The sequence below is a fragment of the Akkermansia muciniphila genome, assembly GCF_018709685.1.
In the GTDB taxonomy this organism is placed as follows: Bacteria; Verrucomicrobiota; Verrucomicrobiia; order Verrucomicrobiales; family Akkermansiaceae; genus Akkermansia; species Akkermansia muciniphila_E.
In genome coordinates, this window is record NZ_JABDHQ010000009.1 from 1 (window position 1) to 115,343 (window position 115,343).

Below are 115,343 nucleotides of genomic sequence, written 5' to 3' on the forward strand. Positions count from 1 at the left end.
GCTGCCTGCGGCGGCGGCCATGGAACGGGCCGCCCGGGAGCTGTTACCGGATTGAATGTCGTTTCTGACGGCTTCCCTCAGGTCGCCGAGCTGCGTGCCTTTCGGCGCGTTGCCGCGGTTGTTCCAGAGGAGGTTGGCTCCGGCTTGCGAGTTGGCCGTGTTGGCCGCATCCAGGAAGGCGTTATCCGTCTTGACCATGCCCGTGACGACGATTTTGCCGCCTTCTGCCCGGATGCCGAATTCCTGATAATAGAAGTCGAAGTAACCCGAGGGGTCGATGGTGGCTCCGTCCGCGGTGACCGTTCCGGCTCCCGTCGCGTCCACGAGCGTGAAGTTGAGGTTGGCCGTCGGGTCCGCCGGGTCGTCATAGTCTCCCAGGCTTCCCAGGGAAACGGTGGTGCCATTCAGGTTGACGTCTCCTGCCTGCACCGTGATGACGGGGCTGGAGAAGAGGTCGTCCCGGTTGGTATTGATAACCAGTTCCAGATGGGAGTTTTGCAGGTTGAGTCCGTTGGCAACGGTGAGCGTCGTGTTGACTGCTCCGGTTCCTTCCCCTACCGGGCTGAGGCGCACATGGGCGCCGCTTCCCGCCGTGAGGCTCTTGTAGGTGACCGAGCCGTTGCCGCCTTCCGCTCCCATCAATTCCAGCGTCCCTTTGGTGACGTTGAGGACCTGGCCGATCGCACCGTTCCCCTTCAGGGTCTGCGTGCCCGTGCCGTTCATGGTGATGCTGCCTTCTCCGCTGAGCGCGCCTTCATACAGGGCATTCCCGGCGGCGGTGATTTCCAGCGCGGAGCCGTTGTTCAGCGCGCCGCTTCCCGTCAGGCCGGAGATGGTGTTGGCCGCGTTGGCGAGTTCCAGCGTTCCGTTGCCGTCCAGGTCCACCTGCACGCCGTCGAGTTTGGAGGTACCGTTGAGCGACAGGGAGGCATTGTCCGCCACCTGAAGCACCCCGGCTCCGGAGACCGTGCTGTTGGAGAGTTCGGAACCTGCTCCCGTGAGTGTGAGCGTTCCGTTCTTCCCGACGGTGAGGTTGCCTCCGTTGCCTTCATCCGTGAGCGTTCCCGCTTGTGTCTTTCCGGTGATGTCCAGGGAAGAGAGGTCACCGGCGTTGGTGGAGTTGAGCTTGATGGAGCCTACGTCCGCCGTTCCGGAGAGCGTAAGGCCGCCGTCCTGCATTTCCAGCGTCCCGCTGGTGTTCAGGGCTCCGGCAAGTTCCAGGGAGCCTTCTCCCGCCTTGGTGATGTTGGCCGTGCCGCCATTGATGGTTCCGGAGTACTTCGTATCGGGGCCGGACGTATTGGGATCGGTTCCCAGCAGTTCGTTGTTCAGGATGACGGAGGCCGTCTTGTCGTTCGTGCTGGTGATGTTGATGACGCCGGAGGCCGCTCCGGAGAGGTTGTTGATGGTGAGGCCGTCAGCCGTATCGTCCACGCCCGGGAGGTTGAGGGCCAGGTTGCCGTCCACAATGACCGCGCGGTACGGGTCCAGTTCCGAGTTGCTGGAGACGGTTTTGTCTTCGCTGCCCACGGCGTAGATTTGCGTGGCGTCGCCCGTGATGCCGATGGAGCCTCCGTTGATGCCCGTGACGGCAAAGCCGAGGGTTTCCAGCAGCGGGTTGAAGGTGGCCGTGCCGTAGCCCAGAGCTCCGTTGGTGAGGTTGAGCCACGCGGTGCGGTCCCCCGCTCCCCAGCCCTGCATGGCGTTGATGAGGTCGGCGGAGAGGGTGAGGGTGAGCGTTTCAATTTCCAGCTGCGTTCCGTCCGCGTCAAACTGAATCATGGAAGTGCTTCCGGCCAGGTCCTGGGTCTTGGAGACATTGCCTACGCCTACGACAAGGCCGGCGCTATCCAGGCTGGCCGCGCCGCTGATGCCGCTGATGACCGTTCCGGCTTCCGTGACGCTGATGGTTTTAAGCGAGGAGCCGGAGAGGCCGCCCAGAGAAATGGAGGTGACACCGGAAGCCGCGTTGACGGTGACGTTTTTGGCTCCCTTGTGGTTGTTTCCTCCCGTGAGGGCGCCTCCGGTGATGTTAAGCGCTCCCTTGTAGCCGTCCGCCGTGAGGGCAAGCGTGCCGGAGTTGAGCGTGACAGTGCCCGTATAACCCGCGCTGGCGTTGCCGAGCGTGAGTGTGCCCGTACCGGTCTTCAGAAGACTGCCGGAACCGGTAATAGCTCCGTTGAGGGTGATGTCCCCGCCCGTGGTATCCACGGTGGCGGTCTTGCCGGAAGCGGCGTTAAGCGCTACTCCGGCAGAGGTTGACCAGGCTGCGGAGGAGTTGAGCGTCCCTTCACCCAGCGTAAGGGTTCCGGAAGCGCCGGTGATGTCCCCGCCCAGCGTGAGCGTTCCGTTGCCGGTCAGCGTAATGCCGGAGTTGGAGTCGTTTTCCAGGCTGATGCCGCCCAGCACGGCCGTTCCGCCGTTGATGTTAAGGTTGCCGGCGAGCGCTCCCTGGCCGTTGGCCCCGCCCAGCTTGACGCTGGCGCTGGTAAGCGTGACGCCCGTATTGACGTTGACCGCGGAGGCCTGCGTGTTGCTTCCCATTGTGCCGCCGCCGATCTGCAGCGTAGCGATATCAAGGTCTTTCTTCAAGTCCAGCGTAACGCCGTAGGTGACGTCAATCAGGTCGGCATTCAGCGTGCCGTTGACCGTGATGGTTCGGTTGGCCGTGGCCGCTCCGTAGCCGGAGAGAACGATGCTGCCTCCGGCGTTGGAGAGCGTGCCGTTGAGCGCGTCATTGCCGTTGGCCGCCTTGATGAGCAGGGAGCCTCCGTCCGTTTTGGCGAGCGTGCCGCTGATGTTTTTGAGTACGCCGGAGAGGGCGATTTCATTGCCTCCAGAGAGGTTGAGAGTAGCGCCGCTGGCTACCGTTACGGTTCCGGAGAGGATGGTGGTGTTGGCGATGTTTTCCAGTGCCACGGCACCATTCCCGGAGATGTTCCAGTTGAGGGGAAGGTAGCTGCTCTGCCCGGCGGTATCTACCGTCAGGGTGGTGCCGGTTCCGGAGGCGGCCAGCTTGACGGCGTCTCCGGCGTTTTTCTGCACCATGGTTTGCGTGAGCGTCACGTTTCCGGAGGCTTGCAGGGTGCCGCCGCCAAAGATGATGGAACCCGTTCCCAGCGCTCCGTCCGCGTTGATGTCCACAATGCCCCCTTCCAGGGACGTGGAGCCCCCGTAGGTGTTTGTATTGCGGATTTGAAGGGTGCCGTCCCCCCTCTTGGTCAGGATGGTGGTGGCGCCCGTGATGTGCCCGTCTCCCTGGAAGATGTAGGTGTTGTCCGCGCCGCTGTTGCTGACGACGATGGAGGACGGGGCTACGTCTCCCGTGATGGTGACGGTTTTGTTGGCCGCCGTGTTGTCAAAGAGCAGGGGCTGCCCGTCCGTGGTCGCCGGCGCGGAGCCGCTTCCGCCGTAGGTCCAGTTGCTCACGTCGGCCGCGCTCCAGGTTCCGGCGTCCGCCGTTCCGTTCCAGGTGAGCATGTCCGCGGAGGATTCGATCTTGAGCTGCAGCGTTTTGCCGTCCGCGGAGAGGCCCAGCGTGTAGGTCAGTTCCGGATGGGCGTCATTGATGAGGTCCCCGATGTTGAAGGAGCCCAGCGTGAGGGTTCCGCTTCCCACCGTGAGCAGGGAGTAGTCTCCCGCGTCGGTGAGCGTGTCGTAGTTGTTCAGGGTGACGTTGTGCGTTCCGGTGAGCGTCAGTCCTCCGGTGAGCGTTACCAGGGCGTTTCCTCCCGCCGTCAGTCCCGTCATGTCAAAGGTGAAGGCGGAGCCTGCGGCCATCGCCATGTCTCCGGTGACGTTGAGGCGCGAGTAGCTTCCAAGCGTGAGGCTGCCGATGGAACCGCCGTTGCTGGTGATGGCCCCCGTGGAGAGCGCGTCCGCCGTGCCGGCTTTTACATTGACTGCGTTATTGACCGCGTAGTTGCCGATGTCCAGCGTGGCTCCGGAGGAGATGGAAACCGTGCTGGTGCCAAATGCCGTGGCGCTTCCCGCCGTGAGTGTTCCGGCTTCCACGTTCGTCGCTCCCGTGTAGGTGTTGGCCCCGCTAAGCGTGACGTTGCCCGCTCCCTTTTGCGTGATGGTTCCGTTGCCGCTGATGGCGTTGGCTACCGTCCGGTCCCCGGTCACCGCATACGTGAGGTAGGCGTCCCCATTGCCGCCGAGCGTGACTGCTCCCGTTCCAAGCGTTCCGGCTCCCGTCAGCAGGACCGTTCCTTCCTTGATCTGCGTCTGGCCCGTATACGTGTTAGCCTTCGTCAGTTCCAGTATGCCGTTCCCTTGCTTGGTCAGGTTGGTGCCGTTCTGTTCCGTGGCAACGACCAGGTCCAGTTTCAAATCAGACGTATTAACATCATCCAGCGTGAAATTGCCCCGGGCAATGTCAAAGATGGCAGTGCCGCCGCGCAGAGTCATGGCATTAATAGTGCCGCCGGTGGGGCCTCCCTCCGCTACGGAGAAAGAACTCATTCCGGTTGCCGACTGCTGCGTGATGATATAATTGGTGCCGCTGAACAGATCAAAGCCGTTTTCAGCGCCGGTAAGGTTTAAAACCACCCGGCTGTTGTTGAACACCATCCTGGTGTTGGCCATCGTCGTATTGCCGCCGGTAATATTCCAGGTGCCGTTGTTCACGGTCAGCGTGCTGAAGTTCCCGTTATTGTTGTAGCCGAACGGGTCGCCCGCCGTGGTATTCAGCGTGCCGCCGTTCACCATCAGGCTCCCGTAAAGGATGGATTCTCCTCCGCCCCCGTTCTTGCCAAGGTTCAGGACTGCGCCCTCGCCCACCGTGGTCAGCGCGGTTTTCGTCTGGGCCGCGGAAACCGTCAGGGCCGTTCCGGCTCCCGCCACCTCCAGATTAATGCCGGAGCCGTTGGCCAGATTGGTCCCCAGCGTGTTGGCCCCGCCGGAGACAAAGGCGATCGTGCCTCCGTTAATCGTGGGCATGGTGGCTCCCAGGATATCCGCAATTCCGCCCGTTACGCCGATTTCCAGGCGCCCCGTCCTGTCCACGGTCACCGTTCCGGTCCCCAGGGCCATGTTCGCCTTCACGGCAACGGTTCCTTCCTTGATGTTCACCGCGCCGGAATAATCGTTATTGGAGCTGTTGAAGGTCACCTTGCCTTCCCCCAGCTTGGTCATGGCGCCGTTTCCGGAAAGCTTGCCTCCGTTGTTGGTCAGCTCCAGATCCTGCCCCACTCCGTTGTTGAAATAGATGGCCTTGGCATTCATGTCCCCCGTCAGGGAAGCCACTCCCGTGTGCGTTCCGTCAAACAGGTAGGTCGTTGTGTTGTCCACGGCGCCGATCGGATTGCCGTCCCAGACCACCACGCCGTCCGCCATGCTGACGGAGACGGTCACCGTCTTGTCCCCGGTGTTCACGTTAAAGGTCCCCTGGTACAGGCTGGCCAGCGTGCCGGTCAGGGTCATCGTCCCCGCATCCGCAAAGTTTCCGGCCGTCAGGTTGTCCCAGGAAACCAGGGTATAAGTTCCCGCGGTGATATTCCCGTTGATGTCCAGGCTTACGCCCGCATCCGCGCCCAGGGCCAGGCTGCTCACCGTGAGCGCTGCTCCGTCAGCGCTCAGGGCGTTCCCTTCAACCGCCAGTGAGGCGGCGTTCAACGTTCCGGTCACGTTCTGCTTCCGCAGCGCCGTCACCTTGGCGGTGGAGGCGTTCAGCGTTCCGGTCAGCGCCGTATCCGCATTCAGGTAAAGGTTTGCTCCGGCAAGGTTCAGCGTTCCGGAAAATCCGGATACATCCCCGCCCAGCGTCAGCGCTCCGGCATTGTTGCGGGTAGTGACTGCCAGCGTTCCCGTTCCACCCAGGCCGCCGAGCATCTGGAGGCTGTCCCCGCTCAAGATGGTCGCCGTTCCAGTCCCGGACGTTTCCACGGACACCTTGCCGTTGAGGTTCACGTTTACGGTGGCTCCGTTAAAGATGCTCAGCTTCGTAGCCGCATTCGTCCCTTTCAGGGTGATATCCCCGGCCAGGGAGACGCCGCCCGTCACCGTATTGGAATTCAGGTTGCTGAACGTCACGGTAACGTCTTTTCCATTGCCGCCCAGTGTTACGTTGCCCTGCCCCCACGGGGTCAGGGTCTGACCGGAAACGACGGAAGCGTCCCCGATATTGTACGTCAGCTTGATCAGGTTGCCGGTTCCGGCTATTTCCGTGTCGCCGTCATAGGAATTCTTCACCCAGCCCGTTTTAAAACTCCAGCCGTTTGCCCCGGCATCGGAAACGATCTTGAGACCGCCCGTTCCGGTGAGCGTGGATGAAACAGCAGTGTTGTCTCCATAAATAGCGCCCCCGATGGAGACATATCCGCCCGCGGCATCCAGAACGATTTTCATGTCGAAATTCGCGCCGTTTCCATTGCCGTTCCTTACATGCAGCGTGGAGCCGTTCCCCATGGTAAGGGTTCCGGTGCCCGTCACCTTGTTCGAAGCACCGACTACATCCATTACGGTATTTTCCCCCAGCGTAATGTTCAGGTTGGAGCTCCACGTTCCGGCATTGTCCGCAAGCTGCACGGTCCCCTGTTCCACCACCAGCGTTCCTCCTCCTGAAGCATTGAAGGAATTGAGGCTTAACGTCAAGGTTCCGGTCCCCGTCTTGGTGACGGTGCCGTTGATTCCTCCGTTCAAGGTGGAATTCCCCGCTCCAATGACCAGGGAACCGGATCCGCTGTTGGTCAATTTACCCCCGTAAGTGCCGGCCGCCAGCAGCAGGCTGCCGTTCCCCGTGCGGGTGATGGTACCCGCCCATCCGGGCAGGGAGGCCCATGTTACGGCATTCCCGTTCGTGTCCACCAGAATGGAGTTGGAAGCCAGAGCATCCGTCTTGATCTGGCCGGAAATGTCCGCCGTCATGCCCGCGCCGTACTTGAGCGCGCCTCCATTAAAGATGATGTTACCGGTGCCCAGGGCTCCGGCATGCTGCATTTCCACCGTGCCGCCGCCCAGCAGAACTTCTCCGGAAAAACCGGCGTTGTCCGTGGCGATGGACAAGGTTCCGGCGCCGGTCTTCTGGAGCTTGGAGCTTCCCGCAAGGGAGCCGGTCCCCGTCCACGTGTAGTTGGTCGTCTCCGCATTGACGACGATCAGGCCCGGATCAACCTGTCCGGAGATGTTTACGGTCTGCGGCGCATTGCCGGCCACGTCCCCAAAAACGACTCCGTTGCCGTTGGCAAAGGGCAACCCCGCATTCCAGGGGGAATTCCCCGTTCCTCCCACTGTCCACGTATTGTCTCCGCCGCCTGTCCAGGTCAGGGACGTAACCTGCTCCACGACAAATTTCAGGACATTGTCCGTCGTGCTCCAGTTGCCGATGTATTCGGTCCCCAGCAGAATGGTATTGGCCAAATCCCCGGTGATGCCGCCCGTGGCATTGATCAGATTGTACGTGCCTGCGCTCCAGCTTACGCCGTCACTGTTCGCCAGCAGCAGGCTTCCGTTGACCGTCAGCGCGCCGTTCAGGGCCAGCAGGGGATTGCCGTTCACCGTCATGTGGGTGGCGTCAATCTGCACGGCTGCGCCCAGGTTCAGGTTGCCGGTCATTGTATTCTGCCCCGCCAGGGACAAGACGCCGGAGGCCATGGTGAGCCCGGCATTATTGTCTACGGCGGAGACGTCCAGGCTCACGCCGGAGGCAAGGGAAAGCCCCTGGTAGCCCGCGGAAATGCCGCCGATGGACGCATTCCCCGTCACGGACAGGTTCTTGTTGGTCCCCATTCCGGAGGCATTGCTGACAATGAGGGTGCCCCCCTTCAACTCCACGCCGCCCGTGAAGGAGGAGGTGTTGGCCAGGGTCAGCATTCCGGAACCGTCCTTGACCAGGCGCCCGGTTCCGCGGAATGCATTGTCATTGCCCGTGGTCATGTTCCCTGCCCCGGTAATGGTCAGGGCGCCGTTCAGCTGGATATAATGAGAAGCGTCCGCGGTAATCGTCATGGTGCTGGCGGCATTCACCACCTCCACGGTGCCGCCGCCTGCCGCTACCGTCAGGCCGTTCCCGAAGGTTCCGTCAGTTGCCTTGGTAATCTCCAGGCGCCCGTTGTTCAAGGTCCAGTAATCCGTGTTGACGGCCATGGAGCCCAGCCCCGCGCCGTCATACGTATATTCCCCCACGCGCAGCACGCCGCCGTTGGTGACGGTCACCCTGTAGCGCGTATAATTGTCCCCTGCCGGGCTGAGACTGGCTCCCGGAGAGCTCAAATCCAGCGTGGCGTTGTCGATCGTCAGGGTTTTGGATACGGTGCCGCTCCCCACTTTCACGGTAGCCGCCGTTTCAATCTTGAACACGCCGCCGCCGGTAAGGGTCAGGCTGTTGTTTCCGATGTTGAATGCCCCTTCCGCCTGGGTGACGGTCTTTCCGGCCTCAATGGTCAGTGTCAGGTTATCCGCCCCAATCGTCGTGGTCTCATTCCAGGTAACGTCCGTATCAAAAGTCTGGTTGGCCGTAATGGTGAGGGGCTCCGCATGAACGGATGCCGACAGAACGGCGCAACAGGCAAGAAGAGCGGACAACAACTTGAGGGGTAAATGCAGCTTCATAAAGAAAACAATTAATTATAAATATATTGAGAAAGACGTGGTCTTTTAGCAGAAATGAGACATGCTATTAGATGAATGAAATATCGGATTTGAAATCCGGTGTCAATCTGGAAGTGGGGTTTTCAAAGCTTTACCTTGTTTTCCTTTCTTCCAATTATTTTGGTTTGTCCCTCCAATCAATCCATGCAATTCGGTAATAAATCCCATTTAACGCATCGGAAAGTATATTCCCGTGAATGCCTTATCGTCCTTTCCGGCTGCCGGCCGCACAGCATTCCCGCCCCGTCCGGATTTCAAATCCGCCTTGGTTCATGGATGTTTTTTTCCGGCATCAGGTTCCTTTTCCTTTCCATCATTCCGGCTTTTCCAGAAGTGGCTGGGGGCGCCAACTGACTGGTCCGGGCGGGTTCTGCGGCAGGAGCCGCTTCCGGGGTTCCCAGGGAGCCCTCCGGCACGTTCCATGAAAAACAATATCCTTCCCATAAAAAACATGCTCCCGCTGCGGCTGTATTTTTCCGCTATTCATGGATGCCGGGAACCGGAATGAGGGCGCCTTTCCTACTTGCCCTCCGCACCTCGAATTGCTATCATGAATGGAGCGAGTTTCCCCACCTATTTTTCTCATGGCCATCTTCGGTTCCTCCAATCTATCCGACTCCGGCGACCTGCTGATTTTCAACAAGGCATCCCACAAAACCCTGCTTATGCTCGAAAAGGAACTGGGCAGGGAGCGCATCACCTACCTGGTGGAAGAAGGCCTGCCCCCGGACACATCCATCGCCGCCCATCTGGAATCCACCAGGGCGGACGGCATCCTGTTCCAGGCGGGCTCCAGCGATCCTATCGCCCTGCGTGCCGCCATCATGGAGCGCATTAACGCAGGAAGGCGCGTGGTGTTCCTTCCCGGCCCGGTGGCGCACATCAAGGGCTCCATCAGCCAGATTCCCCCGCGGGTCATCAAGGCCCTGGAAGCGCTCCACATTTCCCCCGTACCGGTTTACGTGGGCTTTTACACCAGCTCCGTGCTGGATGCGGAGGCGGATACGGACGTCCAGGCGGATATCCAGATCCATATTCTCCCCAAGCTGGCCCCCGGCGCTGAAATGGCGCCGCGCCTGACCTCCGCCTGGCTGGAATGTTCCGCCCAGGCTTACGCCACGCTGCCCCAGCTTCACGGCTCCCTGTCCGCCCTGCTGTTCCGCAGCCTCAAGCAGCATTCGGACTGCCGGGTCATTGACGGCATTGACGACACTACGCTGACCTACGGCCAATTGCTGGCCATTTCCGTGGCCTTTGCCAAGCGGCTGAAAAAGATCACCTCCAACCGCCGGGTGGGCATCATCCTGCCGCCCGGCAAGGGCGCGGCCATTGCCAACCTGGGCTGCCTGTTCGCCGGGAAAACGCCGGTGAATTTCAATTATTCAGCCTCGGAAGGTGCTTTTGCCAGTTCCGTAAAACAGTCCGGCGTGGACTGGTTCATCACGGCGGACACGTTCATGCGCAAGCTTCAGAATTTCCCATGGCCCCCCCAGCGGGACCTGATCTTCATGGAAAGGGAAATTCCCCTGCTCAAGAGTTCCGCCAAACGCTGGGGCCTGGCCATGAAGTTCCTGACCGCCGGGTTCATGATCAGGAAGCTGGGGCTGGACGCGCCCACGGGCGCGGACGAGGCCGTGCTGATGTTCACCTCCGGCTCCTCCGGAGAACCCAAGGGCGTGCCGCTGACCCACCACAACCTGCTTTCCAACATCTCCCAGTGCTCCTCCCGCATCACGCTCGCGCCGCAGAGCAGGTTCCTGGGGAGCCTGCCCGTGTTCCACTGCTTCGGCATCACCATCGGCCTGTGGTACCCCATGATCGGCGGGTATGACATGGTTACCTACCCCTCCCCGCTGGAAGCCAAGCGCCTGGGCGCGCTGATCAAGCAGTACGGCATCAGCCTGGTGGTCACCACGCCCACCTTCCTGCGCGGCTTCATGAAACGGTGCGAGCCGGATACCTTTAAAACCGTGCGCTACCTGATTGTGGGCGCGGAGAAGCTGCCGGACGATCTTTCCGCCGCTTTCCGGGAGAAATTCGGCACCATTCCGTGTGAAGGCTACGGCCTGACGGAGGCCTCCCCCGTCTGCTCCGTCAATTTCATTGACCCGGCTCCCTCCAACGCCGCCGGAGACTTCATTCCCGGCATGAAGAAAGGTTCCGTGGGAGCCCTGCTGCCGGGCATAGCCATACGCATCACCAGCCCTCATACGGGCCGCGTGGTGCCTGTCACCACGTCCGGCATGATCTGGCTGAAAGGGCCGAATATTTTCCCCGGCTACCTGGGAGGGCCTGAAGCGGACCGGGACATTTTCGTGGACGGATGGCTGAAAACCGGGGACATAGGTTCCGCGGACGAATTCGGCTTCCTGAAGATTGAAGGCCGCATTTCCCGCTTTTCCAAGATAGGCGGGGAGATGGTTCCCCATGAAGCGCTGGAGGCCGCCATCATGAACATCTGGAATCTGGACCCGGCGGACGAGGAACGGCGCATAGCCGTCGTCACCATTCCGGACCCCGTGAAGGGGGAGGCCGTGGCCCTGCTCACCACGCTGGTGACGGACTACGTGCACCAGGCGCGCACCCTGATCAGGCACGGCCTGATTGACCAGGGGCTTCCGGCCCTGTGGTGCCCCAAGGAGATTATTCCCGTGGAGCGCATTCCGGTGCTGCCGTCCGGCAAGCTGGACATCAAGCAATGCAGGATGCTGGCTTATGAAGCGCTGAACATCCCCTTTGAACCATAATTTATGGAATTCCCGGAGGAAACGCCCGCAGCCCCCAGGCCCATCACGGTTAAACAGCTTGTCTACCGCCTGAGGGATACGGTGAGCATTGCCGTGGGCACCCAATGGGTGGTGGGGGAACTCAGCAACGTGAAGCACCACACCAGCGGCCACGTTTACTTCACCCTGAAGGAACAGGGGGCGGAAATCTTCTGCGCCTTCTTCAAGGCGGCGGCCTCCAAATGCCCCGTACGGCTCCAGGAAGGGATGAAGGTCCATGTGCTGGGGAGCGCCACCGTGTATCCGGACAGGGGGCAGCTTCAACTGGTCATCAGGCAGGTGAAGGCAGCCGGACAGGGGGACTTGCAGGCCCGTTTCCTGGAATTGAAGGAAAAACTCCAGCGGGAAGGATTGTTTGACGCGGAGCGTAAAAAAGGCATCCCCGCCTTCCCGCGCGCCATCGGCATCATCACCTCCCCCACCGGAGCCGTCATCCAGGACATACGCCATGTGCTGGAACGCCGCGCCCCCTGGGTGAAGGCCTATCTGCTGCCCGTGCGCGTGCAGGGGGCCGGAGCGGAGCATGAGATAGCCGCGGCGGTCCGCGCCTGGTCCCGCGCGGCCCTCAACGGCCTGCCCCCCGTGGACGTGCTTATTGTGGGCCGCGGCGGCGGCTCCATTGAGGACTTGTGGAATTTCAATGAGGAAACGGTAGCGCGCGCGATTTACGAATGCACCGTTCCCGTGATTTCCGCCGTGGGGCATGATACGGATTTCACCATTGCGGATTTTGTGGCGGACCTGCGCGCGCCCACCCCCACCGCCGCGGCGGAACTGGCTACGCCGGACGGCCCCGAATGGCTCCGGAAACTGTCCAGGATGGAGCAGGCCCTGCACGCCTCCGCCCGGCATTCCCTGTTGCGCTCCAAGCTGAAACTGGATGTTTACCTGCGCGGAAAACTGCTGGATGCGGATTCCCTGCTTTCCCCCTATGCCCAGCGCCTGGACGACATGGAGGAGACCCTGCTGAATGCCTCCGCCACGCGCATTTTCCAGAACACACTCCATATCAATCAACTGGAACACCAGTTGCAAATGCGCCACCCGGCGCACCGCAACCGGGAACGCATGCAGCTCCTAGATTCCCTCCGGGCAGGATTGGCCCATGCCGCCGCCGCGCGCATGGCTGAGTTTGCTTCACAACTGGCTCTTCTTCAAGCCCGGGTGAATGCCCACAGCCCGGAGCAAACGCTGCGCCGGGGGTACGCCCTGGTGGAAAACGGGCAAAAACAGCTGATTCGCCAAACGAGCCAGGTCCAGCCCGGGGAAAAATTAAAAGTCCGTGTCTCCGACGGTTGTTTTTTTGTCAAGGATGACACATCACAATAAACTGTCCACAAACGCCTAGAATCGCATTCTTTGCACTCAATCTAACAAATTGTGTTTTTTCTGGATTTTACAGGAAGTGAGACCTATCCTAATAGAAGCCTGTCACTGCTCCTATTACCCGGTCCCATAACTTCTGTACATATGCCTTGTAAAAACATCACCCGTTACACTTACGAAACAACAGCCTTCCAGGGCTATCGGTTGGCTATCTGTAAGAACAAGCGTTTGTTCACTCGTTATTTCTCCGATTCTCAATACGGGGGCGCTGACGCGGCGCTTCAGGAAGCGATGAGAGTGAGAGATAACATTTTCAACCTTTTTGAGCAGGGCAACCTTACGGTTAGCCAAATTTTCGCAAAATATACAGTGCGCTCACGCCGGCAGTCCGCTGCGGACCGCCGTGAAAAAATGATCCACGGAAAGAGGACTCTTCAAAAAGCCAAAGTCCGCGGCTAGGGAAACTCATTGAAGCTGTTTCCCGGCTTCAATGCCTTTGCTGAATTATACCGGAAAAATTACATTCGGTAAAATGCGGCTCATGCTTCTATTCCGGCAATAATACCGCCCCTGCTCCCGGTGAGCGGCCCCTATGGGCATCCGCCGCAAGGAAAAGACGGAAGCATCACCCTAGGGGACGTTCTCCCCTTCCTCTGCGGTGGAGAATGCGGGAATGCCTGTTGCCGGAACGTCTTACAGGTAGGGGGCAGCTTCCGCGCCATATGCGGGAATTTCCATCTTTGCCTCTGGACATTCCTTTCCGGTGAGGGTAACGGAAGTTCTGTTATCTGCGGCGCCGGCGGGAGGCGGGCTTTTCCGGTTCTTCAGCCGGAGCTTCCCCTATTTTGGCCAGTACCCTGCGCGCTTCCGTGGTCCTGTTCTGCTTAAGGCACACATTCGCCCAGTTCCGGTGGATTTTCTTGTAAAGCTCCTGTGACTGGATGGAGGCCAGATTGCTCTGGAGCCTGGCCTGGTCTTCCGCGCTCAACGCGTCCCACTCTTCCACCAGCTTTCCATACTGCGCTTCCGAGAGGGCCCACTGTTCCCTGCCGGCGCTTATCTCCGCCTGAAGGTTCAGGATGACGGGCTGGAGGGCCTGGACAAACGTCGTGTTTTCACGAGCCACCTTCATGGCCTGGTCCAGATATTTCATGGCCTGGTCATAATCCCGCGCCTTCAGGAAAGCCGCGGCAACGTTCACATCCTCATAAGCGCGTTTCACCAGGGCCTCCGCCTGTCCGTATTTTTCAAGCTGGGTACGCAGGGCGGCAATGTCCTGGCTCAGGCTGGAGCCGCTGAGAATGCGCGGCGCATCCACGCCCAGCGTCATGGCGGTTCCTTCCGCACGGGAAAGCAGGAGGCTGGCCTCCTTTAAATCCCCCATCTGCATTCTGACCCTCGCCAGGGCCAGCATGGTCTCCGGCGTGCAGTCCATCTCCGTCTCCGCGGCGCGGAAGCAAATCAAGGCGGCTTCCAGCTGGTCAGCCATGGCCTTCAGCTCCGCCTGGGAATACTTCCGGCGCGCATTGAGCGGCATATTCAGCTCATTCAGGATGATGCGTCCCATGTCCGGGCTGGCGGTAAGCCGGAATTTGGTGAGCAGTTCCCGGGCGATGACGCTCCCCGTGGTGCCGGGCTGGCCCGTGGCCTTGTCCGGCAGGGTATCCTGGAGCAGGAGTATTTTCACCATGCTCTTCACATCCTCCGGCTTCTTCAGCCTGCTCCTCATCACGGGAGAAACGGCCTGCTGGCACAAGGAGGAAAAACGCTCAAATTTGGCTTGGTCATACGCGTAATGGGCCAGCGGTTCCAGGCATGCCAGACGGATGGAAACCTGGTCCTCCGGCGTATTCTTCAGAATCACCTCATAAAGCTTTTCCGCCGTGGCGTCATGCTTGCGGGCGGCAAACTCCCGCGCCCAGTTCAGGCTCACGCCCAGAAGGCGCCCCCTGTCCTCCGCCGTCATGGAGGCGGAATCGGCCAGCTTCTTTTCCAGCAGGGATGCCAGCATGGGTTCGGACTCCTTCAGCATGCCGCGCCTGTCCATTTCCACCGCCAGGAGCCACGTAAAGGAATCCCGCGCTTCCGGGGAGTTCATCCATTCCACCTGCTTGTCCACGGAGGCGGCCAGCTGCGCCAGCTCCGCATCAGAGCCGTTCCAGGAGGCCAGCATGCCCTGCAAGTGCCCCATGGCCTGGGTCTGGCTGTGCACCTCATGAATGGTCGGTTTGAACCATCCTTCAATCGTGGGCCAGTACTGGATGTATCCGAACCAGAGGCCCCCCAGCACCACCAGAAAGAGAACGGGCTTCCAGTAAGACTTTTTTTTACGTGAGGGACGGTAGGGTTTGTTGGAAAAATGGCGCTCGGAACTCATGCAGGCATTGAGCCAAAAAGACGGCACAAATCAAGCAAAATAAACATCTCCCAACGTCTTACGGGAATCAGTGAAAGCTAACGCCGGGAAGACCTGGAGCTTCCGGATGGCCTCCGTCCCGGAGACTCCATGCGCACGCGGGGGAAGCCGGATTCCTTCCAGCAGGCATCCCCTTTCTCTTTCATGCCCAACTCATCATAGCAACGGCCCAGCTGCTTGTAATTTTCCGACCGCTGTTCCCCTTCCAGCATGGGGAGCACCGCTTCAAAGGCTTCCACGGCTTCTTTCCACTGCTCCCCGTCGCACAGGGCGTACGCCTTGCATAAGTAGGACTGGACCAGCAGGCTCTGGCGCTCCGGCCCTTCTCCGCATTTCAGCAGGGAATCCACCGCTCCGGCGTAAGCGTGCAGGGCGCTTTCCCGGTCCCCGGACATATCGCTGGCAAGGCCCAGCGAATAATAAACGCGGCCCAGGGACAGAGTGTCAGAGGCAAAATGGGATTCCCGAAGCTCAAGGGCCTTTTTCAGGTTTTCCCTGGCCTTGTCTCCCTCACCGGCATCCAGCCACGCCTTGCCCAGCCCTTCCCGGGACTGGGCGGAAATGACGGGGGAAGAGGCGCTGTTATTGATAGCTTTCTGAAAATCAGAGCGAGCCTCCGGAGCGGCCTTGCGCATGATGTTGACCCACCCCCTCTGGTCGTACAGCCCGGCCCAGAATGCATGGTCCGCCGGCAGCACGCCGCGGGCGGCGCCTTCCGCCTGGTAAAGATAAGCCAGCGCTTCCTCATAATTCCCCTGTTCCGTGGAAATGCGCGCCAGGCCGCGCAGGGCGTTGAGGCAGTCATTCAACAGGTAGGGGGCGTTTTCCGAACCGGAAAGGCCCTTTAAAAACAATTCCCGCGCCTCTTCCTTCCTGCCGGCTTCCAGCATGGCCTCCCCCATGCTGATGCTCGCCAGGGCCAGGTCACCGGTCGTCTTGTCCGGCTGGGGACACAGGGCCAGGGCCTTCTTGAAATACGCGCGGGATTCCGGAATGCGCCCCGTGGTGCGGGCCAGCCTGCCCTGGGCGGCCATCAGCCTGGACCTGACCGGAAGGGCGTCCGGCCCCAGATGGGCGGCGGCATCCACGGCGCGCTGAAGCAGGGTATTCGCCTCATCATTCCTGTTCAGCATCTGGTCAATGGAGCTCATGGTCTGGAGGGCCTTCACCAGTTCCGCGGCCATTCCCTCCTTTTCATACCCTTCCACAGCCGTTTTCAAATAATCATAAGCCGGAGAATACCGGTGCACTGACAGAAGGGCCTGCGCCACGGCATCCGCACGGGGCGCCCATGTGCCGTAACGCCCCGCGGCGTAGCCAGCGTCAATCAGTTCCCTGGCCGTGGGCAGCGCGCGGTCCACGCCGTCCCGGCTGATCAGTTCACGGGTAAGGCCCCAGGCCGTCTCCGTGCGCAGTTCCGGATCCCTGATCCATGCCAGGCGTTCATCCCGGTTGTCCAGAATGCCGGCCAGGCTTTCACGGGAAGCAAACACGTCCGCCATGAAACGGGATAAATTCTGCATGGCCTTTTCATCACTCTTCTGCACCACTACCGCAGGGGTAGCCAGCATCCCTTCATCATGGCCTATGCGGTACGCCATGTGGTACGTCAGGAACTCCAGCAGCATCACGAGCACGCACAAGCACAGGGCAATCAGCCACTTGGTGCGCGGGGACAGGGGTTTCAAAGGAGAAGAGACCTGCATAACAAGTGCATAACGTTACCGGGAGCGCTCTGAATTTCAAGCTTTTTGCATGGAAGGAGCTCCTGCGCCCTTCATGAAGGCAGCAGGAAAACCTCCGTCAGCCGTTCCCTGTCAGCCATCCGGAGCAGGAGAAGCTGCCGCTCTCCGGCTTCCACTTCCGGAAAAGGCAGCGGCGATTCCGGTCAGCCGTTCCTGCGCCTCCGTTCGGATGCCCGGTACAACTGCCAGGCATTCCATAAATTATGCCACAGCACGTAAAACGTGGGTCCCAGCGCGGCAATGGGGCTGGCATACGTCAGCGCCAGATAAATGGACAGCGTTGTATTCTTCTGCCCCAGGGCCTGGCTGCCCTCCGCGGCGCGCGTGCGCCCCCCCAGCAAATGCCCCAGCCCGAAGTTGAGCCCGCAGATCAGCAGGGAAACCGCGCCGATCTGCTCCAGCACGCGTTCCGAAATGCCGTCACGGGAGGAAATGTCATAAGAAGCGTTCGCCGCGATCAGCACCAGAATCACCACCCAGATGCCAAAAGTGACGTCCTTCAGCTTCCGCGGCCACGCAATGGCCCGCGGATAAAAACGCCGCGCCGCCAGGGCCAGGACCAGCGGCAGCAGCATCACCAGGGAAATATTCTCGGCCACGTTCAGGTAAATCTCAAAGCCCCCCTGCCCCACGACCGCCGGAAGGATGAAAGGAAGCAGGGCGCAAATGACGCCATTGGCCAGCAGGAGGGCGGTCAGCATGAACTCCACGCTGCCTCCCAGCAGCCCCATTACTACCGGAGCCGCCGTGGCCGTGGGCATGATGCCCACGAAGAAGGCGGCCTCCGCCAGATACCCGTCCCCAAAAACGAGGCGGCATACGCCCCAGGCCGCCACGGCCACGAGCAGGTTGGCCCCCACCAGAAGCCAGTGCGTCCGCTCCGGCTTCATCCGCTTGAAGCGGATGCCCAGGAACGTCACAAACAGCATGACGATCAGCATCCACTTGAACGTCCAGCCATACACGTGCAGGCCGGGCATCATGTACCCCGCAATAAAAGCCACTACAATGGCAAACGTGCGGATGAGGGACTTGAACATGTGGAATGCGGACGGCAGTGAAACGGTTACGCGGGTTTTCCGCACAAATGGATCAGGCCGTCCACCTGGCGGACAATCAGTTCAAACAAATCCTGCACGCTGCCTTTGGGGACCCGGTTGTTCTCCATCAGCTCCATAATCATCCGCAAACGGGTCAGCAGGCCGATCATGATGCTTTCAATAGCCAGCACCGTCCAGAAAATCTGGTACGTGGAAGCGTCCGGAAACATGGTGCGGATGCAGTCATGCAGCCGGCGGCGGATGGGGGAATACACCTCCTTGATATACTCCACTGCTATCTCCGGAGTCTGCACATGGCAGATGCCCAGCAGGCGCAGGTAATGGGGAAAATTGCCCAGGTCTTCCAGCTTCACATGCAGAAGGCCGTGGAAGGAAGGGTAAACATAGGCATGGGCCAGCGCCCGCACCGTGCCTTTTTCCATGGCGTCATCCATCATGGAAATCCGGAAATCCCGCGCCTGCGGCGCATACTTCATCATGACCGCCTTCCAAAGCCCCTCCTTGCCGCCGAAATAATAATTGGCTGAGGCGATGTTGACGGAGGCCTGCTGGGAAATCATGCGCATGGAAGTGCCCGTATAGCCGTGCTCGGCAAACAGGCACTCCGCCGCATCCAGCAATCGTTCCTTGGTTCCTTGCTGTTGTTTCATGGGGGGAGTAGGTGGGGAAAGTCTGGATTACCGGTCAACGCGCGCGGCGCGGACCTGGAGGGAGTGGTTGTGGGCGTCCAGCCCCTCCACCCTGGCGAACTCCGCCACATACGGGGCTGATTTAAGCACGGAATCCCGGTTCATCCGCACCACGCTGGTGCGCCGCTGAAACTGGTCCGCCCGCAGGCCGGAAAAGGACTTGCCGGCCCCTCCGGTGGGCAGCGTATGGCTGGGCCCTGCCAGAAAATCCCCGCAGGCCACTGTGGAAAGAGCGCCGGTGTAAATGGCGCCCGCCGTGCGGATGCCGTCCAGCACGGCGTCTTCATCCCGCGTGACGAGCACCAGGTGCTCCGGGGCAAAGGCGTTCACCAGATCCACGCCCTCCCGGATGGAAGAGACCAGAAAACCGTAAGCGTGCTTGTCCAGCACCTCCCGGATAATTGCTCCGCGGCTCAGCAGGGCGGCCTGGCGTTCCACCTCCGCCTCTACCTGCTCCAGCAGCGTTTCCGACGTGGTGACAAACACCACCACGCTGTCCGGGCCGTGTTCCCCCTGCGCCAGAAGATCGGCAGCCAGAAACTCCGCATCCGCGGTATCATCCGCCAGCACCATCACTTCACTGGGGCCGGGCAGCAAGTCAATAGCGACGGCTCCCACCAGCTGGCGCTTGGCCTCTACTACAAAACGGTTGCCGGGGCCGAAAATCTTCTCCACCGGCTTCACGCTCTCCGTCCCCAGCGCCAGGGCGGCGATCGCCTGGGCACCGCCTGCTTTAATAATCTCCGTAGCGCCGGAAGCCTTCAATGCGTATAAAAGAGCGGGATTCACCCGTCCGTCCGGCCCGCAGGGCGTAGCGGCCACAATCTCCCGCACGCCGGCGGCCTGGGCAAAACCGCCCGTCATGATGGACGTGGACACCAGGGGAGCCTTTCCGCCGGGAATATAAATGCCCACGCGGTCATACGGCAGGAAGCGCTCCGCCACCTCCACCCCCTGGGCGTTCACGCCGGACCAGTCCTGCCTGCGGCTGCGGTCTGAAAAATAATGGATGTTGGCCAGGGAGGCGGCAATGGCCTCCTTCACGGAATCCTCCACCGCGGCTTCCGCCTCCGCCAGCTCTTCTTCCGTCACAAACAGGGAGGAAGGGTCCAGCTCCACCTTGTCAAACCTGGCGGCGTAATCAAAAAGGGCCTCGTCCCCGCGCGCGGAAACGTCCCGGATAATAGCGTTCACGGTATCCCTTACGGAATCCTCCGGGAGGGCGCGGCGGTTCATCCGGCTTTTCATCTCGTCAAAACAGGTGTCGGAAGGACGGTAAATTTTCATAAAAGATATAATACGGAAAAATGAGAGGAAAGTTTCACAATCTTTAAGCATGCAGTCAAGCCTTCTGTCTTCTTTGATTTCCAAAGGCGCTCCATGAATCCCCCGGACAAAAAATCAAAAGACCAAACCATTCTCCCTTGACCGGCACAAAAAACAGGCATAGCCTTTCTTTCGCAAACATTTGGCCGAACGGCCCACTGTCATGAACATTCACGAATATCAAGCAAAACAACTCTTTGAGCGCTTTGGCGTGGCTACCCCCAAGGGCATCGCCGCCGCTACCGCCCAGGAAGCAGCACAAATAGCCCGGGACATGGGCGTCTCCCAATACGTAGTTAAGGCACAGGTACACGCTGGCGGCCGTGGCAAAGGCACCTTCAAAAACGGTTTCAAGGGCGGCGTGCACGTCGTTGACTCCGTGGAGGAAGTGGAAGATGTGGCCGGCAAGATGCTCAACCAGGTTCTGGTTACCAAGCAGACCGGGGAAACCGGCAAGCTGGTCAGCAAGATCATGGTGGCGGAAGCCGTGGACCTGAAAAAGGAATGCTACTTCGCCATTCTCCAGGACCGCGCCCGTGAATGCCCCGTCATCGTAGCCAGTACGGAAGGCGGCATGGACATTGAAGAAGTGGCCGCCACCCGGCCGGAAGCCATCATCCGCGAACACATTGACCCGGCCCTGGGCATCCTGCCCTTCCAGGCTCTCAAGATCGCCGTGGCCCTGGGCCTGACCGGCCCCCTGCTCCGCCAGGCCACCAAGCTCATCACCAACGTTTACAAGCTCTTCACCGCCCTGGACTGCTCCCTGGTGGAAATCAACCCCCTCGTGGTCACCACGGATGACCGCGTATGCGCGCTGGACGCCAAATTCAACTTTGACGACAACGCCCTGTACCGCCACCCGGAAATCATGGAAATGCGGGATGAAACGGAAGAAGACCCCCGTGAAGTGGAAGCCGGCAAGTATGACCTGAACTACATCGGCCTGGACGGCAACATCGGCTGCATGGTGAACGGCGCCGGCCTGGCCATGGCAACCATGGACATCATCAAATACTACGGCGGGGAGCCCGCCAACTTCCTGGACGTAGGCGGTTCCGCCACGGAGGAAATGGTAACCAACGCGTTCCGCATCCTCACCAGCGACAAGAATGTGAAGGCTCTTCTGGTCAACATCTTCGGCGGTATCATGCGCTGTGACGTCATCGCCCAGGGCATTGTGGCCGCGGCGAAAAACATCGACATGAAAATCCCGCTCGTCGTCCGCCTGGAAGGCACCAACGTGGAAATCGGCAAGAAAATCCTCGCAGACAGCGGCATTGCCATCATCCCTGCCGACAACCTGGACGAAGCCGCCCAGAAAGCGGTGGCAGCAGTCAAATAACCCTCACTATTTATTACGACAATGACATCTCTCATTGACAAGAACACCCGTCTGGTCGTGCAAGGCATCACCGGCAGCGCCGGCGCATTCCACGCCAAAAACTGCATGGACTTCGGCACCAACGTCGTCGCCGGCGTGACCCCCGGCAAGGGCGGCCAGCTCTTTGAAGGCAAGGTCCCCGTCTTCGACACCGTGGCGGAAGCCAAAAAGGCCACGGACTGCAACGCCTCCATGATCTTCGTTCCCCCGCCCTTCGCTGCGGACGCCATCATGGAAGCCGCGGACGCGGGCGTGAAGCTCATCGTCTGCATCACGGAAGGCATCCCGGTGCAGGACATGCAGAAGGTAAAAGCCTTCCTGAAGGACAAGGACGTGACCCTCATCGGCCCGAACTGCCCCGGCATCGTCAACCCTGCCGCCAACTGCAAGATCGGCATCATGCCGGCCTACATCTTCAAACCCGGCAGAATCGGCATCGTCTCCCGTTCCGGCACGCTCACCTATGAAGCCGTCTGGCAAGTCACCAACATGGGCCTGGGCCAGAGCATGTGCATCGGCATCGGCGGCGACCCCGTCCACGGCATGACCCAGCAGCAGGCTGTGCAATTCTTCACGGAAGACCCGAACACGGACGCCTTCATCATGATTGGCGAAATCGGCGGTTCCGAAGAAGAAGAAGCCGCCGAATGGATCAAGAACAATTGCAAGAAGCCCGTCGCCGCCTTCATCGCAGGCGCCACGGCTCCCAAGGGACGCCGCATGGGCCACGCAGGAGCCATCGTGGCCGGAGGCAAAGGCACCGCCGCCGCCAAGCAGGAAGCCCTGAAGGAAGCCGGCATCGTGGTGGCCAAGACGCCCGCCCAGATGGGCGCCGCCCTGGCGGAAGCCATGAAGAACAAGGGCATGTAAGCCTCCCTTTTCATCAACTCACTTCCAAGCGCCTTCCCTCACCGGAAGGCGCTTTTTTCATGAACCATTCCGCGTTGATACCGGAACGCCGGTTTGACTTGACCTCCGTCCGGAGCTACTCTTCCCGCCAAGGCCTATACTATTCAAAGGAGCAGTCATTCAAGCAGCCGTTATGAACATATCCGTTATCGTGGGACATCCCTACAAGCACAGTTTTAATGCAGCGATTGCCGCAGCAGCGGCAGAAGCCTTAAACGAACGGGGGCATCACGTCCTGTTTCACGACCTCTACCGCGAACAATTCAACCCTGTCCTGTCAGACACGGAACTGGTCAGCGACGTTCCGGAAGATACGCTGACAGCCCTCCACCAGCAGGAAATCAGGGAAGCGGACGGAATCGTCATCATCCACCCCAACTGGTGGGGCCAGCCTCCGGCTATCATGAAAGGCTGAATTGACCGCGTACTCCGGGAGGAAGTGGCCTTACCTTCCCCAAAGGCGACAATGGAGGTCGGCCTGTTACAAGCAAAGGCGGCACTTGTTTTCAATACCTCCAATACTCCGGGGGAAAGAGAGAGGGACATCTTCGGTGATCCGCTGGAACACATCTGGAAAGACTGCGTCTTCGGTTTTTGCGGCGTCCACATCTTTGAAAGAAAAATGTTCCGCATCATTGCCGACAGCACTCCGGAACTGCGCCGCAAATGGCTGGAAGAAGTAAAGGAAACCGTGGCGGAATATTTCCCTGCACCATAAAGAAACTCCCAGCATTTGCCAGGGGAACTTGGAAAAAGCCGGAGAACCATTCCCTTCTTTTCCATGGACGAAAACCTGCCGTGCTGAAAGAAACAAGGAAAAGGAAAACAATTACGCCCGAGCCTCCAGACATTGCCGGTACGAGAAGAATCCCAAGGAGATGGACACTTCTTTACCGGGCCATCCAGACACTATAGCCTTTTCCTAATTCCCCGGACCGGCTACACAAACCTGTGGAAACCATACGCCAGAGAGGGCAAAACAAAGAGTGTCTTGTTACCGTGATTCCCTCGTAAGGAGTTCCGTCCTCACTATAGCCATCAACAAATCCAACGGTCGCTCTCGCCGTCTCCAATGCCCGGGCCTGTCGAGCATATGAGCGTATTGGACGGCTCCTCCTTCCAATGCCTCTCCCTCGGGAGACAAAACTGGTACATCCAGTATTCGCCTAACTCATCGGAATCAGATAAGGAGTCGTAAACTCACGGCGCACAGTGTACGACTGGAAGCCATATTTGGGGTAATACTCCTTATGCCCCAGAACAAAAACCTCCAGAGAGCCCATGGCCTTCAACCGTTTCACCCCTCTCTGGATCAACACACCCCATACCCTGGAGCTAGTATTCCCGCACCACGGCAAGAGGAGCCAGAATGTGTAATCATGCCCGGTTCATCCCTGCCCCTGAAACTGGTGCAGCCCACAAGCTTGCCGGAATGAAGCGCAAACAGGAAAACATGGGGTTCTGCCGTTGGACCTTCTAGAAGTTATTCAGTTAACCTAGCTTCCTTATTGTGGCCAAAAGCGTCGCAATGAATTTGCCGGATGGGTTCAATATCCGCAGAAGTGGTTTCAGCAAGATGGAAATCGGCAAGGTTCATACTCAAAGAAGCTTCCTGGCTACAATAACTAGGCCTGCCAAGCGACCTCAAATTTCCCGGAACCCATTCCCGCAGGTGAACAAATATTCCTGTTGCTTTTCCAATACGTAGTAGTACCAGCTTCCCGTGAAAAAACGGCACTGACCTTCTGACGAATAGGACATGCTCGCAGGCAAGTACAGAACTCCGTAGAGTAATCTTTTCAAAAAACCGCATCACTCCCATATTGCAAGAAATGAAAAAAGCTTGACTAAATCAGGCTTTCCAACAGTTAGCATGATAAAAATGCTGGCGGAGCAGATTGCATTTCAATAATTAATAATCAAAAAAATCATAATTTTGTGCATTAACTTATACCCTTGTTTTATCCAATGAGTTCCTGAGAGATGCAGATTATAAAATTGGCTTTAGGTTGTAAAAATTGAAACGATATTTATGAAATCACACGAGGAAGAATTACATTCCTAGCTTTTCTCTTTCTTTCTGAACCAATTTTTCTTTCTGATCTAAAGAATATTTCCAAGTGAGACACTTTCTATTATAATTATCCGCTTGAACATTTAATTCGATGCTAATATCGTAAATTAATCTTTTATAAAGGTTATTGGCATTAATTCCCCATAGAATCATCATGGCACGATTTTTTCTAATTAATTCCTTAAGGTACTGAAGTAGCATAGGTAACTCCGTGTGGAATTTTTCATTCCTCAAAAAAGGAATATCCAAAATATTGTATAGCGATTGTATGGGATTTTCATTGATTTCCTCATCAGAAGGTACTTGACTGTTAATTTCATCAAGTTCCAAATCAATACATTGAATAATTTTATTATATTTTATTTTTGATGAAAATCTGGAATTCTTTAGAATCAAAAGCTGCTGTTTATAATTATGTAAATCATCTTTTAGTGACATTACCAATTTTTGCGCGATAACAATAATTTCAGACTTAGAATAATCAAAATATGGAACATCTGGTAATTCTGTTATAAATTGTTTTTGTTTGATAATAGATAAAGAACGTAATTTTTCGACAGATTTTATAGAGATTTTTTTGGCATCCAACAACATTTGATTGAAATCAGAACGATAATTACTAATAGCAAGATTCAATTCTCGACATTTTATATTGTTCGTAATTTTACGTCCTCCCATGGCTCCAGCGATTCCTCCAATAATTCCTCCAATTGAAGCTCCAATTACATTACCAAAACCCGGAAAAAAACTACCTAAAGTTCCCCCAAAAACGGCTCCAGCTTTAGCTCCACCCAGTGCCCCTAACCCGGTACCACCTACATCCAATAGAACATTTTTTAGGGAATTTTCCATTGAAGTTTTATTATTACTGATTAAGCGTATTTCACGAGAACCTGATACAAAGAGAGTTATAAATGGAAAATGTCCAGTGGGATCAATATCAAGATCGAAATCGAAGTTTTCTATGTCCGAAAACGTCTCCGAAGTATGATGAATCCAGGAATGGGTTATTTCAGAAATATGCTGATCATAATTCATCATTGGCAGCAGGAAATCATGCATGGTTGTATGTTGCAGGAAAGCTCCTATAGCCTTCCAGCCATTTTCATGAGCTGTATTCATCAATGTTTGCAGGTGAAAAACATGGTTGTCACCATATAAATAATAACTTCCAAAGTTTTTTAGGCATTCGATAATTTTATCCGAATCATGGAAATTAGTAATTCCTTCTGCCAAGCTTGCTTTTAGAGAAGCTATGTTCTCCATGACGGCTTGAGAGGAGTGGTCAGTTATGGATTCCAAAGCGTAAAATGTAAAGTTTCCTATCTGCTCAGAAGGAAAAATGGATAATATAAACTGTTCTGTTCCCACAAATGCAAGAGGATTTTTATCCATCAAAGAAATTAGTTTGCTAATAATATCTTCTCCTGTTTCGTTGTTGTTAGGAGGTAATGGAATTGGAAAGGGAAGATTTTTAACTTTTTCTTCAACTTTTCTTATCGTATCATTTGTAGATTCATAGTTTTCTATTTCAACAATAAATTCATTTTTCAGATTATTGTCGCATCTAATAAAATCTGGTCTGGATGACATGAGTAAATTTTCATATTTTAACTCGTCAGGACGTATATAGATTCTATAATAGACAATTCTTCCGATAATTATACAAATAAAAAGTGAAACCGCCAATAGTAATATTATTTCTGAAGTAGTCATTTAATTGATAATAAATTAAATAATGTTATGTAAATAAAAATATTTGATTCCAAATATTTATTAATAATTCACAATATTTTCTATTTTATTTTTTCTTTCTGGCCAATATATCACATTCATGTTTCAATTATTTTTGTCTTGAGATTACTATATCTGGAAATTTTTTAATAATCAACTAAATTATACATAAAATAAATAGAAAATATGTATAGATGAGGAGAAAGTGTAAGCATAGCCTGTTGGATCAAATAGAATGAGCTGTAGGACAAGAAAATTATAGTTCCTATATGAAGAAGTATCCCATACAAACCCACCACGCCGCCTTAAGCCGTTAGATGGAAACCTCGAAAAGAGAGACTTCAACTGGAAGTGTAACACCTATTGCCGCTCCTTCACTTCCTATGCCAATACCCGCAACAAGTCGCTTCTTAGCTGGACAACTCCGCCATTGTCATAGCGGATATTATTGCAAGATAAAAAACTAATGAATGATTCTTCGTCACTTCCATCGGTATTGGTGCCATATCTTGTTCCATTTACGGTCAAACGAGCTCACAGGCAATCAATCCGACATCATACAATATCCCGCAAAATTCAACTAAAAGCTTACTGCTATAAACTTTTCAAATCATTTCAGACGGTAACAACAGCACATTACCCCTTTTTTGAAACAGCATCCCATATATTAACCATCTTTTGGTCCACTTTCTTGGTACATTTAGAAATCTGTTTCCATTCAGCAGGATTCTGCATATTGAAACGAGCATACCAATAAGGAGACCTCTTTTACGTAAAAATTCTATATTCTGATGACATAAAAAAACTATTCACATTCCATCCTGTCATGTACAATTCTAGGCAACATTTAATTCTCTGATTTATAAAGAAAAAAGAGTCTGCATCGTTGAAATGCAGACTCTTAAAAAATGAAAGGTTTTGGCGGAGCGGGAGGGATTCGAACCCTCGGTACCGGTTTTGCCAGTACGTTCCTTTAGCAAAGGAGTGCTTTCAGCCTCTCAGCCACCGCTCCGTCTTGGGTAATGTGTGGAAAAGAAATTACACACTTCCCAAAATGAAGTCAATACATAAATAGTACAGGCAGGAATTACTCCGGGCAGGCATATTGGCAGGTCGGTTGCTTTTCCCCACCGGGTTTCAGCGCCACCTCCCACTGGAATTTCCCTTCCGGGTTCAAGAGACGGACAAACGTCCTCCCAACATAAAATCAACCGGAAGCCGTTTTTCACCTGCAAATGTAACCCCGCAGGAACATTCAGCGACCGGACCATGGGAAAACAAGGGCCATCAGTTCCCCCACGGCGGCGTGGACATGGTGCAAGCGGTCCGGAAAACCTTTTTAAACCTCGCAATGCTCTGCGATCACTTCCAGAAAATCATCCAGATACTTCGCGGCCTTCTGCTCCCCGATGCCGTGGACGTTCATGGCTCCCCGGCGGGTGGTGGGTTTCAGCCTGGCCAACCCTTCCAGGGTGGAATTGTGGAATACGGCATAAGCCGGAATACCGGCTTCACGGGCCAGCTCATTCCTAAGCTCCTTCAATTTCAAAAACAAATCTTCGTCAAACTCGCCCAGGGACGTCAAATCCCCCGTGGAGCGCACCCTGGTCTGCCCTGAGGAGGCAGAATCTTTTCCCCTGCGGGCAAAAGGCCAAATCATGGAGGCCACCTTCCGCCCCATCATTACTTCATTACCTTTCGGACTCAGGGTAATCAGGGGACGGTCCGCCTCTCCGCTCATTTTGGTCAGGCCCGCCATCTGCATGGCGCGGAACAACTGGCGGATGTCGTCCTCGCTCCACCGGGCAAGAATCCCATAAGTGCTCAACCGGGACAGGGAGGTTTTCAAAAGTTCCTGGGTTTTCGATCCCTTAAGCATCTGAATGATTTTCGTCTTCCCCCATCTTCCCTGCCAGGAGCCGTCCCCCATGCGCACGGACGCGCGGGCAATTCCGCTCAAGGCCTGGCGGACTACCTTGTTTTCCTCCTCACCCAGGGACTGGCCCTCCTCCACACCCAGCGTCATGCACTGGTCACACCGGCCGCAGGGGGCGCTGTCCTCTTCTCCGAAGTAATTCAAAATCCACTGCTGGCGGCAGCCGGAGGAATAAGCGAATTCCGTCACTGCTTTCAATTTTTCCCGGTCCCTCACCTCCTTTTCCCGCAGAGACTGTTCGTCCAGAGGAATCTTCAAGCCGCTTACGGAGGGATCCGTCACTCTGGTAAGCTTCACCCGCTGTCCCGGAACGTCATGGCGGCTGATTACTCCATTGCGCATGAGAACGGACAAAGCCGCGCCCACCTGCATGGCATTCCGGCATTTAAGGCGTTCCGCCATTTCCTCCAGGGACCACGCCACATCATGGGTCTCCGCACTGCAATGCTTCCGCAACAGTTCGTACAGTTCCACAATCAGCGGAACGCCGGGATTCACCCCTTCAATGAAAAACTCTTGGGTCCGCAAATCCGCATGGTTGAACAAAAGCTCGCAATAGGCGTCATCTCCGTCGCGGCCCGCGCGGCCTGCCTCCTGGTAATAGGCCTCCACGCTGCCGGGAACCTCAAAATGGGCTACGAACCTGACGTCCGCACGGTCAATCCCCATGCCAAACGCATTCGTGGCAATGACAATGTCCGCGTGGCGGTTCATGAAGACGTTCTGGGCTTCTTCCCGCTGGGCATCCGTCATGCCCGCATGGTAGGCCGTCACGTTCAGGCCAAGGTCGGAAAGGGCCTCATGCACCTGCTCCACCTTCTTGCGGGTGGAACAGTAAATAATTCCCGTCTTATGGAGCTTTACCAGCTCATACAGCCTCTTGTACTTATCCTTGTGCGTATCGCACGCCGTAATGCGGAAATGCAGGTTCTCCCGCGCAAATCCGCGTACGATCGTCACCGGATCATCCAGCTTCAAATGCACCAGAATATCCTCCCGCACACGGGGAGTGGCCGTGGCGGTCAGGGCCGCCACCTGGGGCTGTCCCATCGCTTCAATCGCGCGCCCCAGTTTCAGGTAATCCGGGCGGAAATCATGGCCCCACTGGCTCAGGCAATGCGCTTCGTCAACGGCCACCATATTGATATCCACCTCCGCCAGAGCGCGCATGAATCCCTCATGGCCGAAACGCTCCGGAGCCACGTACACCAGCTTGAACGCCCCCTCCTTCATGCCGGCAAGGCGCTCCTTCTGCTCCGGGAAGCTCAGGGAACTGTTAATCATGGTGGCGGGAATCCTCCTGGCCACAAGGGCGTCCACCTGGTCCTTCATCAGGGCAATCAACGGACTGACCACCAGGCAAACCCCGTCCCGGCAAAGGGCCGGAAGCTGGTAACACAGGGACTTGCCCCCGCCGGTGGGCATCACCACTAATACATTGCGGCCTTCCATGATGGAAGAAACCACGCGGTCCTGCCCTTCCCTCAAACCGGAAAAGCCGAAGTGTTCCTTCAATGCCTCCATCGGCGATCTGATCACCTTGAATCCACTCATTTTCTCCGTTCAGTGTGCCACAGGCCATTCCGGGACGCAACGCCTTTCCCTTTTTCCGGCCCCCGGAGTTAACGGACTGTGCATGAAAGGGTCATTTCCCGCGAAAAGAAAAAATGAGATTTTTTTCTCAAATCATCTTACAAACATCTTGACTTTCCCGAAGAAAAACCTATATTTCTTTCACCGCTTACGCGGTACACGACGCAAGTCAAAGCGCCCGTAGCTCAATTGGATAGAGCGTCTGACTACGGATCAGAAGGTTTGGGGTTCGAATCCCTACGGGCGTGCCACTTGCATCACCATCGGTAAATAAAATCACTCCTGCCTGAACATCATGGCGGGATTTTTTGTCTCTACCGATACATACATATGGGGGCGCCATGGTTTCGACTGGAAGTCTGAGGTGCTGGCTGCATGTGAAGGTTAATCGGCTGGCCTTCTAAAAAGCCGATTAAAAAAATAAATGCAGAGTCTAACGACCTTGCTCTGGCTGCCTAATTAGTTCAGCCGCGTCAGAACCTCAACGCCTGCTAGAGGGGACGACGAATATTCAGCAGGCTGGTGCAATGCGGGGTTGCCGCGCAACGCACGAGACTTCCACAGGCAACTAGCGAGCTTGCCTAGTTGGCGCATGACGAAGCAGCCGCGAAAGCAGCAATATGCGTCTGAACATGGAGATGCCGGCATCAACGGCCTTCAGGACACGGGTTCGACTCCCGTCGCCTCCACCATTTCAAAACAACCGCAAGCGTTTGAAACAGAACGCTTGCGGTTTTTGTTTCCGAAAATCGCCGCATAAAAACTGCCGGCATCTTTTGGTGTTTCCACCATTTAACAGTTCCAACGGGGAAAACTTCTCTGCTCCAGTACAAAGACATTGAAACACGGTTTGTTTAATGGAGCAAGGGATCAGAATCGGAATATTCCGCTGGCCTGATGGCGGCGCTTTTCTGTAAAAGCCTCCCAATTCCTTCCGCTCCGGGGACTGTTTCTTTCCCGGCGGTTTCAGCACCTTCCGGCACTGAAGAACCAGACTGCCGTGCACACTACATGATGTCTTCTTCCCTTAAAAACCGGAACCCCGGGTAGTCCATCATCAAAAAGATTTTTCCTAATAGGCAGCGGCCTCACACGTTCTTCAATTTTCCCGTGTCTTCTTATGAAGAGGCGGCCACAACCGCATGTTAAAGCAAATCCAGTTCGGCAACAGCCGCTTTGCGTGTTCCCCCGGCGCCCTTTTTAGCGCTGAATTTGACGAATCTGGCTTCAACGGGGGCAAAATTGACCTCCTGTTCCACCGGGTTGTTGACGATATTGCCAAAACGGCCTGAAGCAGCCGGATTTCCCCACGTTTTTCCGTCTCTGCTGAGGCGAATATCATACATTTCAATATGGCCCGGCCCTCCCTCCGCCACAGGCGTATAAATCAACCCGGAAATTTTCTGCAATTTTCCCGTATCAATAATAATGTCACAGCCTTTGGGAGGCAGTCCCACTTCCACATAAGTATCCGTTTTCCCGTCTTTCAGCCGCTCCAACTGGGCCGCGGGAAGTTTTTTTCCGGCCACGGTTATTTTCCATTCCTTCCTGTCCAGTTTCCGAACGGATTCCACGTTGTCCTCCGTTGGGAAAGGAGCCAGATAGTACAAGGACAAATTGCTGAATGAAATGGATTTGCGGGAATCCAGAAACCGTATCTTCAATCTGCCGGCCTTCACCGCCTTTGGCAGCCTGATCATTTTACGGAACCCGATGGTGGTACTTTCAGCCAATGGCTTCCATTGGCCGTCCAGCCACGCATCCACGGCAAAGCGCTCCACACGCTGGCCATAGTCACGTACGTTTTCCTGCAACTTGATTACGTTGAACTCCTGTTCTCCATGCAATCGGATTTCAACCTCCGCCCGGGTTGAACCATCGGCAGTAGCCCAGCCTGTAAAGGGATTGCCGTCAAATAAAAGCCCGGATTCCGAATTTCCGGCCCACCCGGAAAGAGCTTTCGCCCGGGCTCCCCTGGCCAAGTCGTTTTTTTTCATCTTTCCAATCACCCTGCCAAATTGAATCATCCTCCTGGCGTCCGCCTCCGGAATGATTCCTTCCTTATTGGGAGAGAGGTTGGGAAGAACGTTGGAGTTTTGTCCCACGGTTGAAAAGTAACAGTCCACCAGGTAATCAAGAGATTTGATGGTTTTGTCGTCGCGTTCATGGTAAAACCACCCTCTCCGTATGGGAAGACCTGCCCGTGAAGGGTACCAGACGAGCCGCTTTTTCCCCGCCAGGCTGTCAATGGAACCCAGATTCCTGTCTTTAGCCCGAATCCCCACATCATTTCCGCCAAACAAGCGCGACGAGGCCGTAACCCCCTGAATGCACCATTCCGTTTCCCGTCCGCGCCCCATCTCATTTCCGCCCCAGCGGACATCGGGAGCCGCCCCGGAAAGCAGAACGTCCGGCTGCAATTCCCTGGCCTTTTTAAAGATTCTCTCCCAGTCGAAGGGGGTCTGTTTCCCATTGACTTTGCTGTCCACCCCGGCGCCGTCAAACCATAAAAGATAAACGGGACCGTAATTGGTCAGCAGTTCTTCCAGTTGTTTGATGTAGAAATCATTGTATTTTCCCGTCCCAAAGCTTTTTTCATGCATGTCCCACGGGGAAAGGTAGATGCAGAATTTCATGCCCAGCTCCCGGCAGGCCTCGGAAACTTCCCGGACCAGGTCTCCTTTTCCTCTCTTGTAGGGAGAACGGGAAATGTTGTGATCCGTCCATTTGGTGGGCCACATGCAGAATCCGTCATGATGCTTCGCTACAAAGATCACTCCCGTTACGCCGGCATCCTTGAACGTTTTTACCCAGGAACGGGCGTCCAGCCGGGAAGGATTGAAAATTTGAGGCTCCTCCTTTCCGGTTCCCCATTCCGCTCCGGTAAACGTGTTCATGCCGAAATGGATGAAACCCAGCATTTCCCGCTGCTGGTAGTCCAGTTGCCGGCCGGAGGGCCTTACCTTGACCGCCATCTCCACCAGCTCTTCGCGGGAAGCCTGTTCCGGAACCATGACGGACACGCCTTCCTTCCCTTTTCCACACGCGACGACCGGATACCCCAGCAAACCACAGAACAACACGACGCGAAGTTGAATAAAGGCAGTCATTTTTTTTAAAATCAATAAGGGTATTTTTAGCCGTATATTGATAATACTCTGTTAACAATAATAATCTTTCATCCCCTTCCGGGCCATTCCATCATCCGGGCTGGAATGGGCAGGCCTTCTGGCGTCCAGACGGCGACGGTTCCGTATGGGGTTGCCCGTCAAAGATTCCCGGGGAACGCGCAGGCAGCCTTACGCCGTTTGACGAGTGCCGGAGGCCCTTTGGAATTGGAATCTCAAATTGCCGCTCAAATAAAAACTCTACTCTGAACGAAGCCGTGAAGCGGGCCTCCAGCAAAGGTTTATCCGTGGCAGGAGGGATATTGAGCGCGGCAAGGAGAATGGGAAAAGGGTTGTCAACAGAGGTTCATTTGAAAAGATAATGACGCCTCAAGCATGAAGGAATCGTTTTCTCTATAAGCCACAGAAAAATCGGAAGACCTTTAAAGAGGGGGCTCATTGATGGAAGCGGACCGGGAAAAGGCGGCGGCAACTATCTCCTTTTCCTGCTCGTCAGTCACCGGCTTTCTCCGCTTCTGGGCAAAGACCAGGTATTCCCAGCCGGGGTAATGCCGGACCACCTGCCGATGAAGAAAGAATGCTCCCGCAAATATCAGGACTGCCGCAATCATGGGAGAAGGAAGTCCCCCAGGAAGGATTCTCAAAAGGAGCGGCATCAGCCAGGGAAGGATCAGGCAATGGACGGCATAAATGAAGAAGAAGAGGGGAGCGCATGCCCGCGCCACGTTACGAAAGAACTTCTTTTCCGCCAGCAGAACGCACAGGGAGCCCAGCCCCAGAATCCCCGGAATCCAGCAAGGGATGGTGTGCAGGGTTTCCGTGGAGATGACGCCGCCATGGTTCATCCACGCTATTGCCGCCCACGCGGGGAGGGAAACGTAGCTTATTTTTTTCAGGAACAGCTTGATTTCGCCAGCGTCAGGGAGGAAAGGCAGAACCCCATCATGAAAAAGGCCAGGGAATCCGCCCAGGGAACCCGTGGAGGGTCGGAAAACAGCGCGTTAACCTCCGGAAAGAGCACCACGGAGAAGAGAACGGCAATCGTCGCGGGGATCAGCAGCTTCCTTTTTCCCAGGGCGAATAAAAGCGGAGAGAGCAGGCTCAGCGCCATCACGTATTTCAGGAACCACAGGGGGCCGTCATAGGGAAAGGTAGTTCCCACCCCCGTCAGCTTCCAGGGGAGGCTGCTCCAGTCCCACGCGCTGGAATGGCCCAGTCTCAAATAAAACCAATGCCTGAAGAGAGCTTCCAAAAAAGCCGCACCGTTCCACGCCAGATAAAATAGAACGTACCTGCACGGGGAATGGCGCCAGTCGAACATTTTCCTGCGTCCCACAAAGTAGGCCGCCGCCATGAACAGAAAAGGCACCCGCTGGAAGAAGAGAGGGAATTCCACACTGTTCCCGGCAGCATGAAAAAGGACAATGAAGAACAGGCCAACCACCCTGCCCAGGTCAAGCCAGCATTCCCTCGGCGGCGTCCCGGGAACGGGCGCCGGACGGAAAGCCTGCGCCCTTTCCGGCTCCCTGGCCAGACTGCATTCTTCAACCATGGACATTTTCTTTCCGAAAAAAGAATCAGAACGGGCTTTTACAATGCGGTTCCACGGCCCTCATGCCGTCATGCAGGCGCACCGCTCCGTCCCTGTCCTCCCGGGAAGCGAACAGGTACAGGGCGTATCCGCCGAATCCGCCTCCCAGGTATTTCTTCGCCAGTTCATCCCCCATGACCGGGAGGGGGGCCATCCCCTCCCGGAGCTGCACGCTATGGTACAGCGCCACTCCCGCGGCCAGTTCATGAACGCTGCGCTCCATCACTCCGGCGCGGGCGATCAGGGAGGATTGGGCAATGCGGGCGTAGTCCCGGCACCCGTCAGCCATTCCCGGCGTATCATGGTCGTGTCCGGTGTGGAAGATCGCCATTTTTCCAGCCAGAAAATCGCCGGTGCTCTTGATGTCCAGCACGGGAACGGCGCCGGACCGCCAGACGCACAGCCCCGTTTCCGCAATCACGGCCGGGTCCTGCCAGCCAACCCCCAGGGCCAGTTCAGACCGGACGGGGTCCCTGCCCTGCAGCATGGCCCAGGCTCCGCTGCCTCCCAGCCCGGCCCGGAGTTCATAAGGCCAGTGGTCCAGGGAGACAAACGGACTGATGGCGCAGTTGACAATGTACGCCCCCTGCCGCGCATGCCTGGGAACGTCCAGCCAGCCTCCCGCAAAATCCACGCGCAGGGGCACGCTGAGCGGGGCCTTGATTCGGTTCACCAGCTGGGTGGTGGAAATCTGTTCGGAACAGGGAGGCGTCTTGGGGAGCACTACATACCGCGCACCAATCCTTGCGCACAGTTCCCTTTTAAGGTCACCGTAACAGTCATCTTCCGTAACGGCCAGGATGTCGGGCCGTTCTTTCAGAAAAACGTGCTTAAAATCCATTCCCGGTTCCGGATTTTCTCCGCAGACCACCTTGTCCACCATGCACAGGCTTTCCAGAATCACTTTTTTATGTTCGTCCGGAATGGACGGTTTTCTGCGCTTGCTTTTCCAGAGCACCTGCTCGGAGGCGAAGGAGACGATAAGGAAATCCCCCAGCGAACGCGCTTCGCGGAAGAACTGGATATGGCCGGCATGAATAATGTCGTAAAATCCGGAGACGAATATTTTGGTAGCCATCGTTGAAATGTATGAAGGTTGGGTTGTTGCTGTCTGGTGGGGAAAAATATTAAAACGGAGCGGCGGGAACCGGTGCAGGGGAGGAACCGGCCTCCCATTCCAGCGCCATTGTTTCCAGTTCCGGGCTCCCTTCCACATAGTCCTCAAACAGAACCGGATATTCCGGCAAAAGCGGCGGGAGGTCTTCCGGGACGTTGATTTTATGCCGCCTTCCCAGTTTTTTCCTTGCCAGGGACTGGAGTTCGCAAAAAGCCATCGGCACCAGGCTGGCGTTGGCGGGCAGGTTCCAGAACCTCGCATCGTCGCTGACAATGATGAATTTCCTGCCTTCTTCCCTGCCCCAGGCAGCCAGCAGGTCATCCATGTTGCCGGGAAGCCGGCCGAAACATGAAACAAGCGTGCAGGGAAGAGAGGGCGCCTTTTCTTCCCTTCCGGAGGCGGCAGCCGGCCTTGCCGCCTTCTGCCGTTGTTTCTCCCGGATAAAAATCCAGGGCAGAACAGAGATTATTTTCCAGCAGCGTTTCATTTGCTTGCGGGGTTCATTGAGAATGCGGTGGAGAAATTCCAGCCGGCACTCCACCATCCAGGCGGGGGCCCTTCTGATATGCCGCCCGGAGGCGAAGTTAAAGACGGCGCCCACGGCCACCATAATTCCCCGCTGAAGATGGGGGCACAGCCTGTTCATGAATATTTCCTGCTTGGGGGCTCCCAGGGAAACCCAGACGATGTCCGGCAGGTATTCATTAATGCGCCCGGCAATAGCCGCGTAGTCAAATTCATCCACGGAGCAGAACGGCAATTCCTCAAAAGGCATGTGCCTCACGCGGGGGTCTTCCCGTTCCAGGGTCCGGCGCAGGGCGTCCAGCGTCTCGCGGTTTCCTCCCAGGAACATCATTCTGTATTTTTTCATGCCGATGGCGTCGCTGAAAATCTGGGCGCCGCAGTATTGGGGCCTGTCCGCATGCAGCAGCCATTTCAGGTAGACGGGCACCCAGCCGCTGTCGCATATGGTCAGGAGCGCCCCGTTCAGCACATTCCTGTATTCCCGGTTGCGCTGCACCTCGGAAAGCACATGCCCGTCCGCCACGCAGATGTACCCCGCGCCTCCGGAACGGAGCACTTCATCCATGCGCCGGAAAACGCGTTCACGGTCAAATTCGTATCTGATGTTGAAATAGGTCTCCATACGGTTTTCGCTCATGGCCGGTGTTGACGGTCCTTTAAAATTTCGCGGTAAATGCCGGACATCCTTTCCGCCTTGCGGTTCCAGTCCAGCTCCCTCTGCCTGGCGTCAAACGCTTCATCCATATCCCGCAGGACCTGCCTGTGATGGAAAAAGAAGCGGATGCGTTCCGCAAAGTCCCGGGCGGACTGTCCGGGACGGGTCAGGGGTATCTTGCGTCCCACGGTTTCATCCACGATGGTTCCCATGCCGCAGGTATCAAAGCAGAGCACGGGCAGCCGGTTCATCAGGGCTTCCACAAGCACGGTTGAAGTCGCTTCCATGATGCTGGTAAAGAAAAAGAGATCGCTCTGCCGCATCATGGACAGGATTTCTGCATTGGGTACAATTCCATGCCATATGCACATATGGGAAACTCCCAGATTTTCAGCCTGTTTTATAAACCGTCTCCCCTCTTCAGAAGGGTTTACGCCACATATATGGAGACGCAATCCCTCACAGTCCTTCAACAGGGCAAGCGTAGAAACGGCCAGATGAAGCTGTTTCCGGAAATCTGCCTTGCCCACCCACAAAAGGCTGAACTTTCCCTTTTCATGCAGGATGCGCCGCCCGGAAAGATTGAGCCTGCAACCGGTTTCATTAATCACCACGGCCTGTTTCCCATAAACTTCTTCTATCCTGTTTTTCACCCCTTCCACTGCGGCAACAAGGACGGAGGACCTGGCAACCGCCCGCCTTACATGAGGCTGCCATCTTGACTGGAAGGAATTAATGGCATTTTTCACCCGCACGAAGATGTACTGCCTCCATCCCGCACAGCGTGCATAGACGGCAGGCACGTTTTCCATGCCTCCCACCGGTCCCCAAACATAGGGCACGCCCTTGATTTTCCAGAGCAGGCCCGGCTCCCTGAACCCAATCATGTTCAGCTGGTGAATCAGATCAATGCGGTTATCCTTCATGATTTGACGCGCCAGGCAGAGAGCTCTCTTCTGCCATTTTCTGTAATGGTAGTAAAAACGCCAGTCCCCCTGGTTCCAGCACATCCGGCGTACCTTTTCCGGCACGGAAAGATAATGGAATACGATGTTTCCCGCCTGGGGGAGGCGGACGAGCTCCCGTTCTATGTTTTCCCGCCATTCCCCCTCCGTAATCACCTGCACCTTGCAGTGCCTGGCCAGGTGGATGACCCAGTTCCACCCCATGCCGGGTTCGCTGCCCCAGTCCGGGTTGACGGCATAAGCGTTAATCAGAATTTGCATCATGGTCTGTCTATTTGATGGAATCAAGGTAGTTCCGGTGCCTTTCCTCTTCTTCCGGAGTGGAAAAGCGGCGGCGGATGACCCTGGCCGGATTGCCGCCTACCACGGTCATGGGCGGCACGTCTCCGGTCACAACGGCTCCCGCCGCGACAATGGCGCCGTCTCCCACGCGAACGCCTCCCAGGATGACGGCTCCGTGCCCAATCCACACGTCGCTGCCGATGACCGTCATGCCGTCCTCCCAGTTCCGGGGGGAATCCCAGACGGCGCATCCGGCCCGGTTAAAGGAATGGTCCCTTTTTCCGATGAATGAAACGCGGGCGGCGCACAACACGCTGTTCCCAAAACGTATATCGCAGGAGACATGGCAGTATGGCCCCAACTGCACCCTGTTCCCGAAAATGATCCGTTTGTGCGGGGAATTCAGATGCACATGCCTTCCTATCCTGGTCATTCCCTTCACGGTGACCCAGCGTTGAACCAGGCGGAACCGTATGAAACTACGCACTCCGTTGGCCAGGGAACGCAGAAACAGGATGGGCCGGGACCTGCCCGGAGCGGCATTGGCGGGATCATTCATCATAAAATATGTTCCATGAGATGGTTGACGTATTCCCGGAATCCGGCAGGCATCAGGCATTCTTTCAGGCGCAGAGGGGACGGGCTGCCGCCGCGGTCCAGGCAGGTTTTCCGGAGAAGAGAGGCCAGCCCCTTTTCGTCTTCCGGATCAAACAATTCCCCGTTCCAGCCCCGGCGGATCAGGCAGGCGGAGCCGCAGCGCCCGGAAACCAGGCAGAAACACCCGGCAGCCAAGGCATCGTTGACAACCGCTCCAAACGGTTCCACGAGGCTGGGAAGGACAAAAACATCGGCCAGATTGTACCAGGCCGCCAGGCGTTCGCCTTCCAGCCAGCCGGTAAAAATGGCGCGGACCTTCAGCCGGACGGCCAAGTCCCGCAAGGCCGTTTCCAAGCTTCCCGACCCCGCAATCACCAGAACGGCGCCCTCCGGAAGGGCCGCAGCCGCCTTGACCAGGCATTCCAGATTTTTTTCCGGAGCCAGGCGCCCCACGTACAGGACCACCCGTTTACCGTGCAGGCCGTATTCCCGCTGCATGGAAAAGCTCGCGGGAAGCGCTTCGCGGCATTGCTCCCGGAATGCCCGTTCATCCCTGACAATCGGAAAAAAGACGCCCTTCCCATAATGTTCCCGGTACCAGCGGCAGGCCTCCATGTCCGGGAGAATCACATCGTCCATCACGGGCATCGCCGCCTTCCGCGCCAGCGCATGCATGCGGGACAGTTCATTTCCGCGGATCATGTCCATGCTGTCGTCGCAAATGCTGATGATTTTGAATTTCCAGCGGCAGGCCGCGCGCAGCAGGCATACCTCCAGCGCCAGAATGGAAAACTCCGGAACGATCACCAGATCGGGCCGTCCCTGCCGCAGGATGCGCGCAAGGCCGGAGGGGATGCGCCTCCCCGCCACGCGAACATGGTTCAGGTAATGGGGGAGGAACGCGCAACGGGCTTCCATTTCCGGCCTGTTGTAGTGGTGATCCGGAGAATTTTCATATTCAAAAAACGCCTCCATCTCCCCCATCCGGGCCAGCGCATTGAAAAAATCAATGCGGTAAGGCGCCAGGTATTGATGAAAAACCATCAGTTTGCGTTTGTTGCCGTTCATGGTTCAGTGCCTTTTCCTGTAATGTTGCCACGCTTGCCTGAAGAAGCCGGAGGCCGTCTCCCGGACGCCCGCACACCGGAGGGAAAACCGCAAGGGATGTTGAACTGCGCCGCACAGCTCCAGCAGCTCTTCATCGGAACATTGGAAAAGACGGCTTAAACAGCATTTGAGGAAGGGGATTCCGTGGCGGCGGGAATGAAAGGGTATGACGTGCACTCCCTGGCAGCCGCCCAGAAGCTCCCTTTGCCTGCGGTCAATGGGAGAAAACAGGGAGTGGAAATAATAAACGGGGGTCTCCGCATGCAGAAAGGGGGCCAGGCGGTAAAAAGGCGCCCGTTCCGGGTCGTTCCCGTACCGTACCAGCAGGGGGTTGATTTGGGCGGCGTCTTCCATTTCCGTTTCCGGAGCAAGGTCAAAATAGCCGTTGAAGGAGAAAACGCGTTCCGCGTGCAGCAGGGAGCCGAAGAGAACGGCGGCATAGCCTCCCGAGGAACTGCCCACCATCGTTACCCGGCAGCCTTTCGTCTCGTTTTCAAGCCACTTCAGCACCTTTCCCGGTGAGTTCAGGCGGCTGTTGATGCCGCCCAGGTACCACTGCTTGAAAACATCCCGGATGAAGATGTGCCTGCCGCAGCCCGGAACCCTGGTTCCGAACCATTCAAACGTATTCCGCAGGGTGACCCGTTCATGGAACCGGGCGCGGTTGTTGGGAAAGTACAGGTCGTTGCTGCTGAAATAAACGGCGCACCGCGAATCATCCCCCTCCGGAGAACGCTCCATGAGGTAATTGTCACGGGTCCGGTACGTCTCCAGCACCTCTTCGTCATCCGTCTGGAACACCCAGTCTATTTCGTTGCTGTCCATAAGAAAGGGAGGAAAACTCGTACATGCATGCAGATCATGGCCCTGCACGCGGCCAGCAGGCCGTCGTGCCTGCGGACGTAGTGGAAGTAATACCTGGGCTGGGCATTCCCCAGCGGGGAATACAAATTGTGGAGCCTGCGCATCAGGGGCACCTTCCGGTCCGTCCAGGAGACGGCTTGTTCATGCCGCTCGCAGGTTCCCAGGCAGGCGGGGGCCACCCGCAGCTTTATTCCGCGTTCGCGCGCCGTACGGGAATAGTCGTAATCCCCCAGCGCGTGCAGGTAGAACCCGTCCAGAATGCCGATGCGCTCCACCACCCGCCGCGGCACCCACAGAATGTTCCCGTGGCATAATTCGCATTCCCTCAAGGTTCCATCCGGAATAACGGGCTTCCCGGCCGCCGTGCCTCCATAAGTCCACTCATCCGTGCCGGGATGGCAGGTGGAGCCGCAGATGACGGCAGCGTGTTCCATCCGGCGGGAGGCTTCCAATAGATGGCTTACGGCAAACGGATGCAGCATGGTATCATCATTCAGCCAGAGGTAGAAATCCGCATCCTTCTTCAGGGCGTCCTCCCATGCCGTCCTCATTCCCCGGTTCCAGAACAGGGTTCCGTCCCCCCTGATGACGGAAACGGAGGGGTAAGCCCGCCGCACGGCGTCTCCGGTGCCGTCGGAGGAACCGTCATCCACCAAATGCACGGAGGACTCCAGCCCCGCTTCCGGCAGTGCGGAGAACAGGGCGGAGAGGCAGCGGAGCGTTTTTTCCCTGCGGTTGTGGCACGTCATCAGGACCGCAAGTTTTTTCCCGGAGGCAGCGTCAGTTTTCATGGAATGCGTATGGAAGGGAGAGGGTTGGAGGAACGGCGGCGGAAGATGCTTTGCACCCATTCGTGAAGCTCGCCGTCCGTCATGGCCCGGAAATGGCTGGAATAGCACATGGCGATCATCATCCACAGGGAGATGTTCATGATATCCAGATTGAAGTTGGTATCCTCCAGCCATCCCCAGAGCCAGCGGAAGGCCACGAACACCCCCAACAGCTTCATCCAGCGGTTGCCGGAGCGGTAAATGGCCAGGTAGGAGGCCTGCCAGTAAAATCCCGTGTAAAGGAAGAGCCCCGCCACCCCCGTCCAGGCGAAAATGTTGAGGAGGACAGGCTCGCACCAGGCGCGGCGCTTCTGGTCATGGTAGGACTGGCGCTCATCCTGGGACATCTGGAAACTGGTTTCATAACCCTGCGCCGGGGTGCGCCCCAGCAAAATGCAGCCGTCCTTCAGGGAGGATGAGGCCACCTCTTCAAAGACAATGCTGCGGGAATCCGCCAGCAGGTCGTCCTCCACGGATTTTCCCGCCGCTCCGGCGTAGGAGCCGACGTCCAGAACATTAAAGACGCCGCCCAGCCCGAGGGCGAGAAAGAGGGAGGGAATGAAAAACAGGGCGTACCGCATCATCCTGTAAAAGCAGTCCTTGAGCAAATCCCTGCCGCAATAGACGGCCAGCAGGGACAGAGCCACCAGCGCCTTTAGAATCTGGCTCCTGGCCCCCATGCTGACGCACACCATCAGGCATGCCATGACCAGCACCACCAGCTTCCATTTCCGTGGCAGCAGGGGCAGCCACGGCACCAGCATCAGCAGGGGATTCAGCAGGGAGGCGTAAAAATCCGGATTGAGGGTGAACAGGAACAGGAAAAAAACGGGAATGAACACCTTGAACCAGACGGACAGGACCTGCCGCGTCACCTCCGGCAGGCTGAACACGTAAACCAGCACGGGAATGAAAAGCGTGGGGCCATTCGTCACGAGGGCCCGCGCGGACCAGTACCCGTCCACGGCAAACACGCCCCGCACGCAGCAAATGAATACCCACAGGAAATAAATGGAGAAGAGGGGATAGACCGGAGCGTCCTCCCGCCGGAAGTACTTCCGCATGATCACGAAGGACACCGCCAGCAGGAGGGCTGAAGAAAGGGAAATGGCCTGTTCCGTACAAACCGGGTGAAGGACGGCGGCGGACGAGTACATGGCCAGCATGATCATGGCCTTCACCAGGATGACGAAGGGGAGCACCACCCGGATGCTTGAAGGAAGGCGGGATTTCCCGTCAAGGGGCCGGCCTTCATTCGCCTGAAATGAAAGGTCCGTATTACGCATGCGCGCTCCTTTCCATCACCGGGGAATCCTGCCCTTCCTCCGCCCTGCGGATGCGGCGCGCCGGATTTCCCGCCCATACTTCATTGGGAGGAATGGAACGCGTCACCACGGAACGGGCTCCTATAACGGCGTTGTCCCCGATGGAAACGCCTTTCAAAACGAAGGTTCCGGCCCCAAGGAAGACGTTGTTCCCGATCCTGACGGGAGCGCACCGGCGCTGAAGCCTGTCCTCCGCCCCACGCCTGGCTTCCGGGTCCAATGCGTGAAAGTCCGTATCCATGATGTGGACGCCGAATCCGGCCTTTACATCGTCGCCGATGGTCACAGACCGCGTGCAGATGATCACGGTATTGCTGATGCCCACCCGGTCGCCGATGCGCAGCACACCGTCCCGGTCCACGGAAATCAGGCACCGCTGGGAGGAGCGGGAAACGCCGTGGGAGCCGTTCCTCATGGTAAATTCCCTTCCTATGCGGCACGGCACGGAACGGCGGCGGCTTCCCCTGGATATCCTGACGTCCGGAATGCCGAACGAACAGAGGCCGGGGCCGCAAACCGCGTTGCCGGCATACAGGAGCCACCTGGCATACCCATTGTGAAGCGGGTGCGCGCAGACGGCCCAGCAGCGGAGCACGGCTTTCCTGGCCAGGTAAATCAGCTGCTGCATGCGGCGCCCTCCCTTCCCTTTCCTTCGTCCTCCTCCGTCTCGTTCCCGGCCTCTCCGGCGATGCTCTCGTAAATGCGCTTCAGTTGTTCCGCATTCGCGGAACGGTCATGGCTCGCCAGGGAGGCCTGCCTTCCGCGGAAGGAAAGACGCCTGCACAAATCCATGTCCCCGAACAGGCGGCACACCAGCATGGCCAGCATTTCCGTCTCTTCAAACCTGTACAGGAAACCCGTTTCCCCGTCGGACACGGAATCCATCATCCCCCCGGCATAGGACGCAATGCAGGGAGTGCCCACCATCTGGGCTTCCCCCAGTGAATTGGACTCATTTTCAATCATGGATGGGCAAACGAATACATGCGCCTTCCGGAATTGGCTGCACATCTGCTCCGCGTCCAGGCGTCCCAGCCAGCGGAAACGGTCCCGGACTCCAAGCCGTTCCATCAGGTTTCCCAAATAACGGGCGTAGCCGTTCCTGCGCCACGCAGGGATTGACAGGATGTCCGGTCCGACAACCTTTACCCTGGCGTCAGGATAATGCCGCAGGACCAAGGGAAGGGCTTCCACCACCTTGTGCAGCCCTTTCAGGGGGTAGTGGGACTGGCTGAGAAAAATCGTATGCCTTTCGCACGCTCCGGCATCCCATTCATGACGGTAAAAGGGTTCCCTGAGCGTGGGCTGGAGAACATGGTACCGCGCCGCGGGGTTCATGGCCCATGCGTGGGAGCGGTCCCAGGCGGTACATCCGATTACATGGCGCACCTTGCCGAACAACTCCCGTTCGTATTTTCCGCGCGCCTTGATCTTCCGCTGCTGGGCAAAAAGCGTGTCGCGGCGCAGCAGATCGCGGAAGGTAACGGATTTCACGAGTTCCCGGGTAGGAATGCCGCCCAGATAGAACCCGGCGCAGACGGAAGACAGCCCCTGGATGGAAACGGCCGTGCGTTCCGCCCCGCAGGCCTGCACCCAGGCCAGGGAGTGCGGATATTCGGAACCGCGGATATGGACCACGTCCGGTCCGAATATGTCCTTGATTTCCCGGAAACAGGGTTCCAGTTCCTTCCTGTAAACTCCCATGTCGGCAGGGGCGGGAACCAGGTAATAGGTCATGGCCTCCCCGTCCAGGCGGCGCAGGGTGCGCCCCGGGTAAAACATGACGGCGGCCAGCTTTAAATCCGGGGCGGCCTTCATCAGCTCCTGCGCTCCCGCGTACATCCAGCCTCCCAGAACCGGCTCCGGAAGCCCAAGCATCCGGCAAGGTTCGGGAAACAGGATATTGGACAGCCAGAGCACGTTCATCCCTTTTTCCGGAGCGTTCATGTTCTTCACCAGTAGCACCCTCCTTCCACACGGCTGGCGTGGCTTACCGTCTCTTCCCTTCCCGGCCTGGCCCACGCGTCGTTGAAAAGCCGGGAATAATCATACTTGGGCGCGCCGGGGTCCGCCCCGTAGGCCGGGTCTTCCCACCGCCTGCCCCGCAGGCCGAACAGCAGTTGAAGGGCCCCCCCGAGATGCACGGCCTGCCTGCCCCGCCTCTTGACATGGGCCGCCAGATGAAAGCCGTAAGCCCCGCATCCGATGAGGCAGACGTCGTAATCCCGGCGGTCCATCTCCCCCTCCATCCATGCCAGGGCTTCAAACCAGTCGGCAAAACGGTCCGGCCCCGCGCCCATGCTCTGGACGGCGGCCAGCGTCTCCAGGGAAAAGGAAGGAAGAACCTCCGGGTTTTCAAAAATCCTTTCCCTGTTCCGTTCGTATTGGAGCGTGATGCTTTCCGCAAAAGGATGAACCACCAGCACCTTCCTTCCCTCCAGGGCCCTGCTCCATGGCCGGGAAGACCAGTAAGGCTCCAGATTCAGCAGGCGCACGCGGGGAACGTCCCGGATCATGGGCATCACCTCCCGTTCGTACGGAAGCCAGCTTCCCAGGATATCCAGTTCCTTCATGTCGCGGAGAATCAGCTCGCAGAAGCGGGAGAGGCATTCCGGCGTGGCCGGGAAAAAGCCGGACCACTCCCGCATCTGCCTCATGATATTTTTATTCCACCACCACTGGTCCCTCCTGCCCGTGATGTAGTCCAGCGGATTCCTGCCCGCCTTTCCAATTTCCAGATAATTGTGCAGGCAGGACATTTCCGTGCAGCCAAACCGCCCCACCATGGCGGGACGGCCGGAGCGGAGAAGACGCTCAATCATCGCGGATGCGGCATCCGCGTCCAGCTCGCAGGAAGGGGGGAGCATCTCCTCCCTCACGGAACAGCGGTCAAATACGCGGCGCAGCAAGTGCAACCCCTGATGCATCAGTGAAGTCATGGCATGAATGGGTTTAATTGCGTCCGCAGGTATTCTCTTCCCGGAGAAAGCGGCGTTTCATGGCCCGGAGTTCCAGCCGGCTGCGCCACGTCTTCCAATTCCTGGCGGCATTCCTGATTCTCGCGGAGCAAGGGAGCTTTTCCTCCGGATCAAAAAAACCCCTCCCGGAAAAATCCACGGATATGCCGTGCCGTTCAAACAGCTCCGCCACCGGCCCGTACCACTTGCCGTGAATAATGCCCGTAAAAATGTAGGGAATGATCTGGTATCCCTCCCGGGAAAACAGGGAGGGGTCCACCGTCAAGAACTCCATGCGGGAATACTTAGCCCTGCGGCTGCCGAAGCATTCGAACTTCCAGGCGGACTCCTCCTTCCTCAACAGGGAAAGCAGCGCCTCCCTGCGCCACAGGGCTCCCTGGCAGCACGCGTACCAGGGGTAATCCGGGTCACTGGTGTAAAGGCCTTCATACCGCGAAGGCTCGCGGGCCGGAATTCCCTCCGGCGTCAGCTGGATGCAGGGAATTTCCGGATGGGAGCGCATCAGCGCCGCGTACCTTTCCACCGCCTCGCCGTCCACCGGCCCCGTCAGGAAGTAATCCTCCTGCATGTACAGCACCGTGTCCGTTTCCAGGGCCTCCAGGGCCCATTTCAGGCATTCGCTCCACGTGGCCCTTCCGCGTCCCGGAATCATCCGGCCCGCGCAGCTCCTCAAGGAAACGACGTTCTTCTCCGGACCGGAGTAGGTCTTGTACTCCGTATTCAAGCAGACCCGGGCGGGGCAATCGGGCCAATAGAGGGACCAGAGCCTGAAGAAAGGCTCCCAGCAGTCCTCAAAGGAATCACAGGTATTGACGAGAATGGAATAGGATTTCATGGAATTATTTGGAAAACTGAATTTTCCTCCAGGCGCTTTTCAGGAAAAAAACAAAGGCGCCGCGTTCCCTGCCGCCCAGGGAAAAAACCCAGAGGAAAAGGAGGAAGACGACCAGGAGAGAGCAGGTGCGGAGCAATACCGGAACGGGAGAAAGCGACGCATCAAGCCGGGACAGGAGGATGCCCGCGGCAAACGTAGCCGCGCTGGGGACAAGGCACGGCGCCAGCACCTGGAAAGAAAAATCCCGCAGGCTGAGGCCAAGGCGCCGCACGCAAATGGAAAGGGCCAGCAGCCCCCCGGGCACGGTGACGAAAAGAATGGCGGCCACATACATCATGAAGGGAGGCCATCCCATCCGGTAGAAGCCCCACGTAGCGCCCAGGAAAAGAATTCCGGACCCGGTTTTCACCAGCGTGTACAGGCGGATGTTCCCCTCCGCGTAAATGGCGGACCCCAGGCTGAGGAAAAGCTGTTCCAGCAAGGTCCTGGCAAGCTGAAGCCTGCAGAACAGGACCGCCCAGGCGGGGACGGAATGAAGCCAGAGCGCCAGGAGCCCCGGAGCCTCCAGAATCAGGGGAATGGCGAAAACCGCCATGAGCAGGTAGGCGAATTTGCAGCCGGACAGGGAGGCACGCAGCATGAGGCCGCGGTTGCCCGCCCCCTCGCTTTTTGAAATGACCGGATTCAGGGCCTTCAGCATGGTCCCGGAAAAAGCCATCGTTTGCCCGTTGATCTGCTGGGCGACGGCCTGCGCCGCATTGAGGGCAACGCCGAAAAAGTGGTTCAGCACGATGCCGACGCCGTATTCCGACAGCATGCTGCTGGCGGAAACCGTGAAATTCCACCCCGCAAAGCTGCCCATTTCCCGGAAAACGCCGCGTTTCCAGTAACGCCGCGGCGCAATCACGCACTCCGCATAGTTCCTGCGGCAATAAACAAGCATGGCCGTCATGGAAAGGATGGAAATCCCGGCCATCAGCACCCCGTACAGAACCAGCTTGTCCGCCGGCACGTGAACGACCGCCAGGGCCGCCCCCAGTTTCAGGAAAGATTCCAGAACGCCTATGACGGCGAAATACAGCATGTTTTCATGGGCGTTCAGCATGGCTTCACAAGGAACGCCCAGGATGCCGAACACGGTGCTGGCGATCATGGCCCAGTAAACGCACCGGGCGGCAAAAACCCGGTCCTCCGGAATATTGAGAACATGCCCGAACAGGAAGGGAGCCGCCGCATACAGCAGGATTCCGACCGCCACGGCGATGGCAAGATGGAGCACCACGCTGATGTTGAACACGATTTTCTGCTTCTCCGGGTCCCCTTCCCCCTCCGCGTAGCTCATGAAGCGCTGGGTAGCCGCCGCCATGCTGGCGTTCAGAAAAGCCAGCATGGCGATCACGCCCGCCACCATGTTGAAAATACCGAAGTCGTCCACTCCCAGGGCATTCAGGACAAGGCGCGTCGCGTACAGGGAAATGAACATGGTGATGCCCATTTTCATGTACAGGAATCCTGTATTCCTTATCACTCTGGAAACGGTGTTCATGAAACGGCGGAAGAAAAAGACTGGAGGGCGAATGCTGGAGAAAAGGGGCGGATCAATGGTTCTATCCCTCGGTTTTGGAATACTCGTTGTAATAATGGAAACGGGAATTTTTGAAATTCTCCGCATTGAGGATAAAGGCGACGGCACGGAATTCTCCCTTGTCCGCCAGCCCCTGGATGGCGGGAACGTACTGCTTCTCAATCATGCCGCACCTGACGACATAAAGAACCAGGTCCGCATGGCGCGCCATGAGGGAGGCATCCGCCACGGCCTCATAGGGGCAGCCGTCCAGGATGATGCGGTCATACCGGGCGCGCCAGTACCGGAGCAGCTCTTCAAAGCGGCCCTGGGTCAGCAGCGCGACGGGGTTGGGGGGAACGGGGCCTGCGGTCACCAGGTCAAATCCCGGGAACTTCCTGCCGGATTGCAGGACGGAATCCGGAGAAGCCTGCGGATTCATCAGCAGGTGCACGAGGCCCCTGCTGTTCTTCCCTCCGTAAATGGCGGAAAGGGAGGCCTTGCGCAAGTCCCCGTCAATGAGAAGGACTTTTTTTCCGGTCTGGGCATACGCGGCGGCCAGGTTCAGGGCCGTAAACGTCTTCCCCTCTCCCGCCCTTGTGGACGTCAGGAACAGCACCCGGGAAGCTTCCTCCGGGTTGGGCAGCAGCATCAGTTCCGCATTATTGCGGAGAATGTGGAAGCATTCTTCCATCAGGGAGCGGCCATTCATGACCACCAGGGGCAGCTTCGCCCGCTCTTTTCTGGAAAGCAGGGGCAGCGCTCCTGCCAGCGGCAGGTCCGTCAGTCCGGCAAGGTCCTTCTTGTCCCGCACCTTCGTATTCAGGGCGCTTCCGGCCAGCAGGGCCAACAGGCTCACCAAAGCGCCCCCGGCCATGCCGCCCACCGTCATCAGGAACAGTTTGGGCGCTACGGGGGCATTGGAGCCGAACGCAGGTTCCAGAATCCGGGCGCTTGGTTCCGTGGTGGCCAGGGCCAGGGCGTTCTCCTCCCTCTTTTTCAACAGCATCAGGTAAAGCTCCTCCATGACCTTCTGTTCCCGCAGAAGGGGGACCAGGCCTTCGTCCTTGGAGGCCATGTCCGACAAAAGACGGTTGAGTTCATTCCGCTCCTTTTCCAGTTCGCCCATCCTCACTTCCAGCGCATTGCAGTAATTGGCGATGGAACGGCCAATGGACTCGCGCATCTCCTTCATGTTCTCCGCCAGGGAGGAGACCATGGGATTCTGCCTTCCCGCGCTGGCGAACAACTTTTTATGCTGGAGGAAATTGTCGTTGAAAAGTTCAATCTGCTTGGCAATTCCCGCATCCTGGATGCCGATGTTGGCGGGAATCATGTCCTGCTCCCGGCTCCGGTCCGCCAGCAGGCCGGCAAGCACCTTCACCTGGATCAACTCCGTCCTGGTGGAAAAAAGTTCCGTCCCTATCTCCTGCACCCTGTGGAACGTGGCATCCAGCGTCGTATTCATGTCCTTGACGATCCGGCTGTGGCGCTTGTAGTCAATCACCCGCTTGTCTACGCCGCCGAGCTGGCCGCCGAGCTTTCCAATGCGCTTGACGATGAAATCCTCCGCCCGTGAGGCGGCCATTTGCTTCTCCCGCCGGGAATGGTCATTGTACATCTCAATAAGGTAATTCAGGGCGTCTTCCGCCTTCTGCGGATGGGAAAGCTTCAACGTCAGCTCCAGCAGGCTGCTTTCCTTGGAATCAGGCCGCGTTACGCTCAGCCGGCCCAGCATTCCGGCGGTGGCTTCCTTCACGGAAACGCGCTCCACGAAAATGGTCCTTCCCACGCTGCCGGAAGAAAAATGAGAAGTAGTGCATATTTTCACCGTGGCGAAGGGAAGCTTCAGCGGAACGCCGAACTTTCCATGCAGGACGTTGTCCGCGCCCTCCTTCTCACGGCAGGACAGGGAAAATTCCCGGCCGTTCAGCGGAGTAACCGCCAGGGAACAGGGCTGAAACTCCCCCTCCCCGCTGAACTCCGCTTTCAGGGGAGTGGTATGGTAAAGTTCCACTTTCCGGATATTCCGCTTTTCCCAGTACGAGACGTCGAGCCCCAGCCCTTTCACCACACGGCCCATCACCTCCGAGGATTTGACCACATAGCTCTCATTCGCAAGATTGGCCTCCCCCGCCTTGAACCCCAGGTCGGAAAGGATGATTTCCGAAACCTGGGCGTTTTTCTGCTTGTCATCCCTCAGCATGATGCGGGCGGTCTTCTGGTACAAGTACCCCTGACGGGCGGCGATGGAATAAGCCAGCCCCCCGCCCAGCAGGGCGCACGCCAGAATCCAGGGCCAGCGCCTCCTGGCCGTGGAAAAAATAAACCGGAAGGAAAAAATATCGTTATCCTCAGGCTGTATCACTGAAACGGGCATGGAAGGAAAAATCGGATGAAGCGGCTTACAGGCTGATGGCGATGACGGCAATAAGCAGGGACAGGCCGGAAAGTCCCCAGGCGTAATACTGGGCGCTTTCGCTCCTCATGTTGATCTTGCGGTCTGACGGAGTGACATAAATAATATCATTCTGCCGGATGTAGTAATAAGGGGAGGAGAAAATGGACTTGCTGCGCAGGTCCAGCTTGACGATCTTCCGGTCATGCTCCATTTCCCGGATCAGCATGATGTCCCGGTTGCCGTCTATATTCAAATCTCCCGCCCGGCTGATGGCGTCAAAAATGGTGACGCGCTGGCCGTCCACCTGGTAGGAGCCGGGATGATTCACTTCCCCCAGCACGGAAAACTTGAAATTCATGATCTGGACATTGACGGAAGCGTCCTTGATGTAATCACTGTTGCGGAGCTTTGCGGAAATGTCGTGGGCAAGCTGGGAGCACGTCTTCCGGGCCGCCTTCATCCTGCCGATGACCGGCAGCACAATGTATCCCTCGTCGTCAACCAGATACCCTTTGGGCCTCGAGTTGCCGGTGTTGTTGGAAATGGAATTGCCCATTTCCGCCATGATGAAGGGAGTAGTGAGTTCCGGCTGCTTGCTGCTGACGGAAATGTAAAGCTGATCGTCCTTTTGAATAGTCGTCTGGTACCTGGTGACTATGTCTTGCCGGGTCTCGCCCGTAATGTCCTGGATATAGAGGACTTCTTTGGGATTAACGCAGGAGGCCAGCAGCACGGCGCACACAGCCAGGGAGGCCAGCCGGAAGATTCCGGGAGAAAAAAGGGAGAGACGGTTCATGATCATGAGGTGCAGGAATATGGATTTAAACAAAAGGGCAGTCAGGACTCTTCCAGCTTGGACGGCAAAAACACAGGCATGGAAGGATCGTTCCTGACGAGAATGCTGCCCGATATGTTCCTGAAAGCGTCCTCGCACTGCCGGATGTCCTTATGCGCCAGCAACCGGACCACGGTTTGAAAAACGATCCTGGCATCCATAAGGAAGGATACCTTCCGGGCATAAACGATGTCATAGCACAACCGCCTGTAAAACGGGATTCCGTTTCTCCCGTATACCTGGGCCATGCCGGTCAATCCGGGCCGGACGGAACAACGCGTCATGCGGCAGCGGCCGGTGAAAACCTCCAGTTGCTCCGGGATCCAGGGCCGGGGGCCTACAAGGGACATGTCTCCCTTGAGAATATTGATCAATTGGGGCAGTTCATCCAGGGAATAGCGGCGTAAAAAAGTTCCCAGCGGAAAACACCTCAAGTCATCCGGAAGCAGGAGTCCTTCCGCATCACGGGCATCCGTCATTGTCTTGAATTTAAAAACACGGAACAATTCTCCGCGGTACCCGACGCGCACCTGGGAAAAAAACGGAGACTTTCGCGTATGAGCCAGGAGTATTATGGATATAACGGCCAGAAGAGGCGATACGATTACCAATGCCCACAAGGAAATAATAATATCCAATACTCGTTTTCCAAAAAATTGATACATGGTTCCGGCCGCAAACTACCGGATTTCAAATCCGTTCTTTCCACGTCCAGGTGAAAACGTTATTCATCAATGGTTATAAAACACTTGCATGATGATAAAATTACCCTCCATGCCTGCTTATGGAAGCCCGGTTACCTTTATATTCAGCCACAAGTAACTGATCCGCATGAAAAAGTATTAATTTGCCATTGACGGCGGATTTGAAATCCGCACTTTTCATGACCGCAACAACAACAAAACAGAAAAGAGAAAATATCTCCGTTCTTGAAAAAGGAAGCCGTTTTCCGCTCTTACAGGAACAACCAGAATATTCCGGCACCATTATTCCGCAGTGGTACAGAAACGCAATGGCAAAACAGGAAAATTAAGGGAAAGTAAACCGGAATTTCCGCGAGCCGGGAAATTCTTCCGGAAAAGAATGGCCTTCCGAAGAAATGCATTTAACGCTTCTTCAGGACATGCGCCAAAAAGGGTATTCCTTCACGGATCAGGAACCGTCTGAACAGGCCTCAAGACAAAAACCGCGCCTCTAATGGGGCCAGAGGCGGAATGGCATTCCCTGCCGGAGTTGAACCGAGCCTTTGCCGTTGGAGAGACGGCCTTCCTGACCGCTAGAAGAAGGGAACATTACAGCCGGAATAAAACAGCCTGCTTTTCACAAGCCGCTGGAACTGGCATAGCACTTTCCCGGAAAGAGTCAATGATTTTACCGTATATTTCCTCTTTTTAATCAAACACGGGGTTCCAGCAGGGATCTTCCGCTGCCTTAAAACACAGAAGCGCCTGTTCCGGGGTATTCTTTTCCAGAGCCATGGGAGGAAGCTCATCCCGGCCGAACCAGCGGCTTTCAGAGGTTTCCAGATTGGGGCGGAAGGAACCTCCCTTCTCTTCGCATAATACAAAGATTTTACAGACCCCATAGGCATAGGGAGGCGGATTGTGCCTGTTGCGGTCATGCAGGGCTACCAACCGTACCGCTTCCACTTCCAGTCCGGCTTCTTCCCGTACTTCCTTGACCGTATTATCCCGTACGGACTGGTTCACATCCACCCAGCCGCCCGGCAGGGACCACAAGCCGGAACCTTTTTCCTTCACCATCAAAATTTTACCTTCCCGGAAAATGGCCGCACGGGTATCCATTTTCGGCGTTTGAAATCCGGTTTCACTACAAAACAATCCCCGGACCGTATCCATATCCAGCCCGGATTTGGCGCTCATGATTTCCGCGGCAATTTCCCTCAATCGTTCGAAACGTTCCAGATCATAGGGGTCTTTCGCATACGTTATCCCCGCCTGGGCCAGGAACTGAAGTTCCACCGCCCATTCCAGCCATTTGGGCGGCAGCGCGTTACGAATCGTTTCACCAGCGTCATCCATGCGTCCACTTTATCACGGGAGGCTGTTCCGGCGAACCTTATTTTCCATCCGGTGCCTTTCCCTGGCGGATTGTTCAATTAAGCCTTCTGGACCATTCCCCGCTCCCATGGCAGATTTCCCCGCATCACCTGCATGATTGATTCATCCAGTCTTTCATGGACCAGGGTACGGGCATTCCCCAGGTTTGCCGTTCCGCATGAAAAAGGCGCCTCATGACGAACAAGGCCCCATGGGGCGTTGATCATTTTTCCCCTTTGCTTCCGGCAGCGCCACGGGTTCCCCCAGGAACCGGGGTTCACGCCTCCACAGCCACAAGTCCAGCGTCATCCAGATGCGCGCCGCACGCTCCCTGAACCAGCTTTTAATGCGTGAACGGCGGTTGGGAACATCCGGTGCGCTGACGGCCCACGCTTCCATTCCCTCATGTCCGGCAATCGCCAGGGCGCGTTCATTGTGAAAGCCCTGGGAAACGACGATCATGGTTGAAACGCCAAAGACCTCTTTCATTCTCACGACGGAATCCAGCGTCCGCAGCCCCGCAAAGTCACACACAATCCGGTCCTCCGGGACGCCGCGCTCCACCAGGGCCCGCTTCATCCATTCCGGTTCATTATAGGCGTGGGAGCTGTTGTCCCCGGAAACGACGAAAACCGCCGCCTTCCCGGCCTTCCAAAGTTCCGCCGCCGTATCCATTCTATTATAAAAATATCCGTTGGGGCCGCCCATGAACGTAGGGGAGCACCCCAGCACCAGCGCAGGCGCGCGAACGGGCACGTCTGCGGAGCGCTCAAAAATCCTGCCTTCGGAAGCGGAAAAAATGTACCACTCCGACGCGGCGGACAATAAAACCATTCCCACAAGAACGCCGCCCGTTATCTTCAACGCCAGCAAGACCGTTCTTTTTCCCCTTCGGCATGGACTGTCCGGCTTCCCAAACCGGCATCTATTGAAAAACTTCATAAGCAGTATTCAGATTTTCCAGCCAGGAATTACCTGCTTTTCCCACTTTCCATTCTTTGTCCGGGCACTCTTTTCACCCAGCGTCTTTTCCTTGTTTCCCGCATCATAAGCAGAACAATGGAACATAACCAACTTTATTTCTTCTTCAAAAGGGGATTCAGAAGTTACTGAGGCTGCCACTCAAAAATCCTGATGGAATGCCATGAACAAAAAAGCCCGCTGGCAGCGGGCTTTTATCTACATAGATTTGTAATTTGTATTTAGCGGAGTACCCCCGACCGGACTCGAACCGGTACGTCCTTGCGGACAACAGATTTTAAGTCTGCAGCGTCTACCATTCCGCCACGAGGGCATTTACCGGACGGCACTCTACAGGAATGCCACAGGGATTCAAGCACGAATCCCTGTGGCATTTAAATCCTAGCCGCAGACTTCCACGACCATGCTGATTTCCACCGCTACGTTGAGCGGAAGCGCGGACACACCTACGGCGGTGCGGCTGTGGCGCCCTATTTCACCGAAAGCTTCCACCAGCAGGTCGGACGCTCCGTTGAGCACTTTGGGATGGTCGTAAAAATCGGGCCCGGCATTCACGAAGCCGTTCACGGCCACAATGCGGGAGACTTTTTCCAGGGAACCCACCGCCTGGATAATGACCGCCAGACGGTTCAGGATAGCGGCGCGCGCGGCGGCCTGCCCTTCTTCCACGGTTAAATCCTGACCTACCTTGCCGAAGTATTTGTCCTCACCGTTGACGGAGATGCCGCCGGAGAGGTGAAGCAGGTTTCCCGTGCGCACGCACTGCACGTAGGAGCCTACGGGAGCGGGGGCATCATAGATGGCATAACCAAGGTCGGAAAGGCGTTGACGTATTTTATCCATAATCTAGAGAATTTGACAAAGGTTGGATTTGAAGAATGCACCGGAATTATTTGCATTTCCAGATGCATTTCATGACATTTTGAACAATTTTCAGCCTGTTTGCACGTAAAATGATTGCCATCTACCTCATTTAGTTGCTATTGAAACAACCCGTACATGATGACCGACGAAACTCCTTCCACAGACCCCAAGCAGCAAATTCCGGATCTTTCCGGCCTGGCCGATTTCCAATTCGGTCCGGCCTGGGCAAGACCGGGTGCCCGGCAGGAACGTGCCGCGTCTTATCCGGAACGCAGGTCTGGAGACAGGCAGGGAGGCGACCGCCGGCCGCGGCGGGACAGCCGTGAAGGAAGGCAGCCCCGCGGGGAACGCCGTTTTGACGGTCAGAGTGGCGAAAGAAGATTCAACCGGGATGACCGCACCCGCGGTTCCTTCCGCCCGCGGCGCGACGGAGACCGCCGGGAAGAAGCCCCCCGCCCCCCGATGCCGGAACCCGCAGAAGGCCTGCGCGTGGAGCTGCGCCCCGTGGATTCCGGCCTGGCCGCCCTGCACCAGGAAGTGCAGAAGCACCGCCGCACCATCTCCCTGCTGGACCTGGCCAAGGTAGTCATGGGTTCCTATGACCGTTACGACCTAGTGTTCATGAAGCAGGAGAACGGCCCGGACCTGTACCACTGCAAGCACGGCGACGGAGCCTGCTTCATTTCCCGCCAGGAGGCCGTCAAGCACCTCTGGCAGTCTTCCTGGATGCCCAAGTATTATGAATCCGTGGAACAGGAAGTGGAAGCGCCCAAGGGCGATTTCAAGGCGATTGCCAAGTGCTCCCTGAATAACGAACTGGTGGGTCCCGTCAACTGGCACGGCTACCAGTCCGCCCTGATGAACCTGCACCGCACCAAGTTTGCCAACATGCCTTTTGAGGCGTTCCGGTCCAAGATCGTGACGGACAAGAGCGAAGAAGCCGTACAGGCCTGGCAGGACGCCGTCTCCAAGCGCACCGCCTGGAAGCCCGTGCGCGAAGGGGCCGCCGAGGTCCTTCTGGAATCTCCCGCCGCCGTAGAGCAGGATTTTGAGTCCAACCACTTTGAGGATTGCTATGACGTCACGGACAAGGTGTTCGTCAATGGAGCCGTGAAGAAGAATCATCTTTCCCCCGGCCTGTGGGCGCACCTGGTCCAATTGTCCGGCACCACGCGCCGCCACCCCAGCATGCTGATCCCAAACCTCTGCCACGGACTGGCGCGCCACCACATGCCCATTTTCAAATGGAAGGGCAACCATTACACCGGTCCGGCGCGTCCCAAGGCCATGGAGGAAGGCACCGTCCTGTCTGATTCCCTGATGTCCATCGCCACCTGGGCGGCCAGCAATCCGGGCAAGGGCGTGGACGCCATGCTGAAGGAGCTGGCTCCCGTTCCGGACCCGGAAAAAGCCACGGAAGAGGAAATGGCCCAGGCCACGGAAAAACAGCAGAATCTGGTCCGCGACCTGTTCTGGCTGTCCGAACAGGGGTACATTCTGGTTTTCTCCAACAACACCGTCAGCCGTCCGAAGTCCGTTCCGGCCCAGGCCCCCTCTCCCAAGAAGGCCGCCAAGGACAAGCAGAAACCGGAACAGAAACCGCAGGACAAGCCTGCGGAAGCCGCCGCAGAGCAGAAGGCCGATATTCCTTCTTCTGAACCTCCCGCAGCCAAGGAGGAACCGGCTAAACAAACTGACACAATAACGGAACCCGCAGAAGCTCCCGCCGCTCCCGCGGAGGAAGAGGTTCCTGCGGAAAATGTTCCGGAAGCCGCCGCAGTAAAAGCCTGACGCGTTTTCCGAATTTCCCCGTCATACAGTCCGCAGGATTATCTTGATTCTGCGGACTTTGTCTTGTAGAAGAGAAGGAAATCAACAGGATTTTACATATGATCAGTACAACAATGGCAACCGCTCTTAATGAGCAAATCAAATGGGAAATGTATTCAGCCAACCTTTATCTGGCCATGTCCGCGTACCTGCAGGACGCCGGCCTGACGGGGTTTGCCCACTGGATGCGCGTCCAGTACCAGGAAGAAACCGCCCATGCCTTGAAATTTTACGATTTCCTGCTGGCTCGCGGAGGCCAGTTTACCATGCTGTCCATAGACGCCCCGGCCGCGAGCTGGTCCAACATTCTGGAAATGTTTGAAGAAACGCTGACCCACGAACAGGAAGTCACGCGCCGCATCAATGACCTGGTCCGCCTCGCCAAGGAGGAAAAGGACTTCGCTACGGATATTTTCCTTCACTGGTTTGTCAGTGAACAGGTGGAAGAAGAAGAAACCGTCAAGGACATCATCAGCAAACTGCGCATGATCAAGGGAGAAGGCCAGGGAATGCTGATGATGGACAAGGAGCTGGGCGCCCGCATCTTTACGCCTCCCCCCGCCAATTAACTCCTTCAGCCGCTTTCCCGGCCATTCTCCGGCATGTTTTTCCCATGAAAACGCTTTTCCGGAGAATGGCCGGCAGAATAGTCCGGTGATCAGGGGCGTATGGACATCAATATAAGGGAGGATGCCGTTACCGTGTTCATACATGTTGGAGAAAACGCGGCGCCCCCTATCCTTCCGTATTTCCTCACGAATATGCCTGCGTCACGGCACAGGCTTTTTCGCCATAGGGTAATACACGGGAAATGGAACAGGACGCCTGCTTTTGGATGAAGTCAAACGCTGGGCAGATCATGAAACCTGGAATACCCGGCACTCATGGTATTGGAGAATAACGGCATCGGCAGAAGGGTTTACGAGCGTAAACATTTGATAATAGCATCCCGGACAATGCGCCTGGGATGTGTACTGACTTTTTATTGTAAAGATGAATGATTTTGAAACAGTCCTGGTGAGCCCGGAGAAAAACAGCCTCATTCCGGAGGAGGACAACTGGTTCGGCCCCCTCGTCGGGACCTGGGATATTGAATGGGTGGACGGGCACGGCACGGAGCACGAACGCCACGTGAAAGGGGAATGGATTTTTTCATGGATTCTGGAAGGCATGGCCGTTCAGGATGTGTTCATCTGCCCTTCCCGGGAGGCCCGGAATATCAAAACATACCCGGACGCCGCCTACGGCACGACGATCAGAATTTACAATCCCCAGCAACGGACATGGGACATTTTTTACGGTGCGGCCGGAGAAGCCACGCGGCTGGAAGCGAGAAAGGAAGGCAGCCGCATTGTCCTGACGGAAATTACCGGGCAAAAGATGAAATGGATTTTTTCCGAACTTACGGAAAATACGTTCCATTGGAGAAATATGGCCACGGAGGACGGGACGCATTGGTTCCTCCAAGGGGAAGCGTTCGCCTCCAGACGTATCTAGAACACGTTTGTTCACCGGGCATGATTCAATGCCGTCTTTCCCCTTTCCGCGCCCTTCCAGGCCCGTTTAAAGGGGTTTTCGTCTTTACGCCTTGTCCACGGCACATGAAGCGGTCCGCCGTAAAAACGTGCCATGGCCGCTGATGCCCGGCAGGCATCCATAAGAACTTCCCAGGAGGGAGATACTGCTCCCCCCTTTTCCGGCACTCCGGCACCGATGGAAAGGCCTCTTTCCAAAGGCGGCAGCATCCCGTTTTTCCTGCCGTCCGGCCTTATAAAACTTTCTTGAAACAGGGCGCCATTTCCCATGGAGAGCCCTTGTATGAGGCCTCTTTCCGGTCCGGGCTTGTCATACTGGCGCGCCTTTTTATGCCAGATTTATGCCGGTTTCCCGACAGTTCCGGAAAAGACTTTCATTCATCAACAGCTTACGCCTATTTTTAACATGTTATTCACATTCTATCTTCAAAATACAACCATTCTATTAACAATCAACATATTGTATTCCAAATACCATCAAAAGGCTTATTATCTGCAAATGTAAAATTTTAATAAAAATTTATATTTTTGACTTGCCCGAGGAAGGTCCCGGCGGTAGGTTGGCCGAACCGCCGCCAAGCCTGCGGACGGCACCGTCATCAAACCTACCCCCCGACATTCACAACGACCATGAGCTCCATTTCCGAAGAAGCAAACAAGCTGGCGGATTTCATCCTGTTCACGCAGCGTTCCTGCATTCTGAATCTTTCTTCAGAATTGAATGAGGGCAAGGTTTCCTACCCCCAGTTTTTCCTGCTGACTTACCTGGCCAGCGAGGATTTTCTGAGCATGTCCAGCATAGCCCAGAAAATGGGGCATTCCACCGCGGCGGCCACCGGCATGGTGGACAAGCTCCAGGAGATGGGCTACCTGAAGCGCATGAGCGCGGCCAAGGACCGCCGCAAGATCATGGTCGCCATCACCCAGGAGGGGCGCGACCTGGTGGACCGCATGCGCCAGAACATCGTCCGGGACCTGGCCGCCCTGATGGCCGGAGCAGATCCGGACGCACGCCAGACGCTTGCCGATACCGGGAAATCCATTAAGAAGCGCCGTCTGGCCTGATTTCAGGCTTTCATTGGTTCTTTACCGGGAAAAGGCAGCCGGTTTTTACTGGTTCAGGCGCCCTTTTTTATCAGTTCTCCGGCGTTTAACTGTTTTTCCCAGTTGCGGCAAGGACTTGCGGCGCTCCGGATGGTATCCGGTTTACGGTGTTTACACGGGCCGGAGTCCCTTGTTCCCAACTGTGCTGCCATCAGAAGTTACGGCGGAAGGCCGGCATCCCGCGGCTTGAACAAAAACAGCCAGCCGGAAGCGGAGGCCCACGACCTTTGATGCCTGAATTTCTTCCGCAGCGCGGCAGAGGGAAAATTCACCCTTCCTAAAAAGACTTCCGGTGGAGATTGTTTTTGCCTGAATTGGGGCGGCATGCTAAATACTGTCAGTCACGAATGCAATAGACCATGGATCTCCATACTTATTTACGCAATTTTCCGGACGCCCAGGGCCGCTTTGGCGAATATGGCGGCGTTTACCTGCCGGACGAGCTTGTTCCCGCTTTTGAAGAAATCACGGAAGCCTACCAGACGATCGCCCATTCCGCGCAGTTTATTAATGAATTGCGCCGCATCCGCAAGCAGTTCCAGGGCCGTCCCACTCCGGTTTACCATTGCGAGCGCCTTTCCCGCCACCTGGGAACCTCCCAGATTTACCTGAAGCGGGAAGACCTGAACCATACGGGCGCCCACAAGCTGAACCACTGCATGGGGGAAGGCCTTCTGGCCAAGTACATGGGCAAGAAGCGCATTATTGCGGAAACGGGCGCCGGGCAGCACGGCGTGGCGCTGGCTACGGCCGCCGCCTTTTTCGGCCTGGAATGCGAGGTTCACATGGGCGCGGTGGACATTGCCAAGCAGGCTCCCAACGTCACGCGCATGAAGATTCTGGGCGCCAAGGTGGTGCCCGTCACGCACGGCCTCCAGAGCCTGAAGGAAGCCGTGGATTCCGCCTTTGATTCCTACCTGAACAATTACAAGGATTCCATTTACTGCATCGGTTCCGTGGTGGGTCCGCACCCCTTCCCTCAAATGGTGCGCGATTTCCAGATGTGCATTGGCGTGGAGGCCCGGGAACAGTTCCTGGAAATGACGGGGCTTCTTCCGGACGCGGTGTGCGCCTGCGTGGGCGGCGGCAGCAATTCCATGGGCATGTTCACCGCCTTCCTGGGAGACCCGCTGGACATTTACGGCGTGGAACCGCTCGGCAAGGGCCCCACGCTCGGGGATCATTCCGCTTCCATTTCCTACGGGAGCAAGGGCGTCCTGCATGGGTTCGAGAGCATCATGCTTCAGGATGAGGACGGCAATCCCGGTCCGGTCCATTCCGTGGCCAGCGGGCTGGATTATCCTTCCGTGGGGCCGGAACACGCCTACCTGCACGACATCGGCCGCGTGAATTACGTCACCGCTACGGATGAAGAAGCCGTGGACGCCTTTTTCAAGCTTTCCCGCTACGAAGGGATTATTCCCGCTCTGGAAAGCTCCCATGCCATTGCCTACGCCATGAAGTGGGCCCGGGAAAACAGGGGAGGCGCCATCCTGGTCAACTGCTCCGGCCGCGGAGACAAGGACGTGGATTACGTCGTGGAGCATTACGGCTACGGGGAAGACCGCCAATTCCCCGCCTGATTCCATCCCGTACCTCATTTGCAGCGGACGGAGAATGTCCCAACCCTCCGTCCGCCCCCCTTCCGCAAGGCCCCACTGCCACGCCCTTTCATGAAAGAATTGTCCAGCCTGGTTCAACGGAGTTTTCACGCCGTTCCTCGGGAAGAAGATTTCCAGACCCTGGCTCTGGGGGCGTCCGGGCGCACCATTGTCCGCATCCGGCTTGACGGCCGCACCTGCATAGGCATCCGCTGGGGCAATGACCGCGCGGATAACGACTCCTTTATTCCCGCGGCCCGGCACCTGCGCGCCCATGGCGTCAGCGTGCCGGAGATTTACGATTATGAACCGCTCGGCCCCGGCTGCGGCGCCGCCCTGGTAGAGGACCTGGGGGATGCCAATCTTCTGGGCTTCCGGGGGGACCCCTGGCCCACCCTGCGCCTGCGCTACATCCGGGCCATGGAACAGCTCCATCTGCTTCATGACTGCCCGTTCCCGGAGGATTTTTCTCTTCAGCCCGCTTTTGACGAGGCCCTGTACCACTGGGAGCAGGCCTATTTTGCGGAACATTTGCTGGGAACCCATCTCGGAATGGAGACGGCCCCCTTCCTGAACCATCCGGCCCTGAAAGAACTGGCGCAGTTCCTGGCCTCCCTTCCTGCACGTCCCGTCCACCGGGACAGCCAGTCCCAGAACGTGCATATCCACGCCGGAAAGACGTGGCTGATTGATTTCCAGGGCATGCGCGGCGGCCGCCCGGAGTATGACCTGGCTTCCCTGGTTTATGACGGTTATGCCCATCTGTCCCCCGCACAGGCGCAGGAGCTGCTCCGGGAGTGGGAAAGGATTACCGGCCGCCCCCTGGACGAGCGCATTTTCCGGGCCTGCGCCCTGCAGCGGGTCATGCAGATGCTGGGGGCCTACGCCAACATCGGCCACAACCAGGGGAAAACCTGGTACCTCGCCCAGATTCCCGCCGGGCTGGAACACCTCCGGAGGCTTCTGCCCGGCTCCACGCTTGCAGAACCGCTGGCGGCCATGTTAGCATGATTTCTCATTTCGTACCCTGATGACGCTGACTCCCAGATTCCTGCTTGTTCTGTCCCTGTTCCAGATATCCCTGGGCCTGGGCTGGATTCTGGGATACGTGTTTCTCCCCCCCACCGTTTTTTGTTATGAATGGGCGGCGGAACGTTCCCTGGCCGGAGAGTACCGGCATGTGCATCCGGAAGGGCTGAATGCGGAAGACAGCATCGTCCTCCAGCCTTACGATTATTTCAACAACGGGCAGACGGCCCAGCTTCCCGTGGTTTCCCTTCACCGGGAATCCTCCCTGAACAGCTTTGCCACGTATCCGCCCAACCCCATGGATTACACGGTGCTGTTCCGCCACCTGTACGAGCAGGGGGCCAAGAATGTTTACGTGATGGCCCCCCTGGCCTGGGACGAGGAGCCGGACAGCATCGTGAAAGCCGCCGTGGGGTATGAGCTGGACCGCTTTCCCCACAAGGCCCTGGGGCGGCAGATGAGCGAGTCCTCCCGCCACGCGCCGCTGCCGCCGGACTGGAAGAAGCTGGCCGTTCCCGCCGCCAACATCGTCGGGAAGGCGGACCGCTTTCCGCGTGCGGACAGACTGGTGGGAGAATCCCCCCAACTGGTGACGGCAGCACGCACCCTGGGCACCATTGTGGAAAATAATGACCTGTTTTCCCCTGCCCCGGAAGACCGGGTGTCTCCCCCTCTTTTTGTCCGCTGGGGCGGGGACATCATCCCCACCCTGCCGCTGGTCGCCGCCCTAAATGCGCTGGACCTGAAGCCCGGCGACGTGAAAATCATCCCGGGAGAAACCCTTTTCCTGGGCAATAAGCGTTCCATCCCATTGGACGAATACGGCCGCATTCCGCTGGCGGAGCACAGCAGCCCCACCATGCTGGACACGAAGGAGGTGATCGTTCCCGTCATGTCCGGCCTGCGCCCGCCGGATACCACCGCCGTCAGAAAACTGCTTTCCTCCGCGGACGCGGTCATCGTTTCCGAACCCTCCGCCCTTTCCGGGACTCCGGACGCGCAGGCCCTCCTGTCCGCCCAGACCATCCGCAGCATCATGGGCTCCCTGGCTCCGGCCCCTCCCGTCCTGATTCCGGCGGCTCCGGCCTGGGTGCAGTGGGTCATCGTGCTGGATGTCCTGCTCCTGGCCGTATGGGCCCTGCGTTTCCAGCGCCGCGGCCGCTTCATCATCTGGGGTCTCTGCATGCTGGCGGCTCCGGTTATCGCGTGGTACCTGTTCTCCGTGCATGATACCTGGTTCCCCGTCATGACGCCCGTCACGGGGGTGCTGTGCGTAGCCTTGGCGGGGTGCCTGTTTCCGTGGCTCGCGCCTCCCTCCGGGAGTGCGGATGAAGAGGAGGAGGAAGACGGCGGAACGCCCCCCGCGGACGGCAGCGGAGCGGGCCACGTTCTCCCTCCGGACAACCTGTACCAGGAACCCAACGAGGTGCCTATCCCCCATCATTCCAAAAGATAACATCCCTCTCATGACACAGCGCAAACACATCCTTTTCATCTGCACCGGCAACACGTGCCGCAGCCCCATGGCGGAAGGCCTTTTCCGCAAGCTCTCCGCCGGCCACCCGGAATGGAAGGCCGGTTCCGCAGGAACCTCCGCATGGCACGGGCAGGAGGCCAGCCCGGAAACGCTCCACGTGCTGGAGGCGCACGGCGTCAACCTGTCCTGCCATGAAAGCCGCCCCGTCACACATGAACTGATGGAGAACGCCACAGCCGTTTATGCCATGACGGAGAGCCACCTGGCCGCGCTGCTTGCCAATTTTCCCGAGCATGCGGATAAAATCAGGCTGGTCACCTGCTATACGGACAACCGCAGCATCGCAGACCCGATCGGCTGCGGACAGGCCGCCTACAACAGCGTGGCGCGGCAGTTGACAGCCGCCATCCAGGCCATCATTGCCCGGATGGAGCAGGAAGCCTGACCATCCTTTCCCCTTTTTTCCGCCGTGTCCGCCCCTTCCATACGCATTGACCTGTCCCGGCAGGAGCTGGCGCTGGAAGCATCCGGAAAAGTGCTGTTCCGGTGCCCCGTTTCCAGCGGAAAAGCGGGAACGGGGTTTGAAGAGGGCACCGGAAAAACGCCCACGGGCCGTTTCCGGATCTGCCGGAAAATAGGAGACGGGGAACCGGAGGATACCATTTTCCTCTCACGCCTTCCGGCCGGCCGCTACCCCGGCGCCATTCCGGAGGGCCTGGACGAACATTCGGACCTCATCCTGTCGCGCATCCTGTGGCTGGACGGCCTGGAGCCGGAAAACGCCAATACGCGGGAACGCTACATCTACATCCACGGCACCAACCATCCGGAACTCCTGGGAACGCCGGAATCCCACGGCTGCATCCGCCTTTCCCCCGCGGACATGCTGGCCCTTTTTGGCCTAGTGGAAGAGGGAACCGCCGTGTTCATCCTGCTCTAAACCATTCTTTTTTAGAGATAATCTAAAAAAGTTATTGGGCAAAACGGAAAATAATTGAACAAAGGAGCGTTTGGGATGTATAAATCATGAAGGTACCGGAATTTGGCTGCCGGCATCTTGTTCCATTAAAAACCACTCATCCCCAATCAATCATGGACGATCCGGTCTTATTATCCCGTATTCAATTCGCTCTCACCATCATGTTCCACTACATCTTTCCGCCGATGACCATCGGCCTGGGGGTGGTTCTGGTAGCTTTGGAAGGCCTCTGGCTGAAAACGAAGAACGAGCTTTACCACAAGCAGGCCAAGTTCTGGACCAAGATTTTCGGCATCATCTTCGCCTTGGGCGTCGCCTCCGGCATTGTGATGGAATTCCAGTTCGGCACCAACTGGGCGGATTATTCCCGCTGCGTGGGCGATATTTTCGGCAGCCCCCTCGCGGCGGAAGGCATTTTCGCCTTCTTCCTGGAATCCGGCTTCCTGGCCATCCTGCTCTTCGGCTGGGACAAGGTGGGGCCCAAAATGCACTTCTTCTCCTCCTGCATGGTCGCCCTGGGCGCCCATTTCAGCGCCATCTGGATCATCGTGGCCAATTCCTGGATGCAGACTCCCGCCGGGTATAAGCTGGTGGAGGTGAACGGAAAAATCCAGGCCCACATCACCAGCTTCTATGACGTGGTCTTCAACCCCTCCACCGTGGACCGCCTGACGCACGCGCTGGCCGGATGCTGGCTGGCGGGGGCCACGCTCGTCCTCAGTGTTTCCGCCTGGTACATCCTGAAAAAACGCTTTACCGGAGGGGCTGAAAAGAGCTTCAAGGTGGCCCTGGTCATCGGCCTCATCGGCGTGGTGGGCATGGGCATCACGGGAGACTCCAGCGGTAGGGAAGTCGCCATCCACCAGCCCGCCAAATTCGCCGCCATGGAAGGCGTGATGGAAACGGGCGCTCCCCTGCCCCTCCACCTCGTCGGCTGGATGAACCCGTCCACCCATGAAGTCACGGGCATCTCCATCCCGTACCTGCTGACCTTCCTGACCCATCACGACCTGGATACGCCCATTACGGGCATGAACGACATTCCGCAGGACGAACGTCCGCCCATCCTGCCCGTCTTTTACTCCTTCCACATCATGATCCTGATCGGCTGCGCGCTGGCTGCGCTGTTCCTGGTGGGGATATGGGGCTGGAAAAAGGGCTGGCTTTTCCAGAAGCGCTGGCTTCTCTGGTGCTTCGTCTTCTCCGTGCTGGGGCCCCAGATCGCCAACCAGGTGGGCTGGGCCGTGGCTGAAATGGGCCGCCAGCCGTGGATTGTGTACGGCATCCTGAGGACGGAACATGCCGTCTCCCCCACCCTTACTCCGGCGGAAGCCCTTTCCTCCCTCGGCATGTTCGGCGTGATTTACACCCTGCTGCTGGCCCTCTTCCTCTATCAGATCACCCATAAAATCCACAAGGGCCCGGACCAGGAAGCGGAAGAAGACGACGGAACCGGGGAAGGCAAGCTCCAGGTTCCCTTCATTAAAGACTAATCCCCCACCCCGTTAAAACCATGTTGGACAATCTCACTCTCACAGACCTGCAAATCATCTGGTTCATCCTCGTCGGCGTGCTCTTTTCCGGCTACGCCATCCTGGACGGCTTTGACCTGGGAACAGGAACCCTTCAGCTTTTCATCAAGGGAGATGAAAACAGAAGGCTCACGCTGAACGCCGTCGGCCCCGTATGGGACGGCAATGAAGTCTGGCTCATCACGGGCGGGGGCGCCCTCTTCGCCGCCTTCCCGTACGTGTACGCCTCCGTTTTCTCCGGGTTTTACCTGGCCTTCATGCTTCTGCTGCTGACCCTGATCTTCCGGGCCGTCTCCATTGAATTCCGGAGCAAGCAGCCCATGAGGTGGTGGCGCAGGGGGTGGGACACCACCTTCTCCATCAGCAGCCTCCTGGCCGCACTCCTCATCGGCGTAGCCATGGGGAACGTGACCAAGGGCATCCCGCTGGACGACCAGGGCAATTTTACGGGAACCTTCCTCAGCCTGCTGAACCCCTATGCCGTTCTCCTGGGACTGACGACGGTGGCCCTGTTCGCCATGCACGGCGGCATTTTCCTGCTGATGAAAACGCAGGGGAATCTTCAGGGTCAGATTAAAAAACTGCTCAAGCCCTGGATCATCATCTTCACGATTCTGATCATTCTTCACGGAGCGGCCACCCTGCTGTACGTGCCGCACGTAGCGGCGGCCCTGGAACGCTCCCCCTGGATTTACGGTATCGCGGCCCTGGCGGTCATTTCAATCACGGCCATCTGGATCTTCATCCACAGGAACCGTCCGGGCTGGGCCTTCATCGCCTCCTGCTCCACGATGGGCTGCATGATGGCCCTCTTCGGGGCAGCCATGTTCCCCAACCTGCTGTACTCCATGCCCAATCCGGAGAACTCCCTGACGCTCGTCAACGGCTCCTCCACGCGGGAAAGCCTGGTGGTGATGACGTACATCGCCATCCTGGGCGTACCGCTCGTGCTGGCCTACTCCGCCGCCATTTACTGGGTCTTCCGCGGGAAGGTCCAGCTTAACGAACACAGCTATTAATGCCCTGCGGGCAGAGAATAGCGGCCAGTGAACAGATAACAGTTTTAAATCCCGCCCTTCTGCATGAACGCCTCCATCTTTTCCAGACTCGCGCCTGAAGAAATCACGGCGCTCCATGAAGCATGGAAGAATGATCCCCTGTCCGTAGATCCCCTGTGGGCAGCCTGGTTTGAGGGGTATGAACTGGGCAGTGGCGGCGCTCCGCAGGAACACGGAGGCGCAGGAAGCGGCACGGACGCCTCCCCCTACACCGTGCCGCCGGAAAGCGCGGAATGCCGCGGGCGCGTCAACCAGCTCATCCGCGCGTACCGGGTCATGGGGCACCAGTGCTCCCACTTCAACCCCCTGGCCTCCCCGGACAAGGCATGCACCCCCGTCAACCTGGAGGAAATGGGATTCCGGGAGGAGGACATGGACCAGCCCGCCAACATCGGCACGTTCATGGACGGCCGGACCTTCACCCTGCGTGAAATCATCAGCCACCTGCAAAAGACCTACTGCGGAGCCATCGGGTTTGAATACCACCACATCGACAATCTGGAAATCCGCTCCTGGATTGAAGAAAAGATCAAGCTCCGGGCGAACGGCGTGGATTACGGTCCGGAAGTCAGGCGGGACGCCTTCTTCCACCTCTGCAAGGCGGAACTGTTTGAGGAATTCCTTGGGAAGCGTTTCATCGGGGAAAAACGCTTCTCCCTGGAAGGAGGGGAAGGCGCCATCGTCCTGCTGGACGCGCTCGTCAAGCGGTGCCCCGCCGCCGGCGTCTCCCACATTGAAATGGGCATGGCCCACCGCGGGAGGCTGAACGTGCTGGCCAACATCCTCCACAAGCCGCTGAAAACCATCTTTCACGAATTCACGCCGGACTACCTGCCGGAATCACCCATCGGCAGGAGCGACGTAAAGTACCACCTGGGCTACGCCACCAGGCGCCACGTGGACGGGCGGGAACTCCACGTGCGCCTCTCCTCCAATCCCAGCCACCTGGAAGCCGTCTATCCCGTGGTGGAAGGCCGGGCCAGAGCCATGCAGCACAATCTGGAAGACACGGAGCGCAAGCATGTGCTGCCGCTGGTCCTGCATGGAGACGCCGCTTTTGCGGGACAGGGGCTCGTCGCGGAAGTGCTGAACCTCTCCCTGCTGAAAGGCTACCGGACGGGGGGCACCGTGCACCTCATCATCAATAACCAGATCGGCTTCACGACCGGCCCGGACGAGGCCCGCTCTTCCCGCTACGCCACGGACGTGGCGCAGATGCTCCAGTCCCCCATCCTCCATATCAACGGGGAAAGCCCGGAGGACCTGATCTGGGCGGCGGAATTCGCCCTCCAGTTCCGCCAGCAGTTCGGGCGGGACATCATTCTGGACATGTACTGCTACCGCCGCCTGGGACACAATGAAACGGACCAGGCCGCCTTTACCGCGCCCATGCAGACCAAACGGATTGAAGCGCGCCCCACCGCCGCCGCCCTGTACGGAAAGGAACTCAGGGAGCGCGGAGAACTGACGGAACAGCAGGAGCATGACATCCGGGAACACATCTGGAACGGGATGGAACAGGCCTTGCAGCAGATGAAGGAAAACCCGGCGGACTACATCCTTCCCGCCACCTCGCAGGATGCGGATGAAACGCCCATCCCGCGCACCAGCGTGCGCACGGGAATCAGCCCCGAACTGTTCCAAAACGTCGGAAACATCCTGACGGAACTGCCGGACGGCTTCACGCCGCATCCCACGCTGGAAAAACGCTTCCTCTCACGCCGCCGGGAGGCCTTCCGCGAAGGCGGCCTGCTGGACTGGGGCATGGCGGAAGCCCTGGCCTGGGGCAGCCTGCTTACGGAAGACCACCCTATCCGCCTGTCCGGCCAGGACTGCCAGCGCGGTACCTTCTCCCACAGGCACGCCGTCCTGCACGACTTTAACGACGGCTCCCTGTACACGCCCCTGGAAAAACTGAACCACGGCACCACCACATTCCGCATTTACAACTCCTCCCTGTCGGAAGCCTCCGTCCTGGGCTTTGAATACGGCTACGCGCTGGACAGCCCGGACGCGCTGGTGATGTGGGAAGCCCAGTTCGGGGACTTCGCCAACGGGGCGCAGGTCATCGTGGACCAGTTCATTGCAGCCGCGGAGGCCAAATGGCACCAGAAGAACCGCATCGTGCTGCTGCTTCCCCACGGCTATGAGGGGGCGGGCTCAGAACATTCCAGCGCCCGGATGGAGCGGTATCTCCAGCTCTGTGCGGATGACAACATGCAGGTCATCAACCCCACCACCCCGGCGCAGTATTTCCATGCCCTGCGCCGCCAGGTGCACCAGAACGTGCACAAGCCGCTGGTCGTCTTCACGCCCAAAAGCCTGCTCTCCCGTGCGGAGGCCGTCTCCCCCCACCGGGAATTCCTGGCGCCGTCCCGCTTCCATGAAGTGCTTCCGGACCCGGACGCTCCCGCGCCGGATCAGGTGACGCGCGCCATTTTCTGCACCGGGAAAGTTTATTATGACCTGGCCGCCTACCGGAAGGAGCGGAACATTTCAGATACCGTCATCATCCGGCTGGAACAAATCTACCCGCTGGCCCAGGAACAGCTTACCTACCTGCTGGCCCCCTACCAGAAGGTGCGCGACTTCGTCTGGTGCCAGGAAGAACCTTCCAACATGGGAGCCTGGGGCCACCTGCGGAACAGGCTGGGGCGGCTCTTCGCCACCTCCTTCCGCTATGCAGGCCGCCCGCCCATGGCCTGTCCCGCGGAGGGAGCCAAGGCCCTGCATGCCGCCGCGCAAAAAAGACTCATCGCCACCGCCTTCGGGCCGCGGGCGCAATCCTGAACCATCCTTATCCCATGAGCGACATCCTGATCCCCAACTTCGGAGAATCCATCACCACCGCCACCGTGGCCGCGTGGCACAAGAATGCCGGCGACCCGGTAGCCAAAGGCGACACCCTGGTGACGCTGGAAACGGACAAGGTTTCCACGGACCTGGAAGCGGACGAAAGCGGCGTGCTGGAAATCCTGGTCCCGGAAGGTGCGGAAGCGCCCATCGGGGCGGCTCTGGGCCGCATCTCTCCAACAGCCGCGGCCCCTGCCGAACCGGAGAAAGAAGCCCCCGCACCGCCGGAACCGGAGAAAACCGCCGGGCCGGAAGCACGGGAGAAAACCGTTCCCCAGAAGCCCGCCCCCGCAACTGAATCCCCGGAACAAAAGCCGGAAAAGGAATCCTCCGCCCCGGAACAGGCTCCCGCCGGGGAGAACAGGGGAGCTGAAAAGAAGGCTTCCCCGCGTTTCATCAGGAAACCCATGAGCCCGCTGCGCCGCACCATCGCGGCCCGGCTGGTGGAAGCCCAGCATCAGGCGGCCATCCTTACCACCTTCAACGAGTGCGACATGTCCGCCGTGATGGAGCTGCGCAAGCAATTCAACGCAAACTACCGGGAACGGTACGGAACCAAGCTGGGCTTCATGAGCTTCTTCATCAAGGCTGTGGTCAAGGCCCTCCAGGAAGTCCCCCAGGTCAATGCCAGAATTGACGGCACGGACATCGTGGAAAACCTGTACTACGATATTTCCGTGGCCATCGGCACGGACAAGGGCCTCGTGGTCCCCGTGCTGCGGGACTGCGACCGGAAAACGCTTCCGGAGCTGGAACTGGAGCTCGCCGCCCTGGCGGAAAAAGTGCGCCAGGGAAACCTGTCCATGCAGGACCTGCAAGGAGGCTGCTTCACCATCTCCAACGGGGGCACGTACGGTTCCCTGCTCTCCACTCCCATCCTGAACCCGCCGCAGAGCGGCATTCTGGGCATGCACGCCATTCAGGAACGCCCCGTTGTCCGGGATGGGCAAATCGTCGCCCGGCCCATGATGTACCTGGCCCTTTCCTACGACCACCGCCTGGTGGACGGCAAGCAGGCCGTGCAATTCCTCATTGCGGTGAAAAACGCCGTGGAGAATCCGGTGTTCGAGCTGTGAGGACCGGAGAGAAAAAGACTGAATACTAAAGAGGAAAGGCTGAATGTCTTTCCTGTTTTACAGAGGCTCTTCGGAATCAACATCCCTTCATTCCATGGAACGGGAGAACCACTCCTTGCCATAAGCATGGATATGACGCTCCAAATCAGGATTAGTGATTCTGTTACGGATAATCAAGTCCACCTCCACAGGCAGGTTCAACTCCGTGAGACGCGCCTGGAGAGTCAAAAGGACGGATAAATCCAGTTCTTCACCTTCCACAGGGCAAGATCAATGTCAGACGCGGGCTTCCACGTTCCCAGGGCGCGGGAACCGAATAAAACGGCTTTCCTAACCTGCGGAGCCTGTGAAAGAACTTCCCGGATGCCTGAGCGCACCCTGGCCGTCAGGCCATCGCCCAGTTCCCTTTCTCCGCCGTTATGTTCAGATTTTCCACACATTGGGCCAGCATGGGAAAGAACTGCTGCTTAATCAGGGAAACCGCCTCTTCCGCGATGGAATCATCATAAGTATGCACAAACAAGCTGCGGCTTTCCAACGCCTGAAGCCAACAATCAATATGACCTATCAAGCCTGCGCCGAACGCCTGCCTGATGGCTTCGCGGGGGCTGTTGACGCTGTAGCCGTCATAAACCAGCTTATCCTTCAGCGTTTTCCAGCACAGCTCAAACGTAAATTCATAAGTCTGCACCAGTCCGGCCATTTCCAGTTCATTGTATTCCGGCAACGCGCAAGCATGGCGCAACCGGGAAAAAGCCTTATTCAGGTTTTGAAGCCTTTGTTTCCAGCGCAGGTTATCGTTCATCTTTTTAACGGCACAGGAATGGAGAAAAGAGCCCCGTTCCGGGGCTCTTCCCTTGAAAGCCGTTTACATGTGGATGGCTATTCCCTCGGAAGCCAGCATGGATTCATGGATGGCCTCAGACAGCGTGGGATGGGCGAAGATGGTGGCGTGGATGTCCTCATCCGTCAGTTCCGCCTGGATGCCGACGCCCAGCGTGGCGATCAGTTCCGTGGCTTCCGGCCCCACGATGTGGGCGCCCAGCAGTTCGCCGTTTTTGGCGCCGTACAGGGTTTTCACGAAGCCGTCCGTCTCTCCGGCGGCCACGGCCTTGCCGATGGCCTGGAAGGGGAACTTGCCCACCTTGTATTCCACGCCCGCTTCCTTGAGGGCGCGTTCCGTCTTGCCTACGGAAGCCACCTGCGGATAACAGTACGTGCAACTGGGGAAGAAGCCGACCTGCCTGGGCTGGTAGTCCGGATTGAACATGCCTTCCACGGCCTGCACGGCTTCAAAGGTGGCCGTATGCGCCAGCAGCACGCCGCCAATTACGTCGCCCGCCGCGTAAACGCCGGGAATGGACGTGGCGTAGCGGTCGTTTACCTTGATGAATCCCTTTTCCGTCAGCTCCAGGCCGGGAGCGGCGGGAACGACCGGCTTCACGCCGATGGCCACCAGGCAGACGTCCGCCGTGATTTCCTCTTCCTGCCCCTTGCTGTTTTTCACGTTGGCCTTGACCTTTCCGTCGCAGGTTTCCGTGACCGATTCCACGGAGGCTCCCGTCATGACCTTGATGCCCTGCTTCTTGAACGCGCGTTCCAGCGTCTGGCAGGAGTCGTCGTCTTCATTGGGAAGCATGCGCGGGAGCGCTTCAATGAGCGTCACCTTGGTGCCGAAAGAGTTGTAAATGTAGGCGAATTCCGTGCCGATGGCGCCGGAACCGATGATGATCATGCTTTCAGGCCGCTTTTCCAGCACCATGGCTTCCCTGGAGCCGATGATGGTGGTGCCGTTCAGGGGCAGGCTGGGCACCGTGCGGGTAACGCAGCCGGTGCTGATCAGGATGTTCTTCCCTTCCAGGACGCTCGCCGTTCCATCGGCGGCTTTCACTTCCACCTTGCCGGGAGCGATGATGGAGGCTTCCCCCGCAACGGAGTCGATCTTGTTTTTCTTAAACAGGAAACCCACGCCTCCGGCCAGGCGGTCGCTGACCTTGCGGGAACGGCCGATCACTTCGCTCCAGTCCACGCTGACGCCTTCCACCGTCATGCCGAATTCCTTCGCCCGGCTCGTCACGGTCAGGTAGGCCTCCGCGTTTTTCAGAAGCGCCTTGGTAGGGATGCAGCCCCAGTTCAGGCAGGTTCCCCCCACCCGGTCGCGTTCCACGCACACCACGGATTTTCCCAGCTGGGCGGCGCGGATGGCGCCCACATATCCGGCGGGGCCTCCACCAATGACGATGAGATCATATTGCATGAAGATACTATAAAGGCTTCCCCCCTTGCGGGTAAAGAAGGAATATGAACATGGGCCGGCTCAGGGGAACGCCCCCAGAGAACAGTTAATAGGTAATAGTTAACTATTAACGGGCAACAGCACAACAACTATTAGCTAATCACTATTAACTCTTAACTATCATTGCTTCCCTTCACCCACTCCACCAGGTCGCGCATTTCCGCGGCAGTGTCCGCGTACAGGCCGTCCGCATAGGTTCCGTGGTCGTACAGGATTTTCCCGTCCACCATGGTGAACACGCAGTCCTTGCCGGAAGCGGCATAAACGGCATGGGACGCTTCGTTGAAGATCGGGCAGAGGTTCGGTTCATCCAGGTCCAGGGCAATCATGTCCGCGGGGGCTCCCGGAACCAGCGTTCCCAGCCCCGGCGTCCGGAAGATGCGGGCGCCCTCCGCCGTAGCCATCTTCAGCGCCTGCATGGCGGGCACCGCCGTGGCGTCCCCGCTATATCCCTTGGCAAGGATGGCGGCCAGCTTCATCGTTTCAAACATGTCCAGGCTGTTATTGCTGCATGCCCCGTCCGTCCCCAGGGAGACGGAGATGCCGGCCCGCAGCATGTCCCGCACGCGGGCGAAGCCGGAAGCCAGTTTCAAATTGCTGACCGGGTTGTGGGTGATCGCCGCTCCGGAAGCGGCTACCAGTTCCAGTTCCCCGTCCGTCACGTCCACCATGTGGGCCAGCACGGTGCGTTCATTCAGCAGCCCCATGTCCCGGGCATAGCCCACCGGGCGCCTGTCCCCGTGCAGGGAGCGGCACTGCTCCACTTCTCCGGCGGATTCGGACAGGTGGATGTGCAGCATCAAATCCAGTTCCTCCGCCAGCTTCATGGAACGCTTCAGCACGTCGTCACTGGTGGTGTACACGCTGTGCGGCATCAGGGCCACCTGCACCCGGCCACGGCCCGCAAAGCGCGCCGCCTGCTCCCGGTACAGGGCTTCCGCCGCATCCCAGCCGCCGTATGCCGGGGAAGGAAACGCAAAAAGAGCCTCCCCGCCCACACAGCGCATCCCCATGCGCTCCGCCTCCTGAAGCACGTTGGTTTCCAGCAGGTAGGAGTCCACAAAAGCCGTCGTTCCCGTCCGCATCATTTCATACATGCCCAGCCGCGCCCCCAGGGAGACAATTCTATCCGTCAGGCGGGCTTCCACCGGGAAAATATGCCCGGTCAGCCACTCCATCAGCGGCAGGTCATCCGCAAAGCCGCGCAAAAAGGTCATCGGAACGTGCGTATGGGCATTGACCAGCCCCGGCATCAGCAGGGCGTTTCCCAGGTCCCTGCGGGCGGCGGGCGTCCATCTGGCTTCCAGCTCCGCGGCGCTTCCCGTTTCCAGAATTTTCCCGTCCCGGACGGCAACGGCCGCACTCCCCTCAGCCGCGGCCTGTTCCGCGCCTGTCAGCATACGGGAAGCGGTCACCAGCAAATCACACGCTTGTTGTTCCATGCCGCTGAATGTACTCCACCGGGTCCGTTCTGGCAACTTCATCTCCCGGTACAAGAGGATTTACCGCAATCAGGGCATTTCATGTTTGACTTCAAAACGGAAAACTGCCAAGAATGAGGGACCGTTAAATTCACCATTTATTCCATATGAACAAGACTATACTGTTAGGTCTGGCCCTTGCGGCCTCCGTGTCTGCCGCCAATGCCTACCACGCCGACAAATACGACGGCCAATTCGGCATGTCCCTGGAAGGAGCTTACGGCATCGCCACCAAGGATGCCATGCCCAACGTGGCCGGCGGCAATCTGAGCATTTTCAATTATATTGAAACCGGCAGCATTGTTCATCAGATTTCCCTGAACGGCGGCATTCTGGCAGGCTCCCACCATCCCAGCGTGCATGACCTGGGCATCAGCGGCCCCTATACCGCCAGCGTCCGCTCCACCTACGTTCCGATGATGGCCGGCTATACGCTGAACCTCCCCATCGGCGATTACACGATGTTTTATCTGGGCGGCAAGGCGGGCGCCACGTACGGAGACATTAAGACCACCATCCACGGCCTGGAAGACGGGAGCCGCTCCCACACCATTTCCACCACCAAGTTTTCCTGGGCGGCCCAGGCCGGCTTCAAGTTCAGCATTTCCAACAGCGCGGACTTCCTGATCGGCTACGAATACTACCAGATTCAGGGCTACAATGATCCCGGCTACCACACCATCAAGCTGGGCTTCTCCTGGAACTTCTAACAATCATTGAGTTCATCACTGCCTCACGGCGGCTCCGTTCACCGCGGAGCCGCCTTTTTTTGCCGGGAACACCGCAGCCCGTGCGGCAACTGAATTCCCATGCGGACGGCGGGGCTCCGTGTTTTAAAGATTTTGGTTGCCGCAGGGCATGCGGCTCTCCGGACGCAAGAAGGCCGCTCCATCCTTTGGGAGGGAGCGGCCCCGGAAAGGTCAGGATTTCAGAGAATCCTTATTTGGCAGGCTTGAACGGCTTGGGCGAGGCATAGACTTCATAGTCTTTAATGCGGCCGTTTTCCCGGTTCTGGCGCGGCAGGTAGCGGAAGCCGGAGAGCTTCTGCACCTTGCCCAGGTCCAGCACGATCATGTGCGGGTGCGCGGGGTTGTCCCCCTGCCACTTGGTGTGCCAGTAGGTGGTGGGCTGGTTGTCCATCACCAGGCCCGCCTGGGCGGCTTCACCCGCCGTCTCATGGGAGTCCGCATAAACCACGGACCACTGTTCGCGGGGAAGCAGGTTGCCGGAGGCATCCAGGAAGTTCAGTTCCGCAATGGCGGCATGGGGGCCGTTGTCATGGGCGTTTTTGCTGACGAGGGCGATGTAGCGCGCCTGGATGGGAGCGCGGAATTTGATTTCCTGCTGGTCCGCCCCCTTGGCGAAGGTTCCCTTGTGCACGAGCTGGCTGGCGGCAGGAGCCACGGGCTTGCCCACGCGGAAGACGTCCGCCATGGCGGGGTCCTTGTTGACTCCGTAAATGGCTTCCTTCACGCCTTTCACCGTGCCGGAACCGCCGTCCACGTCCAGCACCACGATTTCATTTTTCCCGGGTTTGAGGTATTCGCCGGGGCAGTAAAGGGCCTGCTGGGAGCCGATGAACCAGAAGCGGCCCAGATTGTGGCCGTTCACCCACACGACGCCCTTTTTCCAGCCGTCCCGCATGTCCAGGTAGGTATCCTTGGGGTTGGAGACGTTGAAATACCCCCGGTGGAACACGGGCTGGTCGCCGCCCGGCTTCTTGCCGGAGAAGGACAGCAGTTCCACCCCCTTGCACGGGAGGTTGTAGATGAGGAAGTTTTCCAGCTTCTTCCCGTCCAGCGTGATGGGGCCGCGGATGCCCTTGCGTTCCCCCTGGATTTGTCCGCCGAAGTTGATGCGGCCCATGTTTTCCACAAAGATGTCCACCGTGTGGAGGCCGGCGGGAATGACCACGTCGCAGGCGTCCTGCTTGTAGCGGCGGTCGGCCGCCCCCTGCCTCTTGCCGTCCACGTAAACGATGGCGCGGTCCTGCATGTTGTTCATCTTCAGCTCACCCTTCACCGGGCCGTTCACCTTGGTCCGGTACAGGATGAAGCCCAGGCTCTGCCCCAGGGCTTCCATGTGCACGGGCTCCTTGCGGATGACGGGCTGCGGCAGGCGGTTGAACATCCCGGCCTTCTCCGTAAACGTGATGGGCGGCAGCTCCATCATTTCCGGCTGGGCAGGCGGTTCCGGGAGCTTGTACGTATCACCGTAATAGTCCTGAATGGTCTGGCGGAAGACGCGGTAGCGGTCCGTCAGGGTGCCGTTTTCAGAGATGGGGGCGCCGTAGTCGTAATTGGTCACGTCCGGCGTGTAGGCCCCTTCCCAGTTGGCCCCGTTCATGAAGCCGAAGGAGGTGCCGCCGTGCGCCATGAAGAGGTTGGGGGAGACGTTGTTTTCCAGCATCCACTTCAGGTCGCGGTTGAAGCCTTCCGTACTGCCGCCGTTCTTGGGCTTGCCCCAGTGGTCAAACCAGCCCACCCAGAATTCGCCGTTGATGCGGGGCGTCTTGCCCTTGTGCTTTTCCAGGTTGGCAAAGGCGCCCTTGGCTCCGCCGCCGAAGTTCATGGCGGGAACGATGCCGGGCAGCGTGCCGTTGTTGATCATCCAGTCGTTCGGGCCGTCCGAGGTAAAGGGCACCACGCCCGGAAGCTCCTTCTGGATGACTTCCAGGTGTTTTTTCACGTAGTCCTTGTCGGAGCCGTAGGAGCCGTATTCATTTTCCACCTGGGCCATGATGATGGGGCCGCCCTTGGTGATTTGCAGCGGTTCCAGCATGGAGCAGACTTTCTTGAGATAAGCCATGGCCGGTTCCAGGAAGCGGGGGTCCTGGGAACGGACCTTCAGGTCTTCATCTTTCAGCAGCCAGCCGGGGAATCCGCCGAATTCCCATTCCGCGCACACATAGGGACCAGGGCGCACGATGACCCACAGGCCAGCTTTCTGCGCCTCCTTGATGAATTCCACAAAGTCCAGATTGCCGGAAAAGTCCCACTTGCCCGGTTCCGGTTCATGCACGTTCCAGAACAGATAGGTGCAGACGGTGTTCATGCCCATGGCCTTCATGCGCTGGAACCTGTCCTGCCAGTGTTCGCGCGGCACGCGCGGGTAGTGCATTTCCCCGGAGATGATTTTAACGGGTTTTCCGTCCATCAGGAAGTTTTCCTGGTTGGTGGCAAAGACATGCTTGGCGCCGTCATTGGATTCCGGCAGGGGCATGGGAGCGGCCATACACAGGTGGCCGGCCAGAAACAGGGCGGAAAAAAGTGATATTTTCATGATGATGGAGTCAATATACGGTTTTAGGGAATAATGAAGGGAATTATGATGAAAAAACCGCCTCCTTTCAATTTAAAAAGAGGCCGGAGAACTGGTTTTATTACGGGGCGGCATCATCCGGTCTTTCAAGGCGTATCACCTGATGCCTTTCTTCAAACGGAACGCCGCGGCGCCGGGCCTCCTGCGTTTCCCTCTTCATTTTTTCATCCACCCAGTACAGGTGGGATTCCAGCGGATTGTAAATCCTGGGGGAACAAAACCGCGTGGGGGATTCCGGCCAGCGTATCCAGCGCCAGCAGGCGACGTATGTGTAGGGCTCCCGCCAGCCGGGAATCCAGACGCAGAGTTCATGGATACGCTTTTGGGCGCGGTGAAGGGCTTTCTTCAAGGCAGCGTCATCCGGGGCATTCCGCTCCGCGTCCAGGGCCGCATCCAGTTCGGCGTCCGCCACGGCAAAGATATTGTTCGTGTTGCCTACGGGGTTGCCGCGGGCATCGTACGCCAGTTCGGAAGCAAAGGTTTCATGCAGCCGGGGAAACGGCGTCTGGAGCGGCCACGCCCACAGGGCGGCCTGGTACCGTTTTTCAAATACCTTCCGGGAACAGACATTATAGGTCAGGGGATCCAGGCGCAGGTCCACCCCGCATTTCAGGGCCTCCTGCCGGAGGATGGAACAAACGTTGGTCATCAGGGTGGAGGAGTCCGCGAAGGTCAGCTCCACCACCAGCCGTTCCCCCCGTTCATTTTTCAAAACACCGTCTTCCCCCATTGTCCGGTAGCCGGCGCGGGCAAAGTATTCCATGGCTTTTTTCTTGCCGTATTCCGGCGCTTTCAGCGGGAGCGTCAGATCGCCGTACCCCTCCATATAGGACCCCAGCCTTCTCATATTCCCGCGGAACAGGGTGTCAATCACCATGCCCATATTCACGGAATGCGCCAGCCCGCGGCGGATGTCCGGATTTTTCAACAGCTTGTCCGAGCAATTCAGGTACAGGCCGTACGGAGGGCAGGCATAGCCGGCTTCCAGGCTGTATTTGTCTATGTAGCCCTGGTGTACCTCCGGCAGTTCCAGCCTGGTTTCCCATACTTCCGGCTTGCGGACGTTCATCATGTCCAGCTCCCCGCGGCGGAACATTTCAACCGCCTTGTTTTCCAGGTTTACAAATACATGCTCCACCTGGTCCGCATTGCAGGAATAGCGGTAGTATTTCCTGTTCTTCGCCCACCAGTTCTTTACGCGGGCCAGGGTGATGCGCTCGCCTATCCGGATTTTTCCGGGAACCACCACGTAGCCCCCCGTATTCGGCGGCGCCTTCCACTGGTAGCGCTCCAGAAACAGGGAGTTGAAATCATGGTAAAAACCGGGATGGGCCGGATGGAAATCCACACAGGCCATGTAGGGCAGCAGCGGCCCGGGGGACGGCAGCGCCAGGGCAATGACGGAATCCCCGTACACCGTAATCTGGTCGTACGTGGAGCGGAACAGGGTTGTCCAGAACGGGTCCCGAGCAAAGCCGGACGTGCGGAGGCAGATATTCAGCAGGAAGTCCTGCGCCTTCACGGGACGGCCGTCCGAGTATGTGGCTTCCGGGTCCAGATGGTAAAAAACGGTTTTCCCGTCCGCGGATACGGCCCAGCGGTCCGCCAGCCCCGGAATGGGCCGGAAGGTTTCCGGATGCAGCCCCACGAGGGGAAGCCACACGTTGTCAATGGCGGAGTAGTTGAAAAAGTTTTCGCTTCCCGGCCCGAACGCCCGCAGGGTTCCGGGAAACGGCGTATTGATCCACAGCCGGACCTGCCCCCCTTTTACCGCGCGGGGATCGCCCACGTCCGGCTCCTCCATGCCGGTCTGCCATTCCAATCCCGCCGGAACGTCTTCCAGCGGAAGCAGGCGGATATGGTCTTTCAATTCCAGCCTTTTCCTGATGCGTTCCACGGAACGCTCCTGTTCCGCCAGTCGCCGCCCGTCCCCTGCCCCGCGGGAGACGGACAGCAGGCTTTTCTTCCGTTCGCCGCCTGCCAGTTCCCGAAGCAGTTCCCGCTCCACGGACCTGTTCCAACGTTCTACGAATCCGTCAAATACGGCGGGCATTCCCCTGCCGTCCGCCTGCGCGGAGGCTCCATGCCAAACGTCCGCCTCCCGCTGGGAGAAGTAAAGGACTCCCCCCAGAAAGACGGCGAGGACCAACGCCCCCAGTATGGACACCCAGCGCAACACAGCTCAGATTACCGCCGCATGTTAACCGATTCCGGAACCTCCGGAAAACAAAAAGCCCATCTTCCGCCCGTGGCTGTTCCCTTCGCCTGAAACAGCCCGCAAGACGGAAGATGGGGGTGCAATCAACAATTAGTCCTGAAAAGCAATTAGAATTCGACCGTCACGCCGCCGAAGACGCCCAGTCCCCGGGCCTGGCGGGGGCCGAAGTTATAGTCATTCGTGATGATGAAATTCTGGTCAAACAGGTTTTCCACCCGCACATGGAGGGCTACATTGTCCGTTACCTGGTATCTGGCGAACAAACGCGCCGTAAAGAAGTTGTCCAGCCGGGCATAGTTGTAGTCCGTGCGTCCCATGGCGGACGTTACGCCGAAGCCGACCGTCAGTTTTTCAACCGGAGAGGTGTAAACCTCCGCGTTGATGGTGTGGCGGGCGGTATTGGCCATCTGGACGGTTTCATAGTTGCCGATGGAATCCCGCTTGGGCATCGTGAAGGTGTAGTTGGCATAATAGCCGCTGTTCCACGCATCCTTGAACTGCCCCTTGAACGCTACTTCCACGCCGTAGGAAGTGGCATGGGAGAAGTTGTCGTAAGTCGTGTAGGAATCAGGCCAGGTGCCTACGCTCTTGGTGCCGATTTCATCGTTGATGCGGGTCCAGAACCCGGTTACGGAAGCGTAATGGTTGTCCGCCAGGCGCTGTTCCACGCCCAGGTCTCCGCCCAGGGATTTGGATACGTCCAGGTCCGGATTGCCCACGTAGCCGTAATTGGCGGCGTACTGTTCAAAGTAGGTGGGAGCGCGGAAGCCGGAACCCACGGAACCGAAAATGCGGGTGGGGGAGTCCTTGCCCGTCACCTTCCAGGAATTGGAGTAACGCCACGTGAAGTGGTTGTTCCAGACGGAATCATGTTCCAGGCGCAAGGCCACGCTAGCGTCAAAGTTGTCCGTGGGCGCCCACATCTGTTCCGCAAAGAAGGCAAGCGTGCTCTGCCATTCATCCTTGGCCACGTAATTGTTTTCGCTCATGTAGTCGGAACGGTCCCAGGCCATGCCGGCGACTGTCTGCCACTTCTTGTTCCATGTCAGGGCATTGCGCCATTCCGTCTGGAAGCGGCGGTTGCGCATCACGTTGGGTTGGAAATCGAAGCCCGGCGTGTGCGTGGAATAGTCCATGTTGTAATGCCCTACCATGAAACTGGTGGACCACAACTTGGTGATTTCCGCATCCACGCGCCCCGTTACCAGGTTGCTGCGGTTCTTGTCTTCCGTGTTGTACAGGTGGGGATCCGTCACGGCGGGCCACTGGTCGTAGTCCACATAGGGCGTGGGGTATTCAAAGTAGGAATCCAGGCGGCGGTAGGTAAAGCCCACCTTCACCTTGTCGTTGACGTCATAACCCAGGCGCACGGCTTCCTGCCACTGGCGGAAGTCGTTCATGCCTTTCCGGTTGTCATAAATGGCCGGATAAATGGTAGGATCATTTTCCGTGGATTCAAACCCCACGCCCACAAAGTAGGAAAGCTTCTTGATCTTGCCGGAGGAAGTCGCATAGCTGTTGAAGGAATGGAAAGAACCGGCTTCCGCAAAAATCCTGGTCACGGGATCGCCTTCCCCTTCCGGAGTATCCATGGCAACAACGCCGCCAATGGCGCCGGAACCGAAGACGGCGCCCTGCGCTCCCTTCACCACTTCCACATTGCCCACGGTAAAGAGGTTGGTGATGCCCAGCAGCTTGTTGCCGGACATGTTGACATCACTGATGCGCATGCCGTCAACCATGGTCAGGGTGTAGGTTTCCTTGTTCATCCCGCGGATGACGGTGTTGCTCACGGAACCGCGCTGCCAGGTGCCGCCGCCGTCCAGCGTGAAGACGCCGGGCGTCTGGGAAAGGGCTCCCGTCAGGGTTTCAATGCCCGCCTTCTGGAATTCTTCCGGATTGATGACGGAAACGGATACCCCGGACCGGTTGTACGGCACGCCCACAAAGTGGGACGCCATGGTCAGTTCCGGCATGACCTGCATGGTTTCCGTCCTGGTAGCGGGCGGGGAGTCTTCCTTTTTAGCGGACTCGGCAAGAGAGGACTGGCCTGCGAATGCGGCAAGGCCAACGGCAATAGCGCCCATCTGAAGGGCTTTTTTCGTATAAAGCATGGTTGTGGTGCCTTACGTTCGGTAACTCGCCGAACAGTTGGACAACCCCACAGGCTGGTCTTCTGGCTTGCGAGGCAGGCTCGCTTACAGTGGCGGTACCGCTCCGGATTCTCACCGGTATTCCCCATCTATTTCCTGCCCGGCTACGGGCATCCCTGAGGTCTGTAACCCTTACCATAAGGGTTCATGGGACGGATGAAATACCAAAGGGGCCGGTATGACAAGCCAAAAAGAATTTTCTTTGAACATTCCGCGGCTTTGGGGGCGTTTCTTCTTTTCAGCCGCCGCGCGCCATCCCGTTTTTCCAAACGGAGCCCTCCATTTTTGTCTTGTCACCCCCGGCGCGTACAGGACATGATGCGCCCATGACGCGCCTTAACCCTTCCTTCCCGCAACGGGGAAGGATTGCCGTTTTCAGCGGAGGTTCCAGCTTCCGGAAAAACCGTTCCTTCAAGGCGTTTCCTTCCTTTTCCCGGCACAGGCGCCATCCCGGAACGCCGGCCTCAATTACTACGGCATGAACAGTTTTTCACACGGAGGGGATTTAACATCCCTGGCGGCGGCCGCCGGACGGCCCGAACGGGAGATTCTGGATTTCAGCGTCAACCTGAGGCCGGAGGGAATGCCGGAATTCATTACCTCCTCCCTGTGGAAGGCCATGGATGCGGCCGCACCCTACCCTTCTCCGGACATGGCGGAGCTGCGGGAACTGGCGGCGGACCATTACGGGGTGCCTTCCGGCTGCTTCGCGTTCGGAAACGGAGCCAACGAACTGATTCACGCCCTTCCGCGCGCGCTGGAGCTGAAACGGGCCGTCATTCCGGAACCCGCTTTTTCCGAATACAGGCTGGCCTGCCTGCGGCACGGCACGGACATTCTTTCTCCGCGGACGGAAGAACGGGATTCCTTCACGCCCTCTCCCTGCCGGCTGGCGGAACAGGCCGAAGACGGAAACGCCGTTTTCCTGGCGAATCCCTGCAATCCGTCCGGCAGCCTGCTGGACGTTCCGGCCCTGCGCCGGGCTGTGCAGTCCCGCCCCGGAGTCATCTGGATTATTGATGAATCCTTCATGGATTATGCGGACGGAACGGAATCGCTCCTCCGTGAGGCGGCAGAGCTTCCCAATCTGGTGGTCCTGCGCTCCCTGACCAAATTTTACGGCATGGCTGGCGTCCGGTGCGGCTTTTCCGTCTGCGCCGCTCCGCTGGCGGAACGGCTGAGGCAGTCCCTGCCCTCGTGGAACGTGAACGTCTTTGCGGCGGCGGCTGTGCGGGCCGTGCTGGCACAGCCGGCTTCCTGGGCGGACGGGGAACGCGCCCTGAACCGGGAACGCCGGGAAGACCTGTTCCGCAGGCTTTCCGCCCTCCCGGGCGCCGCCGTGCTCCCGTCCGGGGCCAATTTCCTGCTCTTCCGCCTGGCGGGGGCGCCTTCCGGCCTGGCCGCCCGGCTCCTGAAAAACCACGGCATCGCGCTGCGCGACTGCTCCAACTATCCGGGCCTGGAATCAGGCGGCTGGTTCCGCTCCGGCGTCCGCACGCCGGAGGAGCACGCCCTGCTGGAAAAGGCCCTGCGGGCCGAACTGAAAGGGGATGGCCCCGCCATTCTCCGCAAACTGCCCAAACCGGCCCTGATGGTTCAGGGCACCTGCTCCGATGCGGGAAAAAGCGTGCTCACTGCGGCCCTGTGCCGCATTTTTCTTCAGGACGGCTACCGCGTGGCCCCGTTCAAGGCGCAGAACATGGCCCTCAACTCCGGCGTGACCGCGCTGGGAGAGGAGATGGGCCGCGCCCAGATGGTGCAGGCCCAGGCCTGCCGCATTGACCCGGATGCCCGGATGAACCCCATTCTGCTCAAACCCCATTCCAACACCGGGTCCCAGGTGGTCGTGATGGGGCGCGCCGTGGGACACATGGAGGCGCGGGAATATTTTACGGCCAAAAGGCGCTTCTGGCCGGACGTGCGCAGGGCGTACGATTCCCTGGCGGAGGAGTACGACGTGCTCTGCCTGGAAGGGGCCGGCAGCCCCGGAGAAATCAACCTGAAATCCGCAGACGTGGTGAACATGAACATGGCCCGTTACGCGCGCGCCAAAGTTCTGCTGACCGGGGACATTGACCGGGGCGGCGTGTACGCCTCCTTCTTGGGAACGTGGATGACGTTCGCTCCCTGGGAAAAAGAGCTGCTGGCGGGCTTCGTGGTCAACAAATTCCGCGGAGACCCGGAACTGCTTTCCCCGGCGCACAACTACATGCTGGACCGTACGGGCAAGCCCGTGCTGGGCGTCATCCCGATGATACGGAACATCAACATTCCGGAAGAGGACCGGGCCTCGATGCCCTTTGAACAGGACGGGCATGCCAAGCACGCGGACTGCCTGGACGTGGCCGTGGTGATGCCTGCTCACGTCTCCAACTTCACGGACTTCGCCCCGCTGGCGGCGGAGCCGGACGTGCGCCTGCGCCAGGTGCGGACACGGGAGGAATGGGGAAATCCGGACCTGGCCATCCTGCCCGGCACCAAGAGCGTGGCGGCGGACCTGGCCGGGCTGCGCGCCGCCGGGCTGGAAGAGCCCATCCGCCGGCACGCCGAACAGGGAAAGTGGATTCTGGGTGTCTGCGGCGGCCTGCAAATGCTGGGAACGGACATTCTGGACCCGCTGCACATGGAATCCGCAGAGGAACGGACGCCGGGACTGGGGCTGCTGGAGCTTTCCACCACCTTTGCCGCCGCCAAGACCCTGCTCAACGTGCGCAACGCGCGCACGCCGCTGGCCCCTCCCGCCGCTGGCTATGAAATCCACCACGGGGTTACCCGTCATCAAGGAAGCTGCGCCCCCATCATGTTCCGGGAGGACGGCTCCCCCTGCGGCTACGGCAAAGGCCGTATCTGGGCCACGTACCTGCACGGCGTGCTGGACGGGGATGAGTTCCGCCGCGCGTTCATCAACATGGTCAGGGAGGATTCCGGACTGCCCGCCAATCCCTCCCTGCACTTCTCCTATGACCTGGACGGCGCGCTGGACCGCCTGGCGGACGTGGTCCGGGAGCATCTGGACCTGAACGCCATTTACCGTATTCTACAACTGAAACGCTGACCCATGCTCCCGTGCCCGTTCATCCTGCCTGCGGCCCTTCTGCTGGATATTCTGGCGGGAGACCCGCCCAACAGGTTTCATCCCGTCTGCCTGATCGGCTGGTGCGCGCGCCATATGGAACCCTTGGCGCGGCGGCTGTGGGGAGGAACGTTCACGGCGGGAATGGCGGCGGCTTTGGGAACCTGCGCCGCCGCATGGTGCGCCTGCGCGGCCTTCCTCCTTCCCTTTTCCTTCTTCCCTTCCCCGCGGATTCTCTGGATTCCCGCCGTTCTGGTCATTTACATCTGCATGGCCCCGCGCGGCCTGGCGGAGCATGCGCGGCTGGTGGCGAACGCCCTGCGGGCCGGGAACGACGGCGCGGCGCGGCACGCCGTCTCCATGATCGTGGGGCGGGACACGGAACGGCTGGACCGTCACGGCATCGCCAGGGCGGCCATTGAAAGCGTGGCGGAAAACCTGACGGACGGAGTCTTCTCCACCTTGTTCTGGGCCACAGCAGGCTTCCTGGCAGGGGGCGCCTCCGGAGCGGCCTTCGCCGCGCTCACGCACCGCGTTTTCAACATCCTGGATGCCATGTGGGGAAAGAAAAACGACCGGTACAGACACTTCGGCACTTTTGCCGCCCGTACGGACGATGCGCTCAACTTCATCCCCGCGCGCCTCATCCTGCCGTGCATTTCCCTGGCGGCCCTGCTGGTGAAAGGAGCCTCCGCCCGGAGGGCGCTCACCACGGGCTGGACCTTCCGCCGCGCCCATGCCAGCCCAAACTCCGCCTGGAGCGAAGCGGCCTTTGCGGGCGCGCTGGGCCTCCGCATCGGCGGCCCGGTTTCCTACAAGGGGATTCCCGCGGATTACCCCTGGATAGGGGACGGACGGACGGAAGCCACCGTCAGTGACCTGGCCCTGGCCATACGGCTCATGTGGATGACTGCCTTGATGGGCACACTGGTCTTCTCCCTCCTTCTTCTCTTCATCCCACGCTTCTGACCATCATGAACAAACTGCATATCCCCCCGCTGGACGAACAGGCCGCCAAAGCCGCCCTGGAGCATCAGAAAATACTGGCCAAGCCCCCGCTCGCCCTGGGGAAACTGGAACCCGTGGCCATCCAGATTGCCGCTATGACCGGCAATCCCGCGCCGCGCCTGAAGGACAAGGCCGTGGTCCTCTTCGCCGCGGACCACCACATTGCCGACCACGGCCTCAGCCTGACGTCCACGGACGTCACCTACATCCAGACCCGCAACTTCCTTCAAGGCGGCGGCACCATCAACGCCTTTACGCGCAACGCAGGAGCCCGCCTCTCCGTGGTGGACGTGGGCGTGAACTACGACTTCGGCGACCTTCCGGGGCTGGTTAAAAGAAAAGTCATGCACGGCGCCAACGACTTCAGCAGGGGACCGGCCATGACGCGGGAACAGGCGCTGGAATGCCTGCAAGTAGGCATCGACATGGCCCGGGAGGAAAAAGCCAAAGGGCTGGACATCGTGGCCGCCGGAGAAATGGGCATCGGCAATACGACGCCCTCCTCCGCCATCGTGGCCGTGCTCACGGGCACCCCGGTGGAAACCGTGACGGGACGCGGCTCCGGCGTCAAGGGGGAAGTCATCCGTAAAAAAATAGAACTCATCGAACAGGGAATAGCCCTGAACAAGCCCGACCCTTCCGACGCCATCGACGTGCTGGCGAAGATAGGAGGGCCGGAAATAGGGGCCATGGCCGGGCTGATGCTGGGGGCGGCCTCCCTGCGCGTCCCCATCGTCATTGACGGCTTCATCGCCGGGGCGGCGGCGGCCATCGCCCAGGGCATACGCCCGGAAGCGGCGCAGTACTTCATCGGCTCCCACAACTCCGCGGAACCGGGCCACAAGCTCATCATGGACCACATCGGCGTCACCATGTACATGGACCTGGGCCTGTGCCTGGGAGAAGGCACGGGGGCGGCCCTGTTCTTTCCGCTGCTGGACGCCGCCACGCGCGTACTCTCTGAAATGAAAACCCTGCCTGAACTGGACATCACCGTTCCGCGCTGAATCCCCTCTTTCCCTGCACCATGGCCGTCATCACCACCATCCGCTCCGCCTTCGGCTTCCTGACCCGGCTGCCCGTAGGGCCGTGGCCGCTGCAAAACGACCTGAACGGCATCTCCGCATGGCTTCCGCTGGTCGGCATCGTCGTGGGAGGGCTGGCCGGGGGCCTCACCTGGGGGGCCGCCCTGCTCTTCCCCCCGCTGGTCTGCGGGGTCATCGGCTGCGCCTGTTGGGTGGCCCTCACGGGCGGACTTCATCTGGACGGAGTGGCGGACTGCGGGGATGGGCTGCCTGTGGAAGTGCCCCGGGAGCGCAGGCTGGAAATCATGAAAGACTCTCGACTGGGCACCTTCGGCGGCACAGCCCTGTTCTTCAACCTGGCCTTCAAGGGCGCCGCGCTCGCGGCTTTGGCGGCCAGTGGTTCATGGGAGCTGCTGCTCACCGCGTGCGCGCTGGCCGGGTTGCTGGCCCGCAGCCAGATCTTCATCGCCATGCGCTTTCCGGGCGCGCGCCCCGGCGGCATGGGGGAAGCCTTCAAGCAGGGGACGCTCCCCGTTCATGCCCTGGCAGCCGCCGCCGTCACCCTGGCGGCCTGCGTGCTGGCAGGGTGGCACGGGCTGTACGCCCTGCTCGCCGCCCTGGTCGGTTCCACGGCGTTACTCCTGTATGCCCGCCGCCGCCTGGGCGGCGTCACCGGGGACGTCTTCGGCTGCACCGTGGAATGCACGGAATGGATCGTCCTGCTCACCTTCTGCACCTTATGAAAATTCCGCAAAAATGCCGCGTTCCCGGCCTCAACATCGGCTGCACCTCCTTCATCATCCCGGACTACTACGTCCCCGCCATCAGGGAATGCGTCCATTACGCGGATGACATCGCCCTGCTCCTGCTGGAAGCCGGCGACCGCGGGGAGGGACTTATCACCCCCGCGGAAATACGGGAACTGGCCGCCATCGCCGCGGACGCGGGAGTCAAGTGGAACGTCCACCTGCCCACGGACGGAGGCTTCGCCACGGAGGAATCAGGCCGACGCTACACGGAAAACATCATCCGCGCCATTGACCTCACCCGGGAGCTGGAGCCGCACACCTGGGTCATGCACGTGGTTACGGACCACATTCCCGGTCCGGACATGCGCCCCCATCTTACGGAGCGGGAAATGGAACGCATCCTCCGCAGCCTGGAGCAAATCACGCCCCATTTGCCCGCGCCGGAATGCCTGGCCCTGGAAAACCTGGAACGCCACCCGGCCGACTATCTGGACAAGCTGGTCTCCGCCACGCCCCATTCCCGCTGCTTTGACATAGGCCATGTCTGGAAGGAAGGCCTGAGGCCGGAAAAACTGTTGCCGCTCTGGCTGCCGGACATACGCATGTGCCACCTGCACGGACTGGAAAAACGGGACCACAAATCCCTGCACCACATGCCCGCCGCCACGCTGGATGCCATCCTGCACCCCATGTGGGACATCCGGTTCTCCCCCACCATCACCCTGGAAGTCTTCAGCCTGGACGACTTCCTGAACTCCCACCAGGCCATGCTGGAATCCCATGAACGCTACATCTCCAAACACTGACGCCAACACCGCACGCATGACGCTCGTCCTGGGCGGCATCAGAAGCGGCAAAAGCCAATACGCCGAACAAATAGCCGCCGGGTTCGGGGAAAAAATCCTGTACGTGGCCACGGCGGAGGTGTGGCCCGGAGCCGGCTCCCTGGAATACCGCGTGCGCAAGCACCGGGAACGGCGCCCAGCAAGCTGGCTTACGCTGGAATCCCCCCGCCATGTGGCCGCCGCCGTGCGGGAATCCGGCCTGCTGGACCAGGTGGACGGCGTCATTCTGGAATGCGTCACCCTGCTTGCCTCCAACACCCTGTACGCCCAGAAGGACCCCACGGACTACGAACCGTTCCAGAGAGCGCTGATTGAGGAAATAGAGGCCCTGAAAGAACTCATTTCCCGCTCTCCCGCGCCCTGGGTGCTCGTCTCCTCTGAAACCGGCATGGGCATCAGCCAGGCGGACGCGGAAACGCGCCATTACTGCGACGGGCTGGGAATCGCCAACCAGCTGCTTGCCAAAAGCGCGGACGAAGTTTACTTCATGGTGGCAGGACTTCCCCTGGCCGTGAAAAAACGTTAGGGCGTCGGGAGACCAGCTTTTTCCATGCTTCCTGCGGTAAAAGGGGCCAGAAAATAATAGTTTGGCATTCAAGACCATGCGCATTTCCACCTCAAGAAATGCGCCGGGGATTGACCGTGCCGTCCCCCTGTGGTAAGTTGGCCGGGCCTTCATGATTTACGGGAGGCGCTTCCGGGAAGCCCGTGGTACGGGCAGGAAATAGATGGGGAATCCGGTGTGAATCCGGAGCGGTACCGCCACTGTATATTGCACGGCCTAAAAACCTGCAATGAGCCAGATCGCCAGCCTCGAAGTATTTTATGAACCGCCGGCGAGTATTCCGGCATTCAGACCATACACATGTATTCATCCAATACGCTCCGCTTGAACGGAGCAGACTATGATGGTCCGGCCTCCTTGCAGTCCGGAATGTTCAACACTCCTGAAAAAACACCGTGCCACGCCAGACACCGGATGCAGGCAGTCGCTATGACCCTGGCCTGTCTCGGCATGCTGGGAACGGTGCATGCCCAGGATACTCCCAAGGAAGACCTGACCGGCGTTTATGACGCCACTGTAGCCAGAACCGCCTCAGACGCGGACCTGGGAACGGTCTCCGCCACCTTCAACGTGACAGGTTCCAGCAATGTGCGCGGAATCTGGGGAAAGGCTGGCACCCTCAGCATTGATACCGTTGCCGGGGATGCCGAATTCAACGTCTCCTCCACGCGAAACAACGCCTTCGGCATTGATACCTCCTCCGGAGTGAATCTGGACATCGGCACCCTGGCAGGAACCTTCAACATCTCCGCAGCAAACACGAATGCCACGGGCATCCGGAGCTACGGCAAGATACTTTCCATCGGAACCATCACGGCAAATGCCCTCATCTTCATCACGGCCAATTTCTCCTCCAACGGCATCTATGCCTATCAGGGGCGCCTGGACATCGGCACGATGGCGGGCAACATCTCCGTGGAGCTGGGCACCGGAAACTATGCCCGGGGCCTGTATGCCTACGGTAATACCATGGACTACCAGGGCCCGCGCTACAAGGACGTCAACATCGGCACCTTCTCCGCCACCGGCAGCATTTCCGCGGCGACGACCGGCGGCTACGGCGCCAGAGGCATTCAGTCCAACTACGGGCAGGTGAACATCTCCCGGCTGGACGGTCAAATCACGGCAACCTCCGGTTCCAGTGATACAAGCGGGGACTTTTCCGCCATCGGCATTGAAGCCCGGGAAAACATCACGCTGGGCGACATGGGAGCAACAGGAAGCATTACCGCCACTACCAACGGCATGGATGCCTACGGCCTCTTTGCCGGAGAAGAAGGGGGTTACCAGACTCATTCCAACATCACCCTCGGCCATGTGGACGGCACCATCCGGGCGGAAGCCATGACCGGAACGGCCGCCGGAGCACGTTCCACCGGCTCCCTGTCCGTGGGAGACATCAGAGGGACCATCTCCGCCTCCTCCACGGGAATTGCGGAAGCCTACGGGCTGCTGGCGGAATTCTCCCTGGCCACAGGAATGATTAATGGAACCGTCAGCGCGACGACTGCCGGGAACACAGCGGCAGCCCTGATGGGTGGCGCCGGCATTACGACGCTCATCGGTTCCACCGGCGTCATTGAAGCAACGGCAACGGGAGAGGGAGCAACGGCCTATGCCCTGTACAGCGGCTCCACGACGGGCTCCGGCTTCTATACGGAAAACACGGCGGACAACATCACCGTCCATGCCGGAGCTTCCATCACCGGCAGCTGGGAACTGGGCGGCTCCGGCGCGGAAGGCTCCGCGGACACCATCACACTGCTGTCCGGCACGGAAGCCAATCCGGGACTGTTTGACTACACGGTGCAGACGACCATCAACACCAACAAGTCCGACACGGCCACCCACCATTCCTCCGTCACGCTCAACGTGGGCAGTGCGGACAACAAGGCCAACTGGACCATCTCCACAGAAAAAGCCGCAGGCCTGTTCAACCGGGTCAACGTGGGCTACGGCTCCGCCGTCACCCTGACGGGCAATTCCCAGATTCTCCGTGACGGGGCCGTCATGAACAACATGGGCACCCTGTCCGGCAACGGCACGCTCACCATTGCGGAAGGCATGACGCTGCTCAACGGCACGCTGGTGCAGAACGCGGCGGGAACCGCCCTGGAAGTGGGCTTTGACAGCCTGAACGTGAATCTGGACCTGGCGCAAAACGCTACGGTAGGCGCCACGGTGCTCAACACCACGAACTCCGCCTGGGTCGTCACGCTGGACCAGATCAAGGACGGCATCACCGCCATGTACGGAACTAGGGTGGACAACTTCCATCTGGAAAACTACCGCATGAGCTACCGCCTGCAGGGACAGGTATTCCTGGGTGAAGGCGCTCCCATCGTCGTCAAACCCGGAGAAAGCATCTACGTGGGTGAAGGGTCCAAGGTCATCATCGGGGAAAACCTGCCTGAGCACGGCATCGTGCTGGAAGGAGGGGAGGCGGACTTGAGCCAGTCGGACGCCGTCATTTCCTCCGGCGCTGTCAGCGGCGCTTCCGGCCAACTGACGCTGGCGGCCAAGGATGAAAAGGAACAGACACTCAACTGGGAACAATCCGGCACGGTGGGCTACAACGCCTCCGCCGCCGACGGAGGCGCCTTCGCGAACCTCAACGTCACGGCACAGGATGTAAAGCTCGTCGCCAAGGGTTCCTATGCGGCGGAAAACGTCGTCATCAGCAACAACGCCACCCTCGTTCTGGACGGCAGCGACGCCAGCCTGGGCGTAGAAGGCGGGAGCATCCGCCTGGGTGAAGCCTTCGCTCATCCGGACAATCCGGGACATCTGGTGCTGAACGGCTCCACCGTTCTGTCCGGCGTGGAAACCAACAGCGGCTCTACCGTCTCCGGTTCCGGCACCTTCAAGGGGGAGGCTACCTATTACGGCAGTGAAATCGTGATCGGCTCCGGCTCCTCCGCAGGCTACCACAACTATGAAGGCGGCCTGAATGCGTGGGGAGGAGTGCAGGAACTCACGTTCATCGTGAACGGCACGACCGCGGCTGACGCTACCAACGGGGGGTGGGACACCTACTCCCAGATGAACGTCTCTTCCTCCTATTATGTGGATGGGGCGCACGTCAATGTGGTCATCGGCGACAACCTGCTCTTCAGCAAGGAACAAAGCTTCGCCCTGTCCCTGGTCAACCTGGACCCGGACACCGTCATTGATCCGGACGGTTCCCTGTGGGACCTGACCAGCATCGCCCCCACGCTGAAAGGCCGCACGGACCTGGTCACGGATACCAGCTTCACGGTTTCCGGCGACGGGCTGCACCTGATCTTCAACGGCAAGGTCAACATCAACGCCGTGAAAGCCCTGCGCGGAGAAGAAGCCTCCCGCATTGCCAACACGCTGTGGTCCTCCGTCCGGGTGGTGGACAGCTTCGCCCATACGGCAGCCTCCCAACTGGACTTCCGCGGACCGGGCAAGAGAAACCTCTGGTTCTCCGGACTGGGAGACTTCATGAACGTCTCCTCCGTGTCCGGAGCTTCCGGCTTTGACTACAAGGGCGGCGGCTACGCCGTGGGCGTGGATTATGCCTGGACGAAGAACTGGACATCCGGCGCGGCCTTTGGCCAGACCTTCGGCTCCTTCCACTCTGCGGACAAGCAGTTCAAGGCGGACCAGGACGGTCTGATGCTGGCGCTCTACCAGCGTTACCACCGCGGCCTGCGCAGCGGAAACAGCCTGGACATTGACGGCTACTTCACCTATGGCAACATGGACAACGATGCGGACGGCACGCTGGGCGGCAGCCCCACCACCGCCTCCTGGAACGATGACGTGTACGGCTTCGGCCTGAAGGGAACCTGGAATATCCGCCTGGGTAATACGGATGTGCTGAAACCCTTCGCAGGCATCGAATTCCTGCACGGCTCCCAGGATTCCTTCGGAGAACATTCCGGTTCCGGCGCCGCCTGGTACCAGGATGGTTCCGTGCAAAACTGGAGCATCCCCGCCGGCGTCACCTGGCAGAAGCAGATCGCCGTCGGCAAGGGCCAGTACCTGCTGCCGCAGGTAACGGTAGCCTACGCCGGAGACGTCTCCCGCCGCAACGCTTCCGTGAAAACGGATGCCTTCGGCACGCCCTTCCGGGTAGACGGCGTCCATCCGGGACGCCACGCCCTGATTGTCCATGCGGGGCTGAACTGGATCATCTCCAGCGTCTGGAGCGCCGGAGCCTTCTATCATCTGGAACAGAGGGAACACATGACCAACCAGAGCGTTAACGCCACCGTGCGCTACTCGTTCTAAATGTTCTTCCCATTCGGAAACATTCCGGAGGGAATCCACTGCGGATTCCCTCCGTTTTTTTGCGAGGCCCTTATATTTCACAGTAAATTCTTGACTCCATGGCCCTCTTGACGCTTAATTCCACCACTTCACGTGCCGTCGTGGCGGAATGGTAGACGCGCTCGACTCAAAATCGAGTTCCAAAAGAGTGTGGGTTCGAGTCCCACCGGCGGTACCAATAAATAAACCCTGAAAGCATTAAGCTTTCAGGGTTTTCTTTTATCAGTTAATAGCTCTCGGCTAAGAAGTAGAAAACTGAATACAATAATTTCCAGAAGACACACTCGTGTGTCTACATAGATATAATTTCTGAAACTTTTTTTGGAGCACTATATCTATAAATAAAATCATCAGTAATTACATACTTTATATTAAAAATTATTCTACTGTAATTTTCCAATATTCGCCCTCGCGATGTAATTTTACATGCAATAAATGAACCAGTCTTTCTGCTTCTCTGCAAAAATCTCTTACAATATCGTCATGGGATTCCCCTTGTTGAAGATGCCACCAATGATATTCCATTTCCGGAATCAACCCAAATTCATCCACCCCTGTATAGTCCCCAAGTAAATCTGATAAATGCTGAAGCATGTCTTTTTCAGATTCTACTCCTCCTTTCAAACCACAAACAACATCTTGAAGACATCCAAGACAATAAAGCCTAACGGCATCCTTGCCTTTTGGCGGAATTATTCTGGCAGCTGAGGCAAATACCCGGAGATCGTCCTTCAACTCAAAATAATTAATTGAAGGCTCTCCAAAATGCGAACTCAGCAAAAGGAGGGCTTCGTCCATTTCTTCGCCCTGGGAATTATGTAAAGAATCAATTGCCCATTTCACATAATCATTTAAATCTTCCAAAAAGACTCCTTCAAAGGCCAGTACCTGCTTGCTTGTGGGCCGTGCAAGGAGAGCTTCAACCATGTTTTTTTCAATCTTTACCGTCATTTAAATACTCCCTTTATAGATGCAGCTATTCTTCATTATTGTTTCTCCAGTCATTTAATGTAAACCAGTATCTGATATGATGCTCAAAGTCAACTCTTGTAACATGGGAAGCTACACATTAGCCCCCCGGGCAAGTAATCACTTGTTCGGAGTGAAGAAAGGCTCTGAATTTTGATCTCAATTGGGGATACTTTTAAGTTAATTCCCAGAGGAATAGGAACAGCCAAATAACGTCAGTTCAGAAATGTGACTTTACCAGTGGAATTGGACAAGCGGTCTTACCCAGCACTAACTAGCAGTGCTCTTTCCGGAATACAGCCGGAAAGAGCATACAATAATAACTATCAATGAAGAACAGGATAAGGAAATGTTACTTCATAATAATTAATAAGTTTTCCATTTTCATTGAATTTGAATTCAAGAAATTTTAGCTATTCATCATCAGGAATTTCCTCATGCGGAAATGGATAGACTGTCCGTAAATTGCCTGAAAAACTCCATTGCCGCCGCTCCGGGAATGGTAAACTCCGGATAGTCCGCACTGGTGAATAATTTGCGGGCCCCGCGGGGATTGACAGCCTCCACAGTTAGAACAACCTTCTCAATCGCTTCAACGGCTTCCGCCCTATTCTCCGTGGAGGATTGGGCGGCAACCGGGGCCAGCCGCGCCCAGGCCTGAATGGCTTTCCATTCATCAGACAGGACGGTAAGGATCGCTACTACCCCGGAGAAAGCCTCCAGCTGCTCCGCAGATAAATCGCGGGCCCTGTAGCGCTGGTTCTGAATAAATCCTGATTCATCCGGAAAAATGGCGGTCAATATGAATTCTCCCCACTTGCCGGGTTTTGGAAAATAGAATTGAAGCTCCTTCATCATTGTAATATTTCCCTGTTAAGGCTTGCGTCCGGATTGGCTCCATGACGGCCGCCCTGGGCAGACAATCCCGGGGCGGCCGCTTTAAAAGTCTGCGTCACCAGCGCATATTCATCGGAAACCTCCACAGCATCCGTAGGTGCCACAAAAATATATTGGCCGGGATTTCCGGCCTCCAGAAGGGTCAGGGTGGAGGCGTCACCAAGGACTGCCTGGACAGTGCATGCTGCCGTACATGTCAACGCATAGGATGCGCCCGGTATAGTATTTACTTTCATCACGCAGATTTAGTAACGGAAAAAAGCGCAAGTCATCCATGTTAATACGTGCAAGTTCCCTGCCTGGAAAACGGAGAAGGCACAGGCCCCGGCCCGGGGAACCGGCATCAAAAATGACACCACTGATAAGAACAACGTATAAACTTGTTTATTTTAAATATTTTATAAAACAATCTCAACCACTCGCCACATATTGAAAAATAATCATAACTAATTGATGATGAATTAGATTGAACATACCAACAATCCCAACTCCGGCATCGAAAAAGACCAGGAGTATAAAATTCACCATATATTACAGAATGCAAGTCACTTACTTCTCCAATAACATTTATATGAAAATTGACCACGGTCCGGTCCCCTACAATTGGCTCGAATTTCCGCAGGCCAATACGTATATACAAGAATATGACCTCGTTGCCCGCATCTTCATTGGTTGAAACCGTAGCCAATAAAATCAAACAGATGATTCTCAGCGGCAGCCTGGTCAACATTCTCCCCGGGGAAAGGGAACTTGGTAACAGGTTGTCCGTGGGGAGAGAAACCGTAAGAAAGGCCCTGGCCCTTCTGGAGCGGGATGCCTGGATCGCCCCAGCGCGCATCAAGGTGCCGCGGCGCATCCTGAAAACCACGGAAGAAGGGGCGGACTGGAATGTTCCCGCCCATCCTGTTCAGGAGAAAAGGGGCATCATCGGATTCCTGACGCCCCAGCCCCTTAAAAGGCTGGCGCAAAGCGTGCTGGCGGAAATTTATACTATCTCCAAGATTCTGGAGGAAGACGGCATCAGCGTCCGCATCTTTGAAGCTCCCTGGATTTTAGGCAACAACCCGGACAAACGGCTCGCCAAGCTGGTGACCAAATCCGAATGCGTCTGCTGGATACTCCACCGCTCCTCGGAACAAACACAGCTCTGGTTCAAGACGCACAGCATCCCCTGCATCGTACGCGGCACTTCCTACCAGAGCAGCAACCTGCCCTATCTGGACCGTCACTGGGCTGCCACCACGCACCATGCGGCGCAGCACCTCTGGAACAAAGGCCACCGGACGGTCGGCCTTTGCCTGCCTCCGGATCCGCTGAAAGGCCATCAACTGATGCAGAAAGGCTTTTTCAGCTTTACGGCACAGGGCTGGAATCCCGTGCTGATCCCCACCCCGTTTGAAACGCCTCTTTTCTTTGAATACCTCGCCAAGGCATTCAGGGAACATCCGGACATGTCCGCCCTGGTAGCCACACGTGGCAACCAGATTGTCCCCCTCCTTTCCTGGGTTGAAGCCCGCTCCCTGAGCATCCCGAACCAGCTCAGCCTCGTAAGCCTGACGTATGAGCCCTTCATGGAGCGCCTGCTCCCCCCGATCACCTATTATGAGGAAAACCAGACTAAAACGGTCCACAAGCTCATCCGGATGCTCCGCGCCCTGACCTCCGGCAAAAGCATCAAGAGCATTTCCGTCATTCCGGAAATCTACCCGGGACAGTCCGTCTCCGTGCGCCATCCCTCCCCCTCCGCTTAATGCGTTTTCAGGAAGGGCCCCCGGAACATGAAAATGCCGCAAAAAGGGAAAACGGGGGAACAAACGGAAAACGGCAGGAAAAAAGATAAACTTCCTCTCCGGAGAACGTATGAGGAATACCTGAATCATTAATCCACCGCCCTCTCTCCGTCCATGCGCACCTTCATCTTCTTTCTGCTGGCGCTCCTGGCGCCTTCCCTCCACGCAAAAGAAATCAACGTCATCCTCATTGGCGGACAATCAAACGCCACAGGCCAGGGTTATGTCAAAAACCTCCCGGCCTGCTTTAAAACGGATGAACGCGTTCTCCTGTATTATTCCAGATACCTGAAAGGAACGAAACCTGCCGAACAGCTCATTCCCTTGAGCCCGGCATCCGAATCCCCCGACCGCTTTGGCGTGGAATTAAGCCTGGGAACGGCGTTGCAGAAAAAATTTCCTCAGAAGAAATGGGCCATCATCAAGCATGCCTTGAGCGGAAGCAACCTTTTCTGCCAGTGGAACCCCGGAAAGACTCCGCAGGACAAGCCGGGGGAAGAATACGTCAAATTTCTCCGCACCGTCCGCAACGGCCTGGAAACTCTGAAAAAACAGGGCCATACCCCCGTCCTGAAAGCCATGGCATGGCAACAGGGGGAAGGAGATGCCAGGGACATCGCGGGAAAAGAGAATTCCCGAGCCTACGGCAAAAACCTGAACCACCTGATTAACCGCATCAGGACGGATCTGAATGCGCCTGACCTGGTATTCGTTTACGGCAGCGTTCTTCCCGTGCCCATTCCGGCCCGCTTTCCAGACAGGGACGGGGTGCGCCAGGGGCAAAAAAATGTAGCGGAACACGCCCGTACCCCGCTTTCCGTCAGCAATGCCGTCTACGTCCCTGCGGATGACCTCCAGCTGCGCAGCATGGATTTCCACACACCTTATCCCACAGATACCCTGCATCTGGGCACGCACGGAATCCTGACCCTGGGGGAACGCTTTGCCGCCGCCATGGAAAAGGCATGGAGGCAAAAACCCTGATATCCGCGCTCCGGCCTTCCGGACTGGGGACGCCGCCCGGAAGGCCAATAATGTTTGACATCCCTCCGGGCTGCGGATAGGGTCAACTCTGATTTCATCCCCGTTCCGCCCGCACCGCGGAACGGGGCGCGGCAGAACACTCTCTCATCCATCATTACCCATGAACCCACTGAAAGGAGCATGCATCATCGGGCAATCCGGCGGTCCCACTGCCGTTATTAACGCCAGTGCGCTGGGGGCCATCCAAACGGCCCTGCAATGCGAACCGGTCACCCGCGTGCTGGGAGCTGCCAACGGAATTGAGGGGGTGCTTCAGGAACGCCTGTTTGACATGGCCCGGGAAGACCCGGAGGAACTTGAGCTGCTTAAGTACACGCCAGCCTCCGCCCTGGGCTCCTGCCGCTACAGGATGGCTGACCCGGCCGTGGATGATACGGATTACCGCCGCCTGCTGGAAGTGTTCCGGAAATACGGCGTACGTTACTTTTTTTACAACGGCGGCAATGATTCCATGGATACCTGCAACAAGATATCCAAATTCATGCAGCAGTCCGGTTATGAATGCCGCGTGATTGGAATCCCCAAAACCATTGACAATGATCTTTACGGCACGGACCACTGTCCCGGCTTCGGCTCCGCCGCCAAATTCATCGCCACCTCCTGCATGGAGGTGCACCAGGACCTCCGCGTGTATGACAAGGGACGCGTCACCATCGTGGAAATCATGGGCCGCCATGCCGGCTGGCTGGCCGGTTCCGCCGCGCTCGCCACTTATGCAGGCGCCGGGCCGGACCTCGTTTACCTGCCGGAAGTACCCTTCCGCATGGAGGAATTCTGGGAAGACGTGGACCGTATTTACAAGAGGAAAGGAAGTTGCATGGTTGCCGTCTCGGAAGGGGTGCAGTATGCGGACGGCCGCTTTGTGGCGGAATCCGGAGACCGGGACGTCTTCGGCCATACGCAGCTGGGCGGCCTGGGAGCCATGCTTGCGGAATCCGTCAAGCGCCAGACCGGAGCCAAGGTCAGGAGCATAGAACTCTCCCTGCTGCAGCGCTGCGCCTCCCACGTCGCTTCCCGGACAGATATTGATGAAGCGTACATGGCCGGTAAAGCCGCCGTGGAAGCCGCCATCTCCGGAGAGACGGACAAGATGGTCGCCTTTGAACGGAACACGGAAAACGGCCAGTATTCCTGCAGGACCAAACTGACCAGCCTGACGGACGTTGCCAACGTGGAAAAACTCGTTCCCCGTGAATGGATCAATGCCCGCGGCAATGGCGTGGAACAGCCGTTCATTGACTACGTGCTGCCGCTGATCCAGGGAGAAACCGCCATGCAGAAGGAATGTTCCCTCCCCCGCTTCGCCAGGCTCAAAAAAGTGCTGGCGGAACCGGAACAGGCCTAACCTTTTCCTTGGGAAAGCAGGCGCCCGGCTTTCCGCATATCCCGGCGCTTCAACCATGAGGCGCGGCAAGTTTCATTCCGCCTGCCTGCAAACATCCTTTCCCTTTGAGGGATAAGGGTTCAAGAATCCATCTTGAATGAAGAACCGGGGTATTCCATCACACCCCTTTTTTCACTCAAAAGGCTTCCCCTGACTCCCTGTTTTTATTTTCTGAATTGCCACCCGGGGAATATCCGGTTTTTCACGCAAGCGCCCTATTTCAGGGAATCATTTCAGGGGCTGCAAAATGGCAATATACATTTTCAGACTGGGTCCCGTCATTAATCATGTGATGTTCAACGTTTTTCAAACATCGCCCTCCCAGACTTCACAAATTTATTTGATTTCCATATATAAATTTTTGGATAAAAATTTATATCCCATTTAAATTCATTTTCTATTTTTACATTAATTTTTAGGAAGAACGTTTTTTCCGGATATTTTTTCTCTATTTAACTGGCATTCCGCTCCTGTGTTCCGGGCAGCTTCCCCCCTGCACCAAGTATAATCCCATAAGGACGGCAAAGCACAAAAGACGCATCAATTTTTCTTTTTAAGAAATTCCCTATCAACTTCATATGATAAAGACCATAACTGAAAACAAAGTAAACAAGTTGCCATTTTAATTAACCGTAAAAACAACTCTCTGCACTTCCTTATTTTGCAGTAAAAGAAACCGACTCCGGAAAAAAGTCATGTGCCTGTCCCTCCATTCCGTTACCGGCAGGTACTTCACCCTGCTTACAGAAGCTCCCGGCTCCAGTCCCATGAATATGATGAGCCTGGTTTTCCTTTCATACATCATTGTGGAACAGCGTCTTATTTATCCTGTGAAATCAGGTGGCAGGAAACAAGGAAATGAAAAATCTTGCAAACAAGGATGAAAAAAGGCTAAAATGATAAAGAGGTCCAAAATTCGGCACCCTTCTTCCACAGCGCACGAAACAGCCAGGTGCATACTCTTTTTTCCAGCAACCGGAATAGAGACAGCCCGGCCGGTCAATATCCAAATTTTCCCCGCAGGACATGCTTGATTATTTATTTCAACATTTCTATTCCACGCTGGCAATCCTTGCCTTTCTCCTTGTCATCACCATTCTGCGTGCGTGCGGCAAGCAGGGCAGAAGCTGGATTCCCGTCACCACGGCGCCTTTCGGATGCGTGGCCTTCCTGGCCGTCTTCCTCCTGCTGACCGCACTCATCACCTGGATATTCGGCTTTTTCACCGCAGGGTCCACACTGGAGGACATCGCCTTCACCCTGGGATGGCTGCTGGCCGTGGCCGCAGCCCTGGCCGTTATTTTCCGGCTCACCGCCTATTACCTGCGGCGGGATAAGATTGCCAACAGGGGTTACCCGGGAGAATCCCGTAAATTGCTGACTGACCAGCTCCGGAACAAGGGCCTCCTGCTCTTCGTACTGATCGGCGCCATCAGTTGCGCCATTGATATCATCACGGTTCCCTTCCCGGTCCCGGAACTCCCCCCGGGCTCCGCGCTTTCAGCCTCCACCCGCATTCCCCTGCCTCCGGAGATACCCCTGGACGTCCGCATTTCCTCCCGTGTCACCAACAGGTTCTTCGGAGAATGTGATTTTGACCTGACCGTCCGGGAAAAAGACGGGCGCAAACACATCTTTCCGGCCGTCCTGATCAATCCCGGGGGCGGAAGCGCCATCACCATCTACAGGCTGAGGGCGCAGAATAACCGCCAGTATGGCAGCCTGGTCCTTACCAATGAAATAGAAAGCTGCCTGCTCAACCTGGATACCATGCAGATGAAATCCCTGAGCGGCCCCGCTTCCAACTATCCTTTTCCCACCCGGGAAGACCTGCATGGTCCGGACACGGACCTCCGCCTGGAAATCGTGGGGCTTTACCGTGGGCTTTCCTGCACGCGCGGCGTGGAACATACGGAAACCACGCGCGCCAATGTGCTGAAAAACCTGAAGGAGATCCAACCATGACCGGAACGCCCTGAAAGGGGCGTTGACACGGGCTCTTCCGCTACCTTACTGTGGAGCAGTTAAACCAGTCACAGTTATGATCAAAATTACCGCCAAAAGCATTGTCAAACCCGGAGCCAGGGAAGAATTCATCGCTACCGCCCGGGAACTGGTGGAAAAAAGCCGTGCGGAAGCCGGCAATATTTCCTACCACCTGTATGAAGATATGGATGATCCCGATATTCTGACCTTTATTGAAGAATGGAAGGACCAGGCAGCCGTGGACATACATGCGGATTCAGAGCACTTCCAGCGCATCATTCCCCTCCTGAGCGACCTGACGGAGGAAGCCATTGAAATTTCCCTGTACCGGGAAGTGCTGTAACTCCGGGAAAACGCAGTCTCATTCCCACCGGAGAAACACAGTGAGCCCCGTCCTCCCGGCGGAGGCGGGGCGCGGGAAGCTTCGCGTCATTTACCGTCAGAACGCAAAGCAACCACACCCGGACCCCCAGAAATCGGAATACCTGGGCCGCGACGCATTTGCCGCGCCTTCCATCAGCATGAATGCGGAATGCATGCAGCCGTGCTCATGGCAGTGTGAGGAATGCCGGTGCTCCGGCTGGAAAGGCACGCCCGCCCTGGCCGCCTTCTTCGGGTCCAGGGGCGCGCCGTAACCGCCGAACGCCGCAACGGGGGACCACTCCGGCAGTACCGGAATGGGCGCCGGGTCCAAATCCTTGAACGGTCCCGCGGCATAAACAATCCTGCCGTCCATGATGGTCAGGACGGATTCAATCCCCTTGATCTCCTCCTCCGGAACGGTGAAATAATCTTCGCTCAGCACGGCCATGTCCTCCAGTTGTCCGGGAACAATCGCGCCCTTTCTGCCCGTTTCTGAGGAAAACCAGGTGCTTCCCTGCGTATAAAGCCGGAGGGCTTCTTCACGGGAAAGGCAGTCCTCCTCACGGTACATCGGCTCTCCCCCCACGGTCTTCCCGGTGGTCAGCCAGTACAGGGAAACCCAGGGATTATAGCTCGCCACGCGCGTGGCGTCCGTTCCGGCGCCCACGGGAATGCCCATTTCCAGCATCCTGCGCACGGGCGGCGTATGTTCCGCCGCCTCCTTTCCATAACGGTCCATGAAATATTCCCCCTGGTACGCCATGCGGCACTGCACGGCAATGCCGCCGCCCAGCGCCTTGACGCGTTCCAGGTTCTTCTCGTCAATAGTCTCGCAGTGGTCGAAGAACCAGTGCAGCCCGTCAAAGGGAATCTCCCGGTTCACCTCCTCATACACGTCCAGAAAACGGGAGATGCTTTCATTGTACGTGGCGTGCAGCCGGAAGGGCCATTTGTTGGCGGCCAGCAGGCTGACCACTCCCTTGAGCTCGGACTCCATGTCTCCGGGAAGGTCCGGACGCGGCTCCAGAAAGTCCTCAAAATCCGCGGCGGAAAAGACGAGCATTTCACCCGCTCCGTTGCAGCGGTAATAATCGTCCCCCTCTCCCGGCTTGGTCATCCTGATCCACCTGGCAAAATCCTCCTTCTCTTCCCTGGGCCTTTGGGTAAACAGGTTGTAGGCAATCCGCACGGTCATTTCCCCGCGCTTGTGCAGCTCTTCAATCACCTGGTAGTCTTCCGGGTAATTCTGATAGCCGCCTCCTGCGTCAATGATGCTGGTCAGGCCCAGGCGGTTGAGTTCTTTCATGAAGTGCCGGGTGGAATTGATCTGGTGCTCCAGGGGCAGTTTGGGGCCCTTGGCCAGCGTGGCATAAAGAATGGTGGCGTTTGGCCGCGCAATCAGCAGGCCGGTGGGATTTCCCTCGCTGTCGTGCTGGATTTCCCCACCCGGAGGATTGGGCGTATCCTTCGTATACCCGCAGGCGCGCAGGGCAGCCTTGTTGAGCATGGCGCGGCAGTACAGGTGGAGCACAAAAACGGGCGTATCCGGCGCTGCCTCATTGATCTCCTCCAGCGTAGGCATCCGGCGTTCCGCAAACTGGAACTCGCTCCAGCCGCCCACCACGCGCACCCACTGTCCCGGCGGCGTTCTGCGGGCCTGCTCCTTGAGCATGCGCATGGCGTCCGCCAGGGAAGGCACGCCGTCCCAGCGCAGTTCCATATTGTAATTCAGGCCGCCGCGGATCACGTGAAGGTGGGAATCATTCAGGCCGGGAATGACGGTCCTTTTTCCGGCGTCAATCACCCGGGTATCCGGCCCCTTGTACTTGGCCACATCCTCGTCGTACCCCACGGCCAGTATTTTTCCATCCTTGACGGCTACGGCGCGGGCCATCGTGCCGCGTTCATCCAGCGTCGCTACATTGCCGTTTGAAATCATCAAATCGGCGTAAACCTTATCATTGTTTTTCATCGTTTTCCTCATGGTTTGGGGTTGTTCCCGGAACGGTTGCGGCCTGCGTCTTGAAAAGCCAGGGAGACAGCATGCCGCTGATCAGCGGCATGAACACCCAGGTCAGCAGAGCCACCACACAGGCATTGAACAGGAAAAAGGAAAGCCACGCGGGAAGCAGGGCGCGGATGGGCCCTCCCACGGTGACGTTCAGGAGAAAGATGACCAGGCACACGCCCAGATAGGTAGCCGCCGCCGTCTTGTAGCGCGGCGGCGTCATCATCGGGGTGCCCGGCTGGTTCAGCCAGGCGTCCAGGCCGTTCATCTCCTGGATATGGACTTCCCCCTCCGTATGGGCTCCCAGCAGTTTCATCCAGCGTTCGTACTCCGGGGAGGAAACCAGGGCCTTTCTGGCGGCGGCGCTCGCAAAACGGTCCACCACCACATACTCCCCGTTTCCGTCGGAGGGCCGCAGGACGCTGATGCCCACATGCCCGGGACAGCTCAGCACAAAATTGACGAAATCCCGCATGGCGTGCTCAAACTGGCCTTCATGCCCCGGCAGAATATGCCGGCGCACCACAACGGTCACCTCTTCTGAAGGATTCATGGCGTTCATGCCTGAGGTATATTCAGGATTTTTCCTCCGGCGCACGCTCCGCGTCAACGGAAGGCACGCCGGAAAAACGCTGCGGACATTCAGGCGTCATGCTTCACTACCTGAGGGGACAGGGCAGACTGGGGAGCATGGTGAACCATCGTGTAGGCGTACTCCACGCCCACGCCGTAAGCGCCGCCCTGCTGCTTGAGCAGATTCATCAGGGCATCGTAATGCTCCTTGTTCTTCCAGTCGCGCTGGAACTCCAGAAGAGCGCCGATGGTCGTCAGCCGCGTGCCGCCCGCCTGGACGATGCGGGAAAGGGCCGCCTTCTGGGCGTCCTTGGAGGTGGCGCCGCAGCAGTCCTCCACCACGTAAATATTATAGCCGTCGCCGATCATTTCAATGGCGGGCCACGCGACGCACACTTCCGTCCAGAGTCCGGTAAGGAGGATATTCTTGCGGCCCGTGGCCTTGATGGCCTTCCGGAACTTATCTGAATCCCAGGAATTCATGGACGTGCGTTCAATAACATGCTGGCCCGGAAAAACATCCAGAAGCTGAGGCCAGACATAACCGGAAAAAGCCTCCGTTTCCACGGCTGTAACCACGGTGGGCACCTGGAACAGCTTGGCGGCCTTCGCCAGCAAAATGACGTTATTGATCAGGTCGGCACGGTTGATGCTGGCTACGCCAAAGGTCATTTGCGGCTGGTGGTCAATGAAAACTACGGCAGCGTCTTCCGGCGTGTAAAGCTGATGATAATGTGAGGATATCAGGGACATCGTCTTATTCTCCTTATAATCTTATTTAATTGGTAAAAGCGGGACATCGGCAGGTCTTGAAACTGCTAGCCCATGGTTGGTTGGAGGCCGGTTTCCCCGTTTTTGTTGACGCCATGGCAGAGTGAGCCAAACCGTTAAAAGCGGCAGGCCTCCTGAAAAGAGGCTCCGTTCCCCGCCGGACCGGAGCTGAAAGCGGTAACGGCCCCTTCGGAAAAAAGACAGTCATCGCCCCGCGCAAGACTCCCTCATCTCCGGAAATCACGCCCTTGCCATTCGCGAGCAGCCGGAATGGCGCGAAACAATCGCCCGGGCACAGGAGCCCGGCCCCGCCGGGGAGGAAAATCCCAACACGCCCCTGCCGGAAGAAACGCCGCTGCGCCACGGGGCGCGAGCCGCTACGGCGTGATTTAAACTACTTCCCTTCCCCGTGCTTGATGCTTGCGGCGTCCAGAATCTTCTCATAACCCGGCAGACGCCTCTGGAAATCCTGAAAATCCTTGTCCTCCTTCCGGCTCCAGCCCGTCTCCGCATAAGCGGCAATCCGGGGGAACACATGACGGTGCAATTTCTCCACATCCGCAATCCATTCCGTCCAGACCTGGCAGCCCAGGCCGATGACATTCTTCTGATGTTCCGGCTTCAACCCTGCAAAAACGGGTTCAAAGGAATAGGATTTGGACAAGGGGAGCTTGTCGTAACCCTTGTTCATATAAGTCATGTGGGAAGTGGAATTGACCACCTGGTGGCCGTCTTCAACCGCCTTGGCGGCAATCTTGTCGGAGCCGTACCAGAAATGGATAATGGCCTTCCCGTCCAGCTTGCCGAGCGCGGCCCCCTGGCCGCCGTCATTGTGCACGTCGGACCCCAGAATCTCATTCCATCCGATCATCCTTATTCCCTTCTTCGCCAGCATGCCGGAAATCCGGTTCGTAAACATGATCTGAAGGTCCGGGAAATTCCTGATGCCCTTCTTCTTCATGAACTCCTCAATGTGGGGGACGCCCGCCCAGTACTTCTTATAACGCACCTCGTCGCCGCCAATGTGGATGATGCCGCCGGGAAACAGGGCCGCCAGCTCCGTCATGATGTCTCCCAGAAACTGATAGGTCCGCTCGTTGGTGGGGTCAAAGGCGGTTCCGTCATTGAAGCTGACGGGAACCTCCGTCACGGGCTTGGCGGACAACTTCAATTCCGGGTAGGAGAACGTGGCCGCGGCGGAATGCCCCGGAATATCTATTTCCGGTACAATCGTTATATTCCGGTCGGCCGCATAGCGCACGATGCGCCTGATCTGCTCCTGCGTATAAAAACCTTCATGGGGCTTGCCCTCATACTTGCCGCTCCCCCACGTCTCTATCTCCGTATCCCTCCGCTTGCCGCCGATGGACGTCAGCCTGGGATACTTTTTAATCTGGATGCGCCATCCGGCATCGTCGGACAAATGCCAGTGCAGGATATTCATCTTCAGAAGCCCCATCTGGTCAATCAGCCTCTTCACCTCCTCCTCTCCAAAAAAATGCCTTGCTTCATCCAGCATGAAGGCGCGCCACGCAAACCGCGGGTAATCCAGCATGGAAAAAGGCTTCTCCGCCACCGTCCAGCTTACGGCCCCCTTGTCCGCGCCATCGTCAAAAAACGCGGCAGGCAGCATCTGCGCCAGGCTCTGCCCGGCATAATACACTCCCCTGGGGGCTGCGGCCTTGATCACGATGCTTCCGGGCGCCGCTTCCAGGCGGTACGCCTCCGGCCCGTACTGTTTCAGGGAAGCGTCCTTTTCAATGTGGATGATTCCTGCGCCCCTCTCCCCCGCCAGGGAAAGTCCGGTTCCGCGTGATAAAAACTGCTGCAAAAGACGGGCCTGCCGCAAAAACCCGGCGTCCTTCTCCCGGCACACGATGTGCGTGCCTTCATCCAGCCTCACGGGCTTTGCCGCGTTCCCGTCCGCAACCTTGACGGATACGGGACGGGGAATAATCCGGTCCTGCGCATTCGCGGACAGGCAGTACATACCGGAGAACAGGAAAAGGAATAAAGGGAAAACACGGCGGAACATCATGTCCAGTATACACCCTTTCCCCCGGGAGTCTTTCTTTTCCTCCCGCCTTTTCCTCAATCCCGTCAAAAGCGGCCCGCAAGCCTCCCGCTCCATGACACGCCATCCCGCCCCGTCCGCCTGAAATGCCATAATGCGCCCCTTGCCTTCCTTTTTCCCGCGGCGTATGATGGAGAACATGAAAAAAGACGATACGCCGGGCCTCTTTGCCGCCTTCGCGGACCGGCCGCTGGCGGACCGCCTGAGACCGGCCGCCCTGGAGGAAATCGTGGGCCAGGACCACCTGCTGGGGGAAGGCGGCCCCATCCGGCTCATGGCGGACTCCGGCAAGCTGACCAGCTTTGTCCTGTGGGGACCGCCCGGCTGCGGAAAAACCACGCTGGCGCGCATCCTGGCCACGCGCACGTCCATGCACTTCGTCGCGCTCTCCGCCGTCTTCTCCGGCATGGCGGATTTGAGAAAAGCCTTTGACGAAGCCGCCAAACGGCGGGAATACGGTCAGGGAACCCTCCTGTTCGTGGATGAAATCCACCGGTTCAACCGCGCGCAGCAGGACGGCTTTCTGCCCTACGTGGAAAACGGAACCGTCACGCTGGTGGGGGCCACCACGGAAAACCCCTCCTTTGAACTGAACAGCGCCCTGCTGTCCCGCTGCAAGGTCTTCGTCATGCATTCCTTGGACGCTCCGGCGCTGGAAAGCATCATTGAGCGGGCGGAATCACTTCTCCAGCGCAAGCTGCCGCTCGCTCCGGAGGCGCGCGCCACCCTCATTGAACTGGCGGACGGGGACGGCCGCTACCTCATCAACCTGATGGAAAGCGTCTTTGACCTCTGCAAGCCTGATGAAACGCTGGACACGGCAGCCCTGCTGAAAATCGTCCAGCAGCGCGCCCCGGTTTACGACAAGGACCGGGAGGGCCATTACAACCTCATCAGCGCCCTGCACAAATCCCTGCGCGGCTCTGATACGGACGCGGCCCTGTACTGGGCCGCACGCATGCTCCAGGGCGGAGAAGACCCGCTCTACCTGCTGCGCCGCCTGACCCGCTTCGCCATGGAGGACATCAGCCTGGCGGACCCCGCCGCGCTGCAAATGGCCATTGCCGCGTGGGACACCTATGAACGCCTGGGCTCCCCGGAGGGAGAACTGGCGATCGCGGAACTGGTCATCTACCTGGGCTGCGCCCCCAAATCCAACAGTGCCTACACCGCCTGGGGCGCGGCGCGGAAGGCGGCCAGGGAACACGGCTCCCTGATGCCTCCGGCGCACATCCTGAACGCGCCCACCAAACTGATGAAGGAGCTGGGCTACGGGAAGAATTACGCGTACGACCACGACGCCCCGGACGCCTTCTCCGGCCAAAACTACTTTCCGGACAAGATGCCCCGCCGCCAGTTCTACAAGCCGCCGGAACGGGGCTTTGAGCGGGAAATCAACAAGCGGCTGGCATACTGGGACAAGCTGCGCCGCCAGCGGGCGGAAGAGGATTCCGGCGGCTCCGGCACGCGGAGAGGCCGGAAAAAGCCCCCCGCTCCGGAGGAACGGGAGCCCTCATGAGGCATCCGCCGGCCATACGGCCACTTCCGCAATCCCCTGCCCCGGCGACAGCCGGATGCGGACATACCTGGCTCCGGCGTCCTCCGGGCACGCTGCGGTCAGCCCCGTCCCATCCTTGTTCAGAACGGTTTTGACGTCCTTCCAGGTGTTGCCGTCCCTGCTGATCTGCACCACGGGGGGCTGACCCTTCCAGTTTCCGGCGGCCTTCGCCTCCACCCGGTCCAGGCGGAATTCAAACTCCATGTCCAGCTGCCACCACGGCGCCTTGTCATCCGCGGACGGCTTCCATGCGGAAGCGCCGTCCCCGTCGGAGGCCTTCATCGCGTCCTGGACATTGGATGAAGCGGAACAGGGCCTCAATGCCGCCAGATTGGCTTTTTCCCCGGTTCCGGACTGGCCGTACCGCGCCAGCTGGGCGTCCCTTTCCTGTGCGGTAAAACGCTTGTAGGGCCTGTCCTCCGTTTCCGCGCTCCTGCCCGCCATGTACGCCGGGGCCTTCCGGGAAACGATTTGGAGGCTGTCCCCCTTCAATCCGGGGGAAGAGGCCTTGATGACCGTTTTCCCGGCATAATAGGACCGGAACTCAATGGCCGCGCAGCCGTCAATGAGGTCAATGTCCGTTCCGGGCGTGAACGTGATGCTCTTGCCGGTGGGGAATTCCCCGGGGCCGGACTCCACCGTGAGCGTCACCGGAACGGCATTGGCTATCTGCCTGCCGGAGGCGTCCGCCACCTTCACGGTCACGTGCACGTCGTCCGTGCCGTCCGCCGGGCTGATCACCTTCTTGTCCGCGGACAGCTTCACCTGCGCCGGAGTTCCCTTCACGGGCCATTCCGGCGGGGGAATGCGTTTGAACTCATTTCTGTACCAGTACCAGGCGCGCTTGGGGATGCGGAAATAATCCACAATGCCCATGCGGCCGCCGGAGGGCCAGATGCTGCCGTGGTCAAACCCGCACCAGACCGCCTCGCCAATGCGCCAGGGATAGCGGACGCCGGCGTCCTTGTCCTTCTTCATGTCCCCCCAGCCCGGCGCGTACGCTCCCGGCCTCTTGCAGCTCACGGAACCGTATTCCGTCACCATGCTGGGCCTTCCGGGCGTCTTCACGCGTGAGCCGTCCCCGTTGAAAGCAGCCAGGTCCCCCAGTTTGTCAAAATTCCCGCGCTGGCCTCCCCCCGCGCACACGGGGCGCGTCGGGTCCAGCTCCTTCACCAGCGCAATGAGCCTGGCGCACAATTCCCTGGACTCCTTCGCATGCTGGGTGAAAAACGGCTCGTTGCTGATGCTCCAGATGACGACGGAAGGATGGTTCCGGAATTGCAGCACCATTTCCCTCACCTGGCGCATGCAGCTTTCCTGAAAAGCGGCCCGGTCCTTTTCATCGGAGGGATAGGCGTCGCAATTCCAGTAGCGGTTGTCCTTCTTAAACCCGCCCATGCCCCAGAAAATGCCTTCATTCAGCATGCACATGCCCTCCCGGTCGCAGGCATCCAGAAAAGCCTGGGAATGGGGATAATGGGAGCCGCGGATGAAATTAAACCCGGCGTTCTTCATCAGCAGCACGTCACGGCGCGCCCCGGCATCCGTCACGGCATCCCCCCACCCGGCATGGTCCTGGTGCACATTGGCCCCATGCAGATAAACGGGCTTCCCGTTAATCAGCATGCCCCGGTCCGCCGTCAGCTCCAGAGAGCGGAAACCCAGGGGACTTTCAGTCCGGTCCAGCGTCTTCCCCTTCTCGTCCACCAGCTCCGTCGTCACGCGGTACATGTTGGGCGCTGCCGGACTCCACAATTTGGGAGCGGCCAGCGGAGGCAGGTCCGTCTGAATGCGGTCCGCCCCTCCCGCGGCCAGCTTCACGGGCTTCTCCCCGCGCAAAACCACACGGCCGCCCTTCTCCTCGCGCACGGTGTGGCGCACGGAAAACTTCTTCATTTCCGCGGAATCATTCTTCACCTCCGTCAGGATGCACACCTTCCCGCGGGAGGGCGTCACTTCCGGCGTCTGCACCCACACGCCGTGGGCCGGAATGTGCACGGGGGAACACACATGCAGATGCACATTCCGGTACAGGCCGCCGGAAAAAGTATGCTCCCCGGCCCGCGGGGCGATGCGGGGACTCCAGCGGTTGTCCACGCGCACTTCCACCCAATTCTCTCCGGGCTTCAGGAAAGGCGTCAAATCCGTACGGAATGCCGTATACCCCCCCTCATGGCTGCCCGCGGCCTTCCCGTTCACCGTCACCTCCGCCACCTGGAAGGCTGCGCCGCAATCCAGAAAAACCTTTTGCCCCAGCCATTCCTCCGGCACAACGAGCTTCTTGCGGTAGGAGCCACGCCCCGTGTAAAAGGAGTCGGACATGAAATAGGGCAGGCTGAACGTATGGGGCAGATGCGCCGTCTGCCAGCCGCTCTTTCCGGGTTCGTCTTCCAGCCGGAACTCCCAGCCGCGGTTCCAGACCATCCTCTTGCAGGGGGAGGAAGCTTCCCCAGCGGTAGAAACGCCTGTTTCCGCACCAGCCGCGGAGAGGCTCAGAACGGCGGCGCCCAGCATGCAGGCAATAATCTTGAACATGTGTATGCTACCACTCCCCTGTGCTCTTTCTTTCAATCAAAAAACATTTCCGCACCTTGAAGCGTCCACAACAACAAGCCGTGCACCCCTTCCGGGCTGCACGGCTGGAAAAAGCCTTCATTCGGGAAAAAGGCGCTCCCGCGGATCCGTTACTGGGTGATGATATTCAGTTCCGCCACGGTGGCGCTCTGCTCACCGCCCTTCACCGGGGACCGGGCATCCAGCTTGAAATAGCGGGCCTCCACAGGCTTGCCGAAGTCGATGCGCTGAACCGCGGGGTCCTTCCTGATATAATGGTACGTGAACTGGCCTTTCTTCACTTCCTTCCAGTTCTGGCCGTCATCGGAAACGGAGAACGCGTACTGGCTGATGAGGCCCTTGTCCTTGTCCATTCTGGGCGTGTAAATGAACCCCGTGAACTTCATCCTGGTTCCCATGTCCACGGCAATGGAATGGGGGAAGCCCGGGAGGCCGTTCGTGTACGACGTGTGCCAGCAGGTATCCGGATTCCCGTCAATGGCGAAGTGGGCAAACCCGGTATCCGGCTCTTCCGAGGAAGCGCTCAGAATCTTCCATTCGCCCTGCCCCTTGACGAGGGGGAATTTCCGCTCGCCGGGAGACGTGGGAGGCACCTTGCCGGACTTCCCGGCGGCAGCCCAGGCCCTGACTTCCCCTTCGGGAAGCTTGAAGGGCTTCCGGTACGTCTTTTCCGGCCCCTTGTTGACGGAATACTTCATCTCCGCTCCGGGCGTGGAGGAAACCAGGCTGACCATGCCGTCCCCGTCCCGTTCAATCACGGGGGAATGGGGTACGCCCAGGCCCGCGCGCGCCAGGTTCAGCAGGGCGGATGTGGGAGCCAGCACAAAGCCCAGGGGGGTGGCTTCGCTCAGCGTCTGGTACTTCGCCAGGGGGCGCGGCCCGCAGGAGGAACCGCCCAGCCCCATCTGGAAGGCGTCCAGATTCACGATCACCTTGTCCTTCTCCGGCAGCCTGTCCAGGCTTTTGGCGTTGTTAAGCTCCTTAGGCGTATAGCGCAGGACGGACACCTCCAGCGGAGCCCTGGGAGAAGCGGACCCCACCCATAGCGCGGGAGCCGCCTTGGGTTTGGACAGCGCCACCCAGTCTGTCTCCATGCGGTTGCCCATGTCCTGGGGCCGGGAATAGGCAAAAAACATGTCGTCCACGGAAGTGCGGAAGACGTCCTTCCAGCAGCTCGTGCGGCGGTCCCGGTAATTGTCCCACGGCCCCAGTCCCAGGTACTCCACCTGGTCATAGGCGGCAGGCATCCCGAAAGTGACGCCCAGCCGCAGAAGCTCTTCCCCCTTGGCGGAGGGATACATTCTGACGGAGGCATTGATGATGCCGTTGCCGAACACCGTCCAGGCAACCTCCCCGGAGAAGGAAAGGTCGGAGCCTTTCGTCCGGAATTGCGCCGTGATGCGGGCCACGCCGGGGGAAATGACGGCGGCCTTCACATCGGAATACTCCGCCTTCATGTTCTGCATCTTCATCTTCCCTTCCACCTTGCCCCTGATCCAGGCGTCGTTATCCACCGGGGAACGGTACGCCTGAAGCGCCACCGGATAGCCGGGCAGAATCAGGTCCTGGCTGCCGTACCGGAGAGCGGAAAGCATCCCGTCCTTGAAAGAGGCGGAAAAGCCCTTCCCCTGCACCACCACGGGATCGCCCTGGCGCACGGAGACGGCGGGAAGAACCGCCGGAGCCTTCACGGAGGCCTCCTTCTCCACGGTCGCCGGGAACCACTCGTAAGCTTCGCACTCGTCCGCCACGTGCTCCAGCTGTTTGGCTGAAAGCTCCTTCACGTCTTCCGGCAGCTTGAACCGGGCGTCTGCCAGAACCATCAGGGAACCCGTCTGCATGGCGGCGGAAGGCAGTTTCACCGTCACGGACTTGCCGGGAGCTATTTCCGGCAGCGCCATGCGCTCCACGGCATGATTGCCTCCGGGCGCGAGGGAAACCAGGTAAAGCGCATACCCCTTCAACGGCTTGTGGAAGTACTTGTTCAGCACGGTCAGGGCACCGTCCTTGCGGTCAAAGGCCATGTACTGGTACACCTTCTTCACCTCCTTCGTCTTGGCCGTGGTGTTCCGGTTGCCCAGGATAATGCCGTTGTCACAGAAATTGGCCTGGTTGGGCCTGTCCCCGAACATGCCGCCGTAAGCCTGCGTCACGCCCTTGAAGGGCGCGGGCTTGTAAATGCCGTTTCCGGCAGGGTTGGCGCGGAGGGACTGGTCCACAAAATCCCAGATGGCCCCGCCCACCATGCGCGGGGAGGACTCAAAGGCTTCCATGTACTCCTTGAAATTGCCCAGGGCATTCCCCATGGAATGGGCGTACTCGCACACGAAGAAGGGGCGGGAGGTCTTCTGCTTCCCCCAGTTTTCCACCCGGTCCACGGGCGGATACATGGCGGAATCCATATCCACGGCCTTGTGGCCGTGCGGGAATTCGCAGTAATGAAGGGGGCGCGTATCGTCATAGGCCCTGATGGCTTCCGAGGCCGCCACAAAGTTGGGGCCGTTGCCGGACTCGTTGCCCAGGGACCAGAACACAATGGAGGGATGGTTCTTGGAACGGTGCACCATGCTCATGTTGCGCTCCACATGGGCCTTCTTCCAGGAAGGCTTCCGGGAAATGTCCATGCCGCTGTTGCGGATGCCGTGGGCTTCGCAGTTGGCCTCGTCCATCACATACAGGCCGTAGCGGTCGCACAGCTCATAGAAATAGGGATGGTTGGGATAGTGGGAGCAGCGGACGGTGTTGATGTTATGCGCCTTGATGATCTGCACGTCCTTTTCCATCACTTCCCGCGGAATGGCGCGCCCGTAGTCCGGATGCGCTTCATGGCGGTTGACGCCCTTGAACTTGACGGCCTTCCCGTTGACCAGCACCGCCCCGTTGTCAGCGATTTCCACGGAACGGAACCCGATGTTGACGGACCGGGGGTCCTTCCCGTTCAGGGAATAAGTCACCTTGTACAGGTTGGGCGTTTCCGCCGTCCACGGCTTCACGCCGGGATACTCCTTCTTCAGGGAAACCTGCGCCTCGCCTCCGGCGGGAATGGCGGGAACCTCAAGCGTGCCGGAATCCAGCTTTCCCTTGTTGTCCGTCTGCACGCGACCGAAGCCGCTCCCGCCCTCCCAGTTCAACCTGGTGGAAACCCCTTCAATGGAATAATCCAGCTTCAT

Annotated in this window: 79 protein-coding genes, 4 tRNA genes, 1 other RNA gene, 1 pseudogene and 2 riboswitches (1 of these 87 running past the window's edge); of the genes and pseudogenes, 38 read left to right on the top strand and 47 right to left on the bottom strand. The window is 58.2% G+C overall.

Going from position 1 to position 115,343, the window contains the following annotated elements; translation table 11 throughout:
• A partial coding sequence (locus tag HHJ06_RS07210) for an autotransporter-associated beta strand repeat-containing protein (RefSeq protein ID WP_215428677.1) occupies nt 1–8,553 on the bottom strand: 8,553 nt, incomplete at its 3' end.
• Between the two features lie 623 nt (nt 8,554–9,176).
• On the opposite strand from HHJ06_RS07210, the gene HHJ06_RS07215 reads away from it, so the two are divergent.
• From HHJ06_RS07215 to HHJ06_RS07225, 3 genes are all read left to right on the top strand, one after another.
• The gene (locus HHJ06_RS07215) at nt 9,177–11,339 is read left to right on the top strand and encodes an AMP-binding protein (protein WP_215428678.1); all 2,163 of its coding nucleotides are present in this window, start codon (nt 9,177–9,179) and stop codon (nt 11,337–11,339) included.
• A 3-nt stretch (nt 11,340–11,342) separates the two neighbouring features.
• The gene (gene xseA / locus HHJ06_RS07220) at nt 11,343–12,707 is read left to right on the top strand and encodes an exodeoxyribonuclease VII large subunit (RefSeq protein ID WP_215428679.1); all 1,365 of its coding nucleotides are present in this window, start codon (nt 11,343–11,345) and stop codon (nt 12,705–12,707) included.
• A 141-nt stretch (nt 12,708–12,848) separates the two neighbouring features.
• Nucleotides 12,849–13,163, top strand: a complete 315-nt coding sequence (locus HHJ06_RS07225; RefSeq protein ID WP_102713961.1) for a hypothetical protein — start codon at nt 12,849–12,851, stop codon at nt 13,161–13,163.
• A 325-nt stretch (nt 13,164–13,488) separates the two neighbouring features.
• Here HHJ06_RS07225 and HHJ06_RS07230 read toward each other — a convergent pair whose 3' ends face one another.
• The 5 genes from HHJ06_RS07230 to hisD all read right to left on the bottom strand — a co-directional run bounded on the left by HHJ06_RS07230 (nt 13,489) and on the right by hisD (nt 19,902).
• Nucleotides 13,489–15,081 carry a hypothetical protein gene (locus HHJ06_RS07230; RefSeq protein WP_215428680.1) on the bottom strand — a complete coding sequence of 531 codons (1,593 nt, stop codon included), beginning with the start codon at nt 15,079–15,081 and terminating at the stop codon, nt 13,489–13,491.
• Between the two features lie 77 nt (nt 15,082–15,158).
• Nucleotides 15,159–16,808: a tetratricopeptide repeat protein gene (locus HHJ06_RS07235; RefSeq protein WP_215428681.1), complete on the bottom strand. Its 1,650-nt coding sequence runs from the start codon at nt 16,806–16,808 to the stop codon at nt 15,159–15,161.
• A 200-nt stretch (nt 16,809–17,008) separates the two neighbouring features.
• Nucleotides 17,009–17,905: a bile acid:sodium symporter family protein gene (locus HHJ06_RS07240; protein ID WP_215428682.1), complete on the bottom strand. Its 897-nt coding sequence runs from the start codon at nt 17,903–17,905 to the stop codon at nt 17,009–17,011.
• 26 nt (nt 17,906–17,931) lie between these two features.
• Nucleotides 17,932–18,576, bottom strand: coding sequence for a TetR/AcrR family transcriptional regulator (locus tag HHJ06_RS07245; RefSeq protein WP_215428683.1), 645 nt, complete (start codon nt 18,574–18,576; stop codon nt 17,932–17,934).
• Nucleotides 18,577–18,603: 27 nt separating this feature from the next.
• On the bottom strand, nt 18,604–19,902 hold the full coding sequence (hisD, locus tag HHJ06_RS07250; protein ID WP_215428684.1) for a histidinol dehydrogenase: 1,299 nt from the start codon (nt 19,900–19,902) through the stop codon (nt 18,604–18,606).
• Between the two features lie 202 nt (nt 19,903–20,104).
• On the opposite strand from hisD, the gene sucC reads away from it, so the two are divergent.
• From sucC to HHJ06_RS11975, 4 genes are all read left to right on the top strand, one after another.
• Nucleotides 20,105–21,286, top strand: a complete 1,182-nt coding sequence (gene sucC / locus HHJ06_RS07255; protein WP_215428685.1) for an ADP-forming succinate--CoA ligase subunit beta — start codon at nt 20,105–20,107, stop codon at nt 21,284–21,286.
• Between the two features lie 21 nt (nt 21,287–21,307).
• A complete protein-coding gene (gene sucD, locus HHJ06_RS07260; protein ID WP_022397860.1) occupies nt 21,308–22,195 on the top strand; it encodes a succinate--CoA ligase subunit alpha in 888 nt (295 codons plus the stop codon).
• A gap of 172 nt (nt 22,196–22,367) precedes the next feature.
• Nucleotides 22,368–22,649 (top strand): NAD(P)H-dependent oxidoreductase, encoded by a 282-nt coding sequence (locus HHJ06_RS11970; RefSeq protein WP_215428686.1) that lies wholly within the window; start codon nt 22,368–22,370, stop codon nt 22,647–22,649.
• Between the two features lie 51 nt (nt 22,650–22,700).
• A complete protein-coding gene (locus HHJ06_RS11975) occupies nt 22,701–22,952 on the top strand; it encodes a hypothetical protein (RefSeq protein WP_428994125.1) in 252 nt (83 codons plus the stop codon).
• 1,335 nt (nt 22,953–24,287) lie between these two features.
• On the opposite strand, the gene HHJ06_RS07275 is transcribed toward HHJ06_RS11975, so the two are convergent.
• The 3 genes from HHJ06_RS07275 to HHJ06_RS07285 all read right to left on the bottom strand — a co-directional run bounded on the left by HHJ06_RS07275 (nt 24,288) and on the right by HHJ06_RS07285 (nt 29,532).
• Nucleotides 24,288–26,024, bottom strand: coding sequence for a hypothetical protein (locus HHJ06_RS07275; RefSeq protein ID WP_215428688.1), 1,737 nt, complete (start codon nt 26,022–26,024; stop codon nt 24,288–24,290).
• A 937-nt stretch (nt 26,025–26,961) separates the two neighbouring features.
• Nucleotides 26,962–27,054, bottom strand: a tRNA-Ser gene (locus tag HHJ06_RS07280).
• Nucleotides 27,055–27,381: 327 nt separating this feature from the next.
• On the bottom strand, nt 27,382–29,532 hold the full coding sequence (locus tag HHJ06_RS07285) for a RecQ family ATP-dependent DNA helicase (protein ID WP_215428689.1): 2,151 nt from the start codon (nt 29,530–29,532) through the stop codon (nt 27,382–27,384).
• Nucleotides 29,533–29,745: 213 nt separating this feature from the next.
• Between HHJ06_RS07285 and HHJ06_RS07290 the strand changes: the two genes are divergently transcribed.
• A tRNA-Arg gene (locus HHJ06_RS07290) sits at nt 29,746–29,822 on the top strand.
• A gap of 81 nt (nt 29,823–29,903) precedes the next feature.
• Nucleotides 29,904–30,263: a transfer-messenger RNA gene (gene ssrA, locus HHJ06_RS07295) on the top strand.
• 453 nt (nt 30,264–30,716) lie between these two features.
• Here the strand turns inward: ssrA and HHJ06_RS07300 are convergent.
• The 19 genes and pseudogenes from HHJ06_RS07300 to HHJ06_RS07390 all read right to left on the bottom strand — a co-directional run bounded on the left by HHJ06_RS07300 (nt 30,717) and on the right by HHJ06_RS07390 (nt 51,835).
• Nucleotides 30,717–32,681 carry an alpha-L-fucosidase gene (locus tag HHJ06_RS07300; protein WP_215428690.1) on the bottom strand — a complete coding sequence of 655 codons (1,965 nt, stop codon included), beginning with the start codon at nt 32,679–32,681 and terminating at the stop codon, nt 30,717–30,719.
• A 440-nt stretch (nt 32,682–33,121) separates the two neighbouring features.
• Nucleotides 33,122–33,544 carry a hypothetical protein gene (locus HHJ06_RS07305; RefSeq protein ID WP_215428691.1) on the bottom strand — a complete coding sequence of 141 codons (423 nt, stop codon included), beginning with the start codon at nt 33,542–33,544 and terminating at the stop codon, nt 33,122–33,124.
• 47 nt (nt 33,545–33,591) lie between these two features.
• Nucleotides 33,592–34,257, bottom strand: a complete 666-nt coding sequence (locus HHJ06_RS07310) for an acyltransferase (protein ID WP_215428692.1) — start codon at nt 34,255–34,257, stop codon at nt 33,592–33,594.
• 19 nt (nt 34,258–34,276) lie between these two features.
• Nucleotides 34,277–35,368 (bottom strand): adenylyltransferase/cytidyltransferase family protein, encoded by a 1,092-nt coding sequence (locus HHJ06_RS07315; RefSeq protein WP_215428693.1) that lies wholly within the window; start codon nt 35,366–35,368, stop codon nt 34,277–34,279.
• 49 nt (nt 35,369–35,417) lie between these two features.
• Nucleotides 35,418–36,569 carry a WecB/TagA/CpsF family glycosyltransferase gene (locus tag HHJ06_RS07320; RefSeq protein WP_215428694.1) on the bottom strand — a complete coding sequence of 384 codons (1,152 nt, stop codon included), beginning with the start codon at nt 36,567–36,569 and terminating at the stop codon, nt 35,418–35,420.
• Nucleotides 36,566–37,816, bottom strand: a complete 1,251-nt coding sequence (locus HHJ06_RS07325; protein WP_215428695.1) for a glycosyltransferase — start codon at nt 37,814–37,816, stop codon at nt 36,566–36,568. The genes HHJ06_RS07320 and HHJ06_RS07325 overlap by 4 nt, the downstream gene beginning before the upstream one ends.
• Before the next feature lie 61 nt (nt 37,817–37,877).
• Nucleotides 37,878–38,048, bottom strand: a pseudogene (locus HHJ06_RS11980) (DapH/DapD/GlmU-related protein); the annotation flags it as partial.
• Nucleotides 38,049–38,392: 344 nt separating this feature from the next.
• Nucleotides 38,393–39,499, bottom strand: coding sequence for a glycosyltransferase family 4 protein (locus HHJ06_RS07335; protein WP_215428697.1), 1,107 nt, complete (start codon nt 39,497–39,499; stop codon nt 38,393–38,395).
• 3 nt (nt 39,500–39,502) lie between these two features.
• Nucleotides 39,503–40,363 (bottom strand): hypothetical protein, encoded by an 861-nt coding sequence (locus tag HHJ06_RS07340; protein ID WP_215428698.1) that lies wholly within the window; start codon nt 40,361–40,363, stop codon nt 39,503–39,505.
• A complete protein-coding gene (locus HHJ06_RS07345) occupies nt 40,345–41,193 on the bottom strand; it encodes a glycosyltransferase family 2 protein (RefSeq protein WP_215428699.1) in 849 nt (282 codons plus the stop codon). Before HHJ06_RS07345 ends, HHJ06_RS07340 begins: the two co-directional genes overlap by 19 nt.
• On the bottom strand, nt 41,190–42,518 hold the full coding sequence (locus HHJ06_RS07350) for a hypothetical protein (RefSeq protein ID WP_215428700.1): 1,329 nt from the start codon (nt 42,516–42,518) through the stop codon (nt 41,190–41,192). Before HHJ06_RS07350 ends, HHJ06_RS07345 begins: the two co-directional genes overlap by 4 nt.
• The gene (locus tag HHJ06_RS07355; RefSeq protein WP_215428701.1) at nt 42,511–43,185 is read right to left on the bottom strand and encodes an acyltransferase; all 675 of its coding nucleotides are present in this window, start codon (nt 43,183–43,185) and stop codon (nt 42,511–42,513) included. The genes HHJ06_RS07350 and HHJ06_RS07355 overlap by 8 nt, the downstream gene beginning before the upstream one ends.
• Complete coding sequence (locus tag HHJ06_RS07360) at nt 43,173–44,504, bottom strand: glycosyltransferase family 4 protein (protein ID WP_215428702.1); 1,332 nt, start codon at nt 44,502–44,504, stop codon at nt 43,173–43,175. Before HHJ06_RS07360 ends, HHJ06_RS07355 begins: the two co-directional genes overlap by 13 nt.
• A 5-nt stretch (nt 44,505–44,509) precedes the next feature.
• Nucleotides 44,510–45,496, bottom strand: a complete 987-nt coding sequence (locus tag HHJ06_RS07365; protein WP_215428703.1) for a hypothetical protein — start codon at nt 45,494–45,496, stop codon at nt 44,510–44,512.
• A 13-nt stretch (nt 45,497–45,509) separates the two neighbouring features.
• Nucleotides 45,510–46,370 carry a hypothetical protein gene (locus HHJ06_RS07370; protein WP_215428704.1) on the bottom strand — a complete coding sequence of 287 codons (861 nt, stop codon included), beginning with the start codon at nt 46,368–46,370 and terminating at the stop codon, nt 45,510–45,512.
• A gap of 4 nt (nt 46,371–46,374) precedes the next feature.
• Complete coding sequence (locus tag HHJ06_RS07375; RefSeq protein WP_215428705.1) at nt 46,375–47,871, bottom strand: MATE family efflux transporter; 1,497 nt, start codon at nt 47,869–47,871, stop codon at nt 46,375–46,377.
• Between the two features lie 106 nt (nt 47,872–47,977).
• A complete protein-coding gene (locus tag HHJ06_RS07380; protein WP_215428706.1) occupies nt 47,978–50,314 on the bottom strand; it encodes a GumC family protein in 2,337 nt (778 codons plus the stop codon).
• 25 nt (nt 50,315–50,339) lie between these two features.
• A complete protein-coding gene (locus tag HHJ06_RS07385; protein ID WP_215428707.1) occupies nt 50,340–51,131 on the bottom strand; it encodes a polysaccharide biosynthesis/export family protein in 792 nt (263 codons plus the stop codon).
• A gap of 41 nt (nt 51,132–51,172) precedes the next feature.
• Nucleotides 51,173–51,835: a sugar transferase gene (locus tag HHJ06_RS07390; protein WP_251841459.1), complete on the bottom strand. Its 663-nt coding sequence runs from the start codon at nt 51,833–51,835 to the stop codon at nt 51,173–51,175.
• Between the two features lie 218 nt (nt 51,836–52,053).
• Here HHJ06_RS07390 and HHJ06_RS07395 point away from each other — a divergent pair, with 218 nt between their 5' ends.
• Nucleotides 52,054–52,203: a hypothetical protein gene (locus tag HHJ06_RS07395; protein ID WP_215428709.1), complete on the top strand. Its 150-nt coding sequence runs from the start codon at nt 52,054–52,056 to the stop codon at nt 52,201–52,203.
• 358 nt (nt 52,204–52,561) lie between these two features.
• Here HHJ06_RS07395 and HHJ06_RS07400 read toward each other — a convergent pair whose 3' ends face one another.
• The 4 genes from HHJ06_RS07400 to HHJ06_RS07415 all read right to left on the bottom strand — a co-directional run bounded on the left by HHJ06_RS07400 (nt 52,562) and on the right by HHJ06_RS07415 (nt 55,054).
• Nucleotides 52,562–53,191 (bottom strand): NUDIX hydrolase N-terminal domain-containing protein, encoded by a 630-nt coding sequence (locus HHJ06_RS07400; RefSeq protein ID WP_428994127.1) that lies wholly within the window; start codon nt 53,189–53,191, stop codon nt 52,562–52,564.
• Between the two features lie 231 nt (nt 53,192–53,422).
• Nucleotides 53,423–54,064, bottom strand: coding sequence for a SanA/YdcF family protein (locus tag HHJ06_RS07405; RefSeq protein ID WP_215428711.1), 642 nt, complete (start codon nt 54,062–54,064; stop codon nt 53,423–53,425).
• A gap of 377 nt (nt 54,065–54,441) precedes the next feature.
• Nucleotides 54,442–54,524: transfer RNA gene (locus tag HHJ06_RS07410), tRNA-Leu, on the bottom strand.
• 68 nt (nt 54,525–54,592) lie between these two features.
• Nucleotides 54,593–55,054 carry a RidA family protein gene (locus HHJ06_RS07415; RefSeq protein ID WP_215428712.1) on the bottom strand — a complete coding sequence of 154 codons (462 nt, stop codon included), beginning with the start codon at nt 55,052–55,054 and terminating at the stop codon, nt 54,593–54,595.
• Nucleotides 55,055–55,210: 156 nt separating this feature from the next.
• Here HHJ06_RS07415 and HHJ06_RS07420 point away from each other — a divergent pair, with 156 nt between their 5' ends.
• From HHJ06_RS07420 to sucB, 13 genes are all read left to right on the top strand, one after another.
• The gene (locus HHJ06_RS07420) at nt 55,211–56,866 is read left to right on the top strand and encodes a hypothetical protein (protein ID WP_215428713.1); all 1,656 of its coding nucleotides are present in this window, start codon (nt 55,211–55,213) and stop codon (nt 56,864–56,866) included.
• Between the two features lie 98 nt (nt 56,867–56,964).
• The gene (locus tag HHJ06_RS07425; protein ID WP_343206609.1) at nt 56,965–57,474 is read left to right on the top strand and encodes a ferritin; all 510 of its coding nucleotides are present in this window, start codon (nt 56,965–56,967) and stop codon (nt 57,472–57,474) included.
• Nucleotides 57,475–57,898: 424 nt separating this feature from the next.
• The gene (locus tag HHJ06_RS07430) at nt 57,899–58,402 is read left to right on the top strand and encodes a hypothetical protein (protein WP_215428715.1); all 504 of its coding nucleotides are present in this window, start codon (nt 57,899–57,901) and stop codon (nt 58,400–58,402) included.
• 668 nt (nt 58,403–59,070) lie between these two features.
• Nucleotides 59,071–59,505, top strand: a complete 435-nt coding sequence (locus HHJ06_RS07435; protein ID WP_215428716.1) for a MarR family winged helix-turn-helix transcriptional regulator — start codon at nt 59,071–59,073, stop codon at nt 59,503–59,505.
• A 398-nt stretch (nt 59,506–59,903) separates the two neighbouring features.
• Nucleotides 59,904–61,127, top strand: coding sequence for a tryptophan synthase subunit beta (trpB, locus tag HHJ06_RS07440; protein ID WP_215428717.1), 1,224 nt, complete (start codon nt 59,904–59,906; stop codon nt 61,125–61,127).
• 90 nt (nt 61,128–61,217) lie between these two features.
• A complete protein-coding gene (locus HHJ06_RS07445; RefSeq protein WP_215428718.1) occupies nt 61,218–62,156 on the top strand; it encodes a phosphotransferase in 939 nt (312 codons plus the stop codon).
• A gap of 19 nt (nt 62,157–62,175) precedes the next feature.
• Nucleotides 62,176–63,630 (top strand): hypothetical protein, encoded by a 1,455-nt coding sequence (locus tag HHJ06_RS07450; protein ID WP_215428719.1) that lies wholly within the window; start codon nt 62,176–62,178, stop codon nt 63,628–63,630.
• 10 nt (nt 63,631–63,640) lie between these two features.
• Nucleotides 63,641–64,096, top strand: coding sequence for a low molecular weight protein arginine phosphatase (locus HHJ06_RS07455; protein ID WP_215428720.1), 456 nt, complete (start codon nt 63,641–63,643; stop codon nt 64,094–64,096).
• Between the two features lie 24 nt (nt 64,097–64,120).
• Nucleotides 64,121–64,591, top strand: a complete 471-nt coding sequence (locus HHJ06_RS07460; protein WP_343206610.1) for a L,D-transpeptidase — start codon at nt 64,121–64,123, stop codon at nt 64,589–64,591.
• A 152-nt stretch (nt 64,592–64,743) separates the two neighbouring features.
• A complete protein-coding gene (locus HHJ06_RS07465) occupies nt 64,744–66,123 on the top strand; it encodes a cytochrome ubiquinol oxidase subunit I (RefSeq protein ID WP_215428721.1) in 1,380 nt (459 codons plus the stop codon).
• 20 nt (nt 66,124–66,143) lie between these two features.
• The gene (gene cydB / locus HHJ06_RS07470) at nt 66,144–67,181 is read left to right on the top strand and encodes a cytochrome d ubiquinol oxidase subunit II (RefSeq protein WP_215428722.1); all 1,038 of its coding nucleotides are present in this window, start codon (nt 66,144–66,146) and stop codon (nt 67,179–67,181) included.
• A 63-nt stretch (nt 67,182–67,244) separates the two neighbouring features.
• Complete coding sequence (locus HHJ06_RS07475) at nt 67,245–70,010, top strand: 2-oxoglutarate dehydrogenase E1 component (RefSeq protein WP_215428723.1); 2,766 nt, start codon at nt 67,245–67,247, stop codon at nt 70,008–70,010.
• 14 nt (nt 70,011–70,024) lie between these two features.
• Nucleotides 70,025–71,149 (top strand): dihydrolipoyllysine-residue succinyltransferase, encoded by a 1,125-nt coding sequence (gene sucB, locus HHJ06_RS07480; protein ID WP_215428724.1) that lies wholly within the window; start codon nt 70,025–70,027, stop codon nt 71,147–71,149.
• 224 nt (nt 71,150–71,373) lie between these two features.
• Here sucB and HHJ06_RS11985 read toward each other — a convergent pair whose 3' ends face one another.
• The 4 genes from HHJ06_RS11985 to HHJ06_RS07500 form a co-directional block, all read right to left on the bottom strand.
• Nucleotides 71,374–71,589 (bottom strand): nucleotidyltransferase domain-containing protein, encoded by a 216-nt coding sequence (locus HHJ06_RS11985; protein WP_428994126.1) that lies wholly within the window; start codon nt 71,587–71,589, stop codon nt 71,374–71,376.
• Nucleotides 71,535–71,954 carry a nucleotidyltransferase substrate binding protein gene (locus HHJ06_RS07490; protein WP_215428726.1) on the bottom strand — a complete coding sequence of 140 codons (420 nt, stop codon included), beginning with the start codon at nt 71,952–71,954 and terminating at the stop codon, nt 71,535–71,537. The genes HHJ06_RS11985 and HHJ06_RS07490 overlap by 55 nt, the downstream gene beginning before the upstream one ends.
• 63 nt (nt 71,955–72,017) lie before the next feature.
• A complete protein-coding gene (lpdA, locus tag HHJ06_RS07495) occupies nt 72,018–73,406 on the bottom strand; it encodes a dihydrolipoyl dehydrogenase (RefSeq protein ID WP_215428727.1) in 1,389 nt (462 codons plus the stop codon).
• A 152-nt stretch (nt 73,407–73,558) separates the two neighbouring features.
• A complete protein-coding gene (locus tag HHJ06_RS07500; RefSeq protein ID WP_215428728.1) occupies nt 73,559–74,887 on the bottom strand; it encodes an amidohydrolase family protein in 1,329 nt (442 codons plus the stop codon).
• A 146-nt stretch (nt 74,888–75,033) separates the two neighbouring features.
• Here HHJ06_RS07500 and HHJ06_RS07505 point away from each other — a divergent pair, with 146 nt between their 5' ends.
• Entirely contained in the window at nt 75,034–75,636 is a 603-nt protein-coding gene (locus HHJ06_RS07505) for a porin family protein (RefSeq protein ID WP_215428729.1), read from the top strand.
• A 229-nt stretch (nt 75,637–75,865) separates the two neighbouring features.
• Here HHJ06_RS07505 and HHJ06_RS07510 read toward each other — a convergent pair whose 3' ends face one another.
• The 3 genes from HHJ06_RS07510 to HHJ06_RS07520 form a co-directional block, all read right to left on the bottom strand.
• A complete protein-coding gene (locus HHJ06_RS07510) occupies nt 75,866–78,208 on the bottom strand; it encodes a beta-galactosidase (protein ID WP_215428730.1) in 2,343 nt (780 codons plus the stop codon).
• Between the two features lie 100 nt (nt 78,209–78,308).
• Nucleotides 78,309–80,414 (bottom strand): extracellular solute-binding protein, encoded by a 2,106-nt coding sequence (locus HHJ06_RS07515; protein ID WP_215428731.1) that lies wholly within the window; start codon nt 80,412–80,414, stop codon nt 78,309–78,311.
• Nucleotides 80,415–80,572: 158 nt separating this feature from the next.
• The gene (locus HHJ06_RS07520; RefSeq protein ID WP_215428732.1) at nt 80,573–82,579 is read right to left on the bottom strand and encodes a TonB-dependent receptor plug domain-containing protein; all 2,007 of its coding nucleotides are present in this window, start codon (nt 82,577–82,579) and stop codon (nt 80,573–80,575) included.
• 35 nt (nt 82,580–82,614) lie between these two features.
• Nucleotides 82,615–82,753: riboswitch (cobalamin riboswitch) on the bottom strand.
• Between the two features lie 343 nt (nt 82,754–83,096).
• Here HHJ06_RS07520 and HHJ06_RS07525 point away from each other — a divergent pair.
• The 8 genes from HHJ06_RS07525 (at nt 83,097) to HHJ06_RS07560 (ending at nt 94,360) form a co-directional block, all read left to right on the top strand.
• The gene (locus tag HHJ06_RS07525) at nt 83,097–85,673 is read left to right on the top strand and encodes a cobyric acid synthase (RefSeq protein ID WP_215428733.1); all 2,577 of its coding nucleotides are present in this window, start codon (nt 83,097–83,099) and stop codon (nt 85,671–85,673) included.
• Nucleotides 85,674–85,676: 3 nt separating this feature from the next.
• Nucleotides 85,677–86,660 (top strand): adenosylcobinamide-phosphate synthase CbiB, encoded by a 984-nt coding sequence (gene cbiB, locus HHJ06_RS07530; protein ID WP_215428734.1) that lies wholly within the window; start codon nt 85,677–85,679, stop codon nt 86,658–86,660.
• A gap of 5 nt (nt 86,661–86,665) precedes the next feature.
• Nucleotides 86,666–87,706 carry a nicotinate-nucleotide--dimethylbenzimidazole phosphoribosyltransferase gene (gene cobT, locus HHJ06_RS07535; protein WP_215428735.1) on the top strand — a complete coding sequence of 347 codons (1,041 nt, stop codon included), beginning with the start codon at nt 86,666–86,668 and terminating at the stop codon, nt 87,704–87,706.
• Between the two features lie 20 nt (nt 87,707–87,726).
• Complete coding sequence (cobS, locus tag HHJ06_RS07540; protein ID WP_215428736.1) at nt 87,727–88,467, top strand: adenosylcobinamide-GDP ribazoletransferase; 741 nt, start codon at nt 87,727–87,729, stop codon at nt 88,465–88,467.
• Nucleotides 88,464–89,279, top strand: coding sequence for a cobamide remodeling phosphodiesterase CbiR (gene cbiR, locus HHJ06_RS07545; protein WP_215428737.1), 816 nt, complete (start codon nt 88,464–88,466; stop codon nt 89,277–89,279). Before cobS ends, cbiR begins: the two co-directional genes overlap by 4 nt.
• A complete protein-coding gene (locus HHJ06_RS07550) occupies nt 89,254–89,844 on the top strand; it encodes a bifunctional adenosylcobinamide kinase/adenosylcobinamide-phosphate guanylyltransferase (RefSeq protein WP_215428738.1) in 591 nt (196 codons plus the stop codon). The genes cbiR and HHJ06_RS07550 overlap by 26 nt, the downstream gene beginning before the upstream one ends.
• A gap of 146 nt (nt 89,845–89,990) precedes the next feature.
• Nucleotides 89,991–90,148: riboswitch (cobalamin riboswitch) on the top strand.
• 149 nt (nt 90,149–90,297) lie between these two features.
• Nucleotides 90,298–94,143, top strand: a complete 3,846-nt coding sequence (locus tag HHJ06_RS07555) for an autotransporter outer membrane beta-barrel domain-containing protein (RefSeq protein ID WP_215428739.1) — start codon at nt 90,298–90,300, stop codon at nt 94,141–94,143.
• Between the two features lie 134 nt (nt 94,144–94,277).
• Nucleotides 94,278–94,360, top strand: a tRNA-Leu gene (locus HHJ06_RS07560).
• A gap of 200 nt (nt 94,361–94,560) precedes the next feature.
• On the opposite strand, the gene HHJ06_RS07565 is transcribed toward HHJ06_RS07560, so the two are convergent.
• Nucleotides 94,561–95,133, bottom strand: a complete 573-nt coding sequence (locus tag HHJ06_RS07565) for a hypothetical protein (protein WP_215428740.1) — start codon at nt 95,131–95,133, stop codon at nt 94,561–94,563.
• Between the two features lie 453 nt (nt 95,134–95,586).
• Nucleotides 95,587–95,952 (bottom strand): hypothetical protein, encoded by a 366-nt coding sequence (locus tag HHJ06_RS07570; RefSeq protein WP_215428741.1) that lies wholly within the window; start codon nt 95,950–95,952, stop codon nt 95,587–95,589.
• Nucleotides 95,953–96,692: 740 nt separating this feature from the next.
• Here HHJ06_RS07570 and HHJ06_RS07575 point away from each other — a divergent pair.
• The 5 genes from HHJ06_RS07575 (at nt 96,693) to HHJ06_RS07595 (ending at nt 102,595) form a co-directional block, all read left to right on the top strand.
• Nucleotides 96,693–97,799 carry a substrate-binding domain-containing protein gene (locus tag HHJ06_RS07575; RefSeq protein WP_215428742.1) on the top strand — a complete coding sequence of 369 codons (1,107 nt, stop codon included), beginning with the start codon at nt 96,693–96,695 and terminating at the stop codon, nt 97,797–97,799.
• 153 nt (nt 97,800–97,952) lie between these two features.
• Nucleotides 97,953–98,822 (top strand): sialate O-acetylesterase, encoded by an 870-nt coding sequence (locus HHJ06_RS07580; protein ID WP_215428743.1) that lies wholly within the window; start codon nt 97,953–97,955, stop codon nt 98,820–98,822.
• 160 nt (nt 98,823–98,982) lie between these two features.
• On the top strand, nt 98,983–100,227 hold the full coding sequence (locus HHJ06_RS07585; protein ID WP_215428744.1) for a 6-phosphofructokinase: 1,245 nt from the start codon (nt 98,983–98,985) through the stop codon (nt 100,225–100,227).
• Between the two features lie 1,065 nt (nt 100,228–101,292).
• Nucleotides 101,293–102,231 carry a hypothetical protein gene (locus HHJ06_RS07590; protein WP_215428745.1) on the top strand — a complete coding sequence of 313 codons (939 nt, stop codon included), beginning with the start codon at nt 101,293–101,295 and terminating at the stop codon, nt 102,229–102,231.
• Between the two features lie 76 nt (nt 102,232–102,307).
• Entirely contained in the window at nt 102,308–102,595 is a 288-nt protein-coding gene (locus tag HHJ06_RS07595) for a putative quinol monooxygenase (protein WP_215428746.1), read from the top strand.
• Nucleotides 102,596–102,691: 96 nt separating this feature from the next.
• On the opposite strand, the gene HHJ06_RS07600 is transcribed toward HHJ06_RS07595, so the two are convergent.
• From HHJ06_RS07600 to HHJ06_RS07615, 4 genes are all read right to left on the bottom strand, one after another.
• On the bottom strand, nt 102,692–104,587 hold the full coding sequence (locus HHJ06_RS07600) for an amidohydrolase (protein WP_215428747.1): 1,896 nt from the start codon (nt 104,585–104,587) through the stop codon (nt 102,692–102,694).
• On the bottom strand, nt 104,574–105,176 hold the full coding sequence (locus HHJ06_RS07605; RefSeq protein ID WP_215428748.1) for an antibiotic biosynthesis monooxygenase: 603 nt from the start codon (nt 105,174–105,176) through the stop codon (nt 104,574–104,576). The genes HHJ06_RS07600 and HHJ06_RS07605 overlap by 14 nt, the downstream gene beginning before the upstream one ends.
• Before the next feature lie 89 nt (nt 105,177–105,265).
• Nucleotides 105,266–105,949, bottom strand: coding sequence for a hydrolase (locus tag HHJ06_RS07610; protein WP_215428749.1), 684 nt, complete (start codon nt 105,947–105,949; stop codon nt 105,266–105,268).
• A 412-nt stretch (nt 105,950–106,361) separates the two neighbouring features.
• Complete coding sequence (locus HHJ06_RS07615) at nt 106,362–107,957, bottom strand: beta-N-acetylhexosaminidase (RefSeq protein ID WP_251841460.1); 1,596 nt, start codon at nt 107,955–107,957, stop codon at nt 106,362–106,364.
• 223 nt (nt 107,958–108,180) lie between these two features.
• Here HHJ06_RS07615 and HHJ06_RS07620 point away from each other — a divergent pair, with 223 nt between their 5' ends.
• Nucleotides 108,181–109,560, top strand: coding sequence for a replication-associated recombination protein A (locus HHJ06_RS07620; protein ID WP_251841461.1), 1,380 nt, complete (start codon nt 108,181–108,183; stop codon nt 109,558–109,560).
• Here the strand turns inward: HHJ06_RS07620 and HHJ06_RS07625 are convergent.
• Nucleotides 109,555–112,134, bottom strand: a complete 2,580-nt coding sequence (locus HHJ06_RS07625; protein ID WP_215428752.1) for a glycoside hydrolase family 2 protein — start codon at nt 112,132–112,134, stop codon at nt 109,555–109,557. The genes HHJ06_RS07620 and HHJ06_RS07625 overlap by 6 nt on opposite strands.
• 149 nt (nt 112,135–112,283) lie before the next feature.
• On the bottom strand, nt 112,284–115,343 hold the 3' portion of the coding sequence (locus HHJ06_RS07630; RefSeq protein ID WP_215428753.1) for a glycoside hydrolase family 2 TIM barrel-domain containing protein. The gene runs 810 nt beyond the window's last position; only the last 3,060 of its 3,870 coding nucleotides appear in the window; its start codon lies beyond the right edge, outside the window; its stop codon occupies nt 112,284–112,286.

Bases quoted from the DNA above. Each gene is read 5' to 3' on its own strand.
- HHJ06_RS07215 (WP_215428678.1), top strand. From the start codon at position 9,177: ATGGCCATCTTCGGTTCCTCCAATCTATCCGACTCCGGCGACCTGCTG.
- xseA (WP_215428679.1), top strand. From the start codon at position 11,343: ATGGAATTCCCGGAGGAAACGCCCGCAGCCCCCAGGCCCATCACGGTT.
- HHJ06_RS07225 (WP_102713961.1), top strand. From the start codon at position 12,849: ATGCCTTGTAAAAACATCACCCGTTACACTTACGAAACAACAGCCTTC.
- HHJ06_RS07230 (WP_215428680.1), bottom strand. From the start codon at position 15,081: ATGAGTTCCGAGCGCCATTTTTCCAACAAACCCTACCGTCCCTCACGT.
- HHJ06_RS07240 (WP_215428682.1), bottom strand. From the start codon at position 17,905: ATGTTCAAGTCCCTCATCCGCACGTTTGCCATTGTAGTGGCTTTTATT.
- HHJ06_RS07245 (WP_215428683.1), bottom strand. From the start codon at position 18,576: ATGAAACAACAGCAAGGAACCAAGGAACGATTGCTGGATGCGGCGGAG.
- hisD (WP_215428684.1), bottom strand. From the start codon at position 19,902: ATGAAAATTTACCGTCCTTCCGACACCTGTTTTGACGAGATGAAAAGC.
- sucC (WP_215428685.1), top strand. From the start codon at position 20,105: ATGAACATTCACGAATATCAAGCAAAACAACTCTTTGAGCGCTTTGGC.
- sucD (WP_022397860.1), top strand. From the start codon at position 21,308: ATGACATCTCTCATTGACAAGAACACCCGTCTGGTCGTGCAAGGCATC.
- HHJ06_RS11970 (WP_215428686.1), top strand. From the start codon at position 22,368: ATGAACATATCCGTTATCGTGGGACATCCCTACAAGCACAGTTTTAAT.
- HHJ06_RS11975 (WP_428994125.1), top strand. From the start codon at position 22,701: ATGGAGGTCGGCCTGTTACAAGCAAAGGCGGCACTTGTTTTCAATACC.
- HHJ06_RS07275 (WP_215428688.1), bottom strand. From the start codon at position 26,024: ATGACTACTTCAGAAATAATATTACTATTGGCGGTTTCACTTTTTATT.
- HHJ06_RS07285 (WP_215428689.1), bottom strand. From the start codon at position 29,532: ATGAGTGGATTCAAGGTGATCAGATCGCCGATGGAGGCATTGAAGGAA.
- HHJ06_RS07300 (WP_215428690.1), bottom strand. From the start codon at position 32,681: ATGACTGCCTTTATTCAACTTCGCGTCGTGTTGTTCTGTGGTTTGCTG.
- HHJ06_RS07305 (WP_215428691.1), bottom strand. From the start codon at position 33,544: ATGAACCATGGCGGCGTCATCTCCACGGAAACCCTGCACACCATCCCT.
- HHJ06_RS07310 (WP_215428692.1), bottom strand. From the start codon at position 34,257: ATGTCCATGGTTGAAGAATGCAGTCTGGCCAGGGAGCCGGAAAGGGCG.
- HHJ06_RS07315 (WP_215428693.1), bottom strand. From the start codon at position 35,368: ATGGCTACCAAAATATTCGTCTCCGGATTTTACGACATTATTCATGCC.
- HHJ06_RS07320 (WP_215428694.1), bottom strand. From the start codon at position 36,569: ATGAGCGAAAACCGTATGGAGACCTATTTCAACATCAGATACGAATTT.
- HHJ06_RS07325 (WP_215428695.1), bottom strand. From the start codon at position 37,816: ATGATGCAAATTCTGATTAACGCTTATGCCGTCAACCCGGACTGGGGC.
- HHJ06_RS07335 (WP_215428697.1), bottom strand. From the start codon at position 39,499: ATGAACGGCAACAAACGCAAACTGATGGTTTTTCATCAATACCTGGCG.
- HHJ06_RS07340 (WP_215428698.1), bottom strand. From the start codon at position 40,363: ATGGACAGCAACGAAATAGACTGGGTGTTCCAGACGGATGACGAAGAG.
- HHJ06_RS07345 (WP_215428699.1), bottom strand. From the start codon at position 41,193: ATGAAAACTGACGCTGCCTCCGGGAAAAAACTTGCGGTCCTGATGACG.
- HHJ06_RS07350 (WP_215428700.1), bottom strand. From the start codon at position 42,518: ATGCGTAATACGGACCTTTCATTTCAGGCGAATGAAGGCCGGCCCCTT.
- HHJ06_RS07355 (WP_215428701.1), bottom strand. From the start codon at position 43,185: ATGCAGCAGCTGATTTACCTGGCCAGGAAAGCCGTGCTCCGCTGCTGG.
- HHJ06_RS07360 (WP_215428702.1), bottom strand. From the start codon at position 44,504: ATGAACGCTCCGGAAAAAGGGATGAACGTGCTCTGGCTGTCCAATATC.
- HHJ06_RS07365 (WP_215428703.1), bottom strand. From the start codon at position 45,496: ATGACTTCACTGATGCATCAGGGGTTGCACTTGCTGCGCCGCGTATTT.
- HHJ06_RS07370 (WP_215428704.1), bottom strand. From the start codon at position 46,370: ATGAAATCCTATTCCATTCTCGTCAATACCTGTGATTCCTTTGAGGAC.
- HHJ06_RS07375 (WP_215428705.1), bottom strand. From the start codon at position 47,871: ATGAAAATGGGCATCACCATGTTCATTTCCCTGTACGCGACGCGCCTT.
- HHJ06_RS07380 (WP_215428706.1), bottom strand. From the start codon at position 50,314: ATGCCCGTTTCAGTGATACAGCCTGAGGATAACGATATTTTTTCCTTC.
- HHJ06_RS07385 (WP_215428707.1), bottom strand. From the start codon at position 51,131: ATGAACCGTCTCTCCCTTTTTTCTCCCGGAATCTTCCGGCTGGCCTCC.
- HHJ06_RS07390 (WP_251841459.1), bottom strand. From the start codon at position 51,835: ATGTATCAATTTTTTGGAAAACGAGTATTGGATATTATTATTTCCTTG.
- HHJ06_RS07395 (WP_215428709.1), top strand. From the start codon at position 52,054: ATGACCGCAACAACAACAAAACAGAAAAGAGAAAATATCTCCGTTCTT.
- HHJ06_RS07405 (WP_215428711.1), bottom strand. From the start codon at position 54,064: ATGGTTTTATTGTCCGCCGCGTCGGAGTGGTACATTTTTTCCGCTTCC.
- HHJ06_RS07415 (WP_215428712.1), bottom strand. From the start codon at position 55,054: ATGGATAAAATACGTCAACGCCTTTCCGACCTTGGTTATGCCATCTAT.
- HHJ06_RS07420 (WP_215428713.1), top strand. From the start codon at position 55,211: ATGATGACCGACGAAACTCCTTCCACAGACCCCAAGCAGCAAATTCCG.
- HHJ06_RS07425 (WP_343206609.1), top strand. From the start codon at position 56,965: ATGATCAGTACAACAATGGCAACCGCTCTTAATGAGCAAATCAAATGG.
- HHJ06_RS07430 (WP_215428715.1), top strand. From the start codon at position 57,899: ATGAATGATTTTGAAACAGTCCTGGTGAGCCCGGAGAAAAACAGCCTC.
- HHJ06_RS07435 (WP_215428716.1), top strand. From the start codon at position 59,071: ATGAGCTCCATTTCCGAAGAAGCAAACAAGCTGGCGGATTTCATCCTG.
- trpB (WP_215428717.1), top strand. From the start codon at position 59,904: ATGGATCTCCATACTTATTTACGCAATTTTCCGGACGCCCAGGGCCGC.
- HHJ06_RS07445 (WP_215428718.1), top strand. From the start codon at position 61,218: ATGAAAGAATTGTCCAGCCTGGTTCAACGGAGTTTTCACGCCGTTCCT.
- HHJ06_RS07450 (WP_215428719.1), top strand. From the start codon at position 62,176: ATGACGCTGACTCCCAGATTCCTGCTTGTTCTGTCCCTGTTCCAGATA.
- HHJ06_RS07455 (WP_215428720.1), top strand. From the start codon at position 63,641: ATGACACAGCGCAAACACATCCTTTTCATCTGCACCGGCAACACGTGC.
- HHJ06_RS07465 (WP_215428721.1), top strand. From the start codon at position 64,744: ATGGACGATCCGGTCTTATTATCCCGTATTCAATTCGCTCTCACCATC.
- cydB (WP_215428722.1), top strand. From the start codon at position 66,144: ATGTTGGACAATCTCACTCTCACAGACCTGCAAATCATCTGGTTCATC.
- HHJ06_RS07475 (WP_215428723.1), top strand. From the start codon at position 67,245: ATGAACGCCTCCATCTTTTCCAGACTCGCGCCTGAAGAAATCACGGCG.
- sucB (WP_215428724.1), top strand. From the start codon at position 70,025: ATGAGCGACATCCTGATCCCCAACTTCGGAGAATCCATCACCACCGCC.
- HHJ06_RS11985 (WP_428994126.1), bottom strand. From the start codon at position 71,589: ATGTGTGGAAAATCTGAACATAACGGCGGAGAAAGGGAACTGGGCGAT.
- HHJ06_RS07490 (WP_215428726.1), bottom strand. From the start codon at position 71,954: ATGAACGATAACCTGCGCTGGAAACAAAGGCTTCAAAACCTGAATAAG.
- lpdA (WP_215428727.1), bottom strand. From the start codon at position 73,406: ATGCAATATGATCTCATCGTCATTGGTGGAGGCCCCGCCGGATATGTG.
- HHJ06_RS07500 (WP_215428728.1), bottom strand. From the start codon at position 74,887: ATGGAACAACAAGCGTGTGATTTGCTGGTGACCGCTTCCCGTATGCTG.
- HHJ06_RS07505 (WP_215428729.1), top strand. From the start codon at position 75,034: ATGAACAAGACTATACTGTTAGGTCTGGCCCTTGCGGCCTCCGTGTCT.
- HHJ06_RS07510 (WP_215428730.1), bottom strand. From the start codon at position 78,208: ATGAAAATATCACTTTTTTCCGCCCTGTTTCTGGCCGGCCACCTGTGT.
- HHJ06_RS07520 (WP_215428732.1), bottom strand. From the start codon at position 82,579: ATGCTTTATACGAAAAAAGCCCTTCAGATGGGCGCTATTGCCGTTGGC.
- HHJ06_RS07525 (WP_215428733.1), top strand. From the start codon at position 83,097: ATGAACAGTTTTTCACACGGAGGGGATTTAACATCCCTGGCGGCGGCC.
- cbiB (WP_215428734.1), top strand. From the start codon at position 85,677: ATGCTCCCGTGCCCGTTCATCCTGCCTGCGGCCCTTCTGCTGGATATT.
- cobT (WP_215428735.1), top strand. From the start codon at position 86,666: ATGAACAAACTGCATATCCCCCCGCTGGACGAACAGGCCGCCAAAGCC.
- cobS (WP_215428736.1), top strand. From the start codon at position 87,727: ATGGCCGTCATCACCACCATCCGCTCCGCCTTCGGCTTCCTGACCCGG.
- cbiR (WP_215428737.1), top strand. From the start codon at position 88,464: ATGAAAATTCCGCAAAAATGCCGCGTTCCCGGCCTCAACATCGGCTGC.
- HHJ06_RS07550 (WP_215428738.1), top strand. From the start codon at position 89,254: ATGAACGCTACATCTCCAAACACTGACGCCAACACCGCACGCATGACG.
- HHJ06_RS07555 (WP_215428739.1), top strand. From the start codon at position 90,298: ATGCAGGCAGTCGCTATGACCCTGGCCTGTCTCGGCATGCTGGGAACG.
- HHJ06_RS07565 (WP_215428740.1), bottom strand. From the start codon at position 95,133: ATGACGGTAAAGATTGAAAAAAACATGGTTGAAGCTCTCCTTGCACGG.
- HHJ06_RS07575 (WP_215428742.1), top strand. From the start codon at position 96,693: ATGACCTCGTTGCCCGCATCTTCATTGGTTGAAACCGTAGCCAATAAA.
- HHJ06_RS07580 (WP_215428743.1), top strand. From the start codon at position 97,953: ATGCGCACCTTCATCTTCTTTCTGCTGGCGCTCCTGGCGCCTTCCCTC.
- HHJ06_RS07585 (WP_215428744.1), top strand. From the start codon at position 98,983: ATGAACCCACTGAAAGGAGCATGCATCATCGGGCAATCCGGCGGTCCC.
- HHJ06_RS07590 (WP_215428745.1), top strand. From the start codon at position 101,293: ATGCTTGATTATTTATTTCAACATTTCTATTCCACGCTGGCAATCCTT.
- HHJ06_RS07595 (WP_215428746.1), top strand. From the start codon at position 102,308: ATGATCAAAATTACCGCCAAAAGCATTGTCAAACCCGGAGCCAGGGAA.
- HHJ06_RS07600 (WP_215428747.1), bottom strand. From the start codon at position 104,587: ATGAAAAACAATGATAAGGTTTACGCCGATTTGATGATTTCAAACGGC.
- HHJ06_RS07605 (WP_215428748.1), bottom strand. From the start codon at position 105,176: ATGAATCCTTCAGAAGAGGTGACCGTTGTGGTGCGCCGGCATATTCTG.
- HHJ06_RS07610 (WP_215428749.1), bottom strand. From the start codon at position 105,949: ATGTCCCTGATATCCTCACATTATCATCAGCTTTACACGCCGGAAGAC.
- HHJ06_RS07615 (WP_251841460.1), bottom strand. From the start codon at position 107,957: ATGTACTGCCTGTCCGCGAATGCGCAGGACCGGATTATTCCCCGTCCC.
- HHJ06_RS07620 (WP_251841461.1), top strand. From the start codon at position 108,181: ATGAAAAAAGACGATACGCCGGGCCTCTTTGCCGCCTTCGCGGACCGG.
- HHJ06_RS07625 (WP_215428752.1), bottom strand. From the start codon at position 112,134: ATGTTCAAGATTATTGCCTGCATGCTGGGCGCCGCCGTTCTGAGCCTC.